The sequence below is a fragment of the Kribbella sp. DT2 genome (assembly GCF_049844575.1).
In the GTDB taxonomy this organism is placed as follows: domain Bacteria; phylum Actinomycetota; class Actinomycetes; order Propionibacteriales; family Kribbellaceae; genus Kribbella.
In genome coordinates, this window is record NZ_JBNCLH010000005.1 from 426,768 (window position 1) to 537,953 (window position 111,186).

Here is a 111,186-nt window from a genome sequence, read left to right on the forward strand (position 1 = left end):
GGGCCCCCTGCCTTGTGAGGCAGGGGGCCCACCCCCTCGGCCAGACCCCATGACCAGCCATCCCCATTATACGTAGCCTGCCTACGCATCGGGGCGGATCGGGCAGGTTGTCAGGTAGCCGACCACTGCGTGTGACTACCGCCGGCCTACTGGCGGGGCGGTGTACATCTGAGGGCGGTGTACATGTACACCCGCCCGAGTGATCGTCCACCACCCTGGATCTCCCTATAATCAGTTATCTTGACTACTTAGAGTTATAGCTAATTACAGGCTGTAGAACTTTTGACAGGTTTTCTGACATCTGTCCACTCGCCAGGGTGTACAGGTACACCCGCATGTCCACCCCTGCGTACACGCCCTGCGTCTGGTCGGCATGGTTACACAGCGTGGCGCCCATTGTGTGGTGTAGCTCACATTGACTTTCTCGATTTCACTCCGACGCGGCCTCTCCAGGTCTGGGACAGTAGAGGTAAGTCGCAAGGTGCGCGGGACGTAGATCCACCGGTCAGGTGGTGAGCTGGTAGGCGAGATGCCGCCAGGACTCAGGCCCCGCGTAGGTCCCCTCCGAAGGGACGCCGGGCGCGCGATCCGTACCCCCATTCGCGCCCCATCCTTCGGAGTCCACCATGAACCCCAACGCGAAGTTCAGCCCTCGCGGCTCGCAGTTTGCAAACGAGCACGCCCGTCAGCTCAAGGTCGCGCCGGTGACCGCCTGGCGCTGGTCGGCCGGTCATCGCCTCGCCGTCGTCGCCTGCCCGTACTGCTCGGCCGAACACGAACACGTCGTACCCACCGAGCTGGCCATCGACGCCCCGCTGATCCGCGAGGCGCGGTGCACGGTTCAGAAGGATCGCCGGCACGGCACGTACCGCCTGGCCCTGCCTGACGACGGCAGTACGTCGTTTACACGGGACCCGATCGATCCCGAGACCGATCCGTACTTCGACTATCTCTCGCAGGTCCTGGCCGGCGGCGGTCACCGATGAACGTCGGCCAGGCCGCAGAGCTGTTCTTCGAGATGCCCCACGCTGACGCCTTCCCGCCTGACCAAGCGGTGACGTTGATCAAGGCGTGGTCCCGGCTGCCGCACTCCCCCGCTGAGCTCGCCGCTGAGCTCGGCCTGATCGCTGCCACGTTCAGTGCGGACCAGGAGGACCCCACCCATGACCGCTGACACCCACACCCCGGACGACACGATTGCCGGCTGCGCGAAGGATTGCACCGGCTTCCTGCACGCGATCAGCTCCTGCGAATGCAGCGACGACTGCCAGCCGTGCATCGACCACGAGGCAGCCGAGGAGGCCAAGCGGGCGGAGAGGGAGGCCAACCCGCCGGCCAAGCCCGCACTGTCCGTGGTCCGCGATGAGCCGGAGCCTGACCCGTTCGCCGGCTTCTGGGACCAGCGCGAGAGCCTGTCTCACCTGCGTGACTTCGCTCGGGCCCGGATGGCCAGCCCGTGGGCCGTGCTCGGCGCCGTCATGGGCCGCGCGACGTGCTCCGTCCCGCCCAGCACCACCCTGCCACCCATCGTGGGTGGTGAGGCCAGCCTCAACCTGTTCGTCGCTCTGGTCGGCCGTTCTGGCGGCGGGAAGGGTGCGGCCGAGTCTGCCGCGCGTGACGCGATCAACTTCGGTGACCTGGAAGTCGCGACGCTCGGGTCCGGCGAGGGGATCATGCACCTGTACAGCCAGTACGGCACCGACGAGCAGGGGAACAAGGGTCCGCAGCGCATTCGTGACAGCGTGCTGTTCACGGCGCCCGAGATCGACCAGATGGCTGCCCTTGGTGGCCGGCAGTCCAGCACGCTCATGCCGACGCTGCGGTCCGCGTGGTCCGGCGAGCGGCTCGGGTTCAGCTACGCGAACCGCGAGAAGGCACTACCGCTGGAGGCGCATACCTACCGGCTCGGCCTCGTGGTCGGCGTGCAGCCGGCGCGCGCGTTCGCCTTGCTGGACGAGTCGGACGGTGGCACGCCGCAGCGTTTCGTGTGGCTGCCCACCGAGGACCCCGAGGCGACCGGCGACGTACCGGATGCGCCGCCGGCCAGGGATCTACGCGCAGCGGGGCGCTGGCTCACGGGCCCGCTCAAGCTGCCTGAGGTGATCTGGGAGACCATCCGGGCAAACCGCCTCGCGACGCTGCGCGGCGAGACCGAGGCTCTCGACGGGCATTCCCTGCTGTGTCGCGAGAAGGTCGCCGTTGCGCTGTGCATCATCGACGGCCGGCGGGTGGTTACCGAGGATGACTGGGACGTGGCCGGCCAGGTCATGGCCAAGTCCGACGAGACGCGCACGGCCGTGCAGAAGGTGCTCAACGACGAGAAGACCAAGCTGAGCGAGGCGCGCGGTGTTGCCGCCGGAGTTCAGCAGGTCGTCACGGACGAGTTCGTCCATGACCGCACGTTGGACCGGATCGGCAAGAACGTCCTGCGGGTCATCCGCCAGCAAGGCGGAGAGCTGGCCGGCGCTGCTCTGCGAAGGACGATCGCCCACCGTGACCGCGACCTACTGGACGACGCGCTGACGAAGCTCGGCTTGGCCGGCAAGCTCACCCGCCGGCAGGACCGCGACCCGTTCGGCCAGACCACCACGCACTACCGCCTCCCGCAGTAACCCACGAAACCCCAACCCCACAAGGGAGAACCACCATGAACGAGAACGCCAAGACTGCCGGCCAGTTCCACCCGTGCGCACCTGGTCAGGTGCTGCACACTCGTGGCCCGGTCAAGCAGGAGGACGACACGACGACCGTCGAGGACAGCTACTACCCGCTGATCGGGTGGTACGTGACGCATGACCCGGAGGATGGCCGGCCGGAGTTCGAGGCGGTCTTCATCGATCCGAGCTGGGATGCGATGACCCCGCAGACGTACCGCGAGTGGCGCAAGTACGTCGCGCCGTACGACGGTGGCGAACAGGTTGTCGGGATCGAGCCGGCGCCGCAGCCCGCCGGCATGCTGACCATCTGACCGCACCACCACAGCAGAGAGCCCCGCAATCCCTTGTACGCAAGGGAAGCGGGGCTCTGCTGTGTTTACACGGGCTAGGCGGGCCAGCCGGAGTAGTCGCCGATCGCCCATTCGAACTCGACCCGCTCGGCGATGGTCGCGCGCTTGCGGTCGGCCTTGACGCTCGGCCGGATGACCGCCGGGCCCCGCAGCGCCTGCCGGACGATCGTGTTGCGCTGGTCGGCGTCGCCAGCCTCCCATGTCGATCGGATCGTTCGGCCGCTCGCGACCACCTTGGTGATCAGCTCTTCCGGCGCGGCCTCCAACGTACGACGCGCCTCTTGGGCGGCCTGGAAGGCGGCCAGGGTGTCGCCGTCTGGGCCAGCCAGCAACGCGGCTTGTGCTGCCTCCTCGGCCTGGATCGCGGCCTCTAACTGGTCGGCGCCGGCCACGCTGGTCACGCGCTCCAGGTAAGGCACATCTCCGAACGCCGTCAGGATCTCGTCGGTGAGGAAGGGTTCGACCATCTTCGCGTGGATCGAGACCGGAGCGTCGCACGGGAACCCCTCGTGGAAGGAACGGCACTTGTACCGCTTCTCGTCGCATTCCAGCGGCCGGCCGCAGCCCCCACAGATCAGCGCGCCGCCGCGCAGGAATCGCTCGGTCGGTCGGCCACCGCCACGCTTCGCCTTCGGTATCGGCTTGCCGACCGCGTCGACCTCCGGAGCGAATTTCAGGATGAGCTGACGGACGGTTGCGGTGTCGAGCGCGAACTTGGCCGAGGCGTCGGAGAGCAGGGTCTCCATCAGGTTGGTTGCGCCCCAGGTGCCTGACTTGCCGTGCGGTCGTGGCGCGTGCTGCTCGCCGGCCGCCGCGACATACGGGACCGTTCGGCTGTTGAACTCGCGTGCCAGCGTGCGCAGCGACGTGCCAGCGAGCGCACGCCGCGCGGCCTCCCGTGTCAGCGGGATCTCGTCCTCACGGGCGGCCAGGACCTTCACCCTGCGGCCCTGCTCATCCTCGACCAGGACGACTTTGGTACCGAACGGCACGACGCCGCCCGGATACCGGCCGGCCTTGGCCAGGTTGACGCGACGTTCCTTGGCGCGTGCCTTGATCCGGTTCAGCTCGGCGCGGGCAAGCTCGGCCTCGATGACGAACTGCAGGCGGAACGCGTTGTCGTTGTCACTGTCCAACCCGTTCAGAGTCATCACGCGGACGGGCTTGGGCTGTCCCTCGGCGTTCCCCTCGACCAGTTCGAGCACCCGCACAGCCGTCTCTAGGCCGTCACGGGTGATCCGGTCGGTGTGGGGAGCAATCAGGATGTCCGCGCGGCCGGTCGCCCCGTCGGCGAGCCAGGCCCGCAGTCCTTCCCGGTCCTTCAGCGCGCCCGAGACGCCGTCGTCGATGTGCTCGCCGACCACGATGGCGCCCAGTCGCGCGGCCAGCTCGCGGCAGCGGTCAAGCCAGCCCTGCAGGGACAGGTTCTCTTCGTCGCTGGCCTTGGATAGCCGGCCGAGGATGCTCGCGGTGAGTGGCATGCGTGCTACCTTAGCCGAACGGCCCGAAACTCTAGTCCGAGGTGACGAACTTGCCGACCTCGTCGATGAACAGGCCGAAGCCGATCCCACCGACCAGCGCGGCCGCCGGGCGGACCACCGGACCGACGTACGCGAGCAGCAGGACGATGCTGACCAGCATCAGCAGCCCGCCGGGCAGGACGTGGGCGATGTGCAGGCCCTTGCCGCCGATCTGCGGGTAGCCGCTGAGCTGCAGGATCAGCCGGGTGATCAGCACGGTTGCCACGCCGGACACCACGAAGGTGGTCAGGTGCTCGCCGCTGCGGACGTTGCGGACCAGTCCCGCGCGCATCAGGTACGGCGACCGCGTTGTGCTCGTCATTGGCGCGAGGTTACCGCCCGGCTCGCCAGGACCTCAGCGGGTGAGCGAGGCGATCACCACGATGGCGACAAGTGCCAGCAGTACGACAGAGGTGACGAGCCGTCGGGTCCGGGGGTCCACCGGCTCAGGCTAGTAGATGACCTCCGGGCGGAGTGACCAGCGGGTCGGGCCGGTGGACACCACGAGGCTCGTACCCGAGGTGCTCGGCCGCGCCGAGGTAGTCGGCGAGCAGCCAGATGACCGCCAGCCACATCTCCGTGCCCTGGAGCCCGGGGATCGACCGGTTGTCGGTGCCGTCCGGAGCGAAGGCGAAACCCTCACCGTCGACCCAGCGGGTCAGGATGCCGTCCAGCGCGTCCACGGCCCAGCGCTCACCTTCAGCGCGCCCGTACGACGTCTGCTTGCCGGCCAGCCAGAGCGGGTGGATGACGTCGAGGAAGTTGCAGGAGTTGTAGCCGTCGCTCGAGAAGGCCGTCCGGTCCTGGGCGTGGGTCAGCACGGTCTTGATCGCCTGCTCCGGGTACGGCAGGGGCAGGCCGAACTGGGCGTAGGTGCCGCGGGTCAGCCGGTAGAACCCGTTGACGACCTGCAGCCAGCCGTCGTCGGGGTGGTGGTTGCCCCAGGTGCCGGTCGCCGGGTCGGCCCGGGCGGTCAGCCAGCCGAAGGTGGTGAAGAACGTGTCGCCCGGATCTTCCTTGTGGTCATGGATGTTTCGGGCCATCGCGGTGCCGAGGGCATCGAGTCCGCTGCCGGCGCTCCAGGAGTGCCTTGCCCAAGGCAACTCGTCGAGCTGACGGGTCAGGTCGGACGGGAGGGCGACGGGGTGCTCGAAGCTGCTGCCGAGCAACTGCAGGGCGTAGCCGACGCAGAGGATGTGGTAGCTGGCCGGGCCCTGCAGCACCGAGAGGCCGGTGAAGTCGGGCTTGTCGTTACCCGCCAGGTCGCCGGGGGCGACCAGGCCGGTCGCCGGGTCCTGGCGGGAACGGAGGCGGCGGATCAGGTCCTCGGCGGTGTGGCCTTCCGGCGTACGGCGCAGGAGGAGGTCGGAGATCTCGATCGCGTCGCACCACGGGCGGATCGCGGGCTCGGCGTCGATGCCGGGGCGGTCGATGAAGCGTTCGCCGTCGTACGAGCGGGCCAGTACGTCGCCGACCTGGTCGCGAGCGCGGGAGGCGAAGGCGGCGAGACGTTCGGGGAGGTCTGCACCGGTACCGGCGGAAGCCGAGGCGGCGGCGGCGCCCGAGGAGCCGGCCGCAGCAGAGCGGACCGCGGCCGGCTGGCGCCGGTCCCGGAGCACCCGTGCCGGGTTGCCGGCGGCGATCGACCACGCCGGGACGTCCTTGGTGACCACCGCGCCGGCGCCGATGATGCTGTGCGGGCCGATCGTGACGCCGTCCAGCACGATCGCGTTCGAGCCGATCCAGACGTCGTCGCCGACGGTGATGCCGCGCGCGGTGTGCGGCTGGCGGAAGATCGGCTGGTCGGTCCGGCTGCTGCCGTGGTTGAAGGCCAGCAGCGACGCGTGCGCGCCGATCCGGACGCCGTCGCCGATGGTGATCTTGCCGCGGACCACGGCGTACGGGTTGACCGTGGAGTCCGAGCCGAGGCTGATCTCGCCGGTCACGTAGCTGTTCGCGGCCAGGTACGACCGCTCCCCCATGCGGAGCTCGTCACAGAAGACGGCCGCCGTCGAGGCGACGTACACGTCGGCGGCGAGCTCGACCTTGCCGGTCAGCTCGCCGTGGCGTTCGGCCTGCTCGGCACGCTCCTCCTCGGTGGCGCGGCGGGCGTACTCCCAGGGCAGGAAATCCAGGCGATCGACCATGGGATAACGCTATCCGCAACTCGTGACGCGCGCCTCACGACGGCCAGTCGCTGAGACGCGCTGCTACTCTCCGGAACATGCGGGGCGGGAGACACAGATGATCGACACCGGATCCTCGGACGGCGAGCAGACCGCCGGCGACACCCCGGCCGGCACTGCCGCACGCCCCGGCCGCCGGGTCACGATCAGCGACCTCGCCCGCCGCCTGGACATCTCGAAGGCCTCGGTCTCCTACGCCCTGAACGGCCGGTCCGGCGTCAGCGAGGAGACCCGGCAGCGCGTGCTCCAGCTGGCCGAGGAGCTCGGCTTCCACCCGAACTCGGCCGCCGTCGCGCTGTCCGCGAGCCGGACCCGGACGATCGGCATCGTGATCGCCCGCGACCCCGCGCTGATCTCCACCGAAGCGTTCTACATGCGCACGCTGGTCGGCATCGAGCAGTACCTGAACGAGGTCGACTCCTCCCTGCTGCTCCGGCTCACCGGCGAGCACGGCGAGGACCTGGACGTCCTGCGGCGCTGGAGCCGCCAGGGCCGCGTGGACGGGTTCATCCTGTTCGACGAGCACCACGACGACCCGCGCATCGCGCTGCTGAAGGAGCTGGGCGTGCCGAGCGTCGTCGTCAGCTCGAACGCTCCGGCGGACGGGGTCGGCCGGTTGATCAGCTCGCCGGAGGAGACCGTGCTGCTCCTGCTCGACCACCTGGTCGAGCTGGGCCACCGGGACATCGCCCACGTCAGCGGGCCCTTCCACTTCGTGCACGAGGAGCTCCGGGTGCAGCTGCTCCAGGAGCACGCCGTACGGCGGGGCGTCCGGATCCGCCACTACGAGGGCAACTACCGGTATGAGGACGGCGCCGAGATCACCCGACAGGTCCTCACCGGCAGCGACCGGCCGACCGCGCTGGTGCTCGGCAACGACCTGATGGCCGTCGCGGCCCTCCGGGTCGCCACCGAGCTCGGCACCGTCGTACCGGACGAGCTGTCGATCGTCGCCTGGGACGACTCACCCCTGTGCGAGCTGGCCCGGCCGGGCATCACCGCGGTCGACCAGCAGACGATGCAACGCGGCCGGGCCGCGGCCGACCTGCTGTTCCGGATCGCGGCCGGCGACGCCCAGCTGCATGTGGAGGCTCCGGGCGGGGTACTGCGGGCCCGCGAGTCGAGCGCTCGCGCGCCGTACCGGGCCGGGAACCCGGAGTAAGTTGAAATCGCAACACTGCCGCAACCGCACCTTGCGCACTCGTGCGCGAAGCTGCCGATAACCCGCAGCCGGTTCCGTTCTGGTCACGGAGCAGTAACGAACCAGACCCGACTGAACCGGTTAGGGTTTACCAACTTAACCGGTTAGGCCACTCTGGGCCCTAACAACCAGCCTCTGCTCCCTGCCAGAGGCTCGATGGGACGAGGGAGTCCGACGTGAGACTGCGTTCGCTTGTAGCCGCAGTAGCGGTGTCCGCCTTGGGAATCAGCCTGGCCGCCTGTGGTGGCAGCGACTCCGGTGATTCCTCCGGCGGTGGTGGCGGAGACGCCACGCTGACCTACTGGGCCAGCAACCAGGGCACCAGCCTGGACAACGACAAGCAGGTCCTGACCCCGGTGCTGGAGAAGTTCACCCAGGAGACCGGCGTGAAGGTCAACCTGGAGGTGATCGGCTGGAACGACCTGCAGACCCGGATCCAGACCGCGATCACCTCCGGCCAGGCGCCGGACGTGGTGAACATCGGCAACACCTGGGCCGCCTCGCTGCAGGCGACCGATGCGTTCATGCCCTTCGACGGCGACGCGATGACGGCGATCGGCGGGAAGGACAAGTTCGTGCCGACGGCTCTGGCGACCGGCGGCAAGGAAGGCACCGACCCGACGTCGGTCCCGCTCTACGGTCTGGCCTACGGCCTGTACTACAACAAGGCGATGTTCGCCGCGGCGGGTGTGCAGCCGCCGAAGACCTGGGAGGAGATGGTGACGGCCGCGCAGAAGCTGACCATCCCCGCCAAGAAGCAGTGGGGCATGGCGCTCGCGGCCGGCAGCTACACCGAGAACGTGCACTTCGCGTTCATCAACGCCGCGCAGAACAAGGCCGACTGGTTCGACGCCGACGGCAAGCCGACCTTCACCGGTGACGGCAACGTGCAGGGTGTGCTGCGCTACCTCGACCTGATGCAGAAGGACAAGGTCGCCAACCCGTCGAACGCCCAGTACGACAACGGCACCAAGTCGGTGAACGACTTCGCGACCAAGAAGGTCGCGATGGTGATCAACCAGAACAACGCCGACTCCTCGATCGTCGCCAACGGCATGAAGGCCGGCGAGTACGGCGTCGTACCGTTCCCCGCGCCGGCCTCCGGCGAGCAGGTCGCCAGCCACGTGGCCGGGATCAACCTGTCAGTCTTCAAGAACACCAAGAACAAGGACGCGGCGCTCAAGTTCGTCAAGTACATGACGGACGCGACCACCCAGACCACGCTGGGCAAGCCGTTCTCCTCGCTGCCGGTGCTCAAGGACGCCAAGCCGGTCTTCACCACCGACGCGACCGAGGCGGCGACGTTCCAGGACATCTACAACACCAAGTCCAAGCCGCTGCCGCTGGTGCCGGCCGAGGACCAGTTCGAGTCCACCGTGGGCAAGGCGATGAACAGCATGTTCGCCAAGATCGCGACCGGCGGGACCGTGTCCGCCGACGACGTCAAGGCGGCGCTGCAGACCGCCCAGGACCAGGTGGCCGCGAGCAGCTGACCGTGTGACCAGTGGCCCGGGCGAACGAGCCCGGGCCACTGAACACGTCAGCCCATCAGCACCCAGAAGACAGGAGGCGACCCCCGAGATGTCCGTCGCCACACAGGAAGCGACGCCGGCCGCCGCGAGACCTGCGAAGAAGAAGAGCAAGCCCGGCCTCGAGCGCCGGCCCGGTCTGAACCGGTGGCTTCCCTATCTGCTGCTGGCACCCGCGGTGCTGGCCGAACTGCTCATCCACATCATCCCGATGATCGTCGGGATCTGGATGAGTTTCGTGAAACTGACCAAGTTCTTCATCTCGAACTGGTCCGCGGCCCCCGGTGCCGGGCTCAACAACTACAAGATCGCGCTCGACTTCGACAACGCCGTCGGCGAGGGCCTGCTGAAGTCGTTCGGCGTGACGGTCGTCTTCTCGCTCGTCACCGTCGCGCTGTCCTGGGTGCTCGGCATGGCCGCGGCGGTCGCGCTGCAGCCGCCGTTCAAGGGCCGCAGCATCCTGCGCACGCTGTTCCTGGTGCCGTACGCGCTGCCGGCGTACGCCGGGATCCTGACCTGGAACTTCATGCTCCAGCGGGACACGGGCGCGGTGAACCACGTGGCCGAGCAGCTGCACCTCAGCGACGGCACGACGTTCTGGCTGATCGGCAGCAACGCGCTGATCTCGCTGATCGCGGTCGCGACCTGGAAGCTGTGGACGTTCGCGTTCCTCACGCTGATGGCCGGGCTGCAGAGCATCCCGGGCGACCTGTACGAGGCCGCCTCGGTGGACGGCGCCGGCAACATCCGGCAGTGGCGCAACATCACGCTGCCGTCGCTGCGGCCGGTCAACCTGGTGCTCGTGCTGGTGCTGTTCCTGTGGACGTTCAGCGACTTCAACACGCCGTACGTGCTGTTCGGTACGGCGCAGCCACCGGCCGGTGACCTGATCACGTTCCACATCTACAACGCGTCGTTCCTGACCTGGAACTTCGGCACCGGCGCCGCGATGTCCGTGCTGCTGCTGATCTTCCTGATGATCGTCACCGGCATCTACCTGCTCGTCACCGGAAGGCGGTCGCGTCGTGCGTGAGACCCAGGGCTTCAAGATGTACCGCGGCGTCGTACTGGTCGTGCTCGGGCTGTTCGTGCTGGTCCCGCTGTACGTCATGGTCACGTCGTCGCTCAAGCCGCTGAAGGACGTGCAGGGCGCGTTCACCTGGTGGCCGTCGAACCTGACCATCGACCCGTTCATCGACATGTGGAAGACCGTGCCGCTGGCCCGGTACTTCGTGAACAGCACGATCGTCTCGGTCGCCGCGACGGCGTTCTCGGTGGTGCTGGCGATCCTGGCCGCGTTCGCGGTGTCGCGGTTCAAGTTCCGCGGGCGGACGGTGTTCACCACCACGGTGCTGTCGACGCAGATGTTCCCCGGCGTGCTGTTCCTGCTGCCGCTGTTCCTGATCTTCGTGAACATCAACAACGGGCTCGGCGTGCAGCTGGTCGGGACCCGGCTCGGGTTGATCATCACCTACCTGACCTTCAGCCTGCCGTTCTCGATCTGGATGCTGGCCGGGTACTTCGACAGCATCCCGCGGGAGCTGGACGAGGCCGCGATGGTCGACGGTTGCGGACCGATGGGCGCGCTCTGGCGCGTCGTGCTGCCGGCCGCGCGGCCGGGCGTGATCGCGGTCGCGATCTACTCCTTCATGACCGCCTGGGGAGAAGTGCTGTTCGCGTCGGTGATGACGACCGAGGCGAACCGGACGTTGTCGGTGGGTCTGCGGCAGTACTCGACGCAGACCAACATCTACTGGAACCAGATCATGGCCGCCGCCCTGATCGTCAGCATCCCCGTGGTCATCGGCTTCCTGCTGGCCCAGCGCCACTTCGTCGCCGGCGTCACGGCGGGTGCGGTCAAGTAGTTCCTCGTACGACGAAACGCCCGGTCCCCTGTGCGGGGGGCCGGGCGTTCGCCGTTCAGCTGAAGAGCTTCTCGCCCCAGAAGGAGCCCGCCGGTACGCCGCCGGGGCAGGCGAAGATGCCGGAGCCGACGTGGCGGATGTACTCGTTCATCACGTCGGAGCGGGCGAGCCGGTTCTGGATCGGGATGAACTGCCGGCGCGGGTCGCGCTGGTAGGCGAGGAAGAACAGGCCCGCGTCGAGGCGGCCGAGGCCGTCCGAGCCGTCGACGAAGTTGTAGCCGCGGCGGAGCAGCTCGGCGCCGTTGTTGAACTGGGGATGCGCCAGCCGGACGTGGGAGTCGGTGGCGACCTTGGGCTCGCCGTCGTTGCCCTTGGCATCGAAATCGATCGGGTCGAACTCGTCGGACCTGCCCAGCGGTGCGCCGGTTCCCTTGCCGCGGCCGACGATCGTCTCCTGCTCGCTGAGCGAGGTGCGGTCCCAGGTCTCGATGGTCATCCGGATCCGGCGCGAGACCAGGTACGAGCCGCCGACCATCCAGTCCGGGCCGTCCTCGGGCTGGACCCAGAGCTGGTCCTCGAGCTTCGCGGTGTCCTCGAGCTTGAGGTTGTTGGTGCCGTCCTTGAACCCGAACAGGTTGCGCGGCGTGGTCTGCGCGCGCGACGTCGACGACGTACGGCCGAAGCCGAGCTGGGAGTAGCGCACGGCGGTCGTGCCGAAGCCGATGCGAGCGAGGTTGCGGATCGCGTGGACGGCGACCTGGGGGTCGTCGGAGCAAGCCTGTACGGCGATGTCGCCGCCGCTGCGGGCCGCGTCGAGGTTGTCCCCGATGAAGTGCGGGAGGTCGACGAGCGCCTTCGGCCTGCGGGCTTTGAGGCCGAAGCGGTCGTTGCCCTTGGCATCCTGGAAGAAGCTGGGGCCGAAGCCGATCGTCAGCGTGAGCCGTGCCGGGGGCAGGCCGACGGCCTCGCCGGTGTCCTCGGGCGGGGCTTCGGCGGGGCCGTTCACCGCGCCGTACTGGCCGATGTCGCGGCCGGCGGTCATCAGGGCGGCAGCTGCGGTCCACTCCTTGAGCAGAGCGATGACGGCGTCGCGCTTGTCGGTGGTGACGTCGAAGGTCGCGAAGTGCAGACGGTCCTGCGCCGGGGTGATGATCCCGGCCTGGTGCTCGCCGTGGAACTCGACCGGGCCGGCGGTGTCAGCAGCCTGGGACGTTTCCCCTGCGAGAGCGGAGTGCGCGGCGTAGCCCGCGACGCCGGTCGCGACAGCGACGCCGGCTGCGCCGAAGAGCCCCCGCCTGGAAAGACCCCGCCGAGCCCGGGCCTCCGGCCCGGGCTCGGCGGGGGAAGAAGAGGAGCCGGAAGCCGGGGGCAGCTCGGAGCTGTCCCCGGCAGAGCCGGACTTGTTCTGATCAGCCATTACTTCTTCGCGATCACTCCGGCGACCTTGCTGACCGGCTCGGCCAGGGCGTCGACCACGATGCCGAGCTGCTTCCGCTCGTCGGCGGTCGGCTGGTAGGGCTTGAAGCCGTCGCCGGTGCGGTACTTGTCGACGGCGGCGAAGACGGCCTTGAAATTGGTGTCCAGCGTGGTGACCAGGGCGGCGTCACGCTGCTGCAGGGCCGGGCGGAGCGCCTGGATCGCGGCCTGCGAACCCTCGACGTTGGCCTGGAAGTCCCACAGGTCGGTGTGCGAGTAGCGGTCCTCCTCACCGGTGATCTTGCCGGTGGCGACCTCGTCGAGCAGTTCCTTGGCGCCGTTGGCCAGCTGCAGCGGGTTCAGCTGCACGGTCTTGGCCTTGCTGACCACGGTCTTCACGTCGACGAGCAACTGGTCGGCGTACTTGGCCATCCCCGCGGTGGTGTTCTTCTCCCACAGCGCCTGCTCGATCCGGTGGTAGCCCGTCCACTCGGTCCCCGGCTCGACGTCGTTCACCCGGGCGTCGATCTTCGGGTCCAGGTCGCCGAACGACTCCGCGACCGGCTCGATCCGCTCCCAGTACGTCCGCGAGACCGGGAACAGCGCCTTGGCCTTGGCGACGTCGCCGGCCTTGACCGCGGTGACGAACTCGGTGGTCTTCTCCTCCAGCGCGATCGCCTGGGAGTTCACGTAGCGCTGGTACGAGACGGTGGCGTCCTTCAGCGCGGTGTCGGTGTCGACCTGCGCGGCCGCGTCACCGGTCACGGTCAGGTCGCCACGGATGCCGTCGCCGATCATGCCGGGCTTGCAGACCGCCTGGTACGTGCCGGTCGGCAGCTCCACGATCAGGTCGCGCTTGAGGCCCGGGCCGATGTTCTCGACCTCGCCCATCACGCGGTCGCCCTCGGCGTACACGTAGAACTCGGTGACCTTGCTGCCACCGTTCGACACCGAGAACGTGCTCGTCCCGGACTTCACATCCCGCCGGCTCAGGTCGCAGCCCTCGTCGGAAGCCTTCACCGCTACCGGCCCGGTGGTGTCACCGGGCGCGGCTGCCGGAGTGTCCTCAGCACAGCCGGCCAGAGCAGCCAGCAGCAGTACGGCGCCGGCGGCGAGGGCTCGGCGGGTGGTGTTCGGGTTCATGGCGTTCCTTGTCGACGGACGGGGTGGTTCAGGCGGTGGTTCAGGCTTGGGCGGGAACCGCGGGCGGCGGCGTCTGCTTGACCGGACGGAGGTAGAGCAGCAGCACGGGGATCAGGTAGACCAGCCAGGCGGTCGCCTCGATCACGGTCGGGGCCGGGGTGAAGTTGAAGATCCCCTTCAGCACCACGCCGTACCAACTGTCCGGCGGGATCACGTGGGAGATGTCGAAGGCGAGCGTCTGCAGGCCGGGCAGGATGTTGGCTTCCTGCAGGTCGTGGAAGCCGTAGGCGAAGATGCCGGCCGCGACCAGGATCAGCAGGGCGCCGGTCCAGTTGAAGAAGACGCCGAGGTTGATCTTGACCGCGCCGCGGTAGATCGCGAACCCGAGCGCGACCGCGGTGGCCAGACCGAGCAGCACGCCGACGAACGGCGTCGCGGTGGTCGCGGTGGCGGCCGAGGCGTAGACGATGAAGGCGGTCTCGATGCCTTCGCGGAACACGGCCAGGAAGGCGAGCAGCACGACGGCGTACGGACCGACCTCGAGCGCGGCGCCCATTCGCTCGCGCAACTCCTTGGCGATGCTGCGCGACGCCTTGCGCATCCAGAAGATCATCCAGGTGACGAAGCCGACCGCGACGATCGACATCACGCCGCCGATCGTCTCCTGGGTGGTGAAGGACTTGGCGGTCAGCGAGGTGATGAACTGCAGCAGGGCCCAGCCGGCGACCGCGACGGCAACCGCCGCGGCCACGCCGGCCCAGACCAGTTTGAGCCGGTCCTTGTGCCCCGACTTCACCAGGAAGGTGGCCAGGATGCTGACCACCAGGGATGCTTCCAGTCCCTCACGGAGGCCGATGAGGTAGTTGGCGAGCATGGCGGTACTCCTGGAGCTTAGGTATGTCTAACCTTCGGAAGGCTAACCTAAGAAATCCCATTCGCCTACTGTGTCGTACGCCGCACCGTGGCTCGGCCCCTCGCCCAGCCGCGACGAGATCAACTGCAGGCTGTCCGCCCGCCAGGTCGGCCCCTGGTACTCGTCCAGGACCCGGACGTACCGCACCACGTCCATCGGCTGACGCATCCTGGCCAGCGTCAGGTGCGGCGTGAACTTCCGCCCGTCCACGGTCACACCGGCCTTGTTCGCCGCCGACCGCGTCGTCATCGCGAGGTGCTCGAGCGCCTCGGTCTCGTCCTGCACACCCGTCCACAGCACCCGAGCATCCGGTACGCCGGGAAACGCGCCCGCCCGCCCCAGACTCAGGTCGAACGGCTTCTGCTTGGCGGCGGCCCGTTCCAGCCCCTCGCCCAGTTCGTCGGTCTTCCACTCCGGCACGTCACCCAGGAACGCGAGGGTGATGTGCCAGGTCTCGTCACTGGCCCACCGGACGTCCTCGTCCGGGTGGGACCTGCGCGGTTCCACGTACTCACTCAGATGCTCGACAACCTCCACCGGCGGCACTACCGCCACGAACAATCGCATGCGTTCAGCCTACGACCCGCGGTTGCCCAGAGGGTCAGCTTTTCCCGAGCGGGAGGTTCAGCAAGGCGTTCTCGATCAGCTCCGGCAGGGCGGGGTGGATCCAGTACTGGCCCCGGGCCATCGTGTGGGCGTCGAGGCCGAAGCTCATGGCCTGGACGAGGGGCTGGAGGATCGAGCTGGCCTGGGGGCCGATGATGTGGGCGCCGAGCAACAGGCCGGTCTCCGGGTCGGCGAGGAGCTTGGCGAAGCCGGTGGTGTTCTCCATCGCCCAGCCGTAGGCGATGCCGGCGTAGTCGGCGCGGCCGACGACGTACGGGACGCCCTGCTCGACGGCTTCCTCCTCGGTCAGGCCGACCGACGCGACCTGCGGTGAGCCGAAGACGGCGGACGGGACGTAGCGGTGGTCGGACTCGATCTGCGCGTCGGGGTGCAGCAGGTTGTGCTGGACGACGCGGGCCTCGTGGTTCGCGACGTGCTTGAGCTGGTACTTCGACGAGAGGTCGCCGAGCGCGTAGATGCCGTCGACAACCGTCCGCTGCTGGGCGTCGACGACGATCCGCTCGTCCTCGTCGACCGTCACGCCGGTCGCGGCCGGGTCGAGCAGGTCGGAGTTCGGGCGCCGGCCGATCGCGATCAGCACCTCGTCGACGACGATCTCGTCGCGGCCGCCCGGGCTCAGCGTCTCCAGCCCGATGGAACCGTCCTCGAGCCGCCGGGCGCTGACCGTGTCGTGGTTCAGCCGTACGTCGTACGCCGTGGAGGCGAGCTCGGTGTAGCGCGTGGCGATCTCGGTGTCCTCGTGCCGCAGCAGCAGCCCGGAGCGCGCGATCAGCGTGACCTCGACGCCGAGCGAGGAGAACACGTGCGCGAACTCGGCGGCGACGAACCCGCTGCCGATGATCCCGAGCCGGGCCGGCAGCTCGCCGAGCCGCATCACCGTGTCGGACGTGTGGTACCCGACCTCGGCCAGGCCGGGCACGAACGGGATGTTGGGCCGGCTGCCCGCGGCGAGCACGATCTGGTCGGCGGTGATCACCCGGACGGACCCGTCCGCGGCGGTGACCGACAGCTCCTTGGTCCCGGTGAAGCGCCCGGTGCCGTGGTACACGGTCACGTTGGCGTTGTCGGCGTGGTGCTCGCGGTACTCCTCGCCACCGGCCGCGATCGGGTCGATCCGGCCGAAGATCCGGTCCCGGATCTCCGGCCAGCGGACGCCGGTCAGGTCCTCGTCGACGCCGTACGAGGAGCTGTACGACGGGATGGCGGCCAGGTCGGCGGTGTGCACGAACATCTTGGTCGGGATGCAGCCGACGTTCAGGCAGGTCCCGCCGAAGGTGCCGCGCTCGACGATCGCCGTCTTCCGGTCCGCGAACCGCCCGTCGAGGATCGAGTTGCCCGAGCCGGTACCGACGATCACCAAGTCGTAATGAGTCACAGGCTCATTGTGGCTGAACGATCAAGCGACCTTCGGGTTGGTGTCCACCGTCGCCTTGTCGGCGAGCAGTTCGCTCTGCGGCAGGACCTCCAGCCGCGGGCGCGGCAGCAGCCGCGGCCGGATCGCGAGGCCCTGCCGGCGGGAGAAGTAGAGCACCGAGCCGACCGTGCCGAGAATGGTCAGTCCGCCTCCCACGACCAGCGACCAGCGGGCGCCGAACTCCTGGCCGATCCAGCCGATGAACGGCGAGCCGAGCGGCGTACCGCCCATCAGGACCGTCATGTAGAGCGCCATCACCCGGCCGCGCATGGTCGGCTCGATGCCGAGCTGCATGGTCGCGTTGGCGGCGGTCAGCATGGTCAGCGCGGTGAACCCGACCAGCGGCAGCACGGCGGCGAAGGACAGGTACGTCGGCATCAGGCCGCTGACCACGTCCATCACCCCGAAGGCGAGCGCGGCGCCGATCACCAGCCGGCCCCGCGTCCGGACCCGGCGGGCCGCCAGCAGCGCGCCGACCAGCGAGCCGATCGCCAGGATCGAGCCGAGGATGCCGTACTCCCCCGCGCCCTTGTGGAACGCGCTGGTGGCCATCAGGGCCGACGTCATCTGGAAGTTCAGCCCGAAGGTGCCGGCGAAGAAGACCGCGACCAGCACCATCATCAGGTCCGGCCGGCGCCACAGGTACCGCATGCCGTCGCGGATCATGCCCTTCTCGCGGCCGGCCATCTTCGGCGTGTGCAGCTCGTCGGGGACCATCAGCCACAGCGAGAGGATCACCGCGGCGTAGCTGAAGCCGTTGATGATGATCACCGGACCGGTGCCGATCCAGGCGATCAGCAGGCCGGCCAGGCCCGGGCCGATCAGCCGGGCGGCGTTGAAGGATGCCGAGTTCAGGCCGACGGCGTTCTGCAGGTCGTCCTTGCCGACCATCTCGACCACGAAGGCCTGCCGGGTCGGGGCGTCGAACGCCGTACCGATGCCGAACAGGAAGGCCAGCGCGTACACGTGCCAGGTCTGCACGACGCCGGTGACGGCGAGCGTGCCGAGCACGAGCGCCACGCTGCCCATCGCCATCTGGGTGACGGTCAGCACGCGGCGCTTGGGGAACCGGTCGGCCACCAGGCCGGCGTACGGCGAGAGCAGGAGGGCCGGCAGGAACTGCAGACCGGTGACGATGCCGAGCGCCGTCCCGGAGTGGGTCAGCTCGAGGACCAGCCAGTCCTGGGCGACCCGCTGCATCCAGGTGCCGGTGTTGGAGATGATCGCGCCGGAGGCGTAGAGCCGGAAGTTGCGGACCTTGAAGGCCCGGAAGGTAGGGCTCACGAGCCCGCCAGTCGTTCGAGAACAGGTGCTGCCTTGCGCAGGATGTCGCGCTCCTCGGGAGTCAGTTTCTTCAGTTTCGTCTGCAGCCACTCGTCGCGGCGGCGCCGGTTGGCGCGCAGCAGGGCGTGCGCGGCCTCGGTCAGCTCGACCACGATCTGGCGCTTGTCGGTCGGGTGCGGACGCCGCGCCACCAGGCCCGCGTCCTCCATGTTCGACACGATCCGCGTCATCGACGGGGGCTTGACCTGCTCGTGCGCGGCCAGCTCACCGACCGTCATCGCGTCGTGCTTGCCCAGAGCACCGAGTACGCCGAGCTGGTTCGCGGTCAGGTCGTGCCCGTCCTCGCGCTGCCGCCGGATCTGCCGGGACAGCCGGAGCGTGGACGACCTCAGGGCGCTCGCCAGCCCGACGTCGCTCTTCACCTGCTGGGCTACGATCTCGGGCATGTCGTTAGCATAACTCATTACCTTTGCTAACGAAAAATAGTTACCGGGTATTCCGCTCAGCGGTACGGCGGGGTGCGACACCGGCGCCGACTAGGGTGATCCGCCATGGGGACTCCGGTCGAGCTGGTGAAGTACGAGCAGCGGTTCCGGCGGGCCGGGCTGCCGCTGTTCATCGAGGACTTCTCGCCGACGCACGACATCTTCGCCCGGGCCACGCCGGTACTGGCCCTGGTGTTCCTCGCCGAGGTGCTCGGCGCGATCGAGCTGACCTGGAGCTGGTGGCAGAACGCGCTGGCGGTGCTCGCCGGGCTGGCCGTCCTGGTCGGCGGCTTCGGCCTGCTGAACGGGATGCGCGGCCGGCCGTTCTGGTCGTTCCCGACCCGCTTCGGCACCCCTGAGGTCGCCGTGTTCGTGCTGCTGCCGGCGCTGCTTCCGGTGCTGTCGCACTTCCAGTGGAAGCAGTTCCTCGGCGTCGCGGCCGGCAACCTGGTGCTGATCGGTTTGGTGTACGTCGTGGTCGGCTACGGCCTGATCGGTACGACGATCTGGGGCGTACGACGGCTCGCGAGCGAGCTGGCCAGCTCGGTGGCCAGCCTGATCCGGGCGCTGCCGCTGCTGCTCGTGTTCTCCTTGGTGCTGTTCGTGAACACCGAGATGTGGCAGGTCTTCGCGGGCATGCCGATCGCGTTCATCGTGCTCTCGGCGATCGCGTTCGCGCTGCTCAGCGACCTGTTCCTGGTGCTGCGGCTGCCCCAGGAGCTGGACCGGATCGAGCGGGACGCCGGCACCGGACCACCGCTGCGCCGGATCCAGCGGCTCAACCTGAGCATCAGCCTGGTGGTCCGGCAGTGGATGCAGGTCCTGGTGGTCAGCGCCGGCGTCGGCGCCTTCTTCGTTGCCTTCGGCATGCTCGCGATCAGCGAGAAGCTCTACGGCGAGTGGGGCATCCAGCCCGGGGCGTGGTCCTACACGTTCGAGCTGCTCGGCCATCCCGTGCTGATCAGTGCGGCCCTGGTGAAGGTCGCGGTCGGGATCGCGAACTTCACCGGGCTGTACTACTCGATCTCACTGATGACGGACGCGACCTACCGCACCGAGTTCCTCGACAACGTCACCGACGAGCTGCGCGAGCTGTTCACCGCCCGCGCGGAGTACCTGGAGCTGCGATCCCGAGTGCTTCCCGCAGAAAGTTGAGCTGGTGCCACATCAGGCCCGCGACCGTGGCTTCGTCCGTCGGCATGTGCGTCGCACCGGACAGCGGCAGCACCTGGTGCGGCCGGCCGGCTGCCAGGAGTGCTGCTGACATGCGGAGCGTGTGAGCGGCGACCACGTTGTCGTCGGCCAGGCCGTGGACCAGCAGCAGCGGGCGGGACAGCTTGGCGGCCTCCGGGATCGGAGAGCTGTGGTCGTAGGCCTCGGCGTTCTCGTCCGGGTGGCCCAGGAAGCGCTCACGCCAGTGCGTGTCGTACAGCCGCGGGTCGCTCGGTCCGGCACCGGCGACCGCGGCGTGGAAGACGTCCGGCCTGCGCAGTACGGCGATGGTCGACAGGATGCCGCCGTAGCTCCAGCCGGTGATGCCAACGCGGGTCAGGTCGAGGTCCGGGCAGTGCTCCGCCGCGGCGTGCAGGGCGGTGACCTGGTCCTCCAGCGGCAGCGACAGGGTGTCGCCGTACACGGTCTTGTCCCAGGCCGGGCCGCGGCCCGGCGTACCGCGGCCGTCGGCAATGACCACGGCGAAGCCTGCTTCGGCGTACCACTGGGCTGTCGGGGAGACCGGTGTGGTGGCGCGGACGGCGACCTGGAGCGCCGGGCCGGCGTACGGGGTCATCAGGACGGGCAGTGTCATGCCCGGCTCGTACCAGGTCGGCAGGACGAGTGCCGTGCGGAGCTGCAGCTCGCCTGCGTGCAGCCACGTGATGCGCGGAGCCAGCGTCGGCCGGGCCGCCAGGGACTGGATCTGGCGACCAGTACGTCGTACGGCGAACGTCTGGCCGGTCTCGGTGTTGGAGGTGATCACGCCGCCGGCTGCGCCGTGGACGCCGGAGGTGCTGGTGAGCTGGTGGAGTCCGGTGGTGTCGTACAGCCAGAGGTGGCGCTCGGTGGGCTCGTCGTTCGCCTGGAAGAGGACGGACTCACCGGTGACGTCCAGGACCGCGCGGAGCTGGAGGCCCTCAGGAGTCACTGGCTGGCCGTCCACCAGAAGGCGACGGGTGGAGGGGGTGTCGTCGGCAACGATCAGCTTGCCGGAGGCAGTCCTGGCCGGCGTACCGGGGATGAGCTCGACCCAGGCCTCGTCGCGCTGCTCGTGGAGGAGCTCGGTCCGGCCGGTCGTCGGATCAGCGGCCAGGACCTGCACGGTCTGCTGGTCGCGGGACTGGACGGAGAGCAGTACGCCGTGGTCGTCCCAGGCTGCTGTCGGCAGGTACTCGAAGGCGCCCGCCTCGATGTCGACGCGTGAGCCGTCGAGGTCGAGCACGTGCAGGGTGACCACGGCGTTCGGCGTACCGGCTGCTGGGTAGGCGACCTCACGGGGACGGCTCGCGGGGTTGGCGGGATCGGCGATCCACCAGCGCTGCACCTGGGACTGATCCACCCGGGTGGCGAGCAGCCGGGTCCCGTCGGGCGACCACCAGTGCCCGCGGGTGCGGTGCATCGACTCGGAGGCAACGTGCTCGGCCAGGCCCCAGAAGACGTCCGGACCGTCGGCGGCGGCCACCTCCCGGTCGTTGCCGTCGGCAAGCTCCAGGACGTGCAGGGCGCCGTCGGACACGTAGGCGACGCGGTGCCCGGTGGGATCCAGGCGCGGGTCGACGACCGCGCCCGGGGTCTCCAGGGCGCGCAGGTCCCCGCTCAGGAGGTCGAGGTGCCAGAGTTTGCCGCTGACCGGAAGAACGGCGACGGTCAGGGCCGTGTCGGTGGAGAACGAAACGATGCCGCTGCTGCGTTCCCGAGTGCGTTCGCGGCGGATCTTCTCGGCCTCGGGGATCGGGCCGTCGGCGCCGAGCTGCTCGGGCGCGACCAGCAGGCGCTCGTCGTCACCGTCCAGCAGCCACAGGCAGCTGGTGCGGTCCTCGGGGCCGCGGGTGCGCAGGAAGAGCACGCGCTCGCCGTCCGGGGAGGTGACGAAGGCCCTCGGCACGCCGAGGGAGAAGCGCTGGGCGCGGGCCGAGTGGGCGGGGAAGGTCTCCAGATAACTGTTCATAACCGAGAGTCTCCGCGTCGTAGCAGCAACCGCGGAAGGGGATTTTTACGCTCGGAGAACCCGAAGAAGTCATCAGCTTAGCAGCGGGTCAGGTCAGCCAGTCGCGCAGGGGGCCGATCGCGAAGTAGATCACGAACAACGCCGACACCACCCACATCAGCGGGTGTAGCTGGCGGGCCTTGCCGCGGACGACCTTGAGCAGCGCGTAGGAGACGAACCCGGCGCCGATACCGGCCGAGATCGAGTACGTGAACGGCATCAGGACGATGGTCAGGAACGCCGGGATGCCGACCTCGAGATCGTCGAAGTCGATGCCCTTCACCTGGGTCATCATCAGGAACCCGACCAGGATCAGGGCCGGCGTCGCCGCCTCGTACGGGATCAGCGTGACCAGCGGCGCGGCCACCATCGAGAGCAGGAAGCAGATCCCGGTGACCACGCTGGCCAGTCCGGTCCGCGCGCCCTCGCCGACGCCCGACGCGGACTCGATGTACGACGTGTTGCTGGACACCGACGCGGCACCACCGGCGGCCGCCGCGACGCTGTCCACGATCAGGATCCGCTGCGCGTTCGGCGGGTTGCCGTCCTTGTCGAGCAGGTTCGCCTCGGCGCCGATCGCGGTCATCGTGCCCATCGTGTCGAAGAAGTCGGCCAGCATCAGCGTGAAGATCAGCAGGATCGCCGCCGTCACACCGATCTTCTCGAACGAGCCGAACAGGTTGAACTCGCCGAGCAGGTCCAGGTCCGGGGTGCTGAACCAGTTGTCCGGCAGGGCCGGCACGCTCAGGCCCCAGCCGCCGGGGTTCTCGGCGGTGCGGCCGCCGACCTTGGCGATCGCCTCGACCACGATCGCCAGCACGGTCGCGACCACGATGCCGATCAGGATCGCACCCTTCACCTTGCGCGCGTACAGGGCGACGATCAGGACCAGCCCGATCACGAAGATCAGTACCGGCCAGCCGCGCAGGCTGCCGCCGACGCCGAGCTCGACCGGCGGGCCGGTCGGCGCGGCCGGGCGGCGGACGAAGCCCGCGTCCACCACGCCGATGAACGCGATGAACAGACCGATCCCGACGCTGATCGCGACCTTGAGCTGGCGGGGTACCGCCTCGAAGACGGCTCGGCGGAAACCGGTCAGGACCAGGGCCAGGATGATGATGCCCTCGATGACCACCAGGCCCATCGCGTCGGCCCAGGTCATCTGGGACGCGACCGAGTAGGCCAGGAACGCATTGAGCCCGAGTCCGGTGGCCAGCGCGAGCGGGTAGTTCGCGACCACGCCCATCAGGATCGTGACCACGCCGGCCACCAGCGCGGTCGCGACGGCGACCTTGGCGATCGCGGCGGACGGATCGGTGCCGCCGCCGATCACCTGGTCGGTCACGTCGGTGGCGTTGCCGAGGATCAGCGGGTTCAGCACGACGATGTAGGCCATCGTGAAGAACGTCACCAGACCGCCGCGGATCTCCCGGGGGACGGTCGAGCCGCGATCGGTGATCTTGAAGAAGTTGTCCAGGAAGCCGGGGCGGGAGGCAACAGCCGGGCGCGTGCTCATGACGGCATCGTGCCAGGTCGGCGTGGGCCTGCGCGAGCGATCCCGTAGAGCCGACGCGTTAAGGTGATCAGGTGGCAGACGAGAAGCCGGCGCCGGCGTCGAAGAAGCGCACCGACCCGACCAGTCAGCTGGCCCGTGGCGAGCTGGTGCACGCCGCGGTCAAGCCGCTCGACCTGTCCGGGATCCCGACCGTGATCGCCGGGATCGTCGCCTGGGCGCTGGCGTTCGTGGTGGTGCTGATCTTCCGTGACGACCTGTTGCGGTCCGGTGACGAGTGGTGGTTGTGGGTCACCGTCGCGGGCTTCGGCCTGGGCTGGATCGGCCTGGCCTACTGCAAGCGCCGCTGGACCAGCATCCAGTCCGGCCAGGGCGCCCCGGCCCACGAGGACTGAGTCAGTCCTTCTCCACAACCTCTTCCACGGCGGCCGCGGCCTCCGCGACCTCGTCGTCCGACGCGGGCTCGGCAGCCGCCTCGACCTCAGCCTGTACGGCGTCCGCCTCGGCCACCTCGTCGTCGGCCGCAGCCGGCGTCGGGCCGGCCGGCATCGCCAGTTCGTCGTACCCGGTGGTGTCGAACGCGTGCTCGGTCGACGGGTGATCCGGTGCGTCGATCACGACGTCGGAGTGCGCACCGCAGCCGTAGTCGTAGGCCACGACGCGCCCCTCACCGGGCGCCATCTCGTTCGCGCACGCGCCGAAGGCCTGTCCGAGGCTGTCGGCCAGGCGGATCCAGTACCCGCAGGAGTTGCACTTGAACGGCACGGCCTGCGCGATCGGTGAGGCCGGGCCGAAGTCCCCGGCGTACCAGCGCTCGGCCGCGTCCTCACGACCGGCCGGCGACAGCACCCGCTCACGTCCGAGCCCGAGCTCCTCGACGACAGCGAGGACCTCGTCAGGAGCACCCGTGGTGTCGGTGTAGCCGGGCTCGAGCCGCGGGTCCTCCGGCAGCGTCGGGAACAGGTCGCCCGGTCGCAGGTCGCCCGCCTGGACGCGCTCCGACCACGGCACCCACTCGGGCGCGACGATCGCGACGTCACCCGGCAGCATGACGACCTCGTTGACCGTGACCGTCTTCGCGCGCGACGCGCGGGTGACGGTGACGGCCCAGCGCCAGCCCTTGTAGCCGGGGTGGGCCGAGGAGAAGTAGTGCGTGACGAGCCGCTCGCCTTCGACCGAGTGGCCGAGGTAGTCCCCCACCTGCGCGGCGCCGGCTTCCTCGATCGCGGCGTCGCGGGCAGGTTCCACCGCCGCGACGCAGACGGCGTCGGGCTTGGCGCGGACCGGTTCCGGAGCTTTGACGGGAGTCACAATCGGTTATTCTCGCACGCCCTACCACGGGAATCCGAACCGTGCCGCGCCTGCGCTCCGTCCCCCGCACAAGGCAGGATGGTCGTATGGAGAATTCCGACCCGACGAACGCCGGTCCGACCGGTACGCCGGGCGACCACGGCCCCAGCTCGCAGAGGCCGCCGGGCGACGCCGGCTCGGGAACCGGATCCACCTCCCACCCCGGCCCGGGCCCCGGCAAGAAGTCTGCCGGTGAGCGCCTGGGGACCGCCGGCCAGCGGCTCGGGAGTGCGAGCAAGAAGGTCGGGCACGCGTCGAAGGTCGGGGCGACCGGGTTCGCCTCGATCTCGAAGAAGACCGCCGGGGTCACCGGGCGGGCGGGCAAGGCGACCGGGCGGCGCATCTCAGGACTGACCGGAGCGCAGGGTGCTCGTGAGTCCGGGCTGTCGCGGTTGATCGAGCTCGGTGCGGTGAACGCCGCGGGCGACACCGCGTTCGCCGTCTCGCTCGCGGGCACCGTCTTCTTCGCCGTACCGAGCGAGCAGGCCCGCGACCGCGTCGCCCTGTTCCTGCTGCTCACGATGGCGCCGTTCGCGCTGATGGCTCCGCTGATCGGCCCGGTCCTCGACCGCTTCCGGCACGGCCGCCGCTGGGCGATCGGCGCGACGCTCGGACTGCGCGGCTTCCTCGTCTGGAGCCTCGCCGCCTCGATCCACGACAGCTCCACCTGGCTCTACCCGGCAGCGCTCGGGTGCCTCGTCGCCTCCAAGGCGTACGGCGTGACGCGAGCGTCCGCCGTACCGCGGCTGCTGCCGAAGGAGATCACGCTCGTCACGGCCAACTCGCGGATCTCCCTGGCCGGTGTCGCCGGTGCGACGGTCGGCGCGGGCATCGCGGGTGCGTTCGCGGCGATCGGGCCGGAGTGGTCGCTGCGCTGGGCCGCGGTCGTCTACACGGTCGGCCTGATCCTCGCGATCCGGCTGCCGAGCCGCGTGGACTCTCCCGCCGGCGAGGAGATGACCGGCTCGGCCGGACGGGAGGCGCGCCGGCGGGCGATCACCGCGGCGGTCTCGCGCGGCATCCGCTGCAACCTCGGGCTGCGGTTCGTCTCGGGCTTCCTCACCATGTACCTGGCGTTCCTGCTGCGCGACAAACCGATCAGCGGCCTGGACGGCGTGGTCGCGGCCGGCGCCGTGATTGCGGCCGCCGGCCTCGGCAACAGCCTGGGAACCCTCGCCGGATCGTTGCTCAGGGCAAGAAAACCGGAGACCGTCGTCCTGGTCGTGCTGCTCGCGGACGCCGCCATCGCGCTCACCGTCGCGATCCTCTACGGCTTCCCCACGCTGATCCTGCTGGGTCTCGTCGCCGGCCTGTGCAGCTCCCTCGGCAAGCTCTCGCTGGACGCGATGATCCAGCGCGACGTCCCTGAGTCCGTCCGTACGTCGGTCTTCGCGCGCTCCGAGACCGTGCTGCAACTGTCCTGGGTCATCGGCGGCGGCTGCGGCATCGTCCTCCCCCTCATCCCCCGCCTCGGCTTCGGCTTCCTCGCGGCGGTCCTCCTGGTCGTCATCTTCCTGGTCCTCCGCCACAAGCCCGCTCCCCAACCGCGGACGCCGTCCGCCGCGCCGGCTCCGCACACTCCGTCCCCGCACGCCGAGACCCGCCCGGTCCCCCGCACGGTGATGACGAGCGAGCCCCCGACCACCCGCATCAGCGAACGCCGCGCCGAGGGTCCTCACGCTGGAAGCCCCCGCACCGACGAACCCACCCAGGAACTACGCATCACCCCCGAACCGACGCCCTCCCCCGCAGGAGATCGCCCGGCTGCCCCCCAGGCGGCAGGCGATCGCCCGGCTGCCTCCCAGGCGGCAGACCGCCAGGCTGCCTCCCAGGCGGGAGACCGGCCGACCTCCAGCGCCGGAGCCTCCGCAGGGGCTCGGCCGACGGCAGGAGACCGGCGGCCGACGGACGACGGGAGCCGAAGCGCCGGCCCCACCCCGGCCGCGGGTCGCTGGTGGAGCGGCCAGCCGGACGACGACGAGACGGTCGTCGAGCCGACGACGTGGGCCGAGGAACCAACCGTCGAGCGAACCGCCGAACAACCCGCCGCCGAACGCGGCACCCGCACAACCGACGGACCTTTACCCCGTCCCGACGCCGGCGCCTCGCCGGAACACCACCCCGGCAACAACCGCTCGACCGACGAAACCCGCGTCGAGCGCCGCCGTAGCTTCTTCCGCCGCCGCCCCTGAGTCGCGTTGCCGGTCGACTGCTTCCTTGTGTCACGGCTGACGCCGTAACACAGCAGCCGTCACACAAGGAAGCAGTCATCACAGAAGGCGTCAGTGGAGGCGGGATCAAGGGCCGCCGGCGGCGGGCTTCACCGGTGGTGGTGGGGCTGGCCGAGGTCGGCGGGCTGGGCGGATTCCTCCTTCTCCGCTCCGGTTCCTCGCAGCATGAGGGTGATGGTGACCGCCGTCGCGACCAGCAGGCTGGCTCCGACGACCGCGGCGGTGTTGAGGCTGTGGTTGAAGGCGTGGCGGGCCGCGGTGAGGACCGCGTCGTGGAGTTGCGCAGGGAGCTGGGCAGCGATGGCGGTCGCGGCCGGGAGACCTTCCTCGGCCCCCTTGGCGACGTCGGCGGGCAGACCAGCAGGGAGCTGCAGGTCGGAGCGGTAGGCCGCCGTACCGATGCTGCCCAGGACGGCGATGCCGAGGGCGCCGCCGAACTCGCTGCAGGTTTCCATCAGCGCCGAGGCGGACCCGGCGCGTTCGGGGTTGACCGCTCCGACGACTGCTTCGGTGACGATCGCCATCACCATGACCAGACCGGCCGCCAGCAGGCCCGATCCGGTGAGGAGGACCCACAGGCGTGACGTGACCTCGAGCTGGGTGAGGACGCCGAAGCCGCCGGCCGACAGGAGGAAGGCACCGCCCAGCACGTAGGCCCGGTCGATCCGGGCAGCCAGCACGGTCGACAACGGCGCGGCACCACCGACTGCGACCGACGGGACGAGCGCCCACAGCGCCGCCTTCAGCGGGCTCATCGCGAGGACCAGCTGCAGGTACTGCGTCATGAAGACCGCGTTGCCGACCAGCGCGAGCATGCCGATCGTGTTCGCCGCGAGCGCTCCGCTGAAGGCCCGGTTGCGGAACATCCCGAGCTCGACCATCGGGTACGCCGCCGTCCGCTGCCGCTGCAGGAACGCCGCACCGACCAGCAGCCCGACCACGATCGCGAGCACCGGCCACAGATCCAGCCCGTGCGCCGCGATCTCCTTGATCCCCCAGATCACCGGCAGCACCGCGGCCAGCGACAGCACCGACCCGAGCAGGTCGAAACGACCCAGCGACGGCGCCTTGAACTCGGGCAGCAGCACCGGCGCGATCACCAGCAGCAGCACCATCGCGGGGGTGTTGATCAGGAACACCGAGCCCCACCAGAAGTGCTCGAGCAGCACGCCGCCGAGCACCGGCCCGAGCGAGATCCCGCCGAGCATCACCGCGCTCCAGAACGCGATCGCCTTCTGCCGCTGACCGGCGTCGTGGAACATGTTGCGGATCAGCGCGAGCGTCGACGGCATCAGCGTCGCGCCGCCGATGCCGAGCACGGCGCGGGCGGCGATCAGCTGCTCCGGCGTCTGCGCGTACGCCGCCGCGACCGAGGCGAGCCCGAACGCGACCGCGCCGATCAGCAGCAGCTTGCGCCGGCCGATCCGGTCACCGAGCGCGCCCATCGTGATCAGCAGCCCGGCCAGCACGAAGCCGTAGATGTCGAAGATCCACAGCTGTTCGGTGGCGCTCACCCCGAGGTCGGCGGAGATGAACGGGACGGCGAAGTACAGCACCGAGACGTCCATCGAGACCAGCAGCAGCGGCAGCGCGAGCACCCCCAGCGCGATCCACTCCTTCCGGCCGGCGCGTTCGGTCATGACGTCCTCCAGTGATCTGCGAGGTCGAGCTGCCCAGGGTGCTGCAGCAGCTGTGGGGACTGGAGGGCCCGGCGCGGCCGGGGCCGAAGCCGACGTTCCACATCAGCGAGATCGGCGCGGCCGCGGTCCGGCTGGCCGACGCCGGTGGGCTCGCCGCGGTCTCGATGAGCAAGGTGGCGGCCGAGCTCGGTTTCACCACGATGTCGCTCTACCGGTACGTCGAGGCCAAGGACGACCTGTACGTCGTGATGCTCGACGAGGCGTTCGGCGACCCGGCGCCGGTGGACGAGTCGCTCGACTGGCGGGCGCAGCTCACCGCCTGGGCCGAGCACTTCCGGGAGTCACTGGTCCGGCACCCGTGGGTGCTCCAGGTGCCGGTGCTCGAGGCGCCGCTGTCCCCGCGGCAGCTGGACTGGATGGAGGCGGCGCTGCTCGCGTTCGGCAGCACGCCGCTGACCCCGAACGACCAGCTGTCGTCGATGATGCTGGTCAACATCTACGTCCGCGGAACGGTGCAGCTGACCACGCACCTGCGGGCCGGCGACGAGGCCAACCAGCTCTACAGCCGGCGCCTCAGGATGCTGGCGTCACCGGACCGGTACCCGACGATCGCCGCGGGCCTCGCCGCTCCGGACGAGCTGGACGTCGACTACGCCGGCGACGACTTCCAGGCCGGGCTGGACGTCGTCCTGGACGGCATCCAGCAACTGATCGGCCGGCGGAAGAGTTGAGTCAGATGTCGAGGCGGTCGGCGACTCCGCGCAGCACGGTGGCGACCTGGCGGGCGGCCTTGCCGTCCGGGTGGCGGCCGCGGCGGTAGCCCTCGCCGAGGTTGTCGAGCAGCTTGATCAGGTCCTCGACGACCAGCGACATCTCCTCCGGCTTCGGGCGCATCGCCTTGGCCACCGACGGCGGTGGGTCGATCAGCCGGACCTGCAGCGCCTGCTCACCCTTACGGCCCTCGACGACGCCGAACTCGACCTTCTGGCCCGGTTTGAGGCTGGTCACTCCGGCCGGTAAAGCCTCCGCGCGCACGTAGACGTCCCCGCCCTCCTCCTTGCTGAGGAAGCCGAACCCCTTCTCGGAGTCATACCACTTGACCTTGCCAACAGGCACGGGAACCTCTTCGGTGTCGATCGACGGAACAGGACGGAAAAGGTGACCGGACAGGCTGCCCGGGCCGACTACCCAGCGTACGTGAACCGGGTGCACCACGCCTGTGGAAAACTACCTGATCAGGCACCGATTCCACACTCCCCGGTCTCGTAATTCCGGGTCGCCGCCTGCTGCGACCGCGTCGCCGATGGAACGATCCCTCGCCGGCACCGCTCAGCGGTACTTCTCGGGCTCCTTCAGCCGCTCGTTCATCGAGCCCGAGCGGAACCCGCGCGGATCGACCGCGGCCGCCAGGAACCCTTCGGCGCGGACCAGTTCGACCAGCGCCGCGCTGTCGACCGTGCCGAGCAGCTCGGCGTCGATCTCGATGCTCGCGGACTGGCCGAGGTCGCGGACGCGGACGTTCTTCACGCCGTACGGCGCCAGGTGCGCGCGGACGGTCTGCTCGGCCCGGTCGACCCGGGCGAGCAGGTTCGGCGTGATCCGGACGCCGTACGCGATCCGGCTGGACAGGCAGGCCGCGGCCGGTTTGTCCGACGTCTCCAGGCCCCAACTGCGTGACGCCTCGCGGATCTGCGCCTTGGTCAGCCGCGCGTCCTTCAGCGGGGTGATCGCGCCGCGCTCGAACGCGGCCCGGATGCCCGGCCGGAAGCCGGCGATCGCGTCGTCGGCGTTCGTCCCGGTCGCGATCGCGGTGATGCCGAACTCGTCGGCGATCGGCTGCAGCGTCTCGACCAGCTCGGCCTTGCAGAAGTAGCACCGGTCGCCGGCGTTGGCCTGGTACCCCTCGCGGTCCATCTCGTGCGTGGGCGGGGTGACGTGCCGGACGCCGACGCCGTCGGCGAACCGTGCCGCCGGCTCCAGCTCCGCGACCGGAAGGCTCGGGCTGACCGCCGTCGCCGCGACCACGTTGGCCGGACCGATCGCGCGGGCCGCGGCCGCCAGCAGGAACGCCGAGTCGGCGCCGCCGCTGAACGCGACCACGAGACTCGGGTACGACGCCAGGCGCGCCATCAGCGCCTCGAGCCGCTGCTCCAGCACGTACGCGTCCAGCCAGGCGGGGAACTCGGTCAGGTCGTTCAGTACGACGTCCGCGCCGTACGCCCGCAGCTCGTCGGCGGTGAACGGCCCGGTCGCCACGCTCACCGCGACCGCTCCGGCCGCGCGGGCGCCGTCGATGTCGGCGGTGTGGTCGCCCACGTAGATCGTCGCCTTGTGCTCACGCAGCGCGATCCCCTTCTCGGCGCCGTGCAGGTCGCCGATTGGCTCGTCGACGTCGAGGCCGAGGTGGTCCAGGTGCAGCTTGACGCTCGGGGCGTACTTGGCCGACACGACCACGGTCCGCCCGCGCAGGGCCCGGATCGCGGCCAGCGACTCGGCGACGCCGGGCAGCGGCAGGCTCCCGGTGATCGCGTACGCCGGATAGACCTCGCGGTACCGCGCGACCATCGCGTCGACCTGGTCCGCGGGGAACCAGTTCGCCATCTCCCAGGTCAGCGGCGGACCGAGCCGGCTGACCACCAGGTCGGTGTCGATCTCCGCGCCGGTCTCGGCGGCCAGCAGGTCCCAGACCGCCTGGATCCCCGGCCGGGAGTCGATCAGCGTCATGTCGAGGTCGAACCCGACCACGAGTTCCGGTACGTCGGTGGTGGCGGCAGCGGACGGCATCTCGGCGGTTGACACATCCCCAACCTTACGTTGCCCGGCTGCCCGTCTCAGATGGCGAACCCGCTTCAAAGTCAACTAAATCAGCTGGAATATGGAGTTATGACCACTCAACTGACAGCACCCACCGTGACCGTCGCGAAGGCCGGCAGTGCGATCGGGGCGGTGATCGGCGGCGTCCAGCTCGGCGGCGACCTCGATCCGGCCACCGTTGCCACGATCCGCCAGGCCCTGCTCACCCACAAGGTGATCTTCTTCCGCGACCAGCAGCACCTGGACGATGCCGGCCAGCTCGCGTTCGCGCGGCTGCTCGGGACACCGACGCTGGCACACCCGACCGCGAAGAGCGTCGAGGGTGCGAGCAGCGTGCTGCCGATCGACTCCGACTACAGCAAGGCGAACAGCTGGCACACCGACGTCACGTTCGTCGACCGGATCCCGGCGATCAGCCTGCTCCGGGCGGTCACACTTCCGGCGTACGGCGGCAACACCAGCTGGGCGAACACCGTGACGGCGTACGAGAACCTGCCGCTCCCGCTGAAGGCGCTGGTCGACAAACTCTGGGCTGTGCACAGCAACGTGTACGACTACGCCGGGGCGCGGGACGAGACGCGGATCGGGGGGATCGACGTCAAGTTCCAGGAATATTACGACCAGTTCGTCTCGCAGCTGTTCGAGACCGAGCACCCGGTGGTCCGCGTGCACCCGGAGACCGGTGAGCGCTCGCTGGTCCTCGGGCACTTCGTACGGCGCTTCGTCGGGCTCAGCTCGGCCGAGACCACCCAGCTCTTCCAGCTGCTGCAGAACCGGGTGACCCATCTGGACAACACGGTTCGCTGGCAGTGGGAGCCGGGTGATCTGGCGATCTGGGACAACCGCGCGACCCAGCACTTCGGCGTCGCGGACTACGACGACCAGCCGCGGCGGCTGCACCGGATCACGCTGGCCGGCGACGTCCCGGTGAGCGTGGACGGGGTCCGCAGCACGCCGCGCACGGGCGACGCGGCGCACTTCTCATCCCTTGACAGCTAGGAGCCTTCCGTCTGACCTCTTGACACGAGCGTCTGAAATGTAAACCCTGGGAGGCATGGACACCTTCGCCGACCGGACCAAGCGGCGGCTGCACGACGAGCTGCTCGACGCGGCGTACGACGTCCTGGTGGCCGGCGGCTACGAAGGCCTGAAGATGGCCGACGTCGGCCGCCGGGTCGGGGTCTCGCGGCAGACCGTCTACAACGAGTTCAAGGATCGCTGGGGCCTGCTGCAGGCGGTGGCCGCGCGGGAGACCGAGCGGTTCCTGGTCGAGGTGAACGCGGCGCTGAGTGAGCACAGCGACCCCATCGACGGGCTGCGGGCCGCGGTCGAGCGGGCGTTGACGCTGGCCGCGGACAACCCGCTGGTGAAGGCCGCGCTCGGGCAGCCCGGGTCGGACCAGGCCAGCCAGCTGCTGACCACACGGGGGCAGCAGGTGCTGGAGCTGAGCCACCAGCGGCTGGACGCGCACGTCCGGGAGCACTGGCCCGACGTACCGGCGCAGGACGCGACCACCTGTGTGGACGTCGCGCTGCGCGTCGTACTGAGTCACATCGTGAACCCCGGCGCCGCGCCCGCGGTCGTCGCGTCCCAGGTGGCTCAGGTGCTGGGCCCCTTCTTGTCCAGGAGGCAGTGATGACCACCACGGCAAATCCCCTGCACCGTAAGGGCTTCAACTCGCTGCGCGCAGGCGGCTTCCACTGGGACGCGCTGCCGCTGCGGCTGTTCGACAAGGGCAACCGCAAGTTCTGGAACCCGCGCGACATCGACTTCAGCCAGGACGCCGAGGACTGGCAACGGCTGACGCCGAACGAGAAGGACAACGCGATGATGCTGTGCGCGCAGTTCATCGCCGGTGAGGAGGCCGTCACCGAGGACCTGCAGCCGTTCCTGCAGGCGATGGCCACGGAGGGCCGGTTCGGCGACGAGATGTACCTGACCCAGTTCTGCTTCGAGGAGGCCAAGCACACCGCGGTCTTCCGGCTCTGGCTGGACGCGGTCGGCGTCACCGAGGACCTGCACCGGTACGTCGAGCACAATCCCGGCTACCGGGCGATCTTCTACGAAGCGTTGCCGGTGGCCCTCAAGTCGCTGGCCGACGACCCGTCCCCCGCCAACCAGGTCCGCGCCTCGGTGACCTACAACCACGTGGTGGAAGGGACTCTGGCCCTCACCGGCTACCACGCCTGGAACCTGCTCTGCACCGCCCGCGGCATCCTGCCCGGCATGCAGGAGCTGATCCGGCGCATCGGTGACGACGAGCGCCGCCACATGGCGTGGGGCACGTTCACCTGCCGCCGCCACGTCGCGGCCGACGAGTCCAACTGGAAGGTCGTCACCGACACGATGGAGGAGCTGCTCCCGCACGCGCTCGTCCAGATCCAGTGGGCGCTGGAGAACTCCCCGGAGCTCCCGCCCGAGATCAACCCGACCGCCCTGATGACGTACGCCGGCGACCGCGCGACCCGTCGCCTCGGCGCGATCGAGTCCGCGGTCGGCGCGGACGTGGCCGGCATCGACCTGGACTACTCCCCCGAGAAGCTCGAGGACGACTTCGGCGCCGAGGACTCGGCCGCACTGGCTGCAGTCCGGTGACCCGTAGCGTCCGAAGAAACCTGATGCGTCCGAAGAAGGCGAGGCTATAGCGCACGGTCTTTCGGACGCATGCGGAATCTTCGGACGCTAGGGGTTTGCTGGGCGAGGACGATGGCGAGGGCGGTCAGGGCGAGGGCGCCAGTCACCCACGTCACGGCGGTAGTGCCGAGGTGGTCGACCACTCGGCCGCCGCTGAAGGCTCCTAGGGCAATGGCTCCGTTGAAGACTCCTACCAGGAGTGCTGACGACGCCTCGGGGGCTGTGGGCGCTGCCGCGTGGTTCCAGGCCTGGGTGGTGACTGTTGTGCCGCCGTACCCGAAGCCCCAGATCACCAGCAGGACAAGGGCTCCGGGCACGGTGGTGCCGAGCACAGGCATGGCCAGTACGGGCAGCGCGATCAGTGTGGCGATCACACCGAGCATGAGGCGGTAGGACTTGGCCGAGCCGGCTACGAAGTTCCCGGTGACGCCTGCGACGCCGTACGCGAGCAGCAAGGTGCCGACCAGGGAGGGGCCGAGGCCGTCCAGCATCGGACGGATGTAGGTGTACGCCGAGAAGTGGGCGGTGACCAGCAGCGCGACCAGGACGAGGCCTACTCGGACCTGCTTGATGCGGAGCGCTGCGGAGACGTCTGCCAGGCGTACGGCGGCTGCTGCGGGCAGGGGTGGCAGGAGGAACGCTATGGCTGCGGCCAGGATCAGGGACAGCACTCCGATCGAGGCGAAGGCCCAGCGCCAGCCGACCAGCTCACCGACGTACGCGCCGGCGGGGATGCCCAGCACGGAGGCGATGCCGATGCCGCTGAAGATCAGGGAGGTCGCCGGCCCGACGGACTGCTTCGGCACCAGGCGTGCGGCGAGTCCGACGGTCAGCAGCCAGACACCGCCCATCGAGACGCCGGTGAGGATCCGTGCGACGACCAGTACGGCGTACGTCGGCGACCACGCGGCGAGCACGCTGGCACCGGCGAGCAGGAGCATCAGGCCGACCAGCACGGCTCGGCGGTCCACCTTGCCCAGCAGGAGCGGCAGCACCGGGGAGCTCAGGGCCGCGACCAGGCCGGTCACCGTGAGGGTCAGGCCTGCGGTGCCCTCGCTCACGCCGAGCGTGGCACCGATCGGTGTCAGCAGGCCGACCGGGAGCATCTCCGCGGTGACGACGGTGAACACCGTGATCGCCATCGTCACCGCCGCGGCCCAGCCGTCGGTTCGGGTCTCGTCGACGCACAGGGTTGTCATGGTTCCAGCCAACGGGACCTGCTGGACGGGAACAACGACGATGTGCTCATCCTTGGAGTAGTCACACTTATCGATCGTGGAGGTCGTCATCAGTCTGGAGCTCCGTGAGCTGGAGTGCTTCCTCGTGCTGGCCGAGGAGCTGCACTTCGGCCGGACGGCCGAACGGCTCTACCTGACCCAGAGCAGGGTGAGCCAGCTGTTGCGCGCCCTCGAACGCCGGATCGGCGGCCGGCTGGTCGAGCGCACCAGCCGGAAGGTGTCATTGACGCCGCTCGGGCAGGAGTTCCTCGACACGTTGCGCCCGGCGTACGCGGGGCTGGAGCGGGTGGTCGCGAACATCCAGGAGACCGCGGCCGGAGGTGGCGGGACGCTGCGGATCGGCTTCCAGGGAACGGCGAACGACAACATCCTGGCCGCGGTCGCCACCTTCCAGGAGGAGCATCCCTGCTGCCTGATCGAGGTGACGGAGCTGCCGCTGAACGACCCGTTCGGCGCGCTGCGGCGCGGTGAGGTGGACAGCGCGGTGGTGATGCTGCCGGTCGCCGAGGACGACCTGGTGCTCGGGCCGACGTTCTCGGAGCAGCCGCAGACGCTGACCGTCTCGGTGAAGCATCCGCTGGCCGGCCGGTCCCAGCTCGACGTCGAGGACCTCGCCGACACCGTGCTCATCGCGGTCGCCCCGCCCGCCCCCGGCTACTGGCGTCAGGCCCAGGCGCCGATGCAGACACCTTCGGGTGCGCTGGTGGGTCGCGGGCCCGAGATCCGCACCCTCCAAGAGGGTCTGTCGATGATCGCGGCCAACCGCGGCGGCATGCTCCTGTGCCGCCCTACCGCGGAGCTCAACCAGCGCGCCGACATCATCCACATCCCCATCACCGGCCTTCCCCACTCAGCGCTGGGCCTGGTCTGGCGCCGGGGCGAGGAAACCCCGTCCCTGAAGGCGTTCGCTGCGGCGTTGATGGACGACCAGTAGGCAGCAGTTTTTTGTCGACATGTCGCCCATCGACGAATCAGTGGGTGAGCCCCAACAGTTCGACCGACTGCTCGCGCATCTCGACCTTGCGGATCTTGCCGGTGATCGTCATCGGGAACTCGTCGACGAGCAGGACGTAGCGCGGGATCTTGTAGTGGGCCAGCTTGCCCGTGGCGAACTGCTTCACGGCCGCGGCGTCCAGCTCCGGAGCGCCGTCCTTGAGCTTGATCCAGGCGCACAGCTCCTCGCCGTACTTGGGGTCTGGTACGCCGACCACCTGGACGTCGGCGATCGACGGGTGGGTGTAGAGGAACTCCTCGATCTCGCGCGGGTACACGTTCTCGCCGCCGCGGATCACCATGTCCTTGATCCGGCCGACGATGTTCACGTAGCCGTCGTCGCGCATCGTCGCGAGGTCGCCGGTGTGCATCCAACGGGCGCGGTCGACCGCTTCGGCGGTCTTCTCGTCGTCGTCCCAGTAGCCGAGCATCACCGAGTAGCCGCGGGTGCACAGCTCACCCGGCTCACCACGCGGTACGACGAGGCCGGTCGCGGGATCGACGAGCTTCACCTCGACGTGCGGCATCGCGCGACCGACGGTCGACGTCCGCCGGTCCAGGTCGTCGTCGCGACGGGTCTGGGTGGCGACCGGCGACGTCTCGGTCATGCCGTAGCTGATCGCGACCTCGGCCATGTGCATGTCGGCGACGCAGCGCTTCATCACCTCGACCGGACACGGCGACCCGGCCATCACGCCGGTCCGCAACGAGCTCAGGTCGTAGTCGGCGAAGTCCGGCAGGCCGAGCTCGGCGATGAACATCGTCGGTACGCCGTACAGGCCGGTGCAGCGCTCGTCCTGCACGGCCTTCAGCGTCGCCGCCGGGTCGAAGGCCGGCGCCGGGATCACCATGCAGGCGCCGTGGGTGGTGCAGCCGAGGTTGGCCATCACCATGCCGAAGCAGTGATACAGAGGTACTGGAAGACACAGCCGGTCCTCGGCGGTGAAGCCGATCAGCTCGGTGACGAAGTAGCCGTTGTTCAGGATGTTGTGGTGCGACAGCGTGGCGCCCTTGGGGAAACCGGTGGTGCCCGACGTGTACTGGATGTTGATCGCGTCGTCGAAGCTCAGCTCCGCCTCACGCGCGGCCAGTTGCTCGTCGGTGGTCGCCGGCGCCGCGTCGACGACGGCATCCCAGTCCGGCGTACCGATGTAGATCGTGGACTCCAGCGCCGGGCAGTCGCCGCGGACCTCGTCGACCATCGCCCGGTAGTCGCTGGTCTTGAACTCGGTCGCCGAGATCAGCAGCCGCACGCCGGACTGGTTCAGCGCGTACGACAGCTCGTGCGTCCGGTACGCCGGGTTGACGTTCACCAGGATCGCGCCGATCGTCGCCGTCGCGTACTGGGTGATCGTCCACTCGGCGCAGTTCGGCGCCCAGATCCCGACCCGGTCGCCCTTGCCGATCCCCCGCGCCATCAGGCCTTTCGCGAAGGTGTCGACGGCGACGCCGAGCTCGGCGTACGTCCATCGTCGTCCGGAGGCGACTTCGACCAGCGCCTCCTGCCCGCCGTACGTGGCGACCGTACGGCGCAGGTTCGCGCCGATCGTCTCGCCCAGCAACGGAACCTCGGACACCCCGGACGCGTACGACGGCAGGCTCATCTCGCCATCGTGACTCGGCGGTACGTCACCGACAACTCCAGCAGCCTGTCGGGCCGGCTGCGAAACGGCCTCAGCTCTACCTCCTTTGCGTCGACACCTCCCTCGCCACACTGACGACGCGATGACTCATCATTTTGTCTCAGGGCACTTCGGAATCTGCGAGCACCGATGGCCGGAGAAATTGTTGATCCGCGCTTCCTTGCACCACGCACACTGACACGTACAAGCCATGATCTGCTCCTGGAAAGTAGTTGCCTGAACGATCTGGTTCTTCTCAACCCAGATGAGAAGTGAGCACCAGTGCCTGCGCGCCGGGTTCGGAGTCTGCGAGCCAGTACTGCCCGTGCGAGACGTGGGCAATCTGCTCGCGAACCGCGTCGACCAGTGCCGAACTGTGGTTCACCATCACCGCGCTCATCTCGATCACGAATTCATCGGTGCAGATATCGTAGGGAAACTTGAATCCGCCGACCAAGGACCAGTTGTCATTAGTCGCACCCGGCGCGAGCCAGTAGTGCCCGAAGCCCATCAAACGATTGACATCGCCGACCTTGCTGAGCAGGTCGGGGCCAGGCGTCAGACCACTCGCCATGCCGAAGCCGATCTTCCCGGACTGCCCACCACCCAGCGCGAGTACACCGTCATTGGTAAAGACGATCCTGTCCATCAGGTCACCGGATCCGTGCGGCGACCGGGAGAACACAGTTTTTGCGATCTCAAGAAAATGATCTCTATCCATTTTTCCCCCAGAGCTACGAAGTTTATAATCCCACCCAGATCCCCCAACGGCGGCCTCCGATCTCCCCAATCGGTCGCGCCGAAGAAAATTCAGTATGTCGCTCGCCTGACACGCAGGTCAACGCCTCGGAAGGTCCGACGAGTGCACTTCCGGTCGCACCGGAACGAGGCGCGAGGAAAGTCAGTACCAGGGTTGAAGGATTCATGGAATTGGAGAGCGCAGAGGCCGCGCCGACCGCGCCTGTCCACCGGCACCGACCACCGCAAGATCCTCGCCCGGCACTTCGGCCCTGCTGCACGACGAGACCGCTTGCGCCTCTGTCCGCAATCGAAGCAGTGAGGGTTGCGGTTTACGGCGGGCGCTCATGAAGACCGGCGAACGCCCGTTCGAGTGCACGCGAACAGGGTGTGGACGGCAAGCAATGTCATGACCAACTCTGCGTCAGCACCGGTCGCGGAGCGTGAAGGTCTGCTTACGCTGGTGGAGAGAGGTGGTGAGGACCAGAGGCTGTGCGCTGGGTGAAGTGTCAGACTGCAGGCATGGACACTGGGATCACCGTCACCGGGACCGGTCAGGCCACCGCGCCGGCCGATCTGCTCCGGCTCACGCTCAGCGTCGGGCAGGACGCTCCCGACGTCGCCGACGCCGTCGCACAGGTCGCCGAGCGCACCGCGGCCGTGATGGCCGCCCTGCTGGCGGAGGGCGTCACGGCCGGCGACATCGCCACCAGCTCCGTGTCCGTGCACCCGCAGTACGGCGAGACAATGACCGTGACGGGCTACCGGGCGTCGCACTCGATGGCGGTGACCACCCGCGACCTGACCGGCTTCGGCCGGCTGCTGAACGCGGCGGTCGCTGCCGTGGGCAACAGTCTGGGGCTGGACTTCCTGCAGTTCGACGTGGAGGACAAGGCCTCGCTGGTCGAGAAGGCCCGTCAGCTGGCGTTCCAGCAGGCGCGGCAGAAGGCCGAGCAGCTGGCGGAACTCACCGGTCAGTCCATCGGCGGCATCGCCGCGGTCAGCGAGTCGCAGGGCTACGTGCCGCTGCGGGAGATGTCGGCCAAGGCGGCGAGCGCGGGCGGGTTCGCGGCCGACCTGGGCGTCACCCCGGGTGAGCAGACCGTCGACGTCACCGTCGAGGTCCGCTGGAACTGGGCCTGAATCTCAGTCTCAAAATCAGACAGTTGGCCCAGATGTCGGTCCGGTCGGCCATAGTTCTCCCATGTACGCACCGGCTCCGCTTCGACGCCAGCTGAACCGATCGGGTCTGCTGCTGCTCGGTCCTGCGTTCGTGGCGGCCGTCGCGTACGTGGACCCGGGGAACTTCGCGACGAACATCGCCGCGGGAGCGACGTACGGGTACCTGCTGTGCTGGGTGGTCGTCGGGGCGAACCTGATGGCCGTGCTGGTGCAGTACCTCGCGGCGAAGGCGAGCATCGCGACCGGGAAGACGCTGCCGCAGCTGTGCCGGGAGCATTTCCGGCCCACCACGTCACGCGGGTTGTGGGCCCAGGCCGAGCTGGTGGCCGTGGCGACCGACCTGGCCGAGGTGGTCGGTGGGGCGATCGCGCTGAACCTGCTGTTCGGCGTACCGCTGCTGCTGGGTGGCGTGATCACCGGCGCGGTCTCGTTCGCGTTGCTGATCTATCAGTCGAAGCGGGGGCAGCGGCGCTTCGAGGCGGCGATCATCGGGCTGCTGGCCGTCGTACTGGTCGGGTTCGTGGTGTCGACGATCCAGGCCGAGCCGTCCGCGTCGGGCGTCGTCGGCGGGATGGTGCCCCGGCTGGACGGCACGGAGTCGCTCGTGCTGGCAGCCGGGATGCTCGGCGCGACCGTGATGCCGCACGCGATCTGGCTGCACGGCGCGCTGGTCACCGACCGGCACTGGAAGTCGATCCGCTCGGCCGCGGGCAAGCAGCGCGTTCTGCGGGCGACGCGGATCGACGTGGCGGTCGCGATGGCGCTGGCCGGCGCGGTGAACCTGGCGATGGTGGTCCTGGCGGCCGCCGCGCTGAGCGGTGCGGGCGCGGACTCGCTGGACGCGGCACACAGCGCGATCGGTGACCGGCTCGGCCAGCTCCCGGCGCTGCTGTTCGCGTTGGCCTTGCTGGCGTCGGGTTTCGCGTCGTCCTCGGTCGGCACCTACGCCGGATCGGTCATCCTGGAAGGGTTCTGGCAAAAGCACGTCCCGCTCGCCGTACGGCGGCTGATCACGCTGCTGCCGGCCCTGATCGTTCTCGCGATCGGGATCGATCCGAGCCGCGCGCTGGTCGTTTCGCAGGTCGTGCTGAGCTTCGGGATCCCGTGCGCGCTGTGGCCGCTGGTGAAGTTGACGGCAACACGGCGCATCATGGGCAGCCTGGTCAACCGGTTGCCGACTACTCTCACCGCATGTCTGGTCGCCACCGCCGTCTCGGTCCTCAACGTCGTACTGATCGTGCTGACGCTGCGAGGCTGACATGACCGCGTCGTTCGTGGTGAGCGACGTGCACGGTCACCCGGACAAGCTGGCCGCCTCGCTGCTCGAGGCCGAGCTGGTCGACGCCGAGGGCAACTGGTCCGGCCGGGACGCGGTGCTGTGGCTGCTCGGCGACTTCTTCGACCGCGGCCCGGACGGGATCGGCGTGCTGCGCCTGGTGCGACGCCTGAGCGCGCAGGCGTCGCAGGGGACCGGCGAGGTCCGGATGCTGCTCGGCAACCACGAGATCCTCGCGCTGGGCATGCACAAGTTCGGCGACGAGGCGGTGCCGCACGACGGGATCACGCTGCGCAGCTTCGAGCGCAGCTGGGCGCTGAACGGCGGGATCGACCGCGACCAGGAGCTGCTCACCGACGAGGACGTCGCCTGGCTGCTGGACCAGCCGATGCTCGGGCTGGACGCCGGGCACCTGCTGATGCACTCCGACACCGCCGAGTACGTCGAGTGGGGCAGCACGATCGACGAGATCAACGCCGGCGCGCGGGCCGATCTGCACAGCGACGACATCACCGTGTGGTGGGAGATCTGGCGCCGGATGACGTCGCGCTACGCGTTCCGCGGGCCGGAGGGCCCGGAGCTGGCGCGGACCCTGCTGCAGCACCTCGGCGGCGAGCGGATCGTGCACGGGCACAGCATCGTCGCCGACCAGATGGGGATCGACCCGGCCTGGGTCACCGGCCCGCTGCTGTACTGCGAGGACCTGGTGCTCGGCATCGACGCCGGGACCTTCGACGGCGGGCCGTCGCTGGTGGTCGAGCTCGAACCTCTAGGCGAGACCGGGGACGACACCGGGGACGACACCGGGGAATGAATCCGGCCGGCGCCGGGGTTGCTTGTTCGAGGACGTAGTTGCCTGCGGAGAGCGGAGACCCAGATGTCGGACAAGCCGGTCAAGATCCCTGGCCCGGACCACCCGATCACGGTGGAGAAGAACCCGGACCGCGTGCTGGTGAAGGTGGGCGGCCAGGTGCTGGCGGACACCCGCGGCGCGCTGTCGCTGCAGGAGTCGACGTACCCGGCGGTGCAGTACGTGCCGCGCGCGGACGTCGACCTCAGCCTGCTCGAGCGCACGGACCACGAGACGTACTGCCCGTACAAGGGCGACGCGGCGTACTACAGCATCCCCTCGCTCGGCGAGGCCGGTGCGAACACGGTGTGGACCTACGAGCAGCCGTACGACGCGGTCGCCGACATCAAGGACCACCTGGCGTTCTACACCGACCGGGTCGAGCTGGAGATCATCACGGACTGAAGCGCCGGCGGAAACCACTCGACATGCTCGGGCTTCGTGCGCTTCACTGCGGGCGATGACTGATCTCACGCGCGTTGACGAGTACCTGCACGCCGCTCCGCTGTCCGGGGCTACCGGCGAGCAGATCGGGCCGTTCACCCTGTTTCGGACGACCACCATCTGGCCGTACTACGTCCGGCCGGTGCCGGGCGGCAGTGTGGTCGAGCAGGGCGACGTGGAGCGGGTGCGGGAGCGGTGTGCCGAGCTGGAGCTGCCGTTGAGCTTCGAGTGGGTCGTGGAGACCTGCCCGTCGCTTGGACCGGCCGCTGCAGCGGCTGGGCTGAGCGTGGTGGAGTACCCGCTGCTCGTGCTGGAGCGCGCGGACTTCAAGCCGGTGGACACTGCAGCGCGGGTCGAGATCCTGCCTGCTGAGCTGGAGCTCCTGCGTCAGGCGCGGGCAGTGGCGAGCGTCGGCTTCGGCACTCCGGGGACCGACATCGGCGAAGCCGGTGCGGCGGAGCGCGATGCCTATGAGGTCTCGGACGAGTCGGCTCACGCCCTGCTGGAGCGAGCCAAGGCCGGCGTCGCCGTGACGGCCGCTGCCTTCGGCGACGACGGGATGCTGGCGTCCGGCGTACACCAGCCGGTCGGTACGGCGAGCGAGATCGTCGGAGTCGCGACCCTCCCGTCCGCCCGCCGCCAGGGTCTCGGCGCCGCGGTGACCAGCTGCCTCGTCGAGCACGCCTTCGCGAACGGCGTGGAGCTGGTCCTGCTGTCCGCGCAGAACGACGCGGTCGCCGCCGTCTACGAACGCGTCGGCTTCCACCGCATCGGTCACGCCGGCGCCGCTGAGTGAGCGTCGGTACGACGAAGTCCCGCCTGATCGTCCTGCGCGGGCCGTCCGGCTCGGGCAAGACCTCGACCGCGCGGCAGCTGCGGGCCCGGCTCGGCCGCGGGACCGCGATCGTCGAGCAGGACCAGATCCGCCGGGTCCTGCTCTGGGAGCGGGACCTCCCCGGCAACCCGAGCATCGAGCTGATCGGGCTCAACGCGCGCTACGCGCTCGACCACGGGTACGACGTGATCGTCGAGGGCATCATGAGCGCCGACCGGTACGGCGGCATGCTGCGCGCGCTGACCGCCGATCACCGCGGGACGACCGTGCACTACTTCTTCGACATCCCGTTCGAGGAGACCGTGGTCCGGCACGCGACGCGTTCCTGGGCGCACAACGTGTCCGCCGAGATGATGCGCGGGTGGTACGAGCCCGGCGACCTGCTGCCCGGCGTCGACCAGCACGTGTTCGACCAGTACGTCGAGCAGGACGCGGTGCTCGCGCGGATCCTGACCGACCTCGGGCTGCCCGTGGATCTGCCGGTCGACCCGGGGGCGATCTCGTTCGGTCGGTGAAGATTTCGGGCGCGAGTCGTCCGGGGTGGGCCGGTGGCCGTACCGTGGGAGGGATGAGCAACACCGAGCGGACCCGCCCCCGTACCCTCGCCGAGGCGCTGCGGAGTTGGGACGACCCTGCTCTGGGCCACCTGCTGCGGCACCGGCCCGATCTGGCGACGCCGATCCCCGCCGACACCGGCCAGCTGGCGGCGAGGGTGACCACCAACGCCTCCGCGGCCCGCTCGATCAACCGCCTGGACGAGTTCGGTGTCGACCTGCTGGAGGCGCTGTCGGCGCTGCCCGAGCCGGTGGACGTCGCCGGACTCGCTGCGGGCGTCGGCCAGCCCGTGGAGATCGTCCAGCCGCGCGTGCTCGAGCTGCTGGCGCTGGCGCTGGTCTGGGGCACCGAGGACGACCTGCGCCCGATCAGAGCCGTGCACGAGCTGCTCGGCCCGACACCTGCGGGGCTGGGCCCTGTCACGACCAAGCACTACGGCGACCTGGACAAGCTGATCGAGGAGGCCGGCCCGGAGGCGCGGGAGGTGCTTGCCAAGCTCACGTGGGGTCCGCCGACCGGCACGGTCGAGAAGGCCGAGCGCCCGGTGACCATCGCCTCGGCGAAGAGCGCGGTGGAGCAGCTGCTGGCGCGCGGGCTCGTCGTACCGAAGGACCCGACGACCGTCGTACTGCCTCGGCAGATCGGTCTGCACCTGCGCGGTGGCCGCGTGCTGCCGTCGACCCGGCCGACTCCGCCGCCGCTGGACGGCAAGCAGGTGTCGGCCTCCATCGCCGACCGGGCTGCTGCCGGCGCCGCACTGGACCTGGTTCGCATGGTCGACCGCGCGCTGGAGCAGCTGGGCACAGAGCCACCGCCAGTACTGCGGACCGGCGGCATCGGAGTCCGTGAGCTGCGTTCGCTCGCCGGGCGGATCGGTGTCGAGGAGCAGACCGCCGGTGCCGTGCTGGAGATCGCGTACGCCGCCGGCCTGGTCGCCGCCGTCGAGGTCGGCTCCAGCGACATGTGGCTCCCGACCGGTGCGTACGACGACTGGCTGGAGCTCGACACCGCGCACCGGTGGGCCCAGCTGGTCATCGCTTGGCACACGGGTCTGCGGGCGATCGGTCTGATCGGCCGGCGCGACAGCGGTGGTGCGACTGCTGCTGCGCGCGAGCGACTGGTCAACGCGTTGGCGCCTGACCTGGAACGCCTGCTGGCGCCGGAGGTGCGTCAGCTGACGCTGGAGGCGCTGGCCGAGGCCGGCGAGGGTTCTGCGCCGGCGGTCGAGTCCGTGGTGACCTGGGTGGCCTGGCACCGGCCGCGCCGCGGTGGGCAGTTCCGGGACGACCTGGTCGAGTGGACTCTGACGGAGGCCGCTCTGCTCGGGCTGACCGGGCTGGGCTCGCTGGCGGTTCACGCGCGTCCGTTGCTGCGCGAGGAGCCGACCGCTGACGACTTGGCCGCGGCGATCGAGCCGATGGTGCCCGCACCGGTGACGGAGTTCCTGTTGCAGGCTGACCTGACCGCTGTGGCGCCTGGACCGCTGGTGCGCGCCGTACAGGATGATCTGGCGGCCATGGCCGATGCGGAGTCGCACGGTGGTGGTGGGGTCTTCCGCTTCAGCGAGAGCTCGGTACGGCGTGCGTTCGACATGGGCAGGACCAGCGACCAGCTGCACAAGTGGCTGGCCGAGCACTCGCGGACGCCGGTGCCTCAGCCGCTGACGTACCTGATCGACGACGTCGCGCGGCGGCACGGCGTCCTGCGGATCGGTACGGCGACGACGTACCTGCGCTGCGACGACGAGGACGTGCTGACGCAGCTGCTCAGCTCGAACCTGCCCGGCGTGCGCTTCCGTCGCCTCGCGCCGACGGTCGTGGTCTCGCCCTCACCGCCGGACATGGTGCTGTCCCGGTTGCGCGAGGCAGGCCTGGCGCCGCTGGCCGAGACCTTCGACGGCGTCGTCCAGATCAGTACGGCGACCGCGCGCCGCGGTGACGCGCCGCGTCGTCGTACCAGCAGGGACTTCGTCGACACCCCGACCGAGCTCACCGAGGACCAGGTCAAGGCGGTGATCGAGAAGGTCCGCACCGGCGACCGTCTCGCCGCCGAACGCCCCGAGGACGCCGGGCAGGAACCGAGCGCACCGGCCGAGACCATCAGCATCCTCACCAACGCCGCCGAGGCCGGCAGCCGCACGTGGATCTCGTACGTCGACCACAACGGCAACGCCTCGGAACGCATCGTCGAACCGGTCCGCGTCGCCGACGGCTGGCTCACCGCGTACGACGACGGCGCCGACCAGCCCCGCACCTACGCCCTCCACCGCATCGCCACCGCCCGCCCGGTCTAGAAAAGCGCGTCCTGCTCGATCTCCGGTGGGGCCACAGGTTCCAGAGGAACGTCCACCAGCGCACCAGGCTCAGCAGCTCTGAGCGACCAGCCTGCCAACAGATGCGTGTCGAGCAGGACCACCCCGAGCGACGTCCGCAGGTAGATGTCGCCGGCGATCGTGCAGGCGATCTCACCGGCCAGCGTGCCGCCGGCGGTGGGCGCGCGGAGCGCGGCGTCGGGGTGGAGTCCGTCGGCAGGTAGGCCGTACGCGGTGGTGTGGTCGCGGATCGGTGACTCGCAGCGGGTCTGGCCCTCCGGCCAGGACAGCTCAGCTGCGCGGCCGGCCAGGTCGCGCAGAGCAGCGGAGCGCGCCGCAGTCTCCACCGGACGGCCGCGCGCTGCACGCTTGCGGGTGGTCGAGACGCGGTCCGGCAGACCGAGCGTGGTCATCAGCAGGTTCTCGATCCGGCGCGCACCCAGCAGCGAGCCGCTGGAGATGAACGTCGACGACAGCGCGCCCTGCTCCAGCAGCCGCGCCTCTCCACGCTCGGTCGCGGTGATGCCGACCTTGACCACGCTCCCGTGGTGCGCCAGGTACACCGAGAACGACCGCGGATCGTCCAGCCGCGTGTCCGCGGCGATCGAGTTCGACCGTTCCATCGCCTGGCAGTCCGGGCACTGCGGGCTCCGACCTGTCGGCTCCAGCACCGTCGAGGTCGAGCAGGCCAGCCGCCGCGACCGCCAGATCCCGATGCACCGCCGGTCCGCCCCGAACACGAACGCCAGCTCGGTCCCCAGCCCCAACGGGCTGACCTTCCCCGTCACCCATTCCAGCTGCGCTTCCCCACCGCTCCACAGCAGCCCAGTCACCCGCATGCGCGAAAGCTACAGCAGCCCACGGACAACCTTCAGGACACCGGTGCCAGCAACAACCCGGTGATGGCGTCGGTCAGTCCGGTGGCCAGCCGCGACCAGGTCGGACTAGGCGTGGGCACACCCTCGGCAACAGCCCGCTCGTACTCGGCACACGTGTGCACGATCAGGTGCCGAGCCATGTCACCCCGCTCGGCCCGCACGTTCGCCGGTACGGCGGGCAGACACGTGTTCAGCCCGTCCCGCACCTGCTGAAGCTGCTGCGACGTCATCGCCTCCTCGACGATGATCTGCCGCAGCGCCGGGTCGGTCATCACCTGCGCACCGAACCGCGCGTACCAGGTCGGCGTACTCAACGTCCCCAGGTACTCGGGGTTCGGCCGGACCATGCAGCCCACCCAGTCCCGCAGCTGCGGCGCGGCCGGGAGCTCGGCCAGCATCCGCGTCCGGATCTGCTCGATCGGCTCGCTGTGCCGCCGTACGACGGCGCGGACCAGGTCGGCCTTGGTGCCGAAGTGGTACCCGACGGCCGTGTTGTTGCCCTGGCCGGCGGCCTCGCTGATCTGCCGGTTGGAGACCGCGCCGACGCCGTGCTCGGCGAACAACCGCTCGGCGGCGGCCAGGATCAGCTCGCGTGTCTGCTGCGCCCGGAGTGCCATCGCCCCACCCTGCCCCACCTGTTGGCCAGTTGTCGGCTTCAGATTGCCGATTCGCTTGCTTTAAGTCAACTGACTGATTTACCGTTAGTTGTATTCCGCAACCAAACATCCCCGCCCGGAGGCTCCTGCATGTCCGCTGTCCCTGCCGCGCCACGTCCCAACGCGGTCGTCGCCGCGCTGGCCTGTGCCGGCATCACGGTCTCGCTGATGCAGACCTTGATCATCCCGCTCGTCCCCCAGCTCCCGGCCCTGCTGCACGCCACCCCGAGCGACGCCACCTGGGCGATCACCGCCACGCTGCTGGCCGGTGCGATCGCGACGCCGATGATCGGCCGCCTCGGTGACATGTACGGCAAGCGCCGGATGCTGCTGCTCAGCCTGAGCATGCTGGTGATCGGCTCGATCATCGGCGCGCTGAGCGACTCGCTGACCCCGATGATCGTGGCCCGCACGCTGCAGGGACTGTCGGCCGGCGTCATCCCGCTCGGCATCAGCATCATGCGCGACGAGCTGCCGTCGGACCGGCTCGGCACGTCCATCGCACTGATGAGCGCGTCACTCGGCATCGGCAGCGCACTGGGTCTGCCTGCGGCCGCACTGATCGCCGAGTACACCAACTGGCACGTGCTGTTCTGGACGGCGGCCGCAGCAGGCGCAGTAGTCCTCGTCGTGGTTGTGACGCTCGTACCGGAGTCCTCCGTACGGACTGGAGGCCGCTTCGACGCGGTCGGCGCGGTCGGACTGTCCGTCGGGCTCTTCTGCCTGCTGCTGGCGATCTCCAAGGGCGCCGACTGGGGCTGGGGCAGCGGACGGACCGACGGCCTGTTCGCCGCGGCTGTAGTGGTCCTGGTGCTGTGGGGCTGGTACGAGCTGCGCGCCAAGCAGCCTCTGGTCGACCTGCGGACCACCGCACGCCGTCAGGTGTTGCTGACCAACCTCGCCTCGGCGGTGTTCGGCTTCGCCATGTTCGCCATGTCCCTGGTGCTCCCGCAGCTGCTGCAGCTACCGAAGGCCACCGGGTACGGGCTGGGCCGCTCCATGCTCGCCGTCGGCCTGGTGCTGGCGCCGTCCGGGCTGGTGATGATGGTGACCGCTCCCCTGTCCGCCAAGATCTCCCGCACCCGCGGCCCGAAGGTGACGCTGATGCTCGGTGCGGTCATCGTCGCGCTCGGCTACGGCCTCGGCATCGTGATGATGTCGGCGGTCTGGCAGCTGGTCGTGATCGCCGCGGTGATCGGCGCCGGCATCGGTCTGGCGTACGGCGCGATGCCGGGGCTGATCATGTCCGCCGTACCGGTCTCCGAGACGGCCGCCGCGAACAGCCTGAACACGCTGATGCGCTCCATCGGTACGTCGGTCTCCAGCGCGGTCGCCGGGCTGGTGCTGGCCCAGGTGACGATCTCGTTCGGCGGCCTCCAGGTGCCGTCGCAGAACGGGTTCCGCTTGATCCTGGCGATCGGCTGCGGCGCCTCGCTGCTCGCGCTGGCGATCGCGGCGTTCCTGCCCAAGCACACCCCGCCGGTAGCCCAGGCGGCCGTCGTACCGGGTGCGCTGGAGGCAGACCCCGTCGCCTGATTTGCCGGACGGGGCACAATGGAGGGTCGGGCAGGGTGATCCTGCCCGGCTCACCACGAATCACACCGTCTGACGGGAGATGTTGCGTGACCGACGGACCGTTGATCGTCCAGTCCGACAAGACCCTGCTGCTGGAGACCGCTCACCCGGACTCGAACGACTGCCGCAAGGCGATCGCCCCGTTCTCCGAGCTGGAGCGGGCCCCGGAGCACGTGCACACCTACCGGCTGACCCCGCTCGGCCTCTGGAACGCCCGCGCCGCGGGGCACGACGCCGAGCAGGTGATCGACGTCCTGCTGCGCTACAGCCGCTACCCGGTCCCCCACTCGCTGCTGGTCGACATCGCCGAGACGCTCGACCGGTACGGCCGGCTCCGGCTGGAGAAGCACCCGGAGCACGGCCTGGTCCTGGTCACGACGGACCGGCCGGTGCTGGAGGAGGTGCTGCGCTCGGCCAAGATCAAGCCGCTGCTGGGCGACCGGATCGACGACGACACCGTGCTGGTGCACCCGTCCGAGCGGGGCCACCTCAAGCAGACCCTGCTGAAGCTGGGCTGGCCCGCCGAGGACCTGGCCGGGTACGTCGACGGCGAGAAGCATCAGATCGACCTGGTCACCGACGGCTGGGAGATGCGGCCGTACCAGCAGCAGGCAGTCGACTCGTTCTGGCACGGCGGCTCCGGCGTCGTCGTACTGCCCTGTGGTGCCGGTAAGACGATCGTCGGCGCGGCCGCGATGGCGCAGGCCTCGGCGACCACGCTGATCCTGGTCACCAACACGGTGTCCGCGCGGCAGTGGAAGGACGAGCTGCTCAAGCGGACCAGCCTGACCGAGGAGGAGATCGGCGAGTACTCCGGCGCGCGCAAGGAGATCCGGCCGGTCACCATCGCGACGTACCAGGTGATGACGACCCGGCGGAAGGGCGTCTACTCGCACCTGGAGGTCTTCGACGCCCGCGACTGGGGCCTGATCGTGTACGACGAGGTGCACCTGCTGCCGGCGCCGATCTTCCGGATGACCGCCGACCTGCAGACCCGGCGCCGGATCGGCCTGACCGCGACGCTGGTCCGTGAGGACGGCCGCGAGGGCGACGTGTTCTCGCTGATCGGCCCGAAGCGGTACGACGCGCCGTGGAAGGACATCGAGGCGCAGGGCTGGATCGCACCGGCCGACTGCGTCGAGGTGCGGGTCGACCTGGAGCAGACCGAGCGGTTCGTGTACGCGACCGCCGAGCCCGAGGACCGGTACCGGCTGGCCGCGTCGACGCCGGCCAAGTCGCGGCTGGTCCGGCGGATCGCCGACCACCACAAGGGCGAGCCGATGCTGGTGATCGGCCAGTACATCGACCAGTTGGACGAGCTCGGTGAACGGCTGGAGTGCCCGGTGATCAAGGGCGAGACGACGGTCAAGGAACGGCAGCGGCTGTTCCAGGCGTTCCGGACCGGCGAGATCGACCGCCTGGTGGTCAGCAAGGTCGCGAACTTCTCGATCGACCTGCCGGAGGCTTCGGTCGCCGTACAGGTGTCGGGGACGTTCGGGTCGCGGCAGGAGGAGGCTCAGCGTCTCGGTCGCGTGCTGCGCCCGAAGGGCGACGGCCGGACGGCGCGCTTCTACTCGATCGTCGCGCGGGACACCGTCGACGCCGAGTTCGCCGCGCACCGCCAGCGCTTCCTGGCCGAGCAGGGCTACGCGTACACGATCGTCGATGCAGAAAATCTCTTCGCTTAAAGCAGGTCGTCGCAGGGGATCAGCGGACACGGAACTCGTTTGAGATAAGGCCCCATGGAGCGGTCGCCGGTGGCGGCGGCCGCTGCTCCGGCCCAGTGGTCCCGGCCGATGAACACCGGGTAGCCGGCAAATCCGCTGAAGCCGGCGCGGGCCAAGGCCGCCGGGCCAGGTGCGGAGGCGGCCACGACTCGCTCGAGCACCGCCGGGCCCACCTCCGGCCGGTCGACCATGTGGAAGAGCGCCGAGGACGCGTCGGTCTGCTCGGCCCAGGCGAAGGCGGCCTTGACCGAGTACGACAGTCCGTCGGACCAGTCCGGCGACGGTACGACGGTGACGTCCTCGCCGGCGAGCAGGGCGACCACGTCCGGCGCAGCAGCTCCGACCACCACGCCGATCGGCCCGCAACCAGCGGCTCTCAGCGTGGCGACGGTGGTCACGACCCACGGCGTACCGTCGGCCGCACGCATCAGACCGCCCGGCATCCCCAGTCTGGTCCCGGCACCGGCCGCCAGCAGGACGCCGAGCACGCTCATTCGCCGAGCCGGGTGTGGATGCCGACGAAGTGGTCCTTCATGGAGCGGGCGAAGTCTTCGGGCCGGCCGGACTTCAGGGCGTCGAGCAGGTCCCGGTGCCAGCCGGCCGCGTCGGACGGCGTGTAGCGGGCCCCCGGAAGCCGGGCGTCCACCTGGGCGAAGGTCCGCCAGAAGACGCTCAGCAGGTCGATGACGAGCGAGTTCCCGAGCGACTCGTAGAGCGCCTGGTGGAAGGCCCAGTCCTCGTCCGGGAAGTACAGCCCGTCCGCGGCCTTCGACTCCATCCGCGCCACGATCGGTTCGAGCTCGTCGAACCCGACCTGGCTGAAGTGCGCGACGACGTCGTCGGCCAGCCCGACCTCGATCGCCTGCCGAACCTCGAGCACGTTCTGCACGTCGCGCAGGTCACCCTTCATCGACTGCGACATCTTGAAGGCGAGCCCGTCCTCGAGCGCCTCCAGCGTGACCTCGCCGACGTACGTGCCGAACCCGTGCCGGATCTCGATGATGCCGACCGCCTGCAACGCCTTCATCGCCTCCCGCAACGGGTGCCGGCCGACGCCGAGCTGGACCATCAGGTCCTGCTCGTTGGGCAGGGGGTCGCCCGCCTTCAGCCCGCGCTCCAGGATGAACGACTTCATCTGGTCACGGATGAAGGTCTGGTTCCCTCCGGCGCCTCGCGCCCGCCCGGTGGTCACAGCAGCCTCCTCGGATCGAACGGCCAGCTTAACGACCGGGCGGGCGGGATCAGGCCTTCAGCGCAGTCCGGCGCGTTCGAGCAGCCCACCGACCGCGGCGATCTCGGCCTCGTCCAGCGGGATCGACGGGTACGCCGTCAGCGGGGTCGCGATCACCCCGAGCAGGAACAGCCCCGCCTTGAACGCGCCGAGCGCTCCCGAGCTGTTCCCCATCCGCGAGCGGTCGGCGACCTCGACGATCTCGAACAGCCGGAACAGCCGGTCCTGCTCGGCGCGCGCGGCCGCCAGGTCCCCGGCGGCGATCGCGTCGAAGATCCGCACGTACCCGGTCGGGTCCACGTTGCCCAGCCCGGGCACCACGCCGTCCACCCCGAAGTTCAGCGCCGAGTCGACCGTGACCTCCGACCCGGTCATGATCGCGAACCCGGACAGCCCGGCCTCGCGCCGGTCGAGCACCAGCCGGCGCAGGCTCGTCTCCTGCCCGCTCGAGTCCTTCACCCCGGCCAGCACCCCGCGCCGGCCGAGCTCGATCACCAGCGACGACGGCAGCTTGGTCCCGCTGAGCCGCGACGGGATGTCGTACGCGTACAACGGCGTCCCGCCCGCGACCGAGGCCAGTCGCTCGTAGTGCCGCTCGATCTCGGCCGGGTGCGTGGCGGCGTAGAACGGCGCCGTCGCGACCACCGCGTCCACCCCGGCCTTCAGCGCGGCGGCGACATGGGCCCCGGCGCGTGCGGTCGAGGTGTCGATCGCCCCCGCGAGCACCGGGACCTGGCCCGCGACCTCGGCGACGACGGTCTCGAGCACGGTCCGGCGCTGCTCGTCGGTGAGAAAGGTGCCCTCTCCCGAGGTCCCGAGGACGAAGACACCGCGGACTCCCCCGGCCAGCTGGTACGCGACCAGGCGCGCGAGCGAAGCGGTGTCGACGTCGTACTCGGTGGTCAGTGGGGTGACGAGCGGCGGCACCACACCGCTGAGGTTCTGGGCGGAACTGGACACGTAATCTCCCCTGGATTCAGAACTGGGACGGATCGAACGAGACGTACGACAAGGTGGCGAAGGACGAGGTCTCACCGGCCTCGTAGAACAGGCCGACCTGTCCGCCGGGCAGCGGCACCAGGTCGGAGTACCCGGCCATGCCCGGGTGGACGACCAGCCCCGGCTTCCAGGACAGCCCGTCGTCGGTGCTGACGAACACGGTCAGCTCGCGCCGGATCTCCGGGTGCACCGGCGTCGACAGCTGCAGCCGGTCGCCGACCCGTAGCACGCTGCCCTGGATCCCGGGCGCGGTGATCTCCGGGATTCCGGCGTACGGCGCATCGAGCGTCGCGCCGCCGTCGGAGGAGTACGCGTGGGCGCGGGCGGGACCGGTGCCGCGGTGGTTGCGGGTGTTGAAGTAGAGCCGCCCGTCGGCCAGCTCCACCACGGTCGTCTCGTTCGCGTTGATCTCGCCGCCGTCGTTGCGGTCGACGAACCCGCGCTGCCACGACCGGCCGCCGTCGTCGCTGTAGATGCAGTGCCCGCCGTTCAGCCGCATCGCACCGGCCGCGTCGAGGCCGTCGAAGTCCGCGGGCACGAACGAGTGGTTCGCCGGTACGACGAGCCGCCCGGCGTACGGGCCCTGGGTCAGCGTGATGCCGTGGCACGGACCGGTCGCGTACCAGCCCCAGTCGTCCGGCTTGACCTGCGCGGTGATCTCCTCGACCGCGGTCCAGGTCTCGCCGTCGTCGCTGCTGCGCTGGACGAAGACCCGGCGGCCGTTCTCGGGATCGGTGCCGCGGGCAACGGAAATCTCGACCGCGTCGGCGCCGTTCCGGACCGTCACCAGCACCAGGTCGCCCGACGCCGGATCGATCAGCGGCACCGGGTTGCCGCAGGTCTTGCCGGCCGCGGCCGAGACCACCTGCAACGGCAGCCAGGTCCGCCCGCCGTCGTCCGAGCGCCGGAGCACGACCTCGATCTCGCCGGCGTCGGCCGACGAGTTCAGACGGCCCTCGCAGAAGGCGAACAGTGTCTCGCCGCGCACGGCGATCGAGGGGATCCGGAACGTGTGGTACCGGCTGCCGGCCGGGTCGAAGACGACTTCGGGAGCGCGCACTCTTGAAGACATAGGACGTACTATGTCATGGTGGCGCCGCCGACTCAATCGGCTCCGACGTGTTCGACCGCCACGGAAGTGAGGCCTCATGCCACTCAGCAGACGAAGTTTCCTCGGCGGTGGCCTGGCCGCCGCCGCGGTCGCCGTCACCGGTACGCCGCTGCTCAGCGCCTGCGCACCCGAGAAGAAGAACCAGGCCGCCGCCGACCTCGCGGTCAAGCTCCCGACGTACCTGCGTTACACCGGGGTCAAGCCCGACCTGCCCGGCACCGACCTGGTCCTGGACGGCTTCCTGAAGTACCCGGCGAGCCCGCTCAAGGCGATCGCCGACAAGCCGGGCGACGGGCAGCCGATCACGTTCATGACCAACATCCCGGGCGCGATCCCGCCGGCGGTGGAGAAGAACGCCTTCTGGCAGGCGGTGAACGACCGCCTGGGCTCGGAACTGCAGATCAGCATGGCGTCCAACGACGAGTACAAGGACAAGTTCGCGACGCGGATCGCCGGTGGCGACCTGCCCGACATCCTGAACATCCCCGTCGACACCGTGCAGATCCCCGGCCTGATGAAGGCCAAGTGCATGGACCTGACCGAGCAGCTGTCCGGCGACGCGGTCAAGAAGTACCCGTTCCTGGCGAACATCCCCACCGAGTACTGGAAGGGCTGCGTCTTCAACGGCGGCATCTACGGCGTCCCGGTGCCGCGCGGGGTGTCTAGGACCTCACTGCCGCTCTACCGCGAGGACCTGCTGGCGGCCAAGGGCGTCAAGGCCCCGGCGCCGAAGAACTTCCAGGAGTTCTTCGACCTGGCCAAGGAGATGACGGCGCCCAAGCAGAACAAGTGGGCCTGGACCAGGGTGCCGCTGTCGACCATCCGGCAGATGCTCGAGGTTCCCAACGTCTGGAAGGCCGACGGCGGCAAGTTCACCTCGATGTTCGAGCACGACGCGCAGCTCGACGCGCTCGAGGCGGCCCGCAAGATGGTCGCCGCCGGCGTGGTCAACCCGGACGCGTTCAACGACAAGGCCTCCGCCCGCAAGCAGTGGTTCAACGGCGGGATCGCCGCCTTCGACTACGACGGCTTCGTCGCGTGGAACCAGTACTACGCCGACAACACCGCCGGTGAGGCGTTCGCGGTGAACATGCTCGACGTCCCCGGCTTCGACGGCGGCCAGGGCAAGCCCTGGCTGGGCGCGGCGCTGAACAACATCACCTCGTTCCGCAAGGACACCAAGCACTCCGTCGGCACCCTGCTGAAGGTCGCCAACTGGATGGCCGCACCGTTCGGCACCGAGGAGTACCTGTTCCGCAAGTACGGCCTCGCCGGGCGGCACTACGCCCTGCAGGGCACGGATCCGGTGCCGAACGCGGTCGGCGTGCTGGAGACCGGGATCGGCCTGCAGTACATCAGCGACTCCACCCTGGCGCTGTACTGGGCGGGCAAGCCCATCATCGCGCAGAACCAGCACAAGATCCAGCAGAAGGTCGCGTCCCGCCTCGTCCCCGACGCGTCGTACGGGCTCTACTCGGACACGCAGTCGAAGCAGCAGACGCAGCTCGCGAAGAAGATGACCGACCTGGAGAACCAGATCGTGCAGGGCAACAAGCCGGTGTCCGAGTGGACCGCGGCGGTCGCGACCTGGCGTTCGTCGGGCGGCGACAAGATGCGCGCCGAGCTCGAGCAGGCCCTCAGTGACGCGGCAGGGCGCTAGATGCTCCGAGGCAAAACCAAGCCCGGCGTACCGCGGCAGCAGTTGTCACTCGGGCGGCGGCTGGTCCGCGACCGGGTGCTGCTGCTGTTCGCGCTGCCCGGGACCCTGCTGATCATCGCGTTCCACTACGTGCCGCTGCTCGGCAACGTGATCGCGTTCAAGGACTACCAGCCGTTCCTCGGCATCGGTGGCAGCGACTGGGCGGGACTGCAGAACTTCTCGGTGATCTTCACCGGCGACCCGGCCTTCCTGCTGGCGCTGAAGAACACGCTGATCCTGACCACGCTGCAGTCGGTGTTCGTGTTCCCGGCGCCGATCCTGCTCGCGCTGCTGCTGAACTCGCTGTTCTCCGAGCGGATCAAGCGGATCGCGCAGAGCATCCTCTACCTGCCGCACTTCATGTCGTGGGTGATCGTGGTCGCGTTGTTCCAGCAGATGCTGGGCGGCAGCGGCCTGCTGAACAACTACCTGCGCTCGCACGACCTGGCCACGCTCGACATCATCGGGAACTCCGAGCTGTTCCACGTCCTGCTCACGTCGCAGATCATCTGGAAGGACACCGGGTGGGCCACGATCCTCTTCCTGGCGGCGCTGTCCCAGATCGATTCGCAGCTGTACGAGGCGGCCAGCGTCGACGGTGCGAGCCGGATGCGGCAGCTGTGGCACGTCACGATGCCCGGGCTGCGCGGCATCATCATCCTGCTGTTCATCCTGCGGCTGGGTGACTCGCTGACGGTCGGGTTCGAGCAGATCGTCCTGCAGCAGGCCGCGGTCGGACGTGACGTCAGCGAGGTCCTCGACACCTACGTCTACAACAACGGCGTGATCGGCGGTGCCTGGGGCATCGCGGCCGCGGTTGGCCTGGTGAAGGGTCTCGTGGGCGTCGTGCTCGTGCTGGTCGCGAACAAGGTGGCGCACGTCTTCGGGGAGCAAGGGGTGTACAGCAGATGAGCCGGCGAATCGTCAACGGCGTACCGATGCCGTCCTGGCCGATGCGAGGCTTCAAGGGCCTGGTGCTGCTGGTCTTCTGCGCGCTGGTGGTGATCCCGTTCGTCGCGGTGATCTCGACCAGCATCGCACCGAACAAGCAGGTCACCGAGTCGGGTGGGCTGGTGCTGCTGCCCGACTCGGTCGACCTCGGCGCGTACCGGTCGCTGTTCGCAGGCGGGGTGGTGACGGACGCGCTGTTCGTCAGCATCTTCGTCACCGTGGTCGGCACGCTGCTCAGCCTCACCGTCTCGTGCCTGCTCGCGTACGCGCTGGCCCGGCCGGGGTTCACCGCCGGGCGCCCGATCCTGCTGATCGTGCTGTTCAGCATGCTGTTCTCCCCCGGCATCATCCCGCTGTACCTGGTGGTCAAGGGGGCGAGCCTGCTCGACAGCATCTGGGCGCTGATCGTGCCGACGATGGTGAGCGCGTTCAATGTGATCGTGCTGCGGGCGTTCTTCTCGAACCTGCCGAACGAGATCACCGAGAGCGCCCGGATCGACGGCGCCGGCGAGCTGAAGACGTTCGCCTACATCGTGCTGCCGCTGTCGAAGGCGGTGCTGTCGGTGATCGGCCTGTTCTACGCGGTCAGCTACTGGAACGCCTTCTTCGGCGCGCTGCTCTACCTCAACGACAGCAGACTCTGGCCGCTGCAGCTGGTCCTGCGGACGTACGTCATCAACGACACCCAGCTGGGCAGCGCGGAGCTCGGCACCGAGCGGCTCCCCCCGCAGGCCTCGATCCAGATGGCGATCCTGGTGGTCTCCATCGTGCCGATCCTGCTGGTCTACCCGTTCCTGCAGCGGCACTTCGCCAAGGGCGTCCTGACCGGCGCCGTCAAGGGTTGACCCGGGGGCGACACGCCGTACGGCGCCAGGGCCGGCCGGTGTGATCCGGGAGTCACCGGCGGCCGGAATGGATCGGCGCCGGGCCCAGTTGGCCTCTGTGCAGGGTTTCGGCGACTACCTGGACGGGGGGAGACGGACCGGTCGCTCACGGTGGCTCGGGGGTTGCCCAGGGCAACTTCAGGGTCGAGCCTGGGGCAATCCGGAGGCTTCGACCGGTACCGTCGAAAGGTATGGGGACACAGGCACTCGAGCCCGCGGAGCTCGGGGAACGGCATCGTTCAGCAGGTCCGGCGGTGTGGCGAGTGGTCCGCGAAGCAGTCCTGCTGGCCACGCTTTTCCTGGTCTACAGCGCGGGCCGGCAGATCGCTGCGAAGCACACCGGCTCGGCCTTCGACCACGCCGGCCAGATCCTGTCGCTGCAGCGCTGGCTGCACCTGCCCAGTGAGTCGGCACTCCAGCAGCACGCGCTCCAGATCCCGCACCTGGTCGAGGGCGCCAACCTGTACTACGCCTCCGTGCACGCGCCGCTCACCGCGGTCGTGCTGCTCTGGCTGAGCATCTGGCGCCCCGCGGCGTACCCGCACGTGCGTTGGACGATGGTCTCGGTCACGGCGCTGGCCCTGATCGGCCACATCGCGTACCCGCTGGCCCCGCCGCGGATGATGCCCGGCTTCGTGGACACCGGGCTGCGGTTCGGCCAGTCGGTCTACGGACCGGACCACTCCGACGGCGTGGCGAACCAGTTCGCGGCGATGCCGAGCCTGCACGTCGGCTGGGCCGCGCTGATCGCGCTCTCGATGATCCTGATCACCCGCACGAAGTGGCGCTGGCTGTGGCTGCTGCACCCGATCATCACGTTCGGCGTGGTGGTAGTGACAGCGAACCACTATTGGATGGACGGGCTCGTCGTCCTGGCCCTGCTCGCGGTCAGCCTGCCGTTGCTGCTGCGGCCCAGGCTGCGGCCGCTGGGTAATTCGGTTTCGCCCCGGGTGGCGGTCAAGTAACGTAGCGGGGCTTCCCCCGACCCCGTCGACCGCATTGCGGAGGTTCTGTCATGCCCCCCGACGATCCCACCCTCGACGACGAGCGGTCCTACCTCGCGACGTCCCGTGCCGCGCTCGCGGTGATGCGCGCGAAGACCGGTTCGCTGGAGATCGCCAGCGCGGACCCGGTGAACACCGAGTTCCTCAAGCAGGCGATCTGGCGGCGGATGAAGGAGCTCGAGGACGACCCGGACGTGCCGCTGTTCTTCGGCCGGCTGGACTACCTGGAGCCCGCGCCGGAGACCTTCCACATCGGCCGCCGGCACGTGAACGACGAGGCCGGCGAGCCGCTGGTGGTGGACTGGCGGGCCGAGATCTCGGTGCCGTTCTACCGGGCCAGCAAGACCGAACCGATGGGCGTCGGCACCCGCCGCCGGTTCGGGTTCACGCACGGCGAGATGACCGCGTTCGAGGACGAGGACCTGACCTCGTCGGACGCCGTCGAGGAGCACAGCGACATCCTGGACGCGGAGATCGAGCGCCCGCGCTCCGGCCCGATGCGCGACATCGTCGCGACCATCCAGCCCGAGCAGGACGTGATCGTCCGGGCCGGCGTCGAGCAGACCATCTGCGTCCAGGGCGCTCCCGGTACGGGGAAGACCGCGGTCGGCCTGCACCGCGCGGCGTACCTGCTCTACGCCTACCGCGACCAGCTGAGCCGGGCCGGCGTCCTGGTGGTCGGGCCGAACGCGAGCTTCCTGCGCTACATCGGCGACGTGCTCCCGGCGCTCGGTGAGATCGAGGCGAAGCAGACCACTGTCGAGGAGATGGTCGCCCGGGTGAAGATCGCCGGGCCGGGTCCGGCACCGGTCGACGTGCTCAAGGGCGACGCCCGGATGGCCGAGGTGCTGCACCGGGCGGTCTGGTCGGGGATCCAGCTGCCGAAGGACTCGCTGGTGGTCCCGCGCGGGTCGCACCGGTGGCGCGTTCCGGCGTACGAGGCGGAGGAGCTGGTCACCGAGCTGCGCACCCGAGGCATCCGGTACGGCGCCGGCCGGGGCATGCTGCCGCAGCGGCTCGCGCACGCCGTACTGCTGCGGATGGAAGCCGCTGGGGACTCGCCTGACGACCGGGTGCAGGACGCTGTCGCGCGGAGCCGCCCGGTGAAGCAGTACGCCGAGGCGCTGTGGCCGGCCGTCGACCCGGTGAAGCTGCTGTTCCGGCTGTTCACCGACGCGGCCTTGCTGGCCGAGCACGCGGACGGTGTCCTCACCGAGGAGGAGCAGAAGCTGCTGCTCTGGGAGAAGGCGCCGCGCTCGGCCGGTGCCGCCAGGTGGTCGGTCGCCGACGCCACGCTGATCGACGAGATCGCCGACCTGGTCGACCGGACGCCGAGCCTCGGTCACGTCGTACTGGATGAGGCGCAGGACCTGTCCGCCATGCAGCTGCGGGCTGTCGGGCGGCGCTGCTCGACCGGCTCGATGACCGTGCTCGGGGACATCGCCCAGGGGACCACTCCGTGGGCCACCCCGTCGTGGGACGAGGCGCTGACCCACCTGGGCAAGTCCGGCGCCCACACCGAGGAGCTGACGGCCGGCTTCCGTGTGCCCGGCCAGGTGATCGAGTACGCCGCGCGTTTGCTGCCGCAGATCGCGCCGCACCTGACCCCACCGACCGCCGTACGACGTGCGCGCGGTGAGCTGACCATCACCCGCGTCGCCGACAGCCTCGCCGCAGCTGTCACCACGGTGGCCGAGGTGTCGGAGCGCCCCGGCTCGATCGGGCTGATCGTGCCGGACGCGCTGGTCGCCGACACCCGCAAAGCCCTGCAGGACAAGGGCATCACGTTCGCCGTGCTCGGTGATGAGGAGGACGTGGAGACCCACCTCGACGTCGTACCAGCCAGCCTGGCGAAGGGCCTCGAGTTCGACCACGTCGTCCTGCTCGAACCCGCCGCCATCGTCGCCGGCGAAGCAGACGAACGCACCGGCCTACGGCGCCTGTACGTCTGCCTGACTCGTGCGGTCACGTCCCTGGCCGTCCTGCACGCCGAGGACCTGCCGACGGTACTGACTACTTGAGGTGCACGCGGGGTGCGCACGCGCGAAGCGCGGGGCGCGGGGCGCGCACGCGGGGTGCGCACGCGCGAAGCGCAGTGCGGCGGGGGCGCCGCACCCTCCCCCTATCCCACCCACCTGCGCACGCGCGAAGCGCGTAGCGCCGGGGCAGGCCGCCTCCTCCCCTTCCCCCCATCCCCCGCGCGAAGCGCGGGGGATGCAGTCAGAAGCCGCGGGAGCCGCCTGAGCGCCTGGACGAGCGGCGGCTGGAGCCGCCCCCACTGGAGCGGGTGCGGGAGGAGCGGCGGCGGGACGAGCCGGAGCTCCAGCCTCCTCCGTCGGAGTCGTCGGAGTTGGAGCTGGAGGACCAGCTGCCGATCGAGGTTCCGATGTCCGACGTGGCTCGACTGAAGCGCGCACCAGCTCGGCGGGAGGCCCAGCGGGCTCGCATCTCGTGACCGGCTCGGCGGGCGTCGTCGTCGGGGAACCACCAGCGGCTCCCGTCGCCCCGCGACCAGTAGCCGTCCATGTATGACGCCAGCTCCTCCCCCAGCGTCCAGTACGGCCGAGCGCGGTCCCGCACAGTCACCATCCGGATGTCGGGCTGCTGGTTGGCCGCCAGCCGGGCAGCACACGCGTCGCAGACATCCACAGCCCGCTCCCGTCCACCCTCCGGCGTCCAGTTCGCCGACCCAGCACTAGGCCCGTGCCGCGGGTCGAAGAAACAAGGAGCGGTCGGCTCCGGCATCGGCTTGCCCGCCCGTACGGCGTCCAAGCACACCAGCCCGTAGCGAGCCGATCCGAGCAGCGTCGCCACCGCCTCGGTATCGCTGTCCCCCGAAGCCTCGTCCAGCCGATGCCGGGCCTTCTCCACCGTGTCGAGCACATCCTTCGACAGCTTCGCCTGCTGCGGGTCCGACGTCGTCGGCAGCCCGGACACGTGCTGCGAGAGCGCGATGATCTCCTCGTTCAGCAGCGGCCTGGCGATCTCCAGGTGCTCCCGCTCCTCCTTGCGACGAGCCCTCCGAGCGCCCAGCGTCGTGACACCCCACCACAGCCCACCCAGCCCGGCAGCACCACCGGCCCACGGCGCAGCGTCGATGTAGAACGGCTTGTTGATCTCCTGCCCGCGCTGGATGAACCGCTCGAGCATCTCCTCGTAGTCCGGCGCACAGCAGTCCACAGCCTGATCAACGGCGTCCCCGACGTGGTACGTCGGCCCCTTGTCGGCCCGCTGCACCGCGTGGAACCCACGCCCCTTCCGCTCCGACGTGGCATCGACCAGTACGGCGTACACGCCCTCGACGCCGACCCGGTCGTAGAGCTGGTCGGCGATCTCCTCGCCCTCCCAGGCGAGCTGGGTGGTGGTGGAGTAGACGGAGTCCGAGTTGACGTTCAACGCGCTGGCCGGGATCACGGCGATCCGCATCGGCGCGGCCGACGCCTTGGCCGCGGCGTCGAGCCTGGACTTCTCCGCGGCGGTCAGCTTCTCCACTCCGGAGTCGACCCAGAGCCCTGGCGACCCCAGGGCTGCGGCGACCTTGTCCATGTAGAGGTCGGCCTTCTCCTTCGCCCTCCGCTTGTCCCCCACGGTGTCGGGCGGGGTGTAGCGGAAGGTCGGCCTGGTCCTGGTCGTGCTGGGCTTACCAGGGGTCGGCTTGGTCGCGCTCGGCTTACCAGGCGTCGGCGTCGGGGTGGCGGCGTGGGCAGCGGCCACTGGAACAGCGGTCAGGACGACCACGGCCAGGAGCAGCGGCAGGCGTACGCCGTACTTGCGGGGCGGGTTCATCGGGTTCCTCCCGAGAGGCGGGCTTGGCAGGCGGCGCAGACAGGGACCTCGCGGGCCTTGCCACCCGGCGGGGTGTACATCCAGTCCGTCACGGAGGTCCCGTGCCCGGTGTCGAAGAAGCAGAGCGCGCGGCGGGCGGGCTTCGGCGTACCGGCGACGAGCGCTTGGGCACAGGCAAGCCGCCAGCGGCCGTACTCGACCGTGCCCCGCACCTCACGCAGCTGCTCGTCGCTGGGCGATGCGTCGACCACGCGCCCGGCGTCGGCGTACGCGTCCACCGCCGCTTGCACGTCCGCTGAGGTGTCCACGCCGTCCAGACGCACGTCGGCGGCATCCAGTTCCTCGCCGAACCGCGTCACGTCCTCCCGCGCCAGCGCCTGCCGCTCCTCCAGCGTGTCCGCCTCATCCGGCAGTACGTCGTACGACGGCCGGTAGAGCGCAGGCCCCTCGTCCTTGCCCGGTCGCCGCTTCCACCACCAAAAACCCAGACCAGCAGCGACCGCCACCACGGCCAAAACGACCAACCAGACCGGGAAGCCGCCGCTGCCCTGGGCCTTCGGCACGTCCAGCTGGTCCAGTACGCCGTTCAGCGTGCCCACCGGGTCGGACCTGCTGTGCTTGCCCAGCTCGTCGGTGAGGATCTCCGCAATCGGGGTGTCCACCCCGACCGCGCTCCCCCACACGATCGATCCCCCGAAGACGACCACGTACACGCCGTCCTGGCCCTGCAGGTCCACCACCTGGTCGACGTACGCCCGCGCAGCCTGCTCACGCGTTCCCGTAGTCGCGAGCGAAGCCGCCGGCACCACAGCGATCCGGATGGCCTGGTCCTGCCCCTCCACCCGGTCAGCGAGCCGCTGGGCCTCCTCGTCGGGGACCAGGGCTCGCTGCGTCGGGTCGACGTACACCGGACTGCTGTCCCACCCCTGAACGACCGTGCTCGGGCCGGTCAGGGGTGTGGTGAGCAGCAGCAGGCCAGCCAGAAAACGCATGCGCGCCAGCATGCCCCACGTGGGGTCCTAGTAGATCGACAGGGCCGCCAGCCTCACCTTCCCGCGGGACTGGGTGATCCGCACGCGGACCTGGTCCGTGGTCACCGGGCTGTCCAGCGCGAGGATCCGCTTGTAGCCGACAGCACCGAACGCGGCGACCTGCTTCCAGCCGCCCTGCTCACGCACCTCGACCACACCAGCCTCGATCTGCTGGCCGTACCGGATGTCCTCACCCAGCGACACCCTCTTCACCGTCGACTTCTTCGGCAGCTGGACGGACACAGTGCCCGTGCCTTCGCCGCTGACCCGCGCACCCTTCGCCAGGTCGCGTGGCATGTCAGCGGCGAGCTTGGCCCGCCACTCCGCCAGCCGGGTGACGTCCTGGTCGTCCAGCCGGCCTTCGCGGTCCGGTGGGATGTTGAGCAGCAGCACGGAGTTCCGGCCGACCGACTTGTAGTAAATGTCGGTCAGCTGCTCCACCGAGCGCGTTGACTGCTCCGGGTGGTGGAACCAGCCCTCCCGGATCGACACGTCCGACTCGGCCGGCCACCAGGCCAGCTCGGTCGCACCGGCGTCCCGCCCGGCCAGCAGGGCCTTCCGGCTGCCCTGGTCGGCCGCGGCGTACCCGAGTGCGTAGTCGGGCGAGCCGTTCGGCTTGGTGATCGTCGGTACGACGCTGAACTCGTCCGGCCGGGCCAGGCCGGATTCGTTACCGACCCACCGCACGTCCGGGCCGCTGACCGCGATCGTCGCCTGCGGAGCGAGCTTGCGGATCAGCTCGTACCAGCTGGGGAAGTCGTAGGTCTCCACCTTGTCCGGTGGGATCCGGCCCTGCGCTCCGTCGAACCAGACCTCGTCGACCTGCCCGTACTCGGTCAGCAGCTCGTACAGCTGGTTCAGCATGTAGGCGCCGTAGTCCGACGCGGTCAACGTGTACTGCGGCAGGTCCTGCCCGGCCCGGTCGTCTCCGGGAACCAGTGTCGGGATGGTGCGCGGAGTGTGCGCGCTGCCGTTGGCGTAGACGCCGTCGAGGTACTGGTTCTCGTCGGCCGGGGACAGGTAGAGGCCGACCTTCAGCCCGTACTTGCGCATCGACTTCACGAACGCCTCGACCACGTCGCCCTTACCGCTCTGCCACGAGCTGGACGCGACACTGTGGTCGCTGTAGCGCGACGGGTAGAGCAGGAAGCCGTCGTGGTGCTTCACGGTGAGGATGGCGAGCTTGAAGCCCGAGTCCCGCAGCGTGCGCGCCCACTGGTCGGTGTCGAGCCCGGTCGGCTGAAACAGGTCCGGGTCCTCGTCGCCGTGCCCCCACTCCAGCCCGGTGAATGTATTCACCCCGAAGTGCAGGAACGCCGTCTGCTCCATGCGCTGCCAGTCCACCTGCCGCGGCTCCGGCCGGATCGCCGACGCCTTGGCCACCAAGGAGGTCACGCACTCGCCCTCAGCCACCGGCATGGTCTGTGCGGGCCTCAGTTTGCCCACCACGCACGGCAGAGCCTTCAGCGCGGCCGCGGGCTCACCGAAGTAGCTGCTGACACCAACCCCGTACGCCGTACCGCGCGCACCCGTCAGCCAGCGCACCTCGCCAACCTGGCCGGTGGTGATGCTCTTGCTGAGCGCGGTCACCCCAGGAGCCGTCAACACACTGACCTTGCCGGCCTCGACCGCCAACCCCAAGTAGTAGTACGCGACACCTTCCTTCACCGATGCCGCCGGCAGCCTCACCTCGCTCGAACCCCCGCCTGCCCGCAGCACCACCGCATGCTTGCCCTCAGCAACCAGCTGCACGCCACCCAGCTCGATCAGCCTGGTCCCACGGTCAAGCAGATCAGGAGAGACGACCGTCTCCGCCAGCACCGCACCGTCGATCTCACCGTGCCAGCTGACACCACCACCGTCGAGCCGCAACCGCCCCGGCTGGGTGATCCTGCCGTCGGCAACCGTCAGGTCGCCCCTCTCCCCAAGGCCCGGCTGGTACTTCCCCCGACTGATTGTCCCTTCGAAGCCCACGTTCACCTTCGCCGTCGACCCCACCGGCTTCGCCAGCTTCAGATCGCCCGGGTTGAACGCCCCGCTGAACGTCGCCAGCCGCACCTGCCGGACCGACCCCGCCAGACCGCGCTGCAGCGCCGACGGGTGCACCTCGTTGCCCAGACCGATCTCCGCACCCGCGTCGGGATGCCAGGTCGCCGTACCGGACGTGCTGACCGCCGGCGGCAGTTGCTGCCCGTCCAGGAACGCGTGCAGCGTCGCGCCAGCACCGTCGACCTCGTAGGCCAGCGCCAGCACGTGCTGCTCCCCGGCACTCGGCACCGGGACGGACTGGACGACGTCTCGCCACTCCCCGCCGACCTCGGAGCTGAAGCCGTACTGGAGGTTGCTCCCGCTGTAGCGACCGAAGATCGCGCCGCCGACAGCAGTCACCGTCGCCAGGTCGGTCTGGGTCGCGGCCGGGGTGAAGGCCGTCTCGACCAGGAACGACCGCTGCACCGAGCCGCCGCTGATCGGCGTACCGGGCTGGAAGCGGACGCCGGCGGCCGCGCCTGCGAGCACCAGCCCGCGGGCCGGGTCCAGCGACTCGGCACCGGTACGACGGGTCAGCGTGCCGCCCATCGTCTCGCCGGTCGCTGCCGTGTAGGTGTTGCCGCTGGAGAACGAGCCGCCGAACGACACGTCGAGGACATCGGGATCAGCTGCCACAGCCGGCACGGTACTCACCACTCCGATCAGCAGACTCATCGCCAGGAGGATGCGCATCCCGCTCACCTACTTCGCGTCGACGGTGATCTCGGCGGCGGTCCCGAACGGGTTCCCACTCGCCTCGCTGAGCTGGACCAGCCGCACGTACCGGGCGGTCGTCGCCGCGACCGGCACCCACTTGGCGTCCGGGCTGTTACCGAACGTCCCCTTGGACGCCGGCCGACCCCAGCTGACGCCGTCGGTGCTCAGGTAGAGCTCGTAGTCCGCGATCCGGCCGTTGGTCGCGTTCTGCCGGGTCAGGTAGGTCACCGCGCAGACCGACTTGGCGCTGCCGAGGTCCAGCTGGATCTCGTGCGGCGGCTGCGGCTGGTGCGCCGACCACTCCGTGTGCCAGAAGGTCGCCGGGTTCCCGTCGATCGCGTTGACGGCCCTGCCGTCCTCACCGGCCGTCTCCTCGCTGTCCACGAACTTCACGCCGACCGGACTGGTCGCGGCCGGCACACAGCTCAGCCGTACGTCGGCCGTCGAGCTCAGCCGATGCGTCGCCCCGCCCTGCCTGTACGACGTGGTGGCGCCGAGCGCCGCCGTACCGGCTGGTGCGTCGGTCGGTGGGGTCGCGGTGAACGTCGCTGCGAAGCTCCCTCCCGCGGCGATCGCCCTGGCGGAGCGGCTGGCGGGCGTGACGGTCCAGCCGGCCGGAGCGGTCGGGCGGACGGTGACGTCGGTTGCGCGGTCCTTGGCGGTCACGGTGACAGTCAGCTGTGCGGTGGAGCCCGCCACGACTGTCTGGCGATCGACCGAGGCAACAGCACGCAGTACAGGCTTGAGCGTCAGCGGAGTCGCCTGGTGGCCGTCGGGGATCTGCTGGATCAGACCGCCCCGGCGATCGAGTGTGGCAACCATGCGGGTGATCGCGTTGACCAGTGTGATCCGGCTGCCCGACTTGGCGAGCTGCCAGCGCTGCAGGCGGTTCGTGCTGTCGCAGGACTGGCCGGTGATCGGTGTGCCCGGCTGCAGCGGGGTGTTGAGGTAGCGGACGCCGACGCGGGACTCGGCGCAGCGGCCGGTCGCGAGGTTGGTCAGCGTGTAGTAGCCGTCGGTCGTCGGGGTGACGTCCCACGCCGACTCGGCGCTCTCCAGCTTCAGCTGTCCGCCCTCGGTCGATCCACCGAGGTAGTCGCGGCCGGCGGACAGCGAGTAGGTGCCGGCGGCAACCGGCGTACGGTCGACGTTGGCGAAGCCCGGAGCGCGACCGACGGCGTCGGCGCGGGCGGTGAAGGCGGCGTACGTCGGGTCGGGCTTGACGGTGCTCCAGGTGGACTGGGCGACCAGGCGCAGCGGCATCCGGACCTCGGCTTCGATCTCGTTCTCGGTGTCGCCCGAGCCGTTGTCCGGCCAGAGCGAGACCTTCGCGCCGGTCACACCGTTGCCACTGGCAAGCGTTTCGCCCTCGAACCGGAGCGGGGTCCAGCTGGAGTCGTAGAGCTGCTGCGCGTTGGTCTTGAAGCCGCCGCGGACGTTGTAGAGGGCGTAGGCGGAGTTCATCACCTTGCGGCCCTCGGAGATCAGCTTGCTCGGTTTCACGCCGCCGCTGAGCCAGTGCTCGACGACGATGTCCTTGTCGAGCGGCACGGTGGCGGCGTCGGTGATGCCGTCGTTCCAGATCCGCAGGGTCTTGCCCTGGGCCTTCACGTGCGCGTTGACCCGGTTGATGAAGTCCACGAACGCATCCTGCGGAACGGCATCCGGGCCGAACTTCTCCTGCGCGTACTCGAGGAGCTGCGGGTACTTGGCGTAATCCGAGCCGAGCATGTACTCGTCCGCGCCCATGTGCCAGTACGGCGTACGGAAGGTCCTCAGGTTCTCGTCGATGATCGCGGTCAGGAAGCCGAACGCCTCGGGCTTCGTGATGTCGAGCCGGCTGACCTGCTTGGCGCCGGTGTTGTCGGTCAGCTGCAGGTCAGGACGGTTGCGGATCCATGGCTCGATGTGGCCGGGCGAGTTGACCTCCGGCACGATCGTCACGTGGTACTTGTCCGCCAGCCTTTGCAGAGCGGCGATCTGGGGCTTGGTGTAGTACCCCCACTCGACGGACTCCGGGTGCACGTCACTCTTCACCTTCAGCTCGACCCACAACTGATTGAGCTTCAAGTAGGCGGCATCCTTCACCAGGCGTTCGAACCAGGCGGTCGAGACGTTGATCAGGCATGCGCACACGCCGACACCGCGTTCGGCGTACGCCGGTACGTCGACCACGTGCCCCGCCGGGACCTTCCCGCCGCGCAGCATCTGCAGGACGGTCCGCGTCCCGTAAAACACCCCGGCGTCGGTCTTCGCGGTGACCGCAATCGTCTTCCCGACCGACAGCTCGTACCCCTCGGCGCCCAGCTCGGCCCGCTGGGGATCAACAACCAGCACGATGTCGCCGGCCTTCGCTCTCCCGCCGGTGATCGGCAGGCGACGCCCGACAACTTCCCGGGCATCCTCGGTGAACGTCGCAGCTTCTCCCCGAGCAGCGGTGGCAACCACTCGACTGTGTCGCCCCAGCTCGAACTTCCCGTCGGCGGCTTGCCAGCCTGCCAAGGCCGGCAACACTTGCGGCACCGCCTTGGGCTGGTCGCCGCGCAACGGCCGGGCAACGTCGCTGGAACTTCCCGCCGCGGCCGGCCGAGGTTCGCGGAGAGAGCCCGCGCCCTCGGGTGCTCGGCCAGCAGCCGAGCCGGAGCCCGCTGCCGCCTCAGCCGAACCCGGAGCAAGCACCGCCCCACCCGAACCCGGAGCAAACACCGCCCCACCCGAACCCGGAGCAAACACCGCCCCACCCGAACCCGGAGCAAGCACCGCCCCACCCGAACCCGGAGCAAGCACCGCCCCAGCCGAACCCGGAGCAAGCGCCGCCCCAGCCGAACCCGGGGCAAGCGCCGCCTCAGCCGAGCCGGAGGCGAGGGTGGCTCCGGCGGAGCCAGGAGCTCCGGGGGCGACAGCCCCTCCCCCCGTTCCCGCGTTCGCAGTCCCAGCCTCCGCCTTGGCGGAGGCTGGGACTGCGAACGCGGTGGTGAGAGTGGTGAGTGCCAGGAGGGTTACAGCTAGTCGGCGGAGGTGGAGGGTGTGCTGCGGGCGGGGCAGCTTCATCGGTGGGCTCCTCGGGGGCTGCGGGAGGGGGCCAGCGCTTCTAGCGGCGGCGGGTGGTGGTGTGGCGGGGGCTGATGGTCTTGGTGAGTTCGATCGAGCGGGCGGCTTGGGCCGACGTCAGTTGGGCTACTCGGATGTAGAGGCAGTCGGTGACGACCAGTTGGGAGTGGCGGGCGGCCAGGCCTCCGCTGCGGAAGGAGGTTTCCAGGACTGCGGTGGCGAGGACCTCGTCGGCGACCAAGGCCAAGGGCGAGCGGGGGGCGCTGGTGATGGCTATGACCTTGGCGCCTCGGTCGCGGGCGAGCTCTACCGGCTCCATGACCTCGGTGGTGGCTCCGGAGTGGGAGATGGCGACGACGGCGTCCGCAGCAGTCAACAGAGCTGCTGAGGTCGCGGCGCCGTGGACTTCCGGCCAAGCACGGACCTGTACGCCGATGCGGAACAGCCGCATCTCCAGCTCCGCAGCGATCGTGGAGCTCCCACCCACGCCGTACACGTCGATCCGCCGCGCACCGGCCAACGCCTGCGCGGAGCGGTCGAGCGCGACCAGGTCGAGCTGGTCGACGGTCTGCGTGATCGCCCGGATGTCCGCGTTGGCGACCACCGTCGCGACCCGGCCGACAGTGTCGTCGTCGTTGATCAGCGGCCCGAGGTCCGTGCTCCACCCAGGCACCTCGGCACGCCCCAGCTGAGCAGCGAGCGCGATCCGCAGCTGCTGGTGGCTGGACAACCCCACAGCCTGCGCGAACCGCGTCACGCTCGCCTGCGAGACCCCCGCTCGCTCAGCCAGTGCGGCGGTCGACAGCTCAGCGGCGACAGCCGGCTCAGCCAGCACGAAGTCCGCCACCAGCCGCAGCGCGCCGGTGAGCCGGGGCAGCGTCGCCCGTACCCGGTCGGCGATGTCCGGACCGGCACCGACCGCGGAAGGATCCGACATGAAACAACCATTCATCGATGGGCGGGTTCGATGAATGGTTGCGTCAGACGCGAGCAGGTGTCAAGGGATCAGTCCGCCAAAACCCCCACGGGCTCGTCCAGCTGCTCGACCTCCTGCAACTCCGGGTTCCGCCGCAGCTGCAGCACCAGCCCGAGCACGACCAACCCCAGTACGGCGGCAATCGGCGGCAGCAACTGCACGCCGAACAGGTTGATCACCACCCCGCCGATGATCGCCGCCAGCCCCGCCCCCAGGTAGATCGCCGACGCGTTCAGCGCGAGCAGCAGCCCACCCCCGGAGGCCATCTCCAGCAACAGGTTCTGGATCGGCGGGTTGAACGCCCACGTGAACACGCTCCACACAAACAGAGCCACCGCCGCCCCACCAACGTTCACCGCCGTCAGCGACAGCGACCCGATCACCACCACGAACCCGACCATCGTCACCGTCAGAGTCCGCAAGCTTCCGAACCGGTCCGTCGCGCGCCCACCAAACCAGTTCCCCAGTACGGCGCCCAGCCCGTACACCAGCAGCAGTACGCCGACCACTCCACCGTGCAGGTGAGCAGTCTTGTCGAGCAACGGCACCACGTAGATGTAGACGCTCATCGTCCCGAGCACACCGAGCACCGTCATCACCAGCACGGTCTGCACCCGCCGGTCCGCCACACCAGCGAACCGCTCCCGCAGACTCACCGCCGCAGGCGCATCCACCCGCGGCAGCGCCAACCGCACCGCCACAGCGAACAGCACAGCCACCACAGCAATCAGCGCAAACACTCCGCGATACCCCAGCGGTCCACCCAGCAGGCTGCCCGCCGGCACACCGAGCACCAGTGCGAACGTCAACCCGCCAAAAACGACCGCGACCGCACGGCCTCGCTCACTAGGCGGCAGAAACCCTGTCGCGAACAGCGTCGCCGCCGGCGTGTACGCCGCGGCACCGAAGGCAGCCACCACCCGCCCGACGATCAGCAGCGGGTACGTCGTCGCCACGGCCGCGATCACGTTCCCCAGCGCCGCCAGCAGCAGCGCCGCGATCAGCAGCGTCCGGCGCTCCCACCGGCCGGTCAGCGTGGACAGCAGCGGCGCACCGACGGCGTACGAGAGCGCGAAGGCGGTCGCCAGCTGTCCCGCGGCGGTCAGCGAGACGTGCAGCTCGGAACTGACCGACGGCAGCACCCCGGACACGACGTACGCGCTGGTCCCGACGGCGAAGGCCCCGCCGGCCAGCAGGTAGATCCGTGCGGACATCAGCAAACCCCTCCAAGTCGAATGATTCGATGTCGATCGTACTACGATCTTCATCGAACTTCGATAAGGGTCGTACTATGAACACCGTGAGCACCTCGAAGCAACTGCCGCAGCCGGACCGCGGCGAGATCCGCGTGGACGCAGTGCTGCAGGCACTGGGCGAGCCGGTCCGGCTGCTCATCGTGCGCGCGCTGGCAGACGTCCCCGAAGGCATCGCCTGCGGAGAGCTCGACCTGCCGGTGACGGCGTCGACCCGCGCCCACCACCTGCGTACGCTGCGCGAGTCCGGCGTGCTCACCACCCGCACCGAAGGCACCCGCCGGATCAGCAGCCTGCGCCGCGAGGACCTGGACGCCCTCTACCCCGGCCTGCTCGACGGCATCCTCGCCGCCAAGCAGTAACTCACCAGTTGGTGACGGAGCCGTCCGGCCGGTGCAGCCGCGGGATCACAGCGGTCCGCGGCGCGGTCGCCTGAGACAGGTCGGCCTTGATGCCGAGCCCCGGGTCGGTGTCCGAGGCAATCAGCCGGCCGGGCTCCAGTACGACGCTGCTGGTGAAGGCGCCCACCTCCGACGCGAACCGGTGCGCCTGCTCCTGCACACTCACGTTCGGCAGGGCGGTAGTGAGCTGGGTCGACGCCGCCGTACAGACCGGGCCGATCGAGTTGTGCAGCGCCAGCTGGACGTGGTGCGTCTCGCAGAGTGCGGCGATCTTGCGCCCCTCGGTGATCCCGGTGTGCCCGAGATCGATCCGGGCGTGGTCGATCAACTCGTCCTCCACCAGCTGCCGGAACTCCCACTTGGTGACGAACTGCTCCCCCGCCGCCAGCGGCACCCCGACCCGCCCACGCAGTGACTTGTACGCCGCCAGGTGCTCGCTGCGCAGCGGGTCCTCGACGAAGAACGGCCGGACCGGCTCCAGCTCACGGCACAGCTGCACCGCCTCGGCCAGGTCCAGCCGGGTGTGCGCGTCGACCAGCAGCTCGATGTCGTCCCCCAGTCCGGCCCGCACCTCCTGCATCAGCTCGACAGTCCACCGGACCGCCCGCCGGGCGTCGTACTCGGGCTCCTGCGGGTCCCACGCCGTGAACCGCAGATGCTTCCACCCTGCCTCGGCCAGCTCGGCCGCGTGGTTCAGCACGTCGTCCATCCCACCGCCTCGCACGTGCGCGTACGCCGGGACGTAGTCCCGCGACCGCCCGCCCAGCAACGAGAACACCGGTACGCCGAGCGCCTGCCCGCGTAGGTCCCACAGCGCCTGGTCGATCCCGGCCAGTACCGACCCGTGGTGCCGGTCCGACGGGAAGAACACCGACCGGAACCCCAGCTGCCAGATGTGCTCGATCCGTGTCGCGTCCACCCCGACCAGCAACGCCCGCAGATCTTCCACCACCCCCACCGCGGCCCGCTCCCGCCCCCGCATACCGACTTCACCGATCCCGGTCAGCCCGTCGTCGGTTCGCACCACCACGACCAGCACCGGCCAGTCGTCGGCTCCGGGCAACGCCACCAGGTCGAGCTCCGCGATCTTCACCCGGCCACTCCATCACAGCCCGCCGGACTCCCGCACCCCAGTCGATCCTCAACCGCAAGGCGGTGGTGCACGGATCGAGGCGCGGCCGGTGGTGGGCGGCTGGCAGACTGTGGCGGTGGTGGCCCTGCGCGAGCGATGGAACGAGCCGATTCCCGGCTCCGAGGCGTTGGCCGACGATCTGATCGCCAGGTACGTCGGACGCAACCGCCGCGCCTTCCGCGACCACTACCTCGACACCGTGCTGTCCGCGCTGGATTCCCTGCTGCAGCTGAGCACCGACCCCACCTCCGTCCGGCTGGCCGCCTGGTTCCACCGGGCCGTGCACGAGCCGGGTGGCGAGGCCGGTGAGGACGCCGAAGCCTCTGCCCGGCTGGCCGAGCAGCTCCTGCCGCAGTACGGCGTAGCTCCGATCCGGATCGCCGAGATCGCACGGCTGGTCCGCCTGACCGGCGAGCTGGCCACTCCCCCGACCGACTCGTACGCACCGCCGCGCCGCGACGCGAACGGGGACGTCCTGCTGGACGCGGTGAACTCCGTCCTGGCCACCGACCCGAGTCGCTACGCCGCCCACGCTGCCGAAGTACGACGGGACGCCGGCGAGCGGACCATCGCCATGGCCCGCCGGTACGACGAAGTGCGCGCCCTGCTCGACGGCCACCTCTACCGGACCCAGCTGGCCCGGCAGCGGATGGGCGCGATCGCCCGGGTCAACCTGGAGACCGAGCTCACCGGACTCGACAGCGAACTCCCTGCTCCGTGGCGTGGCTGGCAGCAGGCGGCACTCACGGCCGCGGCGACCTTCAGCGCGATCGCGGCCGTCGTGGTGGCCATCGCCGCAGCGGGCGCTCCCTGGCAGGTCCCGGTGGTCGACGTCGAGTCAGGCTGGCCCCCGATCGGCCTGGCCGTCTTCTCCTTCGTCTCTGCCCCACTGCTCTTCCGGAGCGCGCGCAGCAACACCCAGCGCGCCAAGCTCGTCTCCGGCACGGTCCTCGCCGTCGCGACGACCGGACTGCTCGTCGCCTGGGCACAGGTCCCGACGACCAACCCCGCTGTGGGTGTGGGACTCCGGGTCCCGCTGCTGATCTCCGCACTGATCCTGCTGCTCGTCGCGGGCACCGCCGCAATGGTTGCCTCCCTGCTGCGGACCAGGGCCGCCCGCTACACCCCCACGCGGAACGTCGGTCAGCAGCTCGCCTGGCTGGCCGTGCCCGGGGTGATCGCCCTGATCCTGCTGCTGATCGTGCAGCCGCTGTCCAGGAACTACGTGCTCGACTCCAACGAGCGGGTCGAGGGCACAGCACCGCCGGCGGGCTCCGCGCCGCGCTCGGTGCTCGACGGCCGGGTCGCCTGGGTCAGCAGGGCGCTGACCGGAGCAGGAGCCGAGGAGGCCGTCAGTACGCCGTACGGGATCGCTGTGCCGCGGCAGACCGGGTCGGTGGAGATGCTGGACGCCGCGACGGGTGAGCTGCGGTGGCGGTACAGCCGGTCGGACTCGGACGAGAAGCCGAACATCGCGGCGACCGGCGACGGCCGCTACGTGCTGGCCGAGTTCACCGACATCGGCTACCTGCTGCTCGACGCGGAGACCGGCCACCGGCAGGCGGCCTGGCCGGGACGGACCAGGGACCACGCCATCGTCCAGGCCGATCCGCTGCTCACCCGGCAGGAGGTGAGCCGAGGCTCGGACAAGCTCCGCGGGGTGGACCCGGACGGCAACGAGCGCTGGTCCTACGAACCCGGCCGCTGTACGTCGGTCGAGGCGGCGGCCACCGCCGACACCGTGGTCGCGTTCCTCGGGCACAGCTGCGACGACAACCCGGACGACATCGTCGGGCTGGACCTGAAGACCGGCAAGGAGCTGTGGCGGAAGTCGCCGAGCAACCTGTTCCGCCGGTCGGTCGTGGTCGGCGGACTGGTCGTCGTGGCCGAGCAGGGCGAGGAGGCGAACACGCCTGGCGCGCTGGTCGCGGTCGAGCCGCGGACCGGCGAGATCAAGTGGCGCTGGCCGGTGCCGCGCAACTGGTCCTGCCGGACGTTCCTCAGCCCGGCCGGAAAGCTTCTCGTCGTCGTGGACTGCCCCGGCCCGGACACCCGGCAGAACAACAAGACCGTCGTCGCCGCCATCGACGCGGCCAGCGGCCGGACCGCCTGGCAGACCACAGCGCCGGTCAGCCCGCGCGCTCGGGTGGCGGTCACCGAGGACGCCCGGGTGGTCTCACTGTCCCGCGGCTTCGACGGCTGCTACGCCAACACGATCGCCCGGACCGGCCTGCGCCGGACCCGGCTGCCCGAGGGCATCTCCTGCAGCCGGGACATCCGGGCTGTGGGCAACCTGCTGCTGACCTCCGGGAACAGCAGCATCATCGCCCTGCGCTGACGCCTTAAGGCAGCTGGGCGTCGGCCGACGCCAGCAGCTCGACCACCCGGGTGCCGAAGGCCACGTCGACCTGGTGCGACTCACCGGACTCGGCGGCGGCGACCAGCTCCGCCGCGGCGATCGCGAAGGCGTCCACCGACGAGGTCTCCGTCGGCGGGAGCAGCGCCGTACCGGTCTCGCCCCAGATGCCGGTCTCGAAGTTGACGCCGGCCGGTGGAGCGGACAGCGACAGGCTCGCCGTACTGGTCGCGCCGGACTCGTGCGTCAGCACCAGGTGGACCAGGTCGCCCTCTCCACCGACGGACTCCAGCGACTCGATCGGGCCGAGCATGGCGCTCAGGTTGGACAGCGCGTGCGGCCCGACGTCCCAGAGCGCCCCGCGCTGCTCGCGGCGCCACTTGGACTCGCTGTACGGATTGCCGGGCGCGTCCAGCGACGCGATCATCCGGCTCCAGCCGCCCTTCCAGCCTCCGCGCTCGCGCACCTCGGCGAAGAACGACCGCAGCTCCGGCTGGAACCGTCCGGTGAAGAAGACCACCGAGGCGATGCCCTCGGACGCCGCCTCGTCGGCCAGTGCCCGGGCGTCGTCGAGCGAGTCGGCGACCGGCTTGTCCAGCAGCAGGTGCTTGCCGACGGCTGCCGCCTCCAGCGCCATCGTGGCCTGCACCCGCGGCGGAACGGCGAACGCCACCGCATCGACGACCTCGAGTAACTCTGCGTAGTCGTCGTACCCGGTCGTCTCCAGGTCTGTAGCCAACGCGTTCGCACGGCCCGCGTCGCGTCCCCAGACCCCCACCAGCTCGACGCCCGCGGTGGCCCGCAGACCGGGTCCGTGCGTCCTCCGGGCCCAGGGACCGGTACCGACCAGGCCGAACCGCATGCTGTTCTCCGTTCCCGAGCGCCCACGACGACCCGCCCGGCGCGGGCGGCGGTCTGGTGACGAGCCGATATCGCTTTGGCCACGACCCTAACCGTGGACCCCGGATCGGTCGGTCCGGGGTCCCGCGGAGTGTCAGACTCCATAACCATGGACCTGCGCGACCAGTGGAATCGCCTGCTGCCGCACGCGCAGCCGCTGGGCGAGGACTTGCTGGCCCGTTACGCAGAGTCGCATCGCCACTATCACGACCAGCGGCACCTGTCCGAGATGCTGACCACGATCGACGAGCTGGCCGCCGTGGCCGACGACGCCGACACAGTCCGGCTGGCCGCCTGGTTCCACGACGCGATCTACGACCCGCAGGCCGATCCCGGCGAGAACGAAGAGGTCTCGGCGCAGCTGGCCGAGCTCGAGCTGGCGGCGTACGGCGTGGAGGCGGACAAGGTCGCCGAGATCGGCCGGCTGATCCGGCTGACCGCCCGGCACGACTGCGAGCCCGACGACGCCAACGGCGCCGTGCTCTGCGACGCCGACCTGCGCATCCTCAGCCTGGCCGCCGACCGGTACGACGAGTACGCGGTCGGCGTCCGGGCCGAGTACGCGCACATCGCCGACCGGGACTTCGCCCGCGGCCGGATGACGTTCCTGCAGAACCTGGCCGAGACCCCGCTCTACGCGACCAGCCACGGGCGCGAGCACTGGGAGAAGGCCGCCCACGCGAACCTCGACCGCGAGCTGACCCGTTGGGCGCCCAAGGCGGCCCGGCCGATCTCCGGTCTGATCCCGATGGTCTACCTGGGCGCGGCGCTCGGGGTGGTGATCGCCGCCTCGGTCCTGCTGGGCCGTGGCCTCGGCGCCGCCGCCCACTGGCCGGTCGCCCCCGACGAGTCCACCGGCTTCCCGGTCTGGGCACCGATCGCCGGTACGGCGGTCGCGGCCGGACTGGCCTGCGCCTGGTTCCGGCGGGCCCGGCCGAAGCTGATCACCATCCCGGCGATCGTGTTCTGCGCGATCGGAGTGATCGCCATCGGGATCTGCTGGTGGCGCTGGCCGGCCGCGTCCCCCGGTGCCGCGATGAGCGAGCGCTGGCCGTACCTGATGCTCGCCTCGGTCGCCCTGCTGATCGCCGGAGCCCTGCTGGCTCTCGCCCGGCGCCTGCGACTGGCTCCGCCGTACGCCGTGTCACCGCCCCGAGCACTGGGCCTGGGCGTAACCGTCGTCTGCGCCGCCGTGCTCGCGTGGATCATGGTGTCCGCCGGTGAGCCCTTCGTGCAGGCCCGGCTCGAAACGGCGAACACGGTGAGCACCACCGCGACCATGCCGGCCGGCGTACTGCCGGTGCAGCTGGACGGCGAGCTCGCCTGGAGCCGGGAGGTCCCCGCCACCGGTGCGATTGCCGGAACCGTCGGCGGGGTCGCCGAGCTCCGCCCGGACGGGGTGGTGATGTCCGACGCAACCACTGGCCAGATCCGCTGGCGCTACTCCCGGGCCGACGTCGTCGACGCCGCCTCCAACGGCTCCCGCGGCCTCCTGGTCTCCAGCGACGGCCGGACGATCGCCGCCCACCTCCCGTACGGCAGCAACCGCGCACCGAGCGGAATCGACCTGCCGACGTACGCCGTACTGGATGCTGACACCGGTGACGTCCTCACCGAGGTGCACACCGACGGCACCGCGCTGGCGGTCGACAGGGACCAGCTGCTCGTCGCCGAGGACAAGTACGTCGTGGCGCACGGCGTGAGCAGCCCGACCCACTGGCGGGCCAGGCTGCAGTGCGCGGTGACGCAGGGCGTGCTGCTGGCCGACCAGGCCGTCGTGGTCGACGCCTGCGGCGGCAACGGCGCCGAGGTCCGCGGCCTCGACCTGAAGAACGGCGACCAGAAGTGGGACGTCGACCTGGGCATCCAGTTCGAGCTGAGCGCCGAGCTGGACCCGTCCACCTGGATCGGCGACCTGGTCGCCGTGCCGGACACCCGTGAGGTCTCCGGCCTGGTCTGGACGAGCGACGCCGGTGGGACGCTGCACCAGTGGTCCGTCGACGTCGGCGAGGGCCGGATGCTGTGGACCACGCCAGTCCCCGGTACGCCGAGGCCGCGGCTCGGCACGGCCTCCTGTGACGCCCAGCTCGCCGCGACCCACACCACGATCGTCCTGGTGACCTGCAGGACCAGCACCGAGCCCGGTGAGCCGCAGACGTACGACGTGTCGGCGGCGAGCCCAGCGGACGGTACGCCGCAGTGGCACCACCTGCTGGAGGTCCCACCGAGGCTGCAGCACCCGTCATTCCCCCGCGACGGCTTCGGACTGCTGCCCGACGGCCGCGTGGTCACGCTGATGCCGCAGGAGAACGGCGTCTGCTCCCCCGTCATGGTCGGCACCACCGGCGTCCAGCCCCGCCCGATCATCGCCAGCCCCGACGCCGCCAAGGCCGCCGACCGCGACAAGGTCACCTGCGACAAACCCGCCGTCGCGGTGGCCGGTGGCCGGCCGATCTTCAGCGACGGCGTCCGCCTCTTCGCGATGAACTGAGGGCCGCGGCCGCGCGGTGCGTACGGCGTACGAGGCCCTGGGAATTCCTTTGCCCCCGGCACGGTTGATCACTACCGTGATGACCATGTTCCGCGCGGATTCTGCTGCGTACCTGTCGGCCTTGTGCCTGACGGGCGCTGCCGCGTGGACTCTGGCGTCAGCGGATTCAGATCTGTTCACCGGCGCGCGAAGCCGACCCTCCTCCTGCTGAAGCAGGACCCGCGGAGGAGGGTGGCACGGCAACCGGCCCCCTCCCTCGCAGCTCTCGTTGCTGTGCGGTGAAGTCGTGGCCGGGGGTCCTGGCTCTCGTCGAATCTTCTGACCAGCAAGGGGAAACACCATCATGGCCAAGAGCCAGTTCGTGCGGACCAAGCCGCACCTGAACATCGGAACCATGGGGCACGTCGACCATGGCAAGACCACGCTGACCGCCGCGATCACCAAGGTGCTCGCCGAGCGCGACCCGAGCCTGAACTCGTTCGTCGCCTTCGACGGGATCGACCGGGCGCCCGAGGAGGTCCAGCGCGGGATCACCATCAACATCTCGCACGTCGAGTACGAGACCGCCACCCGGCACTACGCGCACGTGGACATGCCGGGCCACGCCGACTACGTGAAGAACATGATCACCGGTGCCGCCCAGGTGGACGCCGCGATCCTGGTCGTGTCGGCGCAGGACGGCGCCATGCCGCAGACCCGTGAGCACGTGCTGCTCGCGCAACGCGTCGGGGTTCCGTACCTGGTGGTCGCGCTGAACAAGGCGGACGCCGTCGACGACCCCGAGCTGCTCGACCTGGTCGAGCTGGAGGTCCGGGAGCTGCTGTCGGAGTACGGCTTCCCGGGCGACGAGGTGCCGGTGGTACGCGTCTCCGGGCTGCGTGCTCTCGAGGGCGACCCGCAGTGGTCGGCTTCCGTGAGCGAGTTGCTGGACGCCGTCGACAGCTACGTGCCGACGCCGGACCGTGAGCTCGGCGAGCCGTTCCTGATGCCGATCGAGAACGTGCTCACCATCAGCGGTCGTGGCACCGTCGTCACCGGCGCCGTCGAACGCGGCGCGCTGAAGATCGGCGAGGCCGTCGAGGTGGTCGGGCTCGGTCCGACGGTCGTCAGTACGGCGATCGGCATGGAGACGTTCGGCAAGTCGCTGGAGTCCGCGGAGGCGGGCGACAACGCGGCGATCCTGCTGCGTGGCGTGAAGCGCGACGAGGTCCGTCGCGGTCAGGTCGTCGCGTGGCCGGGCAGTGTGACGCCGCACCGGAAGTTCCGGGCGACGCTGCACGCGCTGTCGACCGCCGAGGGTGGCCGGCACAGCCCGTTCGGCGCGGAGTACCGGCCGCAGTTCTACATCCGGACCACCGACGTGGACGGTGGCATCGACCTGGGCGAGATCGCCCTGGTGATGCCCGGTGACACGATCGAGCTGGGTGTCGAGCTGGCCAAGCCGGTCGCGCTGAACGTCGGCCTCGGCTTCGCCGTCCGCGAGGGCGGCCACACCGTCGCCGCCGGTACGGTGACCGAACTGCTCGATTGAAGAGCGGGCAGTGAACAGGGTGCCCCGGGGCTAGTTGCCCGGGGCACCTTTTCTGTGTCTGAGGCCGGACTCGATCAGCCGTCGTACCAGCACGCGGCTCTCGACCGGCGTCGCGCCGGCGGCGACCATGTCGTCGTACAGGTCGGACGGGACGTCGTAGTGGTCGCGGTCGAAGCCGCGGGCGGGGATGCCGACCTTGCGGGCGAACGCGTGCAGCTCGTCGTACGACTCGTCGCTGACCAGGTGCGACCAGACGCGGTCCCAGCCCGGCCAGACCGGTGGGTCGATCAGGATCACGCGGTCGTCTCCTTGGCGTCCTGGGCGTCCAGCAGGTTGCGCCAGGCCTTGACGAAGCGCGAGTTCACGTAGGCCTTGGTCCACGAGCCGTCCTGGCGCACCGACGACCCGACGTGGAACCTGCGGACGCCGGCCTGGTAGAGCCACGGCACATGCTCGGGCTGCAGCGAGCCGCCCGCCATCATCACGCTCGCCACCGACGGATCCGCCTTGGCCATCGCGGTCAGGTCGTCCAGCCCGTGCCGTACGCCGAGCGAGGAGCCGGCCGTCAGCACCGTGTCGAGCCCCGGCAACGTGCGCAGCGCCCGCCAGGCCGGCCGCTGCTCCAGCACGTTGTCGATCGCGCGATGGAACGTCCACGGCGTACCGGCGAACGTGGAGACCAGCGCGGCCGTCGCCTCGGCGTCGACCTCGTTGTCCGGCGTCAGGAACCCCAGCACGAACCCGTCCGCTCCGGCGCCCAGGTACGACTGTGCCATCGCGGTGAGCTTGTTCAGCTCCGCCCCGTTCACCGCGAACGAGTCGGTCAGCCGCAGCATCACCCGCAACGGCAGGTCGGTCACCCGGCGAATCGCGCTGACCGTCGACACCGACGGGCTCAGCCCGTCCGCCTCCATCGCCGCGCACAGCTCCAGCCGGTCCGCCCCACCCTCCTGAGCCGCCTCCGCATCCGCCGGATGCAGCGCTATCACCTCGAGCAACGACCCCATGGGGACCATCATCGCGTACCGGAGGACAGGACGTGTCCGCCCGTCCCTCCACCACCTCCGCGTGGCTCCGCGCCGATCGGCCCCAGATCGGTCGACACCTCCTGTCGTTCGGTCCCCAACCCCCGGCCGGCTAGCCCGTTGCGCTCCCTCAGGATCTTCTGTATCGTTTTTCTAGAACGATTTAGAAAATCGATGCAGAAGGGTGTGGAGAGATGTCGCCGGGAGTGACGCTGAAGACCGTGGCGCAGGCTGTCGGGGTGTCGCCGTCGACCGTCTCCAACGCCTACAACAAGCCGGACCAACTGTCGGCCGCGCTGCGGGAGCGAATCCTCGGCACCGCGCAGGAGCTGGGGTACGCCGGGCCGGACGCTTCGGCGCGGGCGCTGCGGAGCGGGAAGGCGGGGGCGGTCGGGGTGCTGTTCACCGACAAGCTCGCCTACGCGTTCTCCGATCCGTACGCCGTGGGCTTCCTGGCCGGCCTGGCCGAGGTCGCCGAGGAGTTCACGACCAGCCTGCTGCTGATGCCGCTCAGCTCGTCCGACATCCAGGGCGGGACGAACGCCGTCCAGCAGGCGGCGATCGACGCGGCCGCGATCTTCTGCGTCGCCGGCGGGCACCCGGCGCTCGACATCCTGCGGCAGCGCGGCATCGCGATGGTGTCGACCGACCGGGGTGACCACCCGGACCTGTCCTGGGTCGCGATCGACGAGATCGAGGCTGCCGCCAAGCTCGGCAAGCACCTGGCCCGGCTCGGGCACCGCGACATCGCCGTACTGGTCGACAACTCCGAGGCCGCCGGGGCCCAGGCAGTCGAGATGACGCTGGACGAGGTCGGGTACACCGACTGCGAGCTGCGGATCCGCGGCCTGCAGAAGGAGATGCCGGACGCGCGGATCCGGCTGGTCTCCGGTGGGCACAACGCGTTCAGCTCCGGTGTGCTCGGGGCCGAGTGGGTGCTCGACTCGCACGAACGGCCGACCGCGATCGTCGGGCTGAGCGACGTACTGGCGCTCGGTGCGATGGAGGCGATGAAGGCGCGCGGGCTGGTTCCCGGACGGGACCTGACCGTGGCCGGCTTCGACGACATCCCGCAGGCCGAGGCCGCCGGGCTGACGACGATCCGTCAGCCGATCAAGGACAAGGGCCGGACCGTCGGGCGCGTGCTGCTCGACCCGGCCGTGCAAGAGCGGCAGATCCTGCTGCCGACCGAACTGGTCGTGCGCGCCAGCAGCGGGCCCGCTCCGCGGAACTGAACCTCACCACCACCGAACCACCGACGGCCGACCGGCCGCCGGACAGTCCCCCACGCTCTTTCTCGAAGGGAGCACACCATGTTCATCGCCGGAAACACCGCCGTGGAGAACGCACGGTCGCTGTCCCAGTCCGCCCTCCCCGACGCTCCCCAGCAGCCCCACGAGCCGCGCCGAGGCCTGAACCTCCGAGCCCGCACGGTCGCCGTACTCCGCACCGCGGCAGCCCACGAGCTCCGCCTCGCCAACCGCCTCGACCCCCACTGCGCCAACTGAGCACAGAAGGACCGACGACCATCCGTCGCCGGTCCTTCTGTCTTCTCGTCTTCGGTTTGTCGGTGACGTCTGGCACCCTGAAGGGCGATGAGTGAGCCGAGGATCCTGCTGACCGCTCGCGCGCTGGTGCTTCACGACCTGGCCGCGCGGGGATTCGACGACGCCGCGATGGTGTCCGCGCTCGAGGACGCCGTCGCCGAGCGCCAGTGGTGGCTCGACCAGTGGCCGGACGGCGCCGAGCACATCGCCGGCCTGGTCGCCCAGGACGTGCAGGACCGGCTCACCGACTCCGGCGTCCGCTGGCCGCGTTGCACCGCCTGCGACGACCTCAACGACCACGAGCTGCGGATCGAGCCCGAGCTGGGCCCCGACCCGCACTGGGTCTGCGAACGCGCGGGCATCTCGGTCTCCCGCCTGGGTCAACTCACCTAGGAATGCTTCACTTGGTCCACGCCGGCATGTGCTTGGCCAGGTACCGGCTCCCGTACGACCCGTGCGGCAGGATCTCCCCGATCCGATCCAGGTCCGCGGCCGTCAGCTCGACCGCCGCAGCCTTGGCGTTCTCCTCGACCCGCGCGACCTTCCGCGTCCCCGGGATCGGCACGATGTCGTCGCCCTGGGCCAGCAACCACGCCAGCGCCAGCTGCGTCACCGTGATCCCCTTCCCTTCCGCGAACGCCCGAAGCTCCCCCACCGCGGCGACGTTCGCCTCGTAGTTCTTGCCCTGCCAGCGATCGTCGAAGCGCCGCATGTCGTCCTCCGGGTACTCCTCAGCAGGCCGTACGTCGCCCGTCAGGAACCCGCGCCCCAGCGGCGAGTACGGCACGAACCCGATCCCCAGCTCCCGTACGACGGGCAGCACGCTGTCCTCGACCTCCCGCTCGAACAGCGAGTACTCGGTCTGCAGCACCGACACCGGCTGCACCGCGTGCGCCCGGCGGATCGTCTCCGGCCCGGCCTCGCTCATCCCGAAGTACTTGACCTTGCCGGCCTGGATCAGCTCGCCCACGACCCCGGCGACCTCCTCGATCGGCACGGCCGGGTCGGGGCGGTGCTGGTAGAGGACGTCCAGGTAGTCGGTGCCGAGGTACCGCAGGCTGTTCTCCGCGACCCGCCGGATGTTGTCGGGCCGGCTGTTCAGCACCTCGCCGTCCCACTGGTTCTTGGTCATGTCGAAGCCGAACTTGGTGGCCAGCACCACCTCGTCGCGGAAACCTTTCACGCCTTCGCCGAGCAACTGCTCGTTGCTGCCGGTCCCGTTGCCGTACAGCTCGGCGGTGTCGAAGAACGTGATGCCGAGCTCGTACGCCCGGCGGATGGTCGCCAGACCGCCCTCGGGGTTGGCCTCGCCGTACGCCATCGTCATGCCCATCGTGCCGAGGCCGAGCGCCGAGACGGTCAGGCCCTGACGGCCGAGTGTGCGCTGCTGCATGTGCTTAGCTCCTCGCTCAGAAACAAACCAGTTGGTTTCTCGACACTAAGGCGCCCGTCGACCAAAAGCAAACGAACCAGTTTGTTTTTGCTAGGATCGGCCCATGGGAGACGGACAGGCCACCAGGCAGCGCATCCTCGAGGCCGCCGCCGCGGAGTTCGCGCAGCACGGCATCGCCGGCGCGCGGGTCGACCGGATCGCGGCCAGCGCCAAGGCGAACAAGGCGCAGCTCTACGCCTACTACGGCAACAAGGACGCCTTGTTCGACGTGATCCTGGCCGAGCACGTCGGCTCGAACCTCGACCAGGTCCCGCTGACCGCCGACGACCTTCCCGGGTACGCCGTCCGCCTGTACGACGCCTACGTCGAGCACCCCGAACTGGTCCGTCTCGCCACCTGGGCGCGGCTCGAGCGCACGCCGACGGGCGACCTGTTCGCCGCGTGGGCCGGGCACGACAAGGGCAAGCTGGCCGCGATCGAGAAGTCCCAGCGCGAGGGCCACATCGTCCCCGACCTGGCGCCGCTCGACGTGCACTCCCTGCTCATCTCGCTGTCGCACACCTGGGCCGCGGCCAGCCTCACCCACGCGGTCGGGCCGGACGACCCCGAAGACCTGCACGAACGCCGCCGCGCAGCCCTGGCTTCGACGGTCCGGAGGGCACTGACCACCTAGGGTCGATCCAGGGTTGTACCTGGTGCCGCTACATGTAGACACGCTACTACTGTGGCGGCATGAAGCTTCTCCGTGCCGTCGCCGTGCTGCACGCGGCCGCTGTCTGCGCGCAGCCGCTGCTCGCCGGCCTCTACCTGAACGGCGACAGCGGCGCCATCCCCATCCACGAGCTGGTCGGCCTGACCGCTGCCGCGCTCTGCCTCGTCCAGCTCGTCCTGACCTTGCTCATCACCCGCCTGGCTCGGCTGGTCCTCCTCGCCGCGGCAGTGCTCGCCGGTGAGGTCCTGATGATCCACGCCGGCTACGGGCGGGACCTGGCCCTCCACATCCCGCTGGGCATGGCCTTGGTCGCCGGCAGCGTCGCACTCGCCGCCTGGGCCGTCCGCTACCGCCGTACGGCGGTGGCCGCGTGAAGCGGGAGGCGCAGCCCGGCGGCCCACGGGTCACGTTGTGGATCCTCCGGATCACCCTGCTGCTGCACGCCGTACTGGTGATCGCTCAGCCGATCCTGGCCGGCTACTTCCTGTCGGGCGAGGCCGACGCGATCGACATCCACGGGCCGATCGGGTCGACGCTCTTCATGTTCGCGGCGCTGCAGTTCGTCGCCGCCGTCCTCTACTGGCGCCCGGGGCGCGGGCGGCTCTGGCCCGCGCTCGTCACGATCGGCCTGTTCCTCGCCGAGATCACCCAGATGGTCTTCGGCTACCTGCAGAACTTCGCCGTCCACGTGCCGCTCGGTACGGCGATCGTCGTCACCGTCGTCCTGATGACGGTCTGGTCCTTCCGTCAGGAGGTCGTCCGATGAAGCTGTCCCGCCGCGGGTTCCTGGGAGTCGCAGGTGCCGCCACCCTGGCCGGCTGCGGCCTCGACCCGTCACCTGGCCAGACCGCCGAGCTGCTCACCAGCGCCGTACCGCTGCCGGAGGCCTTCCAGGTCCCGCTGCCGATCCCACCGGTGAAGCGGCCGATCCGCAGCGACGCCAAGGCCGACTACTACCGCGTCGTACAGCGCAAGGCGCTGCTGGAGATCCTGCCTGGACTCCGGACCGAGGTGCTCGGGTACGACGGCCTCCTGCCGGGCCCGACCTTCGACGTACGGAGTGGGCGGACCAGTGTGGTCGAGCAGGTCAACCAGCTCGACGTACCGACCGTCGTGCACTTGCACGGCGGGCACACCCCGGCCAGCAGCGACGGCTGGCCGCTGGACCTGCTGATGCCCAACGGCAACCACCACGACCACGCCGGGCACCACGGCATGGCAGGTGGCGACGTGAAGACGGGCAGCCGGAGCTACACGTTCCCGAACACGCAGCGGGCCGCCACGCTCTGGTACCACGACCACCGGATGGACTACACCGCTCCGCAGGTCTACCGCGGGCTGTTCGGCCTGCACCTGATCCGCGACGCCGAGGAGGACGCACTCTCCTTGCCTGCAGGCGATCGCGAGGTCCCGCTGGTGCTGGCGGACCGGTCGTTCACCGAGGACGGGTCGTTCCGCTACCCCGCGCTGAAGGACGGGCCGGGAGTGGAGGCGCGGTACATGGAGGGGGTGATCGGCGACGTCCAGCTGGTCAACGGTGCCCCCTGGCCGGTGCTGGAGGTGGATGCGGCGCGCTACCGGTTCCGGATCCTCAACGCGGCCAACGCGCGTCGGTACGAGCTGGAGCTGGACGGGCCGGGCAGGTTCGTCCAGATCGGCAGCGACGGCGGTCTGCTCGGTACGCCGGTCGAGCACGAGACGCTGGTGGTCGCACCGGCCGAGCGGTTCGACGTGGTGGTGGACTTCTCGTCGTACGCCGTCGGCACGCGGATCACCTTGCGCAACAAGCTCGGGACGGGACGCGCAGCCGAGGTGATGCGGTTTGTCGTTGCTCGTAAGGCGATTGACGACAGCAACGTACCGGCCAAGCTCTCGTCGTACGCCGCAGCGCCCGAGCTCTCTGGGCTGGTCCGCCGCAAGTGGCGCTTCAGCCGCGGCACGACCGGCGACCACCGGGGCTGGACGATCAACGGCAAGGCCTTCGACCCCGAGGTGATGCAGGCAACGGTGAAGCTCGGCCAGTACGAGATCTGGTCGTTCGTCACCGACGTGCACCACCCCGTCCACGTCCACCTGGCCCCGTTCCAGGTCCTCCGCCGCGGCGGAGGTGCGCCCGGCCCGTACGACGCCGGCTGGAAGGACACCGTCGACGTACGACCCGCGGAAGTGGTCGACGTCCTGGTCCGCTTCACCGCCCACCAGGGCAAGTACCTGATCCACTGCCACAACCTGGAGCACGAGGACATGGCCATGATGGCGGCGTTCGCTACGGTCGGCTGATCACTCGGTACGCGAGTGCGGCCGTCCACGCGAAGCCGATCGCGACGGCGAGTCGCTGGAACAGGCCCGCGACGTCGACCAGCGAGCCCTGCGAGAAACCGCTGCCGGCCAGCCCGAAGCAGACCACGAAGACTGTTGCACTGAGCAACGAATAGACCAGCCAGCGCTTGCCTCGGCCGCGGGACAGCACCAGCTGCGCCGCGGCCAGGGCGAGGAAGCCGGGAAGCGAGAAGCCGTCGTGCAGGGCGCCGCTGGTCGTGTACTCGGGGAGCACGGGCGGCGTCCCGATCGGGTACCCGCTGACCGGATCGGTGACGAAGAGCCCGGCGCCGATCAAACCGGTTCCCCAGACCCCGATCAGGATCGCTCCGACCCGGCCGGCGCCCGCGCGCCACAGGCCGACGGCGAAGGCGATCGTGAGGGTGCCGCCGACCAGGAAGTTGGCGGTCTGCACCCAGCCGAAGGAGCCGAGCGCGAGCGAGCTGACCGGGTGCCGGAGTACGTCGTACCCCTCTCCCCTGGTCCAGCCCTCGATCAGGAAGGCCACCACGAACAACGGCCCGGCGATCAGTCCGCAGGTCAGCCAGCGGTCGGTCCAGGATCTGGCCATTACCGTTCGCCGCGGTTGGCTGAGGCGACGACCTCGGCGCGCAGCGGGGCGCGGTCGACGGACAGCAGGTCCAGGACGCGGGAAACCCTGCCCAGCTTGGTGTCCAGTACGCCGACCAGCAGGTGGGCCGCCGTGATGCGGCCGCCACTCAGTTCGCCGGACGCGTCCATCGAGCGCTTCAGGAGCTTGACCGTGGACTCTCCGATGCGCGGCTTGCGACCCGGCTCCGGTGTTGCCGAGGGCAACTGTCCGACGTCGATCCTGACGCCGGCCACGGCCAGGCTCTGCTCCCACTCACGGTCCAGGGCCTCCCGTACGGCGGTCCGCGTGAGCCCGGCGGCGGCGAGCAGCCGGGCGGTCGCCGTACCGTCCAACCCGATCAACGCGAGCAGCACGTGCTCGGGCTCGATCGTCGGCGACCCTTCCCGCTGCGCCTCCTCGCGCGCACCGCGGACCAGGACCGCTCGGACGTCTTTGGCTGCGGTGTTCATCAGCGCCTCCTCAGGGCGACACCCGCGGCGATCAGCCGCTTGGCGTGTTTCTTGTGCACGGCCTGCCGGGTGACCCCCAGCACCTCGGCCACGTCGGACCAGCTCCAGCCGGTCCGCATCGCCTGCTCCACCTGGCTGTCCTCCAGCCGGTCCGCCAGCCGCCGCAACGCGACCACTGCCGCGAGCCCGGCGCCGGGATCGGCCGGATCCACCAACTCCTCCATCACGCACCTCCACTGAGCAACTTAGGTTGACAACCTGAATCTGTCAACCAAAGTTGCTGAAGGTCCCCCTTGACCCATCGGAGATCCCGGTTCTATATTCAACACATCGGTTGATCAAAGAATTGGTTGATAAAGAGATGACGTTCGACGAAGCAACACTCGACCGGGCCTTCCTGGCCCTGGCCGACCCGGTCCGGCGGTCCCTGATCGCCCGGCTGTCCCGCGGTCCGGCGACGGTGAACGAGCTCGCCGAGCCGTTCCCGATCACGCTCCAGGCGGTCTCCCGGCACATCTCCGTGCTCGAGGCGGCCGGGCTGATCACCCGGACCCGCGACGGCCAGCGCCGGCCGTGCCACCTCGCGCCGAGCGCCCTCGAGCAGCTGACCGGCTGGATCGACCAGTACCGCCTGACCACCGAGCGCCGGTTCCGCCGGATCGACGCCGTCCTCGAAACCGTGAAGGAGCAGGACCAGTGAGCGACACGATCATCAACGCCCCCGCGAACACCCCGTTCATCGAGGTGCTCCGTGACTTCGACGCCACCCCGGCACAGCTGTTCAAGGTCTCCACGGACCCGGACCTGGTCGCCCAGTGGCTCGGCCCGAACCACCTGGAGATGGAGGTCGTCGAGTACGACGTCCGCCCGGGCGGCCGCTACCGCTACATCCACCGCGACGCCTCCGGCGACTACGCGTTCCACGGCGTCTTCCACACCATCGAGCCCGGCGCGATGGTGATCCAGACCTTCGAGTACGAGGGGTTCCCGGGCGAGGTCAGCCTGGAGAAGGCCACCTACACCGCGACCGAGAACGGCGTCCGGCTGCGGACCTGGTCGGTGTTCCCGTCCATCGAGGCCCGCGACGGCATCGTCGCCAGCGGCATGGAGCGCGGCCTCAACGACGCGATGGAGAAGCTGACCGCCCTCGTCGCCAAGGAGACCGGCCGATGAGCCAGGTCCTGGTCGACATCTCCGTCTCGCTCGACGGGTACGTCACCGGGCCGAACGCCGGCCCGGGCAACGGCCTCGGCGACGACGGCGAGGCGCTGCACCACTGGGTCTTCGACGGCAACGACGACGACCGGGAGGTGCTCGACCGGAGCTTCGCCGAGACCGGCGCGGTGGTCCAGGGACGCCGGCTGTTCGACGTGATCGACGCGCCCGACGGCTGGAGCGAGGAGATGGGGTACGGCGCGAAGCCCACCGGTGAGGTGAACCCGCCGGTCTTCGTCGTCACCCACAAGGCGCCGGAGACGCCTCGCCTGGGCGACCGCTTCACCTTCGTCACCGACCTGACCGACGCGATCGCCCAGGCCCGTGAGGCAGCAGGCGACAAGGACGCGGTTGTGATGGGCGGCGGCGAGATCTGCCACGCGGTCCTGGCCGCCGGGCTGGCCGACGCACTGCGGTTGCACGTGGCACCCGTCGTACTGGGTGGTGGAACCAGGTTGTACCCGGTGGGCGAGGGCCCGCGCCTCGACCTGGACCTGACCAGCGCGATCTCGACGCCGCAGGCACAGCACCTCACATACGCCGTACGTCGCTAACGCAGCGCGGGGTGATCGGCGATGACAGTCCGGCTGCCCGGCTCGACCTCGGTGAAGCCTGCGTCCTGTACGACGGGAAGGCCGCTGCTCAACAGCTGCTTCCACTGGTCCTTCGACGCCGTCCGCACTGCTAGGCGGAAGTCGTCATCGGCCCAGGCCTGCCGGGCCGCGTCCGAGAGGGCCCACCAGGTGAGGTGGGCGGCGTGGCCTACCTGGGCCATGGTCTTGCCGGTGGACATCTCGAGGGTCGGGTTGACCCAGAGGACCGGAGCGCCTGGCGTGACAGGCGGCAGGTCATCGTCTTCAAGGTCAGTGCCAGTGACCTGCAGCTTTGCCAGGTCCTTCGGCACCTCGTCCAGCGGAACGGGCGGAAAGACCCGGACCTCCGCAGGGGGCGGGCGTTCTCCGGCGGGAGCGGGAGGAGCAGAGCTGACCGTGATCCCCGGGAGGGCCTCCGCTCGGTGCCACTCGATGCCGCGCGCCCGGCGGACGACCTTGCGGATGCGGGCGTCCTGCCAGGCGTACATCGCCTCGGCCCACTCCCCCTCGCCGGTCGAGCGCTCGTCGGCCAGGATCGCCAGTACGGCGCGCGCCGCGGTCTCCAGCGCGTCGGTCTGCACCGGCCGGTCGTTCTTCTCCACGTGCAGCACCAGCGTCAGCACGTACTCCACATCACCCTCGCCACTCACCCGCGCGAGTCTGCCAGGGCCCCTCCTGAGGCCAGTTGTAAGGTCGCACCATGCGGCAGTATCTGGAGCTCCTCGACCACGTTCTCACCCACGGAGCCGAGAAGGGCGACCGCACCGGCACCGGCACGCTGAGCGTGTTCGGGCACCAGGCCCGGTACGACCTGAGCGCCGGGTTCCCCGCGGTGACGACCAAGAAGCTGCACCTGAAGTCCGTGGTCGGCGAGCTGATCTGGTTCCTCAGCGGCTCCACCAACGTGAAGTGGATGCAGGAGAACGGCATCTCGATCTGGGACGAGTGGGCCGACGAGAACGGCGAGCTCGGCCCGGTCTACGGCTACCAGTGGCGTTCCTGGCCGACCCCGGACGGCCGGCACGTCGACCAGATCAGCGGCGTGATCGAGGCGATCAAGAAGAACCCGGACTCCCGCCGCCACCTGGTCAGCGCCTGGAACGTGTCCGAGCTGGAGAACATGGCGCTGCCGCCGTGCCACACGATGTTCCAGTTCTACGTGGCCGAGGGCAAGCTGTCCTGCCAGCTGTACCAGCGCTCGGCCGACATCTTCCTCGGCGTCCCGTTCAACATCGCGTCGTACGCGCTGCTGACGCACATGGTCGCGCAGCAGACCGGGCTCGAGGTCGGTGACTTCGTGCACACGCTCGGCGACGCCCACCTGTACCTGAACCACCTCGACCAGGCCAAGCTGCAGCTCACCCGTGAGCCCCGCCCGCTGCCGACGCTCGAGTTGGCCCAGCGCGGCTCGATCGACGACTACGAGATCGCGGACGTCGTCCTGACCGGCTACGACCCGCACCCGGGCATCAAGGCACCGATCGCCGTATGAGTGTCGTCCTGATCGCGGCCGTCGGCCGCAACGGCGTGATCGGCCGTGACAACGACCTGCCGTGGCGGATCCGCGAGGACCTGCTGCACTTCAAGCAACTCACGCTCGGTCACACGCTGGTGATGGGCCGCAAGACCTACGACTCGATCGGCCGCCCGCTTCCCGGCCGTCGTACGGTCGTCATCACCCGGCAGGCCGATTGGAAGGCCGAAGGCGTCGACGTCGTCCACACCCTGGACGACGCCCTGCAACCCATCGGGAAGCTTGCCGACGGCAACGATATCTTCGTGGCCGGCGGCGGCGAGATCTACCGGCTCGCCCTCCCGTTCGCCGACCGCCTGGAGCTCACCGAGGTCGACCAGTCCCCCGAGGGCGACGTCACCTTCCCGAAGATCGACCCCACCGCCTGGACCGAGACGGCCCGGGACCCCCGCGATGGCTTCACGTTCGTCAGCTACCTGCGGTCCTGACGCAGTCCTTGTCCTGACAACGAGTGGGCAACAAGACCCCACGGCGGACCGGGAACCGCGTAGATTGTGTGCGCGTCACGGAGTGTGTGACTGGGGACGCGGGCGCGGGCCCGTGGCCGGCCACCGGAGGGGAACGACGATGACCGAAGCCGACAACACCGCGGGGACACCGGGAGCAGGGGCGGGAGCGGGGGCCGCGCAGGCCCAGCCGGCCGTGTCGCCGCTGCAGCCGCCGACCGCGACCGCGCCGGGACTGATACTCACCGCACCCGCACCGACACAGCCGGTCGCCGCGACGGCGGCGCCGAGCATGGCGCCGGCGGTCGACCCGGCCGCGCTGCCGGGGCTGGACTCGAAGGTCGACACCTACCTGACCTCGCTGATGACCGCCGCGCCCCGCTCGCCGGAGTTCGCGACCAAGGCCGCAGACGTCCGCAGCATGGGTGACGGCGACATCCGGCACGCCGCCGAGAGCTCGAACCGGCTGCTGCAGTCGCCGGTCAAGGCGCTGACCAGCGGCGGCCTGGCCGAGGGCTCGACGGTCGGCAAGACGCTGCTCGAGCTGCGCCGTACGGTCGAGAACCTGGACCCGAAGGAAGCCACCGGGCCGAAGAAGCTGCTCGGGATGATCCCGTTCGGCGACAAGATCGAGGACTACTTCCGCAAGTACCAGAGCGCGCAGAGCCACCTCGAGGGCATCCTGCACTCGCTGCGCAACGGCCAGGACGAGCTCGGCAAGGACAACGCCGCGCTGAACCTGGAGAAGCAGCAGCTCTGGGACGCGATGGGCCGGCTGAACCAGTATGTGTACGTCGCCGAGCGCCTGGACGCACGGCTGTCGGCGACGATCGCCGAGCTGGAGGCGACCGACCCGGACAAGGCCCGGGCGCTGCGCGAGGACGTGCTGTTCTACGTCCGCCAGAAGCACCAGGACCTGCTCGTCCAGCTGGCCGTGTCGATCCAGAACTACCTGGCCATCGACATCGTGATCAAGAACAACATCGAGCTGATCAAGGGCGTCGACCGCGCGTCGACCACGACCGTCTCGGCGCTGCGTACGGCGGTCATCGTGGCGCAGGCCCTGGGCAACCAGAAGCTCGTGCTGGACCAGATCACCGCGCTGAACACCACCACCAGCGGGATGATCGAGCGCACCTCGCAGATGCTGCGGGACAACTCGGTCGCGATCCAGCAGCAGGCCGCGTCGGCGACGATCGGGCTGCCGCAGCTGCAGGCGGCGTTCGCGAACATCTACGCCACGATGGACGCGATCGACACCTTCAAGGTGGAGGCGCTGGACAACATGGCCGCCACCATCGGCACGCTGGAGAACGAGGTGACCAAGTCCCGCGGCTACCTGGACCGGGTCGCCCAGCAGGACCAGCGGGTGGTCCAGGGCAGCCTCGACCTCGGTCGCTGAGCCGATCGCGAACGGGGGGAATGGGACTGCATGGCATTGGGTGACTTCTTCGCGCGGCTGACCGGCCGCAAGGCGGAGCCCGAGCCTGCCCCGGCCCCTCGCGCGCCGACCACCGACGACCTGCTCGCAGCGCTGGTCCGGGTCGAGCAGCTGGTCGCGGACGGCGCCGTACCGGCCGTGGTCGCGTCGCGGGTCAACCGGGTGGTGCGGATCGTGCGGGAGACCATCCCGCGGCTCGGCAACCTCGGCGGCAGCATGCAGGCGTACTCGGTGATGGCCACGGCGACGGACTACCTGCCGGAGGCCATCGGCGGCTACCTACGGCTCCCCCGGCAGTGGGCCGACAGCCGTCCGGTGGACCGGGGCAAGACGTCGCTGATGCTGCTGATCGACCAGCTGGACCTCCTGGGGTCCACGATGGACAAGGTCTTCGACGCGGTGAACCGGGCCGACGCGGCCGCACTGGTCGCGCACGGCAGGTTCCTGCAGGAGAAGTTCGGTACCGGGTCGACCGGTGGCAGTCTCGCCCTGGGCGAGACGCAGTCCACCCAGGCGCCGGACCTGCCGCCGGGGGCACCACCACCGCAGTCGGGGTCCGGACCATTGCAACCACCGCCAGGACGAGGAGGGGCATGAGCAGCGTGGGGGGTACTTCGCTGAAGGACGCACTGTCCGCACTGCTGACGGTTGCCGCGCGGGCGGGCGTCTCCGAGGACTCTGCTCGAGCAGAGGCACTCTCACTCGCCGCCGCTCTGGCCGAGTCGGCTCCAGGCGCTCCGGCTGGCTGGGCCGCGGTGACGCCGGGTGCGACCACGCAGGACTTCTTCGACGCCGCGGTCCGTGGCAGGAGATGGCGTGGCTCGCCCACTGCTGTCCTGAGTGAGCTGGTCGCGCAGAACTCGCCGGAGAAGATCCCGTACGCCGAAGCGCTCGCCGAGGTGGCTTCGGCAGCCTGCTCGCTCGGTGAGCCGACCATGCGGGTCATCGGCAACGCGTCAGTGGCCGCAGCCGCTCAGCTGCAGGCGGCAGGCGCACGACCTCTTCAAGTCAGTAGCACTCCCCCAGCACCTGTCACTCCTGAGAAGGCTGAAGAAGTAGTAGTTGCAGCAGAGCCCGAGCGGTCGGTCGAAGAGCTGCTGGCCGAGCTGGACGAGCTGACCGGCCTGGAGAAGGTCAAGCGGGAGGTGCACCGGCAGGTCGCCGTACTGCGGGTGGAGAAGCTGCGGACCGACGCCGGGCTGAAGAGCCCGACGATCACCCGGCACCTGGTGTTCGTGGGCAACCCGGGCACCGGCAAGACCACCGTGGCTCGGCTGGTCAGCGGGATCTACAAGGCGCTGGGCCTGCTCTCGAAGGGCCAGCTGATCGAGGTCGACCGCTCCGAGCTGGTCGCCGGGTACCTGGGTCAGACAGCGACCAAGACCGCCGAGGTGGTCGCGTCGGCGGCCGGTGGCGTGCTGTTCATCGACGAGGCGTACAGCCTGACGTCAGGTGACCAGGGCACCGACCAGTACGGGCGGGAGGCGGTCGACACCCTGGTGAAGGAGATGGAGGACCGCCGCGACGACCTGGTCGTCATCGTCGCCGGGTACCCCGAGCCGATGGAGACGTTCATCGCCGCGAACCCCGGGCTGGCCAGCCGGTTCCGGACCACGATCGGCTTCGAGGACTACACCGACGCCGAGCTCACCGAGATCCTCTCCGGCCTGGCCGAGGGTGCCGACTACGAGCTGACCCCGGAGGCGCTGGAGCACTTCCAGGTGGTCCTGGCGTCGGCACCGCGGAACCGCTCGTTCGGCAACGGCCGGTTCGCCCGCAACACGCTGGAGGCCGCGATCGGGCGGCACGCCTGGCGGCTGCGCGACGTGACGGCACCCAGCACCGACCAGCTGCGTCAGATCCTCGCCGAGGACCTCACCGACGAGGACCTGCACCCACCGGCCGTCTCCAGTGACGAGGTCGGAGCCGAGCTGACCCGTCCGGCCGAGCCCGATCCTCAGCCAGGCGGGACGACCGAGAACGCCGCGCTGCCCGAGCAAGGAGAACAGGCGTGACCCAGACAGTCAGTGCGCCCCCGGCGACCCGGTTGCCGTCGGCCGCGCCCGCCGTCCCGACCGGCACGCAGCCACAGCAGCCACCGCACCGATCGCCCCAGGGCGTCGTCAACGTCTTCTTCCACGGTACGCCGGGCCGCCTGCGCGCCCTGCTCATCGCGTCCGCCGTGATCGCCGTGCTGTTCGGCGCGGCCGCCGCCCAGGGGTTCCGCCAGTCCGACGGCGCCCTGCAGCGGGCCGAGGCCAACACCGCCCAGCTGGTCCGGGTCCAGGCGATCCACACCAACCTGGTCGCGGCCAACGCCGACGCCACCAACGCGTTCCTGGTCGGTGGCCTGGAACCGCCGGCCCAGCGCCAGCACTTCGTCGACTCGCTCGCGACGGCCTCCAAGCTGATCGCCGAGGCCGCCACCGCGCAGCCTGCCGACCAGACCGTGCTCGGCCAGCTCAACACGACGCTGCTCACCTACAACGGCCAGATCGAGCAGGCCAGGACCAACAACCGTCAGGGCCTGCCGATCGGCTCGCAGTACCTGAAGGACGCCAACGCGACCCTGCAGAACGACTCGCTCCCCTTGCTCAACGCGCTGGTCTCGGCCAACGAGGGCCGCGTCGACACCGAGTTCGACGGCGTCGGCGGCGGCAACGTCTGGCTGATCGTCGGTGGGCTCATCAGCCTCGCCGTACTGGTGCTGACGATGGTGTGGCTGGCCAGGCGCACCCACCGGTACCTGAACGTCCCGATCGCGGCCGGCGCCGTCCTGGTGCTGCTGACGATGGTGGTCGGCGGTGCCGGTCTGGCCGGTGCGAGCAGCTCGGCGAAGGACACCTTCGACGGCGAGTACTCCGACGCGCGGGTGCTGGCGACGGCGCGGATCGCGGCGTACGACGCGAAGTCGAACGAGAGCCTGACGCTGATCGCCCGCGGTTCCGGTGCGGACTTCGAGAAGGCGTGGAAGGCGGCGGCCGACCGGGTGGACCAGCAGCTCGCCACGATCGGGACGGGCGCCGGGAACGCGCCCAGCGCGTGGGAGGAGTACAAGGTCGCGCACCTCGCGATCCGCAAGGCCGACGACGGCGGCAACTGGGACGCCGCCGTGGACCAGGCGATCGGCACCGGGCCGAAGACGGCCACCGCGCCGTTCACGAACTTCGACAAGTCCTCGACCGCGAAGCTCGCGGAGGCCAGCGACGCGGCGCAGGCGCAGCTCGCCGACGCGCGCGGCTCGCTGCCGCCGATCGGGTGGCTCGGCCTGCCGATCGGGATCCTGGCCGCACTGCTCGCTGCCTGGGGACTGTCCCAGCGACTGGGGGAGTACCGATGAAGAAGCAGCTGATCGCCGCCGGCACCGCGCTGAGCCTGCTCGCCCTGGCCGCGTGCGGCTCGGGCGACTACGCGGCCACCGAGATCCCGCCGAAGCCGGCGGCACCGACCAGTACGGCGCCACCGCCGGCCGGGCCGACCTGCACGAACAACCTGCGCGACGAGCTGCGCTCCTACGCACCGACCGGTGCGCTGCCGCCGCCCGGCCAGATGCTCGCCGGTTCGAAGATGGCCGAGATCGAGAGCCGCGGGCGGCTCCGGGCCGGGATCTCCGCGGACAGCCTGAACCTGGGCTCGCGCAACCCGATCTCCGGCGCGATCGAGGGCTTCGACATCGACATGGTCCGCGAGGTCGCCCGGGCGATCTTCGGCGACCCGAACAAGGTCGAGCTGGTGGTGATCTCCAGCCCGCAGCGCATCCCGGTGCTGCAGAACAAGAACTCCGACATCGACATCGTCGCCCGGAACATGACGATCAACTGCGCGCGCTGGCAGCAGATCGCGTTCTCGGCCGAGTACTACCGGTCGGGCCAGAAGACGCTGGTGCAGCGCGACTCGCCCGCCAAGAGCCTGGCCGACCTGCGCGGCAAGACGGTCTGCGCACCGGCCGGGTCGACCAGCCTGGACAACCTCAACAAGTACAAGGACCGCGGCGTCAAAGCGATCACCGCCGACACCGACACCGGGTGCCTGGTGCTGTTCCAGCAGGGCAAGGCGGACGGGATCACCGGTGACGACACCGTGCTGGCCGGCGAGGCCGCGCAGGACCCGTACGCGCGGATCATCCAGGACGAGCGGATCAGCGACGAGCCGTACGGCCTGGGCATGGCCAAGGACGACGTCGTCTTCGCCAGGTTCGTCAACGGGGTGCTCGCGGAGATGAAGGCGAGCGGGCGCTGGAAGGCGTCGTACGACAAGTGGCTCGCCCCGACGCTCGGGGCGGCGCCGACGCCGCCGGTGGCCCTGTACGGCAGGACCCCGTGACCGTTCGTACGCCGACCGCGGTCGCGCCGGCACCACCGGGCAGGATCGGCAGCAGCATCCCGGCGACGGAGCTGCTCGCGTTCCTCGACGCGCTCGGGACCTGGCGCGACCGGCGCAGCGCCGAGCTCGACGAGCTGGACCAGGCCGCCCTGAACGCCGAGGACGCCGACGCGCTGAGCGCCGACGTCGTGCTCAGCATGGCGGTCTGGAAGGCGGTGTCGGACCGGTACGAGCTGATCCTGCTGACCTGGGACTCCGGGCGGGTCGGCGCGACCGAGACCGAGCGGATCTCGACGCTGATCTGGGGCGGGCTGGACACCACCGCGGGTGGCGCGGCCGGCGGGTCGCTGGCGGTTTCGTTGCCTGAGGCATGCACTTTGTCGGACGCGCTAGCGGCGACGCTGCGGGCCAAGCTCGCGTTGGAGCCCGGGGACGCCGACCTGGCGGCACGGCTGCGGCAGCTGCGGGCGCAGGTCGAGCGGATCAGCGACCTGGTCACGCGGGAGCCCGCGGTGGGCCGGAACGACGCGATCGCCAAGCACCACGACCTGGACCGACGGGTCACCGACGTGACCGAGCGGTCCAAGCGGGGCGCCGACGTGGGTGGGCTGATCGGGCCGCTGGAGATCGACGCGGCGCTGGTCGAGCGGGACCTCATCGTCGGGTCGGCGACGCGGCGGGAGCGGGCTGCTGACGTGGCTCGGGCCCGGACGCTGCGGACCGAGCTGGAGGCGCAGGGCAAGGCTGTGCGGGCTCTGGCCGACCAGTGCGTCGCGGCGGTCACGCCTGCGCCGCGGCTCGGCGTGCCGGATGTGACTGCGCTTGGGGCGGTGCCGAACACGCCTGCCGAGCTGGAGAAGTACCTGACCCGGCTGGACGCCGTACGGCGTGCGCTGGGTCAGGCGCAGTCGGCGTACAGCACCGCGCTGGCGCGGCGGGACGAGCTGGCCGCGCGGCTGGACGCGTACCAGGTGAAGGCGGGCAGTGTCGCCCGCACAGCTGGTGCGACAGAGGACCTGGCCGAGCTGTACCGACGCGGTCGTGAGGTGCTGAAGGCGGAGCCGGTCGACCTGGCCCGCCTGGCAGCGCTCGTGGCGGCGTACCAGACCTACCTGGACAACAGTGTCGGAGGAACGACATGACCTGCACCCAGCCCGGCTGCACCGGCACCATCGTCGACGGGTACTGCGACGTCTGCGGCTCTCCTGCGGCAGCAGCGACAACTCCAAGTGAAGGTACTGCTGGGCTGGGCGCTCCGGCCGCCGCAGGTGCGTGTAAAGAACCAGGTTGCTCAGGAACAGTTGTCGACGGCTACTGCGATGTGTGCGGCACACCTGCCAACTCAACTGAAGCACCTGAACCGATCAGCTCTCCTTCTACTGTCTCCAGAGCCTCCAACCGGTTGGCCTCCACTCCCCTGGGCTCGGCTCGGGCTCAGGCGGCCGGCTCCAAGCTGACGCGGCGGCTCGGGACCTCTTCCACCCGTCTGCGCGGCGCCCGGCTCGGCGCCGGGCTGACCAGCGTCCCCTCGATCCCCCCGATCGATGCCGGCAAGGCGATCCTGCAGAACCCGATGGTCCCCGAGGACCGCCGCAACTGCCCGAACTGCGGCAACGCGGTCGGCCGTTCCCGCGGTGACCAGCCGGGCCGCACCGAGGGCTTCTGCCCGAAGTGCCGCAGCCCGTTCTCGTTCTCGCCGAAGCTGCAGCCCGGCGACCTGGTCGGCGGGCAGTACAAGGTCGCGGGCTGTCTCGCGCACGGCGGTTTCGGCTGGATCTACATGGCCCAGGACCAGAACGTGTCCAACCGCTGGGTCGTGCTCAAGGGCCTGCTGAACTCCGAGGACCCCGATGCCGTCGCCGCGGCGATCGCCGAGCAGCAGTTCCTGGCCCGGGTCGAGCACCCGCTGATCGTCGAGATCTACAACTTCGTCACCCACGACGGCGCCGGCTACATCGTGATGGAGTACGTCGGCGGCACCTCGCTGAAGACCCTGCTCAAGCAACGCATGCAGGCCAACCACGGCCGGTACGACGCCCTGCCGGTCGACCAGGCGATCGCCTACCTGCTGGAGATCCTGCCCGCGTTCTCCTACCTGCACGACCTCGGCCTGGTCTACTGCGACTTCAAGCCGGACAACATCATCCAGGTCGGCGACGCGGTGAAGCTGATCGACCTCGGCGGTGTCCGGCAGATCGACGACATGGACTCCGCGATCTACGGCACCGTCGGCTATCAGGCCCCGGAGGTTCCCGAGGTCGGCACGTCGATCGCGTCCGACATCTACACGCTCGGCCGCACACTGACCGTGCTGGCGATGGAGTTCCGCGGCTACCAGTCGACGTACCTCTCCTCGCTGCCGCCGGTCGCCGACATCCCGCTGTTCCAGGAGTTCGACTCCTTCTACCGCCTGCTGCTCAAGGCGTGCGCGAAGGACCCGGCCGACCGGTTCGTCTCGGCCGACGAGCTCCGCGTGCAGCTGCTCGGCGTACTGCGGGAGGTCGTCGCGGCCAAGCAGCCGTACGGCGCCGCGCAGCACTCCACGTCGTCCCTGCTCTTCGGCAGCCCGGGTGACCGGTCCGCCGGGCTCGGTGAGGCGGCGCTGCCGTGGCAGCGACTCCCCTCGATGCTGCCCGACGAGAGCGACAAGATGGCCGGCTGGCTGAAGACGGTCAGCGTGCCGGACCCGGCCCAGCGGCTCGAGGTGGTGGCCAACGCACCGGAGACGACTCCGCAGGTGCTGCTGGAGATCGCCCAGTCGGCGTTGGACGCCGGCCAGTACGACATGGTCGACACGGCAGTCGCCGACCTGCTCAGGGAGGACCCGTGGGAGTGGCGCGCGGTCTGGATGGCCGGACTGGTCGCCCTGGCCCGCAACGACATCCCTGCCGCGCAATCCGCGTTCAACGCGGTCTACGGCCAGGTACCGGGTGAGCTGGCGCCGAAGCTGGCCCTCGCGGTGTCCTGCCAGCTCAGCGGTGAGTACGACGTCGCCGAGGGGCTCTTCCTGACCTGCGCCCGGACGGACGCCAACTACATCGCTCCGTCGGCCTTCGGGCTGGCGACGATCCGGTCGGAGCGGGGCGACCTGGACGGAGCGGTCGCGGCGCTCGACCTGGTCCCGCCGAGCAGCGGTGCGTACATCCGGGCCCGCCGGATGCGAGCCGGTCTGCTGGCAGGATCGGGACGTGGACTGGGTGCACTGGCCGAGGCCATGGGAAGTATCGACGACCTGACGATCGACCCGGTGGACCGGGCGAACCTGTCGGCGAACGTGTTCCGGACGGCGCTGAACGTCGTACTGACCAACGGGCCCGACCCGCAGGTGGTGATCTCCAAGCGTGCCGCCACCGAGTCGGACCTGCGCGACGGCCTCGAGTCGGCCTACCGTGAGCTGGCCGGCCACGCGCACAGCCGGGAGGAACGGATCGCCCTGGTCGACCTGGCCAACGAGGTTCGAGGATGGACGCTGCGATGACGAGTACGACCCGGACGGTCTGCCCCAGCTGTGGCGAACCGGTGTCCGACGCCGACCTGTACTGCGAGAGCTGCGGCGCCGAGCTGCAGCCCGGCGCGGCACCGAGCACGCCGGCGCTGGACACCGACACCGAGCCGACGATCGAGCTGCACACCGGTGCGCCCGCCGAGACGTTCACGCCTGGTCCGTGCCGCTCCTGCGGTGGCACGGTCGGTGCCGACGGCTACTGCGAGACCTGCGGCACGAAAGCCAGCAAGCCGCGCGACCACTTCAGCGAGCAGCCCGCACCGTGGGTCGCCGCCGTCTGCGACCGGGGCATCCGGCACAGCCGCAACGAGGACGCCGTAGCGATCGCCGCCGACCCGGAGCCGGGCAGCAGGGCTCTCCTGGTCGTCTGCGACGGGGTGAGCTCGTCGCTCGACTCGGACGTGGCCAGCCTGGCTGCTGCGCGCGCAGCACGCGACGTACTGGTTGCCGGTCATGCGCAGGGCATGGGCACCGAGTCGTCGCGCGAGGCGGCGGTCGTTGCCCGGCTCAACGCGGCAGCTGATGCCGCGAGCGACGCCGTACTGGAGAACACGAGTCCTGACAGCCCGAACCCGGCGTCCTGCACGTTCGTCGCGGCAGTGCTCGAGGCGGATCTGCTGGTGGCCGGTGTGGTCGGCGACAGCCGGGCGTACTGGTTCCCGGACAACGCCGAGGCCGTCGGGCTCACCGTGGACGACTCCTGGGCCGCCGAGCTGATCGCCACCGGCGTACCGCGGCACGAGGCCGAGACCGGTCCACAGGCGCACGCGATCACCCGCTGGCTGGGCAAGGACGCCCCTGACCACACGCCGCGGACCACCACGCTCCGGGTGGACGGACCGGGCTGGCTCCTGGTCTGCTCGGACGGGCTGTGGAACTACTGCTCCGAGGCGGCACCGCTGGCGGACCTGGTCCGTCAGACCGCTGCGGCCAACGGTGGCGAACCGCTGGCCACCTCGTCCGCACTGGTCGACTGGGCGAACGCCCAGGGCGGCCAGGACAACATCACCGTCGCGCTCGCGCGCCTCCCCTGACCTGCCGGACCGAAAGGAACCCCACGAGATGGCCGAGTTCTCCGCCACCGTCTACCAGAACGAGTTCCTGCCCGACGGCGGTACCGACGTGCACGCGATCGTCACGGTCGACTGCGCCGGCGCCGGTGCCGCGGGCCAGTCCGGCGGCGGTGACGTCGGCGAGATCATCATCGTCGACACCTCCGGCTCGATGGGCGCCGAAGGCGTCCGGGCCGCCGCGTACGCCGCCCAGACCGCGATCGACCAGATCCTCGACGGGGTCTGGTTCGCGGTGATCTCCGGCAACGACCGGGCCCAGCTGGCCTTCCCGCCGTCGGCCGAGCCGGTGATGGTCCGGATGGACGCCTACACCCGGCAGGCCGCCAAGGAGGCCGTGTCCCGGTTCTACGCCGACGGCGGGACCGCGATGGGCACCTGGCTGCGGCTGGCCGCGCGGGTCTTCGCGACCGTGCCGTCGCTGTCGCAGAAGCACGCGATCCTGCTCACCGACGGCGAGAACCAGCACGAGACGCCGGAGGCGCTGACCGCGACGATCCAGGCGGTCACCGGCCAGTTCCAGTGCGACTGCCGCGGCGTCGGCGTGGCCTGGCAGGTCGACGAGGTCCGCCGGATCGCCACCGCGCTGCTCGGCACGGTCGACATCATCCCGGCCCCGGAGCAGCTGGCGGCCGAGTTCCAGAAGCTGATCCGGCAGGCGATGAGCAAGGGTGTCGCCGCCGCGGACCTGCGGGTCTGGGCGCCGCAGGGTGCGCAGGTGCTGTTCGTCCGCCAGGTCGCACCGACCGTGGACGACCTGACCACCCGGCGTACCGAGGTCAACGCGCTGACCAGCTCCTACCCCACCGGCTCGTGGGGTGACGAGTCCCGCGACTACCACGTCGCCGTACGGCTTGCTGCCAAGGGCGTCGGGCAGGAACAGCTCGCCGCCCGGGTCCAGCTGGCAGTCGGCGACCAGGTGCTCGCGCAGGGTCTGGTGAAGGCGCTGTGGTCGGCCGACGAGGCTCTGACCACCCGGATCAGCCCGGAGGTCGCCCACTACACCGGGCAGACCGAGCTGGCCGACGCGATCCAGGAGGGCCTGGCGGCCAAGGCGGCCGGCGACACCGCGACCGCGACCACCAAGCTCGGCCGGGCCGTCCAGCTGGCCGCCCAGACCGGCAACGAGGAGGCCACCTCGCGGCTGCGCAAGGTGGTCGACATCGACGACCAGGACACCGGCACCGTGCGGCTCAAGCGCACGGTCGAGAAGGTCGACGAGATGGCACTCGACACGGCCTCCACCAAGACGACCCGGGTGAAGAAATGAGCGCAGTGACGTGCCCGAGCGGGCACCCGTCCACCTCGACCGACTACTGCGACGTCTGCGGGCTGCCGATCGGAGCAGCGGCGACACCGGCGGCGGCCGCCGTACCGGCTCCTGCTGTGGCCGCGCCCGCTCCGGCGGCGCCGACGACTCAGGCCTGCCCGAACTGCAGCGAGTCTGCTGCCGTGGACGCCTTGTTCTGCGAGTCCTGCGGCTACGACTTCACCACCGGCACGATGCCCCGGCCGGCCTCGTCGCTGGACCTCGGCGGACCCAGTACGGCGCCGCCGTCGGTGCCGTCCGCACCGCACGAGGTCGCCGAGTGGGTCGTGGAGCGCTGGGTCGACCCGGACTGGTACGCCGTGCAGCAGAGCGACGACCCGTGCCCGTCACCGGGCCTGCCGGTCGTCGTACCGCTGACCGAGAAGAGCGTGCTGGTCGGACGGCCGTCCCGCAGCCGTGGGATCAGCCCTGAGATCGACTGCGGTGACGACTCCGGTGTCAGCCGCCGTCAGGCCCAGCTGACCACCGACGGCCAGCGCTGGTGGGTCGAGGACCTCCAGTCGTCCAACGGCACCTTCGTCGGCCCAGCCTCCGGTCCGCTGCCCGAGGACCCGGTTCCTCCGGGCCAGCGCCGCGAGCTCGACGCCGACGATCGCATCTACGTCGGCGCCTGGACCCGTCTGGTCGTCCGCAAGGCCACGCCGGAGGAGCAGGCCGGCCAGGCCTAGACGCTGCTCCAGGCTTTGGCCGGGCGGAAGCAGAGCCACTCGATCAGGGCGGTACCGAGCACGATGGGTACCGCCCAGGTCCACGGGTGGTCGGCGACGCTGACAACCAGGATCGCTGTCCACAAGGCGATCCAGCCGCCGCCGTACCCGCGCAGAACGCCGCGGTACCAGAGGCCGCCCGGCGACTCGGCCGAGCGCTGGCCGAGGTACACGAACAGGTACGACGCCAGCGAGATCGGCCAGAAGACCCAGAGCCCGGCCCAGTCGTACGGCACCATCACCAGCGCCGACAGGCAGACCAGGGCGACCGCCCAGTGGTAGACCTCGCCGACCCAGTTGAGCCGCTTGCGCCGTAGCGTCGTCACGATCGCGAACGGTCCCAGCACGATCGCCAGCACTCCCGCCGCGACGTGCAGAATCAGCGCGACGTCACGCATTGCCCGCCCCCACTGACCCGAAGGTCTCTGACATGTCAGGGAGCATAGGGCGCACCCGCCCGGCCGTCTGCCCCTCGGGACAATTTTCCCGAGGGGCAGCGGGACCTAAGCGATCGGGTAGCTGGCCACCATCCGGACCGCGTGGTTGCGGTAGCCCTGCCGCTCGAAGCTCGCGGCCATCGGGCGGTTGGTCAGGTCGGTGTCGGCGCGGATCCGCTCGGCACCCGTCTCCGCGAGGATGTGCGTGCCCTCAGCCAGCAGGTCGTCGCTGTAGCCGTGCCCGCGCTGCTCGGGCAGGACGCCGACGTACCCGATCACCGGGCCGCCGTTGTTGGCCGACGGGAGAATGAAGCCGACCAGCGCGCCGGCGTCGTCGTAGGCGAGACGCCACCAGTCCCGCTCGCCGGGCATCTCCTGGTAGATCGCCAGGTCCTCCTTGGCCGACGCCTCGGGGCTGCCCTTCGCGACAGCCCGTGCGGTGGCTGCGTCCAGGCTGCCTTCGATCACCCGGACGAGCACGTCGAGGAACGCGTCGTCGTCGGCCGGCTCGAACCGCAGCCGCGTCGACCGCTCCGGCAGCCCGTACGACGGGAGCCACTCGTACCGCAGCCGCTCGGTCAGCTCGGACAGCCCCGCCAGCGCGGCCGCGGCGAGCCGGGGCTCCAGGGCGGCGACGACCTCGGGCTGCTCGCGCCAGCCGTTCGGCAGGAAGATGTGGTACTCCGGCTGCTCGGCGCCGCCCGGCCTCGAGTCGAGGCCTTGCCGGATCAGCTCGGCCCAGACCGGCACGGGATCGCCGTCGCCGGCGTAGTACAGGCCGTCCACGCTGAACGGGTGGTCGAACTGCGGCATCCCCCACCAGACGGCGAGGGCGATGATCCGGCCGTCCTGCTCGGCGACCCACGTCCAGGCGTCGCGGTAGTAGCCGACGCCGACGTACTCGTCGTAGCGCTCACGGGTGACGGTGTTGACCGACTGGTCGGCGATCAGGGTGTGAATGGTGTCGAGATCGGACTCGACGATGGTGCGGATGGTCACGGTACCTCCGGAAAGAGGCGCGGTGCTCCGCTCAGTGCGAGCTGGACGAGCGGACCGGGCGCGCCGTGGAACACATCAGAGTGGTCATCGGTCGCTCCTTTCGCTCGAGTCGTTCCCGCAACCAGGACTCTAGGTCCCGGCCGGGGTCATAGTCCACCGGATATCCACAGCTGGGATGTACGACGGCCGGACGGACCGGGAAGCCTCCTGCGCATGCGAACCGTGAAGTCCCTCAGCGCCGTCGTCGCCGTGCTCGCCTCAGTCCTGCTGGGTTTCAGCACCGCCACCGCGGCCCCCGCCCCGTCCATCCTGTACGCCGTACCGCAGCTCGTCGCGATCCCTTCGTGCGACCTGAGTTCTCTGCCCGCGGAGGCGTCCGACACGCTCGACCTGATCCACTCCGGCGGGCCGTTCCCGTACGACCAGGACGGCACCGTCTTCCAGAACCGGGAGGGCATCCTGCCCGACGAGTCGACCGGCTACTACCACGAGTACACGGTCGAGACGCCCGGGTCGCCCGACCGCGGCGCCCGCCGGCTGATCGGCGGCGGCACGACCACCGACCCGGCGTTCGTCTACTACACCGCCGACCACTACGCCTCGTTCTGCCTCGTCGCCGAAAACTCCTGAGAGGTTGTCCGCGGCTTTTGAGAGAATCTCCCGGTGACGATCACGGGTGTGTTGCGCGGGCAGTTCGAGCTGACCTGGTCCCTGTTCGAGTACCACCTGGACCGGCTGGTCCCGGAGGACCTGCTCTGGGAGCCGGCCGGGCTGACCTGGACCGTGCGGCCGGACGCGGCCGGGGTCTGGCGACCGGACTGGGCCGACGAGGAGCTCGACCCGATCCCGGTGCCGACGGCCGGCTGGCTGACCTGGCACATCGGCTGGTGGTGGACGACCGCGCTGGCGCACGCCCACCAGACCGTGCCGCCGCACCGCACCGACGTCCCGTGGCCGGGCACGCTGCTCGGCACGCGTGACTGGATGCACCTGCTGCGGGACGAGTGGTCCGTCGTACTGGAGGACTCTTCGCGACTCACGCTCCCGGTGGCCTTCCCCTGGCCGCCGGAAGCGGGCCGGACGGTCGCGGACCTGTACGGCTGGGTGAACGCGGAGCTGATGAAGAACGCCGCGGAGATCGGGCAGCTGCGTCTGCTGCGGGCGGCCGAGTTGTCTACTGGGACAAGGGCTTCCTGATCCCTCTACGCTCGCCGTGACCGCCCCCCACGGAAGGACGTCCATGTCCCGACTCCGCACCTCCCTGTCCGTGCTGCTCGTCAGCGCCGCCCTGTCCACTCCCAGTGCGGTTGCCCTGGGCAACGCAGGGGACCCGGTGTCGATGACCAGCGGCTTCTACGTCGACCCCGCGTCGAACCCGGCCGTCTGGGCGCGCGCCAACCCGTCGCACCCGGACGCCGCGCTGATCCGGAGCCGGATCGCCGAGCAGGCCGGTGGGCGCTGGTTCGGGAACTGGTCCGGCGACATCAAGGCCGCCGTGACGGCGTACACGTCGGCCGCGGACGCCGCGGGCAAGCTGCCGATCCTCGTCGCGTACAACATCCCCGGCCGCGACTGCGGCAGCCACTCCGGCGGCGGCGCCGGGTCGCCGGCGGCGTACCGGACCTGGATCAGCGCGTTCGCCGCCGGGATCGGCAACCGGCCGGCCGTGGTCGTGATCGAGCCCGATGCGCTCGCCCAGCTGGACTGTGTCCCGGCCGCGGAGAAGAAGACGCGGACGGACTTGCTGCGGTACGCCGTGAACGAGCTGGCCGCGAAGGCGCCGAACACCTGGGCCTACATGGACGGCGGCAACGCGACCTGGATCGACGCGGCCGAGATGGCGCGGCGGCTGCAACTGGTGGAGGTCGGCAAGATCCGCGGGTTCGCGCTGAACACGTCGAACTACTACCCGACCGCCGACTCGGTCACCAAGGGCAACGCGATCCGCGGCGCGCTCGGCGGCAACGCCCAGTTCGTCGTCGACACCAGCCGCAACGGCAACGGCTCCAACAGCCAGTGGTGCAACCCGGCCGGCCGCAAGCTCGGCGAGACCTCCCGCGACGGCACCCACCTCTCGGCCACGCTCGACCTGCTGCTCTGGCTCAAGGTCCCCGGCGACTCCGACGGCAACTGCGGCATCGGAACCGGCATCCCCGCCGGCACCTTCTCCCCTGTACTGGCCAAGAGCCTCATCACGGGCTGAACACCGCCGCCCACTCGGGCAGTCATCCCCGCCCAGCGAACCGTAGCGTCCGAAGAATCTCGATGCGTCCGAAGAAGCCGAGGCTATAGCGCACGGTTCTTCGGACGCATGCGGGTTCTTCGGACGCTACGAGCGGTGGACGGGAACGCGAAAGCGGTCCCGGGCTGGGACCCGGGACCGCTTCGTTTGCTACTGGTACTGCGAGGAACTTCCGGTCAGAAGTCCATGCCGCCCATGTCGGGGGCACCGCCCGGGGCGGCACCGGCCTTCTCGGGCTTGTCGGCGATGACTGCCTCGGTGGTGAGGAACAGGGCCGCGATCGAGGCCGCGTTCTGCAGCGCCGACCGGGTGACCTTGGCCGGGTCGATGATCCCGGTCTTGATCAGGTCGACGTACTCACCGGTCGCGGCGTTCAGGCCGTGACCCGGCTCGAGGTTGCGGACCTTCTCCACCACGACGCCACCCTCGAGGCCGGCGTTGACGGCGATCTGCTTGAGCGGGGCCTCGACGGCCGAGCGCACGATCGCGGCTCCGGTCGCCTCGTCACCCTCGAGCTCCAGCTTCTCGAACGCGATCACCGACGCCTGCAGCAGCGCGACGCCACCTCCGGCGACGATGCCCTCCTCGACGGCCGCCTTCGCGTTGCGAACGGCGTCCTCGATGCGGTGCTTGCGCTCCTTCAGCTCGACCTCGGTGGCCGCGCCGACCTTGATCACCGCGACGCCGCCGGCCAGCTTGGCCAGCCGCTCCTGCAGCTTCTCGCGGTCGTAGTCGGAGTCCGACTTCTCGATCTCGGCGCGGATCTGGTTGACCCGGCCCTGGATCGAGTCGGCGTCGCCGACGCCCTCGACGATGGTCGTCTCGTCCTTGGTGACGACGACCTTGCGGGCCTGGCCGAGCAGCTCCAGGTCCACGGTGTCGAGCTTGAGGCCGACCTCCTCGGAGATGACCTGACCACCGGTGAGGATGGCGATGTCACCGAGCATGGCCTTGCGGCGGTCACCGAAGCCCGGCGCCTTGACGGCGACGGTCTTGAAGGTGCCCTTGATCTTGTTCACGACCAGGGTCGCCAGCGCCTCACCCTCGAGGTCCTCGGCGATGATCGCCAGCGGCTTGCCGGTCTGCATGACCTTCTCGAGCACCGGGACGAGGTCCTTGATGCTGGAGATCTTGCTGTTCACCACGAGGATGTACGGGTCGTCGAGGACCGCTTCCATCCGCTCGGTGTCGGTCACGAAGTACGGCGAGATGTAGCCCTTGTCGAAGCGCATGCCCTCGGTGAGCTCGAGCTCCAGACCGAAGGTGTTGCTCTCCTCGACGGTGATGACACCTTCCTTGCCGACCTTGTCCATCGCCTCGGCGATGATCTGGCCGACCTGGGTGTCCGCCGCCGAGATCGAGGCGGTGGCCGCGATCTGCTCGCGGGTCTCGACCGGCTTGGCCAGCGCGAGCAGCTGCTCGCTGACGGCCTCGACAGCCTTCTCGATGCCCTTCTTCAGGCCCATCGGGTTGGCGCCGGCGGCGACGTTGCGCAGACCCTCGCGCACGAGCGCCTGGGCCAGCACGGTCGCGGTGGTGGTGCCGTCACCCGCGACGTCGTCGGTCTTCTTGGCAACTTCCTTGACGAGCTCGGCCCCGATCTTCTCGTACGGGTCCTCGAGCTCGATCTCCTTGGCGATCGAGACACCGTCGTTGGTGATCGTGGGGGCGCCCCACTTCTTCTCCAGCACGACGTTGCGGCCCTTGGGGCCAAGCGTCACCTTGACGGCGTCGGCGAGGGTGTTCATTCCCCGCTCGAGGCCGCGGCGCGCCTCTTCGTTGAACGAAATCAGCTTGGGCATTCTCCGCGAGTCCTCCCGCGTCGAGTTTCTGGTGTTCAGCCGGCCCGATGCCCGCGACGGACGGTACCGAGGTCGTCGCGGTCACGTCCCGCCTGACTCCGGCACCTCATCGAGGCCGTCATCTAACAGCTCCCAGCAGGCACAAGCGTTATCACTCTCGCCCACTGAGTGCTAACCAAGTATTAGCACTCGACCCAGGCGAGTGCAAGCCAGGTCACCACTTAGACGGTCGTCCCGGCCGCCGGTTTCCGCTCAGTTCTCCCACTGGGCGATCAGGTACTTCGGGGCGTTCAGCCGCCAGGCCTCGGTGAGCAGCTCCTCGACCTGATCGTCGTCGGCGCGGTCGAGGTCGACGTCCAGCCAGCCGAAGCGGCCGGACTCCCACCAGGCGGTGTAGACCTCCGGGTTCTCCGCGATCATCGCCTGCTGCTCCTCGCGCAGCGCCTTCACGAACAGCCTCGACTCGTCCTCCGACAGGTACGCGAACCCTTCTTGCGCACCTTGAAGGCCGGCTGCCCCGCCCAGCCCTCGTGCTCCTCCACCCCTGGCAACCGCAGCACCAGTTTCCGCACCGCTTCCGCGTCCATCCACTCACGCTAAACCGGGTCGCCGACAGTTCCGGTCCATAAGTCGTCAGGGGCGCCGGGACCAGGGTTCCCGGGGTCCGGTCAGGGGTCGGTCGGTACCGATCCTGATGTGCGGGAGGGTCCCCGAACGGCACAGTTGTGGACATGACGAACAACACCGCACCCTTCCAGAACCTGTCCGGCAAGACCCTCCGCCGTTCGCGTGAGCAGCGGATGCTGTCCGGTGTCTCCGGCGGCATCGCGGAGTACCTGAACATCGACGCGACGCTGGTCCGCCTGGGCATCGTCGGCCTGACCCTGATCACCGGCGGCACCGCGCTGATCGGCTACGTGATCGCCTGGGTCGTGATGCCGGAGTCCGACGGCAAGGCCGTCTGGCAGAGCGTCCAGCAGAACCACCAGCCGCAGCCGCAGACCACCCCCGAGGGTGACATCGCCGCCCGCATCTACGACGAGAAGCCGCCGGCCGCCTGACCCAACGACAACCGCGAGTGGGACCGCGGTGCCGTCA

Annotated in this window: 104 protein-coding genes; 60 read left to right on the forward strand and 44 right to left on the reverse strand. The window is 69.8% G+C overall.

Translation table 11 applies throughout. The features are described from left to right. Window positions 1-626 precede the first annotated feature (626 nt). Genes ACLQ2O_RS23605 through ACLQ2O_RS23620 form a run of 4 tightly spaced genes read left to right on the forward strand, consistent with a single transcriptional unit; the run spans window position 627 to window position 2,968 of the window. Window positions 627-986: a hypothetical protein gene (locus ACLQ2O_RS23605; protein WP_425834883.1), complete on the forward strand. Its 360-nt coding sequence runs from the start codon at window positions 627-629 to the stop codon at window positions 984-986. Further along, window positions 983-1,174 carry a hypothetical protein gene (locus tag ACLQ2O_RS23610; RefSeq protein WP_425834885.1) on the forward strand — a complete coding sequence of 64 codons (192 nt, stop codon included), beginning with the start codon at window positions 983-985 and terminating at the stop codon, window positions 1,172-1,174. The genes ACLQ2O_RS23605 and ACLQ2O_RS23610 overlap by 4 nt, the downstream gene beginning before the upstream one ends. Continuing rightward, window positions 1,164-2,612, forward strand: a complete 1,449-nt coding sequence (locus ACLQ2O_RS23615) for a hypothetical protein (protein ID WP_425834887.1) — start codon at window positions 1,164-1,166, stop codon at window positions 2,610-2,612. The genes ACLQ2O_RS23610 and ACLQ2O_RS23615 overlap by 11 nt, the downstream gene beginning before the upstream one ends. A gap of 35 nt (window positions 2,613-2,647) precedes the next feature. Then, complete coding sequence (locus tag ACLQ2O_RS23620; RefSeq protein WP_425834889.1) at window positions 2,648-2,968, forward strand: hypothetical protein; 321 nt, start codon at window positions 2,648-2,650, stop codon at window positions 2,966-2,968. A 74-nt stretch (window positions 2,969-3,042) separates the two neighbouring features. Here the strand turns inward: ACLQ2O_RS23620 and ACLQ2O_RS23625 are convergent, their stop codons facing one another. The 3 genes from ACLQ2O_RS23625 to ACLQ2O_RS23635 all read right to left on the reverse strand — a co-directional run bounded on the left by ACLQ2O_RS23625 (window position 3,043) and on the right by ACLQ2O_RS23635 (window position 6,674). After that, a complete protein-coding gene (locus ACLQ2O_RS23625; RefSeq protein ID WP_425834891.1) occupies window positions 3,043-4,578 on the reverse strand; it encodes a recombinase family protein in 1,536 nt (511 codons plus the stop codon). Further along, the gene (locus ACLQ2O_RS23630; protein ID WP_425834893.1) at window positions 4,520-4,849 is read right to left on the reverse strand and encodes a hypothetical protein; all 330 of its coding nucleotides are present in this window, start codon (window positions 4,847-4,849) and stop codon (window positions 4,520-4,522) included. The genes ACLQ2O_RS23625 and ACLQ2O_RS23630 overlap by 59 nt, the downstream gene beginning before the upstream one ends. Window positions 4,850-4,973: 124 nt before the next feature. Then, window positions 4,974-6,674: an acyltransferase gene (locus ACLQ2O_RS23635; protein ID WP_425834895.1), complete on the reverse strand. Its 1,701-nt coding sequence runs from the start codon at window positions 6,672-6,674 to the stop codon at window positions 4,974-4,976. Between the two features lie 97 nt (window positions 6,675-6,771). Between ACLQ2O_RS23635 and ACLQ2O_RS23640 the strand changes: the two genes are divergently transcribed. The 4 genes from ACLQ2O_RS23640 (at window position 6,772) to ACLQ2O_RS23655 (ending at window position 11,308) form a co-directional block, all read left to right on the forward strand. After that, window positions 6,772-7,875, forward strand: a complete 1,104-nt coding sequence (locus tag ACLQ2O_RS23640) for a LacI family DNA-binding transcriptional regulator (protein ID WP_425834897.1) — start codon at window positions 6,772-6,774, stop codon at window positions 7,873-7,875. Between the two features lie 215 nt (window positions 7,876-8,090). Beyond that, entirely contained in the window at window positions 8,091-9,407 is a 1,317-nt protein-coding gene (locus tag ACLQ2O_RS23645; RefSeq protein ID WP_425834899.1) for an ABC transporter substrate-binding protein, read from the forward strand. 88 nt (window positions 9,408-9,495) lie between these two features. Continuing rightward, window positions 9,496-10,476, forward strand: coding sequence for a carbohydrate ABC transporter permease (locus ACLQ2O_RS23650; RefSeq protein ID WP_425834901.1), 981 nt, complete (start codon window positions 9,496-9,498; stop codon window positions 10,474-10,476). After that, the gene (locus ACLQ2O_RS23655; RefSeq protein ID WP_425834903.1) at window positions 10,469-11,308 is read left to right on the forward strand and encodes a carbohydrate ABC transporter permease; all 840 of its coding nucleotides are present in this window, start codon (window positions 10,469-10,471) and stop codon (window positions 11,306-11,308) included. Before ACLQ2O_RS23650 ends, ACLQ2O_RS23655 begins: the two co-directional genes overlap by 8 nt. Window positions 11,309-11,363: 55 nt before the next feature. Here the strand turns inward: ACLQ2O_RS23655 and efeB are convergent, their stop codons facing one another. From efeB to ACLQ2O_RS23690, 7 genes are read right to left on the reverse strand one after another with little or no spacing between them, the layout of a single operon-like run. Further along, on the reverse strand, window positions 11,364-12,725 hold the full coding sequence (gene efeB, locus ACLQ2O_RS23660) for an iron uptake transporter deferrochelatase/peroxidase subunit (RefSeq protein WP_425834905.1): 1,362 nt from the start codon (window positions 12,723-12,725) through the stop codon (window positions 11,364-11,366). Then, a complete protein-coding gene (gene efeO, locus ACLQ2O_RS23665; RefSeq protein ID WP_425834907.1) occupies window positions 12,725-13,867 on the reverse strand; it encodes an iron uptake system protein EfeO in 1,143 nt (380 codons plus the stop codon). Before efeO ends, efeB begins: the two co-directional genes overlap by 1 nt. Before the next feature lie 40 nt (window positions 13,868-13,907). Continuing rightward, window positions 13,908-14,741, reverse strand: a complete 834-nt coding sequence (gene efeU / locus ACLQ2O_RS23670; RefSeq protein WP_425834909.1) for an iron uptake transporter permease EfeU — start codon at window positions 14,739-14,741, stop codon at window positions 13,908-13,910. 42 nt (window positions 14,742-14,783) lie between these two features. After that, window positions 14,784-15,347 (reverse strand): RNA 2',3'-cyclic phosphodiesterase, encoded by a 564-nt coding sequence (gene thpR, locus ACLQ2O_RS23675; protein WP_425834911.1) that lies wholly within the window; start codon window positions 15,345-15,347, stop codon window positions 14,784-14,786. Window positions 15,348-15,381: 34 nt separating this feature from the next. Next, window positions 15,382-16,782 (reverse strand): mycothione reductase, encoded by a 1,401-nt coding sequence (locus ACLQ2O_RS23680; RefSeq protein ID WP_425834913.1) that lies wholly within the window; start codon window positions 16,780-16,782, stop codon window positions 15,382-15,384. Between the two features lie 21 nt (window positions 16,783-16,803). Continuing rightward, window positions 16,804-18,105, reverse strand: a complete 1,302-nt coding sequence (locus tag ACLQ2O_RS23685) for an MFS transporter (RefSeq protein ID WP_425834915.1) — start codon at window positions 18,103-18,105, stop codon at window positions 16,804-16,806. Continuing rightward, the gene (locus tag ACLQ2O_RS23690; RefSeq protein WP_425834917.1) at window positions 18,102-18,551 is read right to left on the reverse strand and encodes a MarR family winged helix-turn-helix transcriptional regulator; all 450 of its coding nucleotides are present in this window, start codon (window positions 18,549-18,551) and stop codon (window positions 18,102-18,104) included. The genes ACLQ2O_RS23685 and ACLQ2O_RS23690 overlap by 4 nt, the downstream gene beginning before the upstream one ends. A 105-nt stretch (window positions 18,552-18,656) precedes the next feature. On the opposite strand from ACLQ2O_RS23690, the gene ACLQ2O_RS23695 reads away from it, so the two are divergent. Next, window positions 18,657-19,745, forward strand: coding sequence for a hypothetical protein (locus ACLQ2O_RS23695; protein WP_425834919.1), 1,089 nt, complete (start codon window positions 18,657-18,659; stop codon window positions 19,743-19,745). Here ACLQ2O_RS23695 and ACLQ2O_RS23700 read toward each other — a convergent pair. Next, window positions 19,687-21,753 carry a prolyl oligopeptidase family serine peptidase gene (locus tag ACLQ2O_RS23700; protein WP_425834921.1) on the reverse strand — a complete coding sequence of 689 codons (2,067 nt, stop codon included), beginning with the start codon at window positions 21,751-21,753 and terminating at the stop codon, window positions 19,687-19,689. The genes ACLQ2O_RS23695 and ACLQ2O_RS23700 overlap by 59 nt on opposite strands. 88 nt (window positions 21,754-21,841) lie before the next feature. Then, a complete protein-coding gene (locus tag ACLQ2O_RS23705; protein WP_425834923.1) occupies window positions 21,842-23,308 on the reverse strand; it encodes an NCS2 family permease in 1,467 nt (488 codons plus the stop codon). Between the two features lie 71 nt (window positions 23,309-23,379). Between ACLQ2O_RS23705 and ACLQ2O_RS23710 the strand changes: the two genes are divergently transcribed. Further along, window positions 23,380-23,700: a DUF2530 domain-containing protein gene (locus tag ACLQ2O_RS23710; RefSeq protein WP_425834925.1), complete on the forward strand. Its 321-nt coding sequence runs from the start codon at window positions 23,380-23,382 to the stop codon at window positions 23,698-23,700. A gap of 1 nt (window position 23,701) precedes the next feature. Here ACLQ2O_RS23710 and ACLQ2O_RS23715 read toward each other — a convergent pair whose 3' ends face one another. Continuing rightward, window positions 23,702-24,616, reverse strand: coding sequence for a DUF3027 domain-containing protein (locus ACLQ2O_RS23715; RefSeq protein WP_425834927.1), 915 nt, complete (start codon window positions 24,614-24,616; stop codon window positions 23,702-23,704). An 86-nt stretch (window positions 24,617-24,702) separates the two neighbouring features. On the opposite strand from ACLQ2O_RS23715, the gene ACLQ2O_RS23720 reads away from it, so the two are divergent. Further along, the gene (locus ACLQ2O_RS23720; protein WP_425834929.1) at window positions 24,703-26,847 is read left to right on the forward strand and encodes an MFS transporter; all 2,145 of its coding nucleotides are present in this window, start codon (window positions 24,703-24,705) and stop codon (window positions 26,845-26,847) included. Between the two features lie 128 nt (window positions 26,848-26,975). Here ACLQ2O_RS23720 and ACLQ2O_RS23725 read toward each other — a convergent pair whose 3' ends face one another. After that, a complete protein-coding gene (locus tag ACLQ2O_RS23725) occupies window positions 26,976-28,526 on the reverse strand; it encodes an MFS transporter (RefSeq protein ID WP_425834931.1) in 1,551 nt (516 codons plus the stop codon). Between the two features lie 38 nt (window positions 28,527-28,564). Between ACLQ2O_RS23725 and ACLQ2O_RS23730 the strand changes: the two genes are divergently transcribed. Continuing rightward, entirely contained in the window at window positions 28,565-29,257 is a 693-nt protein-coding gene (locus ACLQ2O_RS23730; protein WP_425834933.1) for a TetR/AcrR family transcriptional regulator, read from the forward strand. A 1-nt stretch (window position 29,258) separates the two neighbouring features. On the opposite strand, the gene ACLQ2O_RS23735 is transcribed toward ACLQ2O_RS23730, so the two are convergent. Together ACLQ2O_RS23735 and larE are read right to left on the reverse strand one after the other, a co-directional pair. Then, window positions 29,259-29,642: a cold-shock protein gene (locus tag ACLQ2O_RS23735; RefSeq protein WP_425834935.1), complete on the reverse strand. Its 384-nt coding sequence runs from the start codon at window positions 29,640-29,642 to the stop codon at window positions 29,259-29,261. Window positions 29,643-29,855: 213 nt separating this feature from the next. Then, the gene (larE, locus tag ACLQ2O_RS23740; protein ID WP_425834937.1) at window positions 29,856-31,325 is read right to left on the reverse strand and encodes an ATP-dependent sacrificial sulfur transferase LarE; all 1,470 of its coding nucleotides are present in this window, start codon (window positions 31,323-31,325) and stop codon (window positions 29,856-29,858) included. A gap of 84 nt (window positions 31,326-31,409) precedes the next feature. Between larE and ACLQ2O_RS23745 the strand changes: the two genes are divergently transcribed. The 3 genes from ACLQ2O_RS23745 to ACLQ2O_RS23755 are packed head-to-tail and all read left to right on the forward strand — an operon-like array spanning window position 31,410 to window position 33,935. After that, the gene (locus ACLQ2O_RS23745) at window positions 31,410-32,339 is read left to right on the forward strand and encodes a TauD/TfdA dioxygenase family protein (protein WP_425834939.1); all 930 of its coding nucleotides are present in this window, start codon (window positions 31,410-31,412) and stop codon (window positions 32,337-32,339) included. A gap of 55 nt (window positions 32,340-32,394) precedes the next feature. Next, a complete protein-coding gene (locus tag ACLQ2O_RS23750; RefSeq protein ID WP_425834941.1) occupies window positions 32,395-32,976 on the forward strand; it encodes a TetR/AcrR family transcriptional regulator in 582 nt (193 codons plus the stop codon). Next, on the forward strand, window positions 32,976-33,935 hold the full coding sequence (locus tag ACLQ2O_RS23755; RefSeq protein ID WP_425834942.1) for a R2-like ligand-binding oxidase: 960 nt from the start codon (window positions 32,976-32,978) through the stop codon (window positions 33,933-33,935). The genes ACLQ2O_RS23750 and ACLQ2O_RS23755 overlap by 1 nt, the downstream gene beginning before the upstream one ends. A 44-nt stretch (window positions 33,936-33,979) precedes the next feature. On the opposite strand, the gene ACLQ2O_RS23760 is transcribed toward ACLQ2O_RS23755, so the two are convergent. Next, the gene (locus ACLQ2O_RS23760) at window positions 33,980-35,173 is read right to left on the reverse strand and encodes an MFS transporter (RefSeq protein WP_425834944.1); all 1,194 of its coding nucleotides are present in this window, start codon (window positions 35,171-35,173) and stop codon (window positions 33,980-33,982) included. A 76-nt stretch (window positions 35,174-35,249) separates the two neighbouring features. On the opposite strand from ACLQ2O_RS23760, the gene ACLQ2O_RS23765 reads away from it, so the two are divergent. Beyond that, on the forward strand, window positions 35,250-36,146 hold the full coding sequence (locus ACLQ2O_RS23765) for a LysR family transcriptional regulator (RefSeq protein ID WP_425834946.1): 897 nt from the start codon (window positions 35,250-35,252) through the stop codon (window positions 36,144-36,146). Between the two features lie 37 nt (window positions 36,147-36,183). Here ACLQ2O_RS23765 and ACLQ2O_RS23770 read toward each other — a convergent pair whose 3' ends face one another. Both ACLQ2O_RS23770 and ACLQ2O_RS23775 read right to left on the reverse strand, forming a co-directional pair. Next, complete coding sequence (locus ACLQ2O_RS23770) at window positions 36,184-37,809, reverse strand: AMP-binding protein (protein WP_425834948.1); 1,626 nt, start codon at window positions 37,807-37,809, stop codon at window positions 36,184-36,186. A 274-nt stretch (window positions 37,810-38,083) separates the two neighbouring features. Then, on the reverse strand, window positions 38,084-38,476 hold the full coding sequence (locus ACLQ2O_RS23775) for a hypothetical protein (RefSeq protein WP_425834950.1): 393 nt from the start codon (window positions 38,474-38,476) through the stop codon (window positions 38,084-38,086). 611 nt (window positions 38,477-39,087) lie between these two features. On the opposite strand from ACLQ2O_RS23775, the gene ACLQ2O_RS23780 reads away from it, so the two are divergent. The 7 genes from ACLQ2O_RS23780 to ACLQ2O_RS23810 all read left to right on the forward strand — a co-directional run bounded on the left by ACLQ2O_RS23780 (window position 39,088) and on the right by ACLQ2O_RS23810 (window position 46,000). Then, window positions 39,088-39,708: an SIMPL domain-containing protein gene (locus ACLQ2O_RS23780; protein ID WP_425834952.1), complete on the forward strand. Its 621-nt coding sequence runs from the start codon at window positions 39,088-39,090 to the stop codon at window positions 39,706-39,708. 61 nt (window positions 39,709-39,769) lie between these two features. After that, window positions 39,770-41,005 (forward strand): Nramp family divalent metal transporter, encoded by a 1,236-nt coding sequence (locus tag ACLQ2O_RS23785; RefSeq protein ID WP_425834954.1) that lies wholly within the window; start codon window positions 39,770-39,772, stop codon window positions 41,003-41,005. Window position 41,006: 1 nt separating this feature from the next. Continuing rightward, window positions 41,007-41,837: a metallophosphoesterase gene (locus ACLQ2O_RS23790; protein WP_425834956.1), complete on the forward strand. Its 831-nt coding sequence runs from the start codon at window positions 41,007-41,009 to the stop codon at window positions 41,835-41,837. Between the two features lie 63 nt (window positions 41,838-41,900). Next, window positions 41,901-42,278: a DUF427 domain-containing protein gene (locus ACLQ2O_RS23795; protein WP_425834958.1), complete on the forward strand. Its 378-nt coding sequence runs from the start codon at window positions 41,901-41,903 to the stop codon at window positions 42,276-42,278. 55 nt (window positions 42,279-42,333) lie between these two features. Next, the gene (locus ACLQ2O_RS23800; protein WP_425834960.1) at window positions 42,334-43,113 is read left to right on the forward strand and encodes a GNAT family N-acetyltransferase; all 780 of its coding nucleotides are present in this window, start codon (window positions 42,334-42,336) and stop codon (window positions 43,111-43,113) included. Next, a complete protein-coding gene (locus tag ACLQ2O_RS23805) occupies window positions 43,110-43,667 on the forward strand; it encodes an AAA family ATPase (RefSeq protein WP_425834962.1) in 558 nt (185 codons plus the stop codon). The genes ACLQ2O_RS23800 and ACLQ2O_RS23805 overlap by 4 nt, the downstream gene beginning before the upstream one ends. Before the next feature lie 53 nt (window positions 43,668-43,720). Continuing rightward, window positions 43,721-46,000 (forward strand): helicase-associated domain-containing protein, encoded by a 2,280-nt coding sequence (locus tag ACLQ2O_RS23810; protein WP_425834964.1) that lies wholly within the window; start codon window positions 43,721-43,723, stop codon window positions 45,998-46,000. Here ACLQ2O_RS23810 and ACLQ2O_RS23815 read toward each other — a convergent pair. Continuing rightward, window positions 45,997-46,857, reverse strand: coding sequence for a DUF2797 domain-containing protein (locus ACLQ2O_RS23815; protein ID WP_425834966.1), 861 nt, complete (start codon window positions 46,855-46,857; stop codon window positions 45,997-45,999). The genes ACLQ2O_RS23810 and ACLQ2O_RS23815 overlap by 4 nt on opposite strands. A gap of 32 nt (window positions 46,858-46,889) precedes the next feature. Continuing rightward, window positions 46,890-47,513, reverse strand: coding sequence for a TetR/AcrR family transcriptional regulator (locus tag ACLQ2O_RS23820; RefSeq protein WP_425834968.1), 624 nt, complete (start codon window positions 47,511-47,513; stop codon window positions 46,890-46,892). Window positions 47,514-47,642: 129 nt separating this feature from the next. On the opposite strand from ACLQ2O_RS23820, the gene ACLQ2O_RS23825 reads away from it, so the two are divergent. Both ACLQ2O_RS23825 and ACLQ2O_RS23830 read left to right on the forward strand, forming a co-directional pair. After that, window positions 47,643-49,088 (forward strand): MFS transporter, encoded by a 1,446-nt coding sequence (locus ACLQ2O_RS23825; protein WP_425834970.1) that lies wholly within the window; start codon window positions 47,643-47,645, stop codon window positions 49,086-49,088. A gap of 86 nt (window positions 49,089-49,174) precedes the next feature. Next, window positions 49,175-50,815, forward strand: a complete 1,641-nt coding sequence (locus tag ACLQ2O_RS23830; RefSeq protein ID WP_425834972.1) for a DNA repair helicase XPB — start codon at window positions 49,175-49,177, stop codon at window positions 50,813-50,815. Here ACLQ2O_RS23830 and ACLQ2O_RS23835 read toward each other — a convergent pair. Genes ACLQ2O_RS23835 through ACLQ2O_RS23850 form a run of 4 tightly spaced genes read right to left on the reverse strand, consistent with a single transcriptional unit; the run spans window position 50,812 to window position 54,156 of the window. Next, window positions 50,812-51,348, reverse strand: a complete 537-nt coding sequence (locus ACLQ2O_RS23835) for a nucleotidyltransferase family protein (protein ID WP_425834974.1) — start codon at window positions 51,346-51,348, stop codon at window positions 50,812-50,814. The two genes, ACLQ2O_RS23830 and ACLQ2O_RS23835, sit on opposite strands and share 4 nt — an antisense overlap. Further along, window positions 51,345-52,046 carry a FadR/GntR family transcriptional regulator gene (locus ACLQ2O_RS23840; protein ID WP_425834976.1) on the reverse strand — a complete coding sequence of 234 codons (702 nt, stop codon included), beginning with the start codon at window positions 52,044-52,046 and terminating at the stop codon, window positions 51,345-51,347. Before ACLQ2O_RS23840 ends, ACLQ2O_RS23835 begins: the two co-directional genes overlap by 4 nt. 57 nt (window positions 52,047-52,103) lie before the next feature. After that, window positions 52,104-53,045, reverse strand: coding sequence for a dihydrodipicolinate synthase family protein (locus tag ACLQ2O_RS23845; RefSeq protein WP_425834977.1), 942 nt, complete (start codon window positions 53,043-53,045; stop codon window positions 52,104-52,106). A gap of 16 nt (window positions 53,046-53,061) precedes the next feature. Next, window positions 53,062-54,156 carry a sialidase family protein gene (locus tag ACLQ2O_RS23850; RefSeq protein ID WP_425834979.1) on the reverse strand — a complete coding sequence of 365 codons (1,095 nt, stop codon included), beginning with the start codon at window positions 54,154-54,156 and terminating at the stop codon, window positions 53,062-53,064. A 76-nt stretch (window positions 54,157-54,232) separates the two neighbouring features. On the opposite strand from ACLQ2O_RS23850, the gene ACLQ2O_RS23855 reads away from it, so the two are divergent. The 5 genes from ACLQ2O_RS23855 to ACLQ2O_RS23875 all read left to right on the forward strand — a co-directional run bounded on the left by ACLQ2O_RS23855 (window position 54,233) and on the right by ACLQ2O_RS23875 (window position 60,754). Next, complete coding sequence (locus ACLQ2O_RS23855) at window positions 54,233-55,855, forward strand: extracellular solute-binding protein (protein ID WP_425834981.1); 1,623 nt, start codon at window positions 54,233-54,235, stop codon at window positions 55,853-55,855. Then, complete coding sequence (locus ACLQ2O_RS23860; RefSeq protein WP_425834983.1) at window positions 55,856-56,806, forward strand: ABC transporter permease subunit; 951 nt, start codon at window positions 55,856-55,858, stop codon at window positions 56,804-56,806. Continuing rightward, the gene (locus ACLQ2O_RS23865; RefSeq protein WP_425834985.1) at window positions 56,803-57,690 is read left to right on the forward strand and encodes a carbohydrate ABC transporter permease; all 888 of its coding nucleotides are present in this window, start codon (window positions 56,803-56,805) and stop codon (window positions 57,688-57,690) included. Before ACLQ2O_RS23860 ends, ACLQ2O_RS23865 begins: the two co-directional genes overlap by 4 nt. Before the next feature lie 230 nt (window positions 57,691-57,920). Beyond that, window positions 57,921-58,694, forward strand: coding sequence for a phosphatase PAP2 family protein (locus ACLQ2O_RS23870; protein WP_425834987.1), 774 nt, complete (start codon window positions 57,921-57,923; stop codon window positions 58,692-58,694). 50 nt (window positions 58,695-58,744) lie between these two features. Continuing rightward, a complete protein-coding gene (locus ACLQ2O_RS23875) occupies window positions 58,745-60,754 on the forward strand; it encodes a HelD family protein (RefSeq protein WP_425834989.1) in 2,010 nt (669 codons plus the stop codon). A gap of 199 nt (window positions 60,755-60,953) precedes the next feature. On the opposite strand, the gene ACLQ2O_RS23880 is transcribed toward ACLQ2O_RS23875, so the two are convergent. From ACLQ2O_RS23880 to ACLQ2O_RS23905, 6 genes are all read right to left on the reverse strand, one after another. Further along, window positions 60,954-62,519, reverse strand: a complete 1,566-nt coding sequence (locus ACLQ2O_RS23880) for a hypothetical protein (protein WP_425834991.1) — start codon at window positions 62,517-62,519, stop codon at window positions 60,954-60,956. Beyond that, window positions 62,516-63,511: a hypothetical protein gene (locus ACLQ2O_RS23885; RefSeq protein ID WP_425834993.1), complete on the reverse strand. Its 996-nt coding sequence runs from the start codon at window positions 63,509-63,511 to the stop codon at window positions 62,516-62,518. Before ACLQ2O_RS23885 ends, ACLQ2O_RS23880 begins: the two co-directional genes overlap by 4 nt. Window positions 63,512-63,538: 27 nt before the next feature. Beyond that, complete coding sequence (locus ACLQ2O_RS23890; protein ID WP_425834995.1) at window positions 63,539-66,271, reverse strand: alpha-L-fucosidase; 2,733 nt, start codon at window positions 66,269-66,271, stop codon at window positions 63,539-63,541. A gap of 9 nt (window positions 66,272-66,280) precedes the next feature. Continuing rightward, the gene (locus ACLQ2O_RS23895; RefSeq protein ID WP_425834997.1) at window positions 66,281-68,818 is read right to left on the reverse strand and encodes a family 20 glycosylhydrolase; all 2,538 of its coding nucleotides are present in this window, start codon (window positions 68,816-68,818) and stop codon (window positions 66,281-66,283) included. 568 nt (window positions 68,819-69,386) lie between these two features. After that, complete coding sequence (locus tag ACLQ2O_RS23900; RefSeq protein ID WP_425834999.1) at window positions 69,387-70,283, reverse strand: MurR/RpiR family transcriptional regulator; 897 nt, start codon at window positions 70,281-70,283, stop codon at window positions 69,387-69,389. 68 nt (window positions 70,284-70,351) lie between these two features. Beyond that, window positions 70,352-71,536 carry an MFS transporter gene (locus ACLQ2O_RS23905; RefSeq protein WP_425835001.1) on the reverse strand — a complete coding sequence of 395 codons (1,185 nt, stop codon included), beginning with the start codon at window positions 71,534-71,536 and terminating at the stop codon, window positions 70,352-70,354. Between the two features lie 77 nt (window positions 71,537-71,613). On the opposite strand from ACLQ2O_RS23905, the gene ACLQ2O_RS23910 reads away from it, so the two are divergent. After that, the gene (locus ACLQ2O_RS23910; protein ID WP_425835003.1) at window positions 71,614-71,937 is read left to right on the forward strand and encodes an ArsR/SmtB family transcription factor; all 324 of its coding nucleotides are present in this window, start codon (window positions 71,614-71,616) and stop codon (window positions 71,935-71,937) included. Between the two features lies 1 nt (window position 71,938). Here the strand turns inward: ACLQ2O_RS23910 and ACLQ2O_RS23915 are convergent, their stop codons facing one another. Further along, window positions 71,939-73,069: a mandelate racemase/muconate lactonizing enzyme family protein gene (locus ACLQ2O_RS23915; protein WP_425835005.1), complete on the reverse strand. Its 1,131-nt coding sequence runs from the start codon at window positions 73,067-73,069 to the stop codon at window positions 71,939-71,941. A gap of 115 nt (window positions 73,070-73,184) precedes the next feature. Between ACLQ2O_RS23915 and ACLQ2O_RS23920 the strand changes: the two genes are divergently transcribed. After that, window positions 73,185-75,446 (forward strand): PQQ-binding-like beta-propeller repeat protein, encoded by a 2,262-nt coding sequence (locus ACLQ2O_RS23920; protein WP_425835007.1) that lies wholly within the window; start codon window positions 73,185-73,187, stop codon window positions 75,444-75,446. A gap of 4 nt (window positions 75,447-75,450) precedes the next feature. Here the strand turns inward: ACLQ2O_RS23920 and ACLQ2O_RS23925 are convergent, their stop codons facing one another. Further along, window positions 75,451-76,326 carry a Gfo/Idh/MocA family protein gene (locus ACLQ2O_RS23925; RefSeq protein WP_425835009.1) on the reverse strand — a complete coding sequence of 292 codons (876 nt, stop codon included), beginning with the start codon at window positions 76,324-76,326 and terminating at the stop codon, window positions 75,451-75,453. 147 nt (window positions 76,327-76,473) lie between these two features. On the opposite strand from ACLQ2O_RS23925, the gene ACLQ2O_RS23930 reads away from it, so the two are divergent. Beyond that, complete coding sequence (locus tag ACLQ2O_RS23930; protein ID WP_425835011.1) at window positions 76,474-78,855, forward strand: hypothetical protein; 2,382 nt, start codon at window positions 76,474-76,476, stop codon at window positions 78,853-78,855. A gap of 343 nt (window positions 78,856-79,198) precedes the next feature. Continuing rightward, window positions 79,199-80,386 carry an elongation factor Tu gene (tuf, locus tag ACLQ2O_RS23935; protein ID WP_425835013.1) on the forward strand — a complete coding sequence of 396 codons (1,188 nt, stop codon included), beginning with the start codon at window positions 79,199-79,201 and terminating at the stop codon, window positions 80,384-80,386. Window positions 80,387-80,416: 30 nt separating this feature from the next. Here tuf and ACLQ2O_RS23940 read toward each other — a convergent pair whose 3' ends face one another. Then, window positions 80,417-80,683, reverse strand: coding sequence for a DUF4031 domain-containing protein (locus ACLQ2O_RS23940; RefSeq protein WP_425835015.1), 267 nt, complete (start codon window positions 80,681-80,683; stop codon window positions 80,417-80,419). Next, window positions 80,680-81,393 (reverse strand): copper homeostasis protein CutC, encoded by a 714-nt coding sequence (locus tag ACLQ2O_RS23945; RefSeq protein ID WP_425835017.1) that lies wholly within the window; start codon window positions 81,391-81,393, stop codon window positions 80,680-80,682. The genes ACLQ2O_RS23940 and ACLQ2O_RS23945 overlap by 4 nt, the downstream gene beginning before the upstream one ends. A 212-nt stretch (window positions 81,394-81,605) precedes the next feature. Between ACLQ2O_RS23945 and ACLQ2O_RS23950 the strand changes: the two genes are divergently transcribed. The 3 genes from ACLQ2O_RS23950 (at window position 81,606) to ACLQ2O_RS23960 (ending at window position 83,351) form a co-directional block, all read left to right on the forward strand. Further along, a complete protein-coding gene (locus tag ACLQ2O_RS23950; protein WP_425835019.1) occupies window positions 81,606-82,646 on the forward strand; it encodes a LacI family DNA-binding transcriptional regulator in 1,041 nt (346 codons plus the stop codon). Between the two features lie 78 nt (window positions 82,647-82,724). Beyond that, window positions 82,725-82,919 (forward strand): hypothetical protein, encoded by a 195-nt coding sequence (locus ACLQ2O_RS23955; protein ID WP_425835021.1) that lies wholly within the window; start codon window positions 82,725-82,727, stop codon window positions 82,917-82,919. Window positions 82,920-83,006: 87 nt separating this feature from the next. Continuing rightward, a complete protein-coding gene (locus ACLQ2O_RS23960; protein ID WP_425835023.1) occupies window positions 83,007-83,351 on the forward strand; it encodes a hypothetical protein in 345 nt (114 codons plus the stop codon). A gap of 7 nt (window positions 83,352-83,358) precedes the next feature. On the opposite strand, the gene ACLQ2O_RS23965 is transcribed toward ACLQ2O_RS23960, so the two are convergent. Further along, entirely contained in the window at window positions 83,359-84,351 is a 993-nt protein-coding gene (locus tag ACLQ2O_RS23965) for an aldo/keto reductase (protein ID WP_425835025.1), read from the reverse strand. A gap of 103 nt (window positions 84,352-84,454) precedes the next feature. Between ACLQ2O_RS23965 and ACLQ2O_RS23970 the strand changes: the two genes are divergently transcribed. From ACLQ2O_RS23970 to ACLQ2O_RS23985, 4 genes are read left to right on the forward strand one after another with little or no spacing between them, the layout of a single operon-like run. Further along, window positions 84,455-85,024 (forward strand): TetR family transcriptional regulator, encoded by a 570-nt coding sequence (locus ACLQ2O_RS23970; protein WP_425835027.1) that lies wholly within the window; start codon window positions 84,455-84,457, stop codon window positions 85,022-85,024. Window positions 85,025-85,083: 59 nt separating this feature from the next. Further along, window positions 85,084-85,437 carry a hypothetical protein gene (locus ACLQ2O_RS23975; RefSeq protein ID WP_425835029.1) on the forward strand — a complete coding sequence of 118 codons (354 nt, stop codon included), beginning with the start codon at window positions 85,084-85,086 and terminating at the stop codon, window positions 85,435-85,437. Further along, a complete protein-coding gene (locus ACLQ2O_RS23980; protein ID WP_425835031.1) occupies window positions 85,434-85,829 on the forward strand; it encodes a hypothetical protein in 396 nt (131 codons plus the stop codon). The genes ACLQ2O_RS23975 and ACLQ2O_RS23980 overlap by 4 nt, the downstream gene beginning before the upstream one ends. After that, window positions 85,826-87,343 (forward strand): multicopper oxidase family protein, encoded by a 1,518-nt coding sequence (locus tag ACLQ2O_RS23985; RefSeq protein ID WP_425835033.1) that lies wholly within the window; start codon window positions 85,826-85,828, stop codon window positions 87,341-87,343. The genes ACLQ2O_RS23980 and ACLQ2O_RS23985 overlap by 4 nt, the downstream gene beginning before the upstream one ends. Here the strand turns inward: ACLQ2O_RS23985 and ACLQ2O_RS23990 are convergent. Genes ACLQ2O_RS23990 through ACLQ2O_RS24000 form a run of 3 tightly spaced genes read right to left on the reverse strand, consistent with a single transcriptional unit; the run spans window position 87,330 to window position 88,668 of the window. Beyond that, on the reverse strand, window positions 87,330-87,953 hold the full coding sequence (locus ACLQ2O_RS23990; protein ID WP_425835035.1) for a DUF998 domain-containing protein: 624 nt from the start codon (window positions 87,951-87,953) through the stop codon (window positions 87,330-87,332). The genes ACLQ2O_RS23985 and ACLQ2O_RS23990 overlap by 14 nt on opposite strands. Further along, window positions 87,953-88,444, reverse strand: coding sequence for a Clp protease N-terminal domain-containing protein (locus ACLQ2O_RS23995; protein WP_425835037.1), 492 nt, complete (start codon window positions 88,442-88,444; stop codon window positions 87,953-87,955). The genes ACLQ2O_RS23990 and ACLQ2O_RS23995 overlap by 1 nt, the downstream gene beginning before the upstream one ends. Then, window positions 88,444-88,668, reverse strand: a complete 225-nt coding sequence (locus tag ACLQ2O_RS24000; RefSeq protein ID WP_425835039.1) for a hypothetical protein — start codon at window positions 88,666-88,668, stop codon at window positions 88,444-88,446. The genes ACLQ2O_RS23995 and ACLQ2O_RS24000 overlap by 1 nt, the downstream gene beginning before the upstream one ends. 137 nt (window positions 88,669-88,805) lie before the next feature. Here ACLQ2O_RS24000 and ACLQ2O_RS24005 point away from each other — a divergent pair, with 137 nt between their 5' ends. From ACLQ2O_RS24005 to ACLQ2O_RS24015, 3 genes are read left to right on the forward strand one after another with little or no spacing between them, the layout of a single operon-like run. Continuing rightward, a complete protein-coding gene (locus tag ACLQ2O_RS24005; protein WP_425835041.1) occupies window positions 88,806-89,144 on the forward strand; it encodes an ArsR/SmtB family transcription factor in 339 nt (112 codons plus the stop codon). Further along, window positions 89,141-89,617: an SRPBCC family protein gene (locus ACLQ2O_RS24010; RefSeq protein ID WP_425835043.1), complete on the forward strand. Its 477-nt coding sequence runs from the start codon at window positions 89,141-89,143 to the stop codon at window positions 89,615-89,617. Before ACLQ2O_RS24005 ends, ACLQ2O_RS24010 begins: the two co-directional genes overlap by 4 nt. Further along, entirely contained in the window at window positions 89,614-90,213 is a 600-nt protein-coding gene (locus tag ACLQ2O_RS24015; RefSeq protein ID WP_425835045.1) for a dihydrofolate reductase family protein, read from the forward strand. Before ACLQ2O_RS24010 ends, ACLQ2O_RS24015 begins: the two co-directional genes overlap by 4 nt. Here the strand turns inward: ACLQ2O_RS24015 and ACLQ2O_RS24020 are convergent. Then, the gene (locus ACLQ2O_RS24020; RefSeq protein ID WP_425835047.1) at window positions 90,210-90,902 is read right to left on the reverse strand and encodes an aminoacyl-tRNA hydrolase; all 693 of its coding nucleotides are present in this window, start codon (window positions 90,900-90,902) and stop codon (window positions 90,210-90,212) included. The genes ACLQ2O_RS24015 and ACLQ2O_RS24020 overlap by 4 nt on opposite strands. Window positions 90,903-90,952: 50 nt before the next feature. Here ACLQ2O_RS24020 and ACLQ2O_RS24025 point away from each other — a divergent pair, with 50 nt between their 5' ends. The 12 genes from ACLQ2O_RS24025 (at window position 90,953) to ACLQ2O_RS24080 (ending at window position 104,569) form a co-directional block, all read left to right on the forward strand. Next, window positions 90,953-91,744: a thymidylate synthase gene (locus ACLQ2O_RS24025; protein WP_425835049.1), complete on the forward strand. Its 792-nt coding sequence runs from the start codon at window positions 90,953-90,955 to the stop codon at window positions 91,742-91,744. Beyond that, window positions 91,741-92,214 (forward strand): dihydrofolate reductase, encoded by a 474-nt coding sequence (locus tag ACLQ2O_RS24030; RefSeq protein ID WP_425835051.1) that lies wholly within the window; start codon window positions 91,741-91,743, stop codon window positions 92,212-92,214. The genes ACLQ2O_RS24025 and ACLQ2O_RS24030 overlap by 4 nt, the downstream gene beginning before the upstream one ends. A gap of 139 nt (window positions 92,215-92,353) precedes the next feature. Beyond that, window positions 92,354-93,634, forward strand: a complete 1,281-nt coding sequence (locus ACLQ2O_RS24035) for a toxic anion resistance protein (protein ID WP_425835053.1) — start codon at window positions 92,354-92,356, stop codon at window positions 93,632-93,634. A 30-nt stretch (window positions 93,635-93,664) separates the two neighbouring features. Then, entirely contained in the window at window positions 93,665-94,270 is a 606-nt protein-coding gene (locus tag ACLQ2O_RS24040; RefSeq protein ID WP_425835055.1) for a hypothetical protein, read from the forward strand. Continuing rightward, window positions 94,267-95,688 (forward strand): AAA family ATPase, encoded by a 1,422-nt coding sequence (locus ACLQ2O_RS24045; RefSeq protein ID WP_425835057.1) that lies wholly within the window; start codon window positions 94,267-94,269, stop codon window positions 95,686-95,688. Before ACLQ2O_RS24040 ends, ACLQ2O_RS24045 begins: the two co-directional genes overlap by 4 nt. Continuing rightward, window positions 95,685-97,013 carry a hypothetical protein gene (locus ACLQ2O_RS24050; protein WP_425835059.1) on the forward strand — a complete coding sequence of 443 codons (1,329 nt, stop codon included), beginning with the start codon at window positions 95,685-95,687 and terminating at the stop codon, window positions 97,011-97,013. Before ACLQ2O_RS24045 ends, ACLQ2O_RS24050 begins: the two co-directional genes overlap by 4 nt. Continuing rightward, window positions 97,010-97,996, forward strand: a complete 987-nt coding sequence (locus ACLQ2O_RS24055) for a glutamate ABC transporter substrate-binding protein (RefSeq protein WP_425835061.1) — start codon at window positions 97,010-97,012, stop codon at window positions 97,994-97,996. The genes ACLQ2O_RS24050 and ACLQ2O_RS24055 overlap by 4 nt, the downstream gene beginning before the upstream one ends. Next, complete coding sequence (locus tag ACLQ2O_RS24060; RefSeq protein WP_425835063.1) at window positions 97,993-99,138, forward strand: hypothetical protein; 1,146 nt, start codon at window positions 97,993-97,995, stop codon at window positions 99,136-99,138. The genes ACLQ2O_RS24055 and ACLQ2O_RS24060 overlap by 4 nt, the downstream gene beginning before the upstream one ends. After that, window positions 99,135-101,474 (forward strand): tetratricopeptide repeat protein, encoded by a 2,340-nt coding sequence (locus tag ACLQ2O_RS24065; protein ID WP_425835065.1) that lies wholly within the window; start codon window positions 99,135-99,137, stop codon window positions 101,472-101,474. Before ACLQ2O_RS24060 ends, ACLQ2O_RS24065 begins: the two co-directional genes overlap by 4 nt. Continuing rightward, window positions 101,471-102,535 carry a protein phosphatase 2C domain-containing protein gene (locus tag ACLQ2O_RS24070; protein ID WP_425835067.1) on the forward strand — a complete coding sequence of 355 codons (1,065 nt, stop codon included), beginning with the start codon at window positions 101,471-101,473 and terminating at the stop codon, window positions 102,533-102,535. The genes ACLQ2O_RS24065 and ACLQ2O_RS24070 overlap by 4 nt, the downstream gene beginning before the upstream one ends. 28 nt (window positions 102,536-102,563) lie before the next feature. Beyond that, a complete protein-coding gene (locus tag ACLQ2O_RS24075; protein ID WP_425835069.1) occupies window positions 102,564-103,841 on the forward strand; it encodes a VWA domain-containing protein in 1,278 nt (425 codons plus the stop codon). After that, entirely contained in the window at window positions 103,838-104,569 is a 732-nt protein-coding gene (locus ACLQ2O_RS24080) for an FHA domain-containing protein (RefSeq protein WP_425835071.1), read from the forward strand. The genes ACLQ2O_RS24075 and ACLQ2O_RS24080 overlap by 4 nt, the downstream gene beginning before the upstream one ends. Here the strand turns inward: ACLQ2O_RS24080 and ACLQ2O_RS24085 are convergent. Together ACLQ2O_RS24085 and ACLQ2O_RS24090 are read right to left on the reverse strand one after the other, a co-directional pair. Continuing rightward, entirely contained in the window at window positions 104,566-105,006 is a 441-nt protein-coding gene (locus tag ACLQ2O_RS24085) for a hypothetical protein (protein WP_425835073.1), read from the reverse strand. The genes ACLQ2O_RS24080 and ACLQ2O_RS24085 overlap by 4 nt on opposite strands. A 105-nt stretch (window positions 105,007-105,111) precedes the next feature. Continuing rightward, window positions 105,112-106,044 carry a GNAT family N-acetyltransferase gene (locus tag ACLQ2O_RS24090; protein WP_425835075.1) on the reverse strand — a complete coding sequence of 311 codons (933 nt, stop codon included), beginning with the start codon at window positions 106,042-106,044 and terminating at the stop codon, window positions 105,112-105,114. 213 nt (window positions 106,045-106,257) lie between these two features. Between ACLQ2O_RS24090 and ACLQ2O_RS24095 the strand changes: the two genes are divergently transcribed. Genes ACLQ2O_RS24095 through ACLQ2O_RS24105 form a run of 3 tightly spaced genes read left to right on the forward strand, consistent with a single transcriptional unit; the run spans window position 106,258 to window position 108,247 of the window. After that, window positions 106,258-106,674: a ribonuclease domain-containing protein gene (locus ACLQ2O_RS24095; protein ID WP_425835077.1), complete on the forward strand. Its 417-nt coding sequence runs from the start codon at window positions 106,258-106,260 to the stop codon at window positions 106,672-106,674. Window positions 106,675-106,707: 33 nt separating this feature from the next. Then, window positions 106,708-107,241, forward strand: coding sequence for a DinB family protein (locus tag ACLQ2O_RS24100; RefSeq protein ID WP_425835079.1), 534 nt, complete (start codon window positions 106,708-106,710; stop codon window positions 107,239-107,241). 43 nt (window positions 107,242-107,284) lie between these two features. After that, entirely contained in the window at window positions 107,285-108,247 is a 963-nt protein-coding gene (locus ACLQ2O_RS24105; protein WP_425835081.1) for a glycoside hydrolase family 6 protein, read from the forward strand. Window positions 108,248-108,462: 215 nt separating this feature from the next. On the opposite strand, the gene groL is transcribed toward ACLQ2O_RS24105, so the two are convergent. Both groL and ACLQ2O_RS24115 read right to left on the reverse strand, forming a co-directional pair. Next, window positions 108,463-110,088 carry a chaperonin GroEL gene (gene groL / locus ACLQ2O_RS24110; protein ID WP_425835083.1) on the reverse strand — a complete coding sequence of 542 codons (1,626 nt, stop codon included), beginning with the start codon at window positions 110,086-110,088 and terminating at the stop codon, window positions 108,463-108,465. Between the two features lie 252 nt (window positions 110,089-110,340). Further along, entirely contained in the window at window positions 110,341-110,538 is a 198-nt protein-coding gene (locus tag ACLQ2O_RS24115) for an MmcQ/YjbR family DNA-binding protein (RefSeq protein ID WP_425835085.1), read from the reverse strand. Between the two features lie 281 nt (window positions 110,539-110,819). On the opposite strand from ACLQ2O_RS24115, the gene ACLQ2O_RS24120 reads away from it, so the two are divergent. Next, window positions 110,820-111,149, forward strand: a complete 330-nt coding sequence (locus ACLQ2O_RS24120) for a PspC domain-containing protein (RefSeq protein ID WP_425835087.1) — start codon at window positions 110,820-110,822, stop codon at window positions 111,147-111,149. Window positions 111,150-111,186: the final 37 nt, after the last annotated feature.

What these genes read in the sequence shown, in the direction of transcription:
- ACLQ2O_RS23605 (WP_425834883.1), top strand. Translation starts at nt 627, where the DNA reads ATGAACCCCAACGCGAAGTTCAGCCCTCGCGGCTCGCAGTTTGCAAAC.
- ACLQ2O_RS23610 (WP_425834885.1), top strand. Translation starts at nt 983, where the DNA reads ATGAACGTCGGCCAGGCCGCAGAGCTGTTCTTCGAGATGCCCCACGCT.
- ACLQ2O_RS23615 (WP_425834887.1), top strand. Translation starts at nt 1,164, where the DNA reads ATGACCGCTGACACCCACACCCCGGACGACACGATTGCCGGCTGCGCG.
- ACLQ2O_RS23620 (WP_425834889.1), top strand. Translation starts at nt 2,648, where the DNA reads ATGAACGAGAACGCCAAGACTGCCGGCCAGTTCCACCCGTGCGCACCT.
- ACLQ2O_RS23630 (WP_425834893.1), bottom strand. Translation starts at nt 4,849, where the DNA reads ATGACGAGCACAACGCGGTCGCCGTACCTGATGCGCGCGGGACTGGTC.
- ACLQ2O_RS23635 (WP_425834895.1), bottom strand. Translation starts at nt 6,674, where the DNA reads ATGGTCGATCGCCTGGATTTCCTGCCCTGGGAGTACGCCCGCCGCGCC.
- ACLQ2O_RS23640 (WP_425834897.1), top strand. Translation starts at nt 6,772, where the DNA reads ATGATCGACACCGGATCCTCGGACGGCGAGCAGACCGCCGGCGACACC.
- ACLQ2O_RS23650 (WP_425834901.1), top strand. Translation starts at nt 9,496, where the DNA reads ATGTCCGTCGCCACACAGGAAGCGACGCCGGCCGCCGCGAGACCTGCG.
- efeB (WP_425834905.1), bottom strand. Translation starts at nt 12,725, where the DNA reads ATGGCTGATCAGAACAAGTCCGGCTCTGCCGGGGACAGCTCCGAGCTG.
- efeO (WP_425834907.1), bottom strand. Translation starts at nt 13,867, where the DNA reads ATGAACCCGAACACCACCCGCCGAGCCCTCGCCGCCGGCGCCGTACTG.
- efeU (WP_425834909.1), bottom strand. Translation starts at nt 14,741, where the DNA reads ATGCTCGCCAACTACCTCATCGGCCTCCGTGAGGGACTGGAAGCATCC.
- thpR (WP_425834911.1), bottom strand. Translation starts at nt 15,347, where the DNA reads ATGCGATTGTTCGTGGCGGTAGTGCCGCCGGTGGAGGTTGTCGAGCAT.
- ACLQ2O_RS23690 (WP_425834917.1), bottom strand. Translation starts at nt 18,551, where the DNA reads ATGCCCGAGATCGTAGCCCAGCAGGTGAAGAGCGACGTCGGGCTGGCG.
- ACLQ2O_RS23695 (WP_425834919.1), top strand. Translation starts at nt 18,657, where the DNA reads ATGGGGACTCCGGTCGAGCTGGTGAAGTACGAGCAGCGGTTCCGGCGG.
- ACLQ2O_RS23700 (WP_425834921.1), bottom strand. Translation starts at nt 21,753, where the DNA reads ATGAACAGTTATCTGGAGACCTTCCCCGCCCACTCGGCCCGCGCCCAG.
- ACLQ2O_RS23705 (WP_425834923.1), bottom strand. Translation starts at nt 23,308, where the DNA reads ATGAGCACGCGCCCGGCTGTTGCCTCCCGCCCCGGCTTCCTGGACAAC.
- ACLQ2O_RS23720 (WP_425834929.1), top strand. Translation starts at nt 24,703, where the DNA reads ATGGAGAATTCCGACCCGACGAACGCCGGTCCGACCGGTACGCCGGGC.
- ACLQ2O_RS23725 (WP_425834931.1), bottom strand. Translation starts at nt 28,526, where the DNA reads ATGACCGAACGCGCCGGCCGGAAGGAGTGGATCGCGCTGGGGGTGCTC.
- ACLQ2O_RS23745 (WP_425834939.1), top strand. Translation starts at nt 31,410, where the DNA reads ATGACCACTCAACTGACAGCACCCACCGTGACCGTCGCGAAGGCCGGC.
- ACLQ2O_RS23750 (WP_425834941.1), top strand. Translation starts at nt 32,395, where the DNA reads ATGGACACCTTCGCCGACCGGACCAAGCGGCGGCTGCACGACGAGCTG.
- ACLQ2O_RS23755 (WP_425834942.1), top strand. Translation starts at nt 32,976, where the DNA reads ATGACCACCACGGCAAATCCCCTGCACCGTAAGGGCTTCAACTCGCTG.
- ACLQ2O_RS23760 (WP_425834944.1), bottom strand. Translation starts at nt 35,173, where the DNA reads ATGACAACCCTGTGCGTCGACGAGACCCGAACCGACGGCTGGGCCGCG.
- ACLQ2O_RS23770 (WP_425834948.1), bottom strand. Translation starts at nt 37,809, where the DNA reads ATGAGCCTGCCGTCGTACGCGTCCGGGGTGTCCGAGGTTCCGTTGCTG.
- ACLQ2O_RS23775 (WP_425834950.1), bottom strand. Translation starts at nt 38,476, where the DNA reads ATGGACAGGATCGTCTTTACCAATGACGGTGTACTCGCGCTGGGTGGT.
- ACLQ2O_RS23780 (WP_425834952.1), top strand. Translation starts at nt 39,088, where the DNA reads ATGGACACTGGGATCACCGTCACCGGGACCGGTCAGGCCACCGCGCCG.
- ACLQ2O_RS23785 (WP_425834954.1), top strand. Translation starts at nt 39,770, where the DNA reads ATGTACGCACCGGCTCCGCTTCGACGCCAGCTGAACCGATCGGGTCTG.
- ACLQ2O_RS23790 (WP_425834956.1), top strand. Translation starts at nt 41,007, where the DNA reads ATGACCGCGTCGTTCGTGGTGAGCGACGTGCACGGTCACCCGGACAAG.
- ACLQ2O_RS23795 (WP_425834958.1), top strand. Translation starts at nt 41,901, where the DNA reads ATGTCGGACAAGCCGGTCAAGATCCCTGGCCCGGACCACCCGATCACG.
- ACLQ2O_RS23800 (WP_425834960.1), top strand. Translation starts at nt 42,334, where the DNA reads ATGACTGATCTCACGCGCGTTGACGAGTACCTGCACGCCGCTCCGCTG.
- ACLQ2O_RS23810 (WP_425834964.1), top strand. Translation starts at nt 43,721, where the DNA reads ATGAGCAACACCGAGCGGACCCGCCCCCGTACCCTCGCCGAGGCGCTG.
- ACLQ2O_RS23815 (WP_425834966.1), bottom strand. Translation starts at nt 46,857, where the DNA reads ATGCGGGTGACTGGGCTGCTGTGGAGCGGTGGGGAAGCGCAGCTGGAA.
- ACLQ2O_RS23820 (WP_425834968.1), bottom strand. Translation starts at nt 47,513, where the DNA reads ATGGCACTCCGGGCGCAGCAGACACGCGAGCTGATCCTGGCCGCCGCC.
- ACLQ2O_RS23825 (WP_425834970.1), top strand. Translation starts at nt 47,643, where the DNA reads ATGTCCGCTGTCCCTGCCGCGCCACGTCCCAACGCGGTCGTCGCCGCG.
- ACLQ2O_RS23835 (WP_425834974.1), bottom strand. Translation starts at nt 51,348, where the DNA reads ATGAGCGTGCTCGGCGTCCTGCTGGCGGCCGGTGCCGGGACCAGACTG.
- ACLQ2O_RS23850 (WP_425834979.1), bottom strand. Translation starts at nt 54,156, where the DNA reads ATGTCTTCAAGAGTGCGCGCTCCCGAAGTCGTCTTCGACCCGGCCGGC.
- ACLQ2O_RS23855 (WP_425834981.1), top strand. Translation starts at nt 54,233, where the DNA reads ATGCCACTCAGCAGACGAAGTTTCCTCGGCGGTGGCCTGGCCGCCGCC.
- ACLQ2O_RS23860 (WP_425834983.1), top strand. Translation starts at nt 55,856, where the DNA reads ATGCTCCGAGGCAAAACCAAGCCCGGCGTACCGCGGCAGCAGTTGTCA.
- ACLQ2O_RS23865 (WP_425834985.1), top strand. Translation starts at nt 56,803, where the DNA reads ATGAGCCGGCGAATCGTCAACGGCGTACCGATGCCGTCCTGGCCGATG.
- ACLQ2O_RS23870 (WP_425834987.1), top strand. Translation starts at nt 57,921, where the DNA reads ATGGGGACACAGGCACTCGAGCCCGCGGAGCTCGGGGAACGGCATCGT.
- ACLQ2O_RS23875 (WP_425834989.1), top strand. Translation starts at nt 58,745, where the DNA reads ATGCCCCCCGACGATCCCACCCTCGACGACGAGCGGTCCTACCTCGCG.
- ACLQ2O_RS23880 (WP_425834991.1), bottom strand. Translation starts at nt 62,519, where the DNA reads ATGAACCCGCCCCGCAAGTACGGCGTACGCCTGCCGCTGCTCCTGGCC.
- ACLQ2O_RS23885 (WP_425834993.1), bottom strand. Translation starts at nt 63,511, where the DNA reads ATGCGTTTTCTGGCTGGCCTGCTGCTGCTCACCACACCCCTGACCGGC.
- ACLQ2O_RS23890 (WP_425834995.1), bottom strand. Translation starts at nt 66,271, where the DNA reads ATGCGCATCCTCCTGGCGATGAGTCTGCTGATCGGAGTGGTGAGTACC.
- ACLQ2O_RS23900 (WP_425834999.1), bottom strand. Translation starts at nt 70,283, where the DNA reads ATGTCGGATCCTTCCGCGGTCGGTGCCGGTCCGGACATCGCCGACCGG.
- ACLQ2O_RS23905 (WP_425835001.1), bottom strand. Translation starts at nt 71,536, where the DNA reads ATGTCCGCACGGATCTACCTGCTGGCCGGCGGGGCCTTCGCCGTCGGG.
- ACLQ2O_RS23910 (WP_425835003.1), top strand. Translation starts at nt 71,614, where the DNA reads ATGAACACCGTGAGCACCTCGAAGCAACTGCCGCAGCCGGACCGCGGC.
- ACLQ2O_RS23925 (WP_425835009.1), bottom strand. Translation starts at nt 76,326, where the DNA reads ATGCGGTTCGGCCTGGTCGGTACCGGTCCCTGGGCCCGGAGGACGCAC.
- ACLQ2O_RS23930 (WP_425835011.1), top strand. Translation starts at nt 76,474, where the DNA reads ATGGACCTGCGCGACCAGTGGAATCGCCTGCTGCCGCACGCGCAGCCG.
- tuf (WP_425835013.1), top strand. Translation starts at nt 79,199, where the DNA reads ATGGCCAAGAGCCAGTTCGTGCGGACCAAGCCGCACCTGAACATCGGA.
- ACLQ2O_RS23945 (WP_425835017.1), bottom strand. Translation starts at nt 81,393, where the DNA reads ATGGGGTCGTTGCTCGAGGTGATAGCGCTGCATCCGGCGGATGCGGAG.
- ACLQ2O_RS23950 (WP_425835019.1), top strand. Translation starts at nt 81,606, where the DNA reads ATGTCGCCGGGAGTGACGCTGAAGACCGTGGCGCAGGCTGTCGGGGTG.
- ACLQ2O_RS23955 (WP_425835021.1), top strand. Translation starts at nt 82,725, where the DNA reads ATGTTCATCGCCGGAAACACCGCCGTGGAGAACGCACGGTCGCTGTCC.
- ACLQ2O_RS23960 (WP_425835023.1), top strand. Translation starts at nt 83,007, where the DNA reads ATGAGTGAGCCGAGGATCCTGCTGACCGCTCGCGCGCTGGTGCTTCAC.
- ACLQ2O_RS23965 (WP_425835025.1), bottom strand. Translation starts at nt 84,351, where the DNA reads ATGCAGCAGCGCACACTCGGCCGTCAGGGCCTGACCGTCTCGGCGCTC.
- ACLQ2O_RS23970 (WP_425835027.1), top strand. Translation starts at nt 84,455, where the DNA reads ATGGGAGACGGACAGGCCACCAGGCAGCGCATCCTCGAGGCCGCCGCC.
- ACLQ2O_RS23975 (WP_425835029.1), top strand. Translation starts at nt 85,084, where the DNA reads ATGAAGCTTCTCCGTGCCGTCGCCGTGCTGCACGCGGCCGCTGTCTGC.
- ACLQ2O_RS23985 (WP_425835033.1), top strand. Translation starts at nt 85,826, where the DNA reads ATGAAGCTGTCCCGCCGCGGGTTCCTGGGAGTCGCAGGTGCCGCCACC.
- ACLQ2O_RS23990 (WP_425835035.1), bottom strand. Translation starts at nt 87,953, where the DNA reads ATGGCCAGATCCTGGACCGACCGCTGGCTGACCTGCGGACTGATCGCC.
- ACLQ2O_RS23995 (WP_425835037.1), bottom strand. Translation starts at nt 88,444, where the DNA reads ATGAACACCGCAGCCAAAGACGTCCGAGCGGTCCTGGTCCGCGGTGCG.
- ACLQ2O_RS24000 (WP_425835039.1), bottom strand. Translation starts at nt 88,668, where the DNA reads ATGGAGGAGTTGGTGGATCCGGCCGATCCCGGCGCCGGGCTCGCGGCA.
- ACLQ2O_RS24005 (WP_425835041.1), top strand. Translation starts at nt 88,806, where the DNA reads ATGACGTTCGACGAAGCAACACTCGACCGGGCCTTCCTGGCCCTGGCC.
- ACLQ2O_RS24015 (WP_425835045.1), top strand. Translation starts at nt 89,614, where the DNA reads ATGAGCCAGGTCCTGGTCGACATCTCCGTCTCGCTCGACGGGTACGTC.
- ACLQ2O_RS24025 (WP_425835049.1), top strand. Translation starts at nt 90,953, where the DNA reads ATGCGGCAGTATCTGGAGCTCCTCGACCACGTTCTCACCCACGGAGCC.
- ACLQ2O_RS24030 (WP_425835051.1), top strand. Translation starts at nt 91,741, where the DNA reads ATGAGTGTCGTCCTGATCGCGGCCGTCGGCCGCAACGGCGTGATCGGC.
- ACLQ2O_RS24035 (WP_425835053.1), top strand. Translation starts at nt 92,354, where the DNA reads ATGACCGAAGCCGACAACACCGCGGGGACACCGGGAGCAGGGGCGGGA.
- ACLQ2O_RS24040 (WP_425835055.1), top strand. Translation starts at nt 93,665, where the DNA reads ATGGCATTGGGTGACTTCTTCGCGCGGCTGACCGGCCGCAAGGCGGAG.
- ACLQ2O_RS24045 (WP_425835057.1), top strand. Translation starts at nt 94,267, where the DNA reads ATGAGCAGCGTGGGGGGTACTTCGCTGAAGGACGCACTGTCCGCACTG.
- ACLQ2O_RS24055 (WP_425835061.1), top strand. Translation starts at nt 97,010, where the DNA reads ATGAAGAAGCAGCTGATCGCCGCCGGCACCGCGCTGAGCCTGCTCGCC.
- ACLQ2O_RS24065 (WP_425835065.1), top strand. Translation starts at nt 99,135, where the DNA reads ATGACCTGCACCCAGCCCGGCTGCACCGGCACCATCGTCGACGGGTAC.
- ACLQ2O_RS24070 (WP_425835067.1), top strand. Translation starts at nt 101,471, where the DNA reads ATGACGAGTACGACCCGGACGGTCTGCCCCAGCTGTGGCGAACCGGTG.
- ACLQ2O_RS24075 (WP_425835069.1), top strand. Translation starts at nt 102,564, where the DNA reads ATGGCCGAGTTCTCCGCCACCGTCTACCAGAACGAGTTCCTGCCCGAC.
- ACLQ2O_RS24080 (WP_425835071.1), top strand. Translation starts at nt 103,838, where the DNA reads ATGAGCGCAGTGACGTGCCCGAGCGGGCACCCGTCCACCTCGACCGAC.
- ACLQ2O_RS24085 (WP_425835073.1), bottom strand. Translation starts at nt 105,006, where the DNA reads ATGCGTGACGTCGCGCTGATTCTGCACGTCGCGGCGGGAGTGCTGGCG.
- ACLQ2O_RS24095 (WP_425835077.1), top strand. Translation starts at nt 106,258, where the DNA reads ATGCGAACCGTGAAGTCCCTCAGCGCCGTCGTCGCCGTGCTCGCCTCA.
- ACLQ2O_RS24105 (WP_425835081.1), top strand. Translation starts at nt 107,285, where the DNA reads ATGTCCCGACTCCGCACCTCCCTGTCCGTGCTGCTCGTCAGCGCCGCC.
- groL (WP_425835083.1), bottom strand. Translation starts at nt 110,088, where the DNA reads ATGCCCAAGCTGATTTCGTTCAACGAAGAGGCGCGCCGCGGCCTCGAG.
- ACLQ2O_RS24120 (WP_425835087.1), top strand. Translation starts at nt 110,820, where the DNA reads ATGACGAACAACACCGCACCCTTCCAGAACCTGTCCGGCAAGACCCTC.